Source organism: Flagellimonas nanhaiensis, from assembly GCF_003382275.1.
Lineage (GTDB): Bacteria > Bacteroidota > Bacteroidia > Flavobacteriales > Flavobacteriaceae > Flagellimonas > Flagellimonas nanhaiensis.
Genome location: NZ_QTJX01000002.1, coordinates 1 through 115,343 on the forward strand (window position 1 = coordinate 1; position 115,343 = coordinate 115,343).

Genomic DNA, 115,343 nt, shown 5'->3' on the forward strand with positions numbered 1-115,343 from the left:
AAAAAAAATTGGCCCAAATCGACCAAATTTAACCTCTGTCCAAACCCAGCCTTATCAGCTAAGCGGGTGCAAATATAATCAGGTTATTTTTTCTCCGCAAATAGTTTTGAACTATTTTTTTGCTTTAAAATTGAATAAAGTTGCAAAATGCTGTTTTTCAGATGCAACTTGCAAAATAATTCTTGTCTTTTTTATGAAAAGAAATTCCAGACCAAACCAAATCGGATAACAAAGTCCCTGTAGGGATAATTGGGGGCAGAATAATAATTGGGTTCGGAAAAGATAGAATTTAAGTGTTCTGCCTTTAGGTATATCCTTGTCTGCCTCACTTTTGCATTAATAAAGACATCCATTAAAGGGTATCCGCCAAATTCTTCATTGTTTTGAATATAAAACTCTCCCAACAAAGGGTTGTAAGCATTCATATTATATGAAGTAAAATATTTAAAGGTGACCCCTGTTTGCAAGAACATGGCCTTTTTGAAAACATCACTGGAAAAATAAATTGTATTCCGGGTTACCACTTGGGGAAGGTTGAGTACTTGCTGGTCCTGGGTAACGTCTTGATATAGCACAGTATTGGCCAAGGACCATTTTCTCCACTTGAACTCCTTAAAGTATTTTACGCGCAAATGATTTATTGTGGCGGTTTCTTGAACAGGTCTAATAAAAGCGGTTTCCTGCCCCGCATCAATCTGGTCCTGCGTAGCGGTTGAGGCAAAGTAGGTGTAATTGTCCAGAGCACTATATTCGGCTTCAATTTTTCCAATCAATTTTGAATTCAACCCAAATTTGATGGTCTGTGTTTGTTGCTTCTCAAAAGTATCCGTATTCTGCCAATTATAATTTCGATAATCGCTTTGATAAAGTAAGTAGTTGAAATCCGGCATACGTGAGGATATGTGAATCCCCCCAATGACCGAAATGTTATCGTTGACCTTATAGTCGGCTATGGCATTCAGACTATTCCCGGTAAGCTCTCCGGACAAGGTGTAGTTTAGACCTCCTTCCAACATCAACCGTCCAAATCTTTTGATATACTTACCCCCTAAAACAATCTCTTCTCCCTCCAATTTATTTTGGATCGTATTTCCTTCTTCTGTAACCAATATACTATTAAAGAAGTAATTGTAATTATATAGTCCCAAACTACCCGAAAGTTTCCCAAGAGTCCTGTTGGAAAACTCTAAAGTTCCTTTATTGAACATGGTCTTTAATCGAGCCCTATCTTCTATTGGAGTTAAAAAAGGGTCTGAACCAAAGGCGTTATTTTGAGAGGTCTGCACAAAATCATAAAATTTGGTCTCGTAATTGAATTGGTGCCCTAAAGTAAGTGTGGTAGGTTCCTTATCTTCGGAATTTCTTTTAGAATTGACCAATCTATATTGTTGGTCCAGATAATAGCGTTTTCCCAATATTCTGGTATTGGCATCTGTATACCTAACATCCAATCTAAATCTATCATCAAAATCACCTAATGGGTCATCTTCAAATTGAGCACGATTTGATATTCCTCCATTTTCTTCAGCTTCAAGATCTTGAGCTGCTATATGGCCTCTTAACAAATACCTTTCATTTTCGGTACTATAATTAAATGTAGTGCGAAAGTTACCTGCTTGTGTCTGTTCAAACCGATATTTTCCCAAAGACCGGAATCCTGTATAGGCAATTGAAGCATTAAATCTTTTGGAAATATTGAATGCCAACACAGCATCCAACATCTGGCCCTGCTCCATTGTGGTCTTGAACATCAATTCTGTCATAGGTGTGGGGACATTATAATAGTCAATGTCCTCAACCTCAAAATAGTTGGAGTGTTTTGCCGTAGCCCCAATACGAGGGTAATATGGTCGGTTTGAAAAAGTCCTTCCCAAGACATTGTACTGCTGCCCCATATTGGCGAAGGGCATCAGCTCAAAATCATCTTCCCGTATATAGTTGTACTTATATTCTTTGTGAATGGTAAGGGTAGTGTCCAAAAACACGGTATCCCGTTGAAAAGAAATAATCTTATAGTCCCTTATACTAACAGAATCCTGTTTTTTCTTTTTCTCTTTCTTTTGCCCAAACTTTTTAGGCTTTAGGGAATCTTTGGCTACAGAAACAGGTCTCAGGGAATCCTTTTTTACCGTATTGACAGAATCAATGCTCGAAAGTTTTAATGAATCCACTTCTTTTTGGGGTGGGAGCGAATCCTGTTGTGCTATGATGGATTGACCCAATAAAAAGAGTAGGGCAAAAATTGATAACCTCATTCCATGGTATTGGTCTGGCAAAGGTATAAGTTTTGTTTCTAAAGAAATGTGAAAAATTAAGGTCGGAGAAATACAAGCAATATTCTTGATAGGTTTTATAAATTTGATTCACACGTACAATTGTCGTTCTGAAGCAATATGCTCAAAGATTTCTATAAATTTTCCGACGAAGCCGGGACCGATGAAGCCGGACGAGGATGTTTGGCCGGGCCGGTTACAGCCGGGGCCATTATTTTACCAGAAGGATTCAGCAATAGCATCTTGAACGACTCCAAACAATTATCCGAATCAAAACGAGAATTGCTTCGCCCTATTCTAGAACAGGAGGCAGTTACCTATGCGGTATGTCATGTTTTTGAGGATGAAATTGATAAAATCAACATCCTCAATGCTTCCTTTTTGGCCATGCACAGGGCTCTGGACAATCTATCGAAAAATCCAAAATTTATTCTTGTTGATGGCAATCGATTTAAACCTTACCCTTCAATTCCGCATGAATGTATAATAAAGGGAGATGGGAAATACATGAGTATAGCCGCAGCCTCAATTCTGGCCAAGACCTATAGAGATGAATATATGGCCAAGATCCATGAGGAATTCCCCATGTACAATTGGAAAAAGAACAAAGGATACCCCACCAAAGAGCATCGGGAGGCCATTAAAAAGCATGGATTGACAAAATACCACCGAAAAAGCTTTAGGCAGCTTCCAGAACAGTTGTCATTGGATATCTAAAACCTCTAAATTTGTGTCAAACTTCAACCATGAGAATTAAGGCACTGATCTTTCTGTCCGCTTTTTTGATTTTTTCTTGTAAACCTGAGACCAAGACCCAGGATTCTTTATTGGAACACCTTCCTCCAAATCCATCCTTGGTCATTAAAATCAACAATCTTGCAAACTTTAAAAGTGAGCTGAAGAACAATGACTTTTTGCAGAAGACCAGGGCCTTTCCGGTAAACACCGATTTTGTGGAAAAGCTTAAGGGATTGGACCATGTAAAATCCGACTCCCCATTGATCCTCGGTTTTTATGAGATTGGCAAGGACGATTTGGACTTTGTTTTGATTTCTTCAGACCCTTCGGATTTTATGGACGTTGAGGGAGTTTCCAACAAAACCCTGGAAACCATAACGTACCAAAATCAAAATATAACCAAACATAGCCTAGAGGACCTTGAGGTATTCAGCACACCAATCAAAGGAAGTATGGTGCTAAGTTCTTCCCAAATGCTGATGGAAAATATGGTAAGGGCAAAAGCTAACAATCCTGTAGCTCCATCATTAAAAAAATTGTACGAGACCATTTCTTCAGATAAATCGGCAACTCTTTTCTTGAACATGCGTGAAAATCCCTATCTGCTTTCACCAAATGGTTCAAGTGAAAATGAAAAACCACTTTCGGAATGGGCTTCCCTGGATTTTTCAGCAAATTCTGATGCGGTCTCTTTGAATGGTGTTGCCATGACTTCGGATTCCACTAAAAATTTCATCAACCTTTTTAAAGGAACGGCCCCTCTGGCTCACAAGACACCAAAGTTTGCCCCTTTGAATGCCCAGGCCATTGTATCATATACTTTTGATGACTATCAGGTTTTTGCCCAAAACCAAAACACCTATCTGGACAGAACAAAACCCATTGATTCACTTTTTAATACGATAGAGGAAGTCGGGGTCATTTTTTTGAACAATCAAAAAGCTGTACTTCTCAACTCTTACGGCACCGATGGTCTCTCCACTTTCCTTGAAAACAATAAAACCACTTCGCAGACCTATCAAGGTAGCGAAATCATACAATTACAGAACAAGCATTTGCTTACCGAAGGGTTCAATCCTTTAATCAAGGATTTTGAAGCAAATTTCTGTGCGGTTCTTCAGAACAGCTTCATTTTTTCAGAAAACAGGGAAACACTTCAAACCATCATCAACAATTATCGCAGTTCTTCTGTTTTTGAAAATTCAGAGGTGTTCAGCACCGCTAAATTGGCTATGGCCAATGAGTCCAACGTTTTGTTTGTATCCAATGCCTCGGGAATCAATCTTTTTTCTGAACAAAACCGAACTCCAAAGTTTTTGGCACCTGCAAAACAAAGTGATCTAAAGGATTATTCCTTTGCTTCCCAAATTGTATCGGATAAAGATTTTGCCCACTTTAACTTAATGGCCTCCAAAATTGGCAAAGTGGCCAAGAGCAATACGGTCACACCTCTTTTTACCCTGGAATTGGAAACCGACCTGGCCATATCCCCTCAGTTTATTAAGAACCATAGGACCAACAAACAAGAGATTGTGGTACAGGACCAAAACAACATTTTGTACCTGATTTCAACGGAAGGAAAAGTCCTTTGGACAAAGCAGCTTGATGGCAGAATACAGCCTCCCATCCAACAGGTTGACATCTATAAAAATGGAAGATTACAACTTGCTTTTTGTACCAATAACCAATTTATGATCATTGATCGTAACGGCGACGATGTACCCCCCTTCAAAATTGATTTTGAGGGAGGCAATCTCAATCCTTTGGCCATCTTCGATTACGAAGAAAAAAAAGATTATCGTTTTGTTATTACCCAGGGCAGAAAAATATTTATGTACAACAACAGGGCGCAAATTGTTTCTGGATTCACCTTTACCGAAGCTCCTAGTGCCATAATTTCTGCTCCTAGTCATTTTAGGGTAGCCAATCGGGATTATTTGGTATTCCAATTGGAGGACAATTCTGTAAAAATCCTGCACCGGGTAGGTAAGGAACGTATCAAAGTTGCCGAAAAAATAGATTTCTCCGACAATGGTGTATTCCTGTACAAAAACAAGATATCAATGACCAATAAGAAAGGAGTCCTCCATCAAATTGGAACCAATGGAAAATTGACCGCTACCAACTTCAATCTTAGTAAAGATCATGGCATGTACGCTACCAGCAAAACATTGGTCTTTATGGATGACAACATTTTGAACATCAAAGGAAAAAAGGTTGAGTTGGACCTTGGGGTATATTCCAAACCAAAGATTTTCTACATCTACGATAAAATCTATGTAAGCGTTACGGACATTCAAAGTCAAAAAATTTACTTGTTCGACAGTCAGGCAAAACCCATCCCAAACTTCCCGGTATTTGGAAATTCTCTTATTGACATGACCGACATGGACAACGATAAAAAATTGGAATTGGTCGCCAAGGACCAGGATAATTCCCTGATTGTTTATAAAATGAATTGACCATCCCATAAAGGCAACTTATACAATGGTTTGGGCTAACTATACATCTTGCCCAAATCTGAAAGGTTCTTTTTGTAGATTTAATTGCTTGTCCTTAACTTAACAAGCACACTATCAAAACACTACAAAAATGAAAACCTCATCTATAAGCAAGATTGTACTTGCAATTTTGTTTACCCTCGGATTTGGCCTATCAGGCAACGCCCAATTCTTCAAAAAACTGGCCAAAAAAGCAGAAAAAGCTGCAGAACGAACGGTAGAACGCCGTGTTGAGCAAGAAACCTCAAAAAAGACGGACCAAGCTTTGGACAGCATTTTGGAGCCTGGGTCGGGGGGAAACAAACAAACTCCCAAGACTCCTCAGCCGACAGGTGGAGAACCCAATACTCAAGGTGGACAGTCCGGAAGTCCGCAGAATACGGGTGCACCAGATTCCCAAGGAACCAAATCGATTCAGGTGTACAGTAAGTTTGATTATGTTCCCGGCGATAAGCAGTTGTTTTTTGATGATTTTGGAAACGAATTTGTTGGCGATTTCCCCTCAAAATGGAACACCAATGCCGGTGGGGAAGTGGTTACTTTAGGTGATTCTCCTCAAAAATGGTTGGGACTAAAATCAGGGTACAATATTTACTATATACCCGATGTACCCACATTACCCGAGGAATATACCGTTGAATTTGATATTGCAGCTGTTGGTTTGGATAGGCAAACTTCTTCTACCGCCCAACTTGCGGTTTACCTGAGCAACGATGACAAGTTTGAACAAGGGTCCAATTTTGCCTTTGCGGAAATCCCCTTTTGTCAATATGCTGCCATAGGCGTAACCGTAGAAAACAGAATAGCCAACAAACGTGAAATACGCAGTACAGTAAAAGCTGATTTAAGAGATGAGATTTTAGACTATCCCCATGTATCCATTGCGGTCAACAAGCAACGGTTCAGACTATGGATAAATGAGGTGAAGTATATCGATGTTCCAAGACTGATTGCGCCGGGAGCCGTATTGAATACGGTAAAATTTCACGCCAACGGTTTCAAGGATGGAAAAGAGCAGATATTCATCGCCAATCTAAAGGTGGCCGAGGGCGGCGTTGATTTAAGGAGAACGTTGATTTCCGAAGGAAAAATCTCCACCAACGGCATCCTTTTCGATTCCGGTTCGGCCAATATCCAGCCCCAATCCATGGGCATCATACGACAAATCTCCCAGGTATTGTTGCAAGAAAAAACAATGAAACTAAATATTATTGGACATACTGATGCCGATGGTTCTGAAGAAAGCAATATGAAATTGTCCAAAAGTCGTGCAGAAGCCGTCAAAAATGCCTTGGTCTCTGTCTACGGAATCGATTCCAGTAGATTAACAAGTGAAGGCAAGGGTGAATCTGAACCTGTGGGCGACAATGGAACTCCAGATGGAAAAGCACAAAACAGAAGGGTTGAATTCATAAAGCAATAACATGAAAAAAATAATATATGCCCTTCTTATCAGCGGGCTCATTTTTGGTCAAAGTGCCATTGCACAAACGGATTGCAGCAAGTACTATCCAATTTCTGATGGTGCCAGATTTGAAATTACGTTGTACGGAAACAGAATGAAAAAGGAGGGTAAAGTGGTATATGCCGTTAAAAATGATGGTGGGGACAAGGTTCTTTATTCCATGGAAATGTATGATAAAAAAGATGTACTCCTTACTGATTCCACCTACGGAATGCAATGCGAGGCTGATGGTGTTTCCATCGATTTCAAATCTATGATGAGCTCTGGTTTTACGAGTAGGTTCAACGATATGGAAGTGGACATCACCGGAAACAATATTTACCTCCCCAATAATCTGAACGTTGGTGACGTACTCCCAGATGCAGAAATGGAAATTACTGTGACCGGGGCACCCATTGGCATGACATCCACCATGAGAATGATCAACAGAACAGTTATAGGCGAAGAAAACATTACCACTCCCGCCGGTGAGTTCTCCTGTTTGATCCTGAGTTATAATACCGAGATGAAAATGGGCATTAAAAGTATGGGCTACACCAAACAGTGGCTTGCAGAAAACGTGGGCATGGTCAAGACTGAAGATTATAATAAGGAAGGCGGAAAATTAAGAAGTATCAGCTTGCTTACATCTTATCAGCAATAGCCATAAAACCCAGGAAAATCCTTTTTAAATTCCCTGGATTAGAAGTTTAGATGATTACCTTGAAATCTTAATTTTCAACTTATTTTTTGGTAAGTCTTAGCTCACCATCTCCGTCGCGATTGATTAGAAAAATATCTCCCTTATCTTTTTTGCCAAACCTATAAGATGAAAATGCGATTCTACTTCCGTCAGGGGACCAACTTGGTAATACATCACGGTCATTATTAAATGTAATTTGACTCTGATTAGTACCATCCGAATTCACGGTGAACAGTTCGTAGTCTCCATCCCTATTTGAAACGAATACAATCTCATCATTTACAGACCAATCTCCATGTATATCATCAAATTCATTATCCGTCAATTGTGTTAATTTCTTGGTTGCCAAATCCAATACGTACAATTCGAAATTGCCAGTCCGATTACTTTGAAATAAAACTTTTTTGCCTTCTGGCGACCAAACTCCGTATCTATCAGCAGAAGGATGATTAGTAAGGTTTACAGGATTGGTTCCATCCGTTTGGATCAACATTATTTCACTATTTACATCTTTGCCCAGACAGTTGGCACAATACAATAAACTCTTCCCATCTGAGGAAACCCTTGGAGATATGTTAAAAGAAGTTGAATCCGAGTCATAGGTAATTCTTGCAAAACTTCCATCTGTCTTAAGTGCAAAAATTTCGGACCCTCCAAAACGTTCTGATTTTCCATAATCTGAGCTTACATAAATGGTTTCATCAATGGAAGAAAAGTCACTCCACCATTCATTATGATAGGTCTCAGTCAATCTGGTGAGATTGGCCGCATCTGGAGAAATAGAATAGAGTTCCGCGCCCTCAGGGTCATGCCTATAGGTATAAAATAAAATCTTGTTACCGGTTTTCATCCACCTTGGAGCAGTGTCATATACTAAAGTGTCCGAGGATACCTCATTTACCAATTCTGCGCCTTTCGAGGTCTTCTCTTTGCACCCAAACAGTACAAAATGTGCAAGGACAATCGGTAAAATTTGTTTAATTAATTTCATATGGTATATGTAATTTTTAAGACAAGGTCTTCTTTAATAGGACAAATCCAACAGGAATTGAAGTTATACAATTCCATCATAAATTTTTGATAAAACTAGGCCGGTAGTTTGGATGTTCACTTATCGTTCTAGTATGACAGTCAGTTGCGGGTTTATATATATTAATATTCGGTTAAGCACTGACTTTAGCAATTCCCAGTGAATTCGGACGTAGTCGAATCTGTCGTAATTGCGGTTATACATTGTTGTACGTAGTGATTTCATTCAATTGTATCTTTTACATAAATTATTTTCTCAAAATATACTTTCGCAGTCATACTATCAATTTCGTTTTCCTTAAATGGTCCATGAGAATATTCTTCCATATATCCTCTCAAAAGTTTTTTTCCCGGATTTTTAAACCAAGCTCCAAAGATTGCTACGTGTCCATATCTTTCAGGGTTAATATCAGTAAACCATTTTTGATTAATTGTGTCAGTTTTTAAGTTTTCAAAATGGTCTGTTCTAATGATACTGTCATTTGGAAAAGGTGAATTGAAATTTTCACTTTCGCTGTGTAAAAAGACTCTGATTTGAGAATCATAATCTCTTATTCGACGAGAATTACAAAATACAACTCCACGAATTGGTTCATTTAAGTAGATAGTGTCTTTGTTAAAATCGAAAACATTGTAGTCAGTTGCACGTGTTCCTATAGTGTCATTTACAAATTCTTTTTGTTTAAAAATGGAATCTTGGTCTCTCCAAGCTAGCGTATCTCCTTTTTTATTGAGAAACCAAGCTCTATTAATTCTTGAATGTCCGTCTATCACAAACCATTCTCTAATTTCCCTTAACTTTCCATCATTGGAATATAAGTTCCAAATTCCGGATGGTTTTCCGTTTTTTTGGATTTTACCTTTTTTAAAAATTTGTCCGTTTCTGTAGAAGTAAAAAAGGCTATCAGTGTTTTCAAGGATGACTCTTTTTTTGAAAGTCAAATTTTTATTGTCAGGATAGAATTCAAGCTTTTCATTCAGTTTATTTTCCGACTGATTTTCTTTACAAGCTATAAAGATTAATGGTAGGATAAATATGATAAGTAGGTTTTTCTTCATTGCGTACAACTATAAAGATATGAATCGTTGTAATGATTTATATCCAACGATACTGAAACAAGTCCGCCCGTGCCGTTGGGACGGGTTCAGCACAGATAAGTGAAGTTACAGGTTTTTGGTTTAAAAATCTAACCTAAATTGACAAGGAGTTCCCACACATTGATGGATTAAACTAAGAACTACACCTCGCTCTTTTGAGAAGTCAATTCCGCTTCAAAAAGCACTTGAAAATGTTTTAGCAGTTTTTGTTTCACTTCCTCCATATCTACCTCCTGTTTTCCCAACTCCACATTTAAAGAAGTAACTGCCTTGTCTTTTATCCCGCAGGGAATCATGAGGTCAAAATAGCCCAAATCCGTGTTTATATTTAGGGCAAAGCCATGCATGGTGACCCAACGGCTGGCCCGCACACCCATGGCGCATATTTTTCGGGCAAAGGGAGTTCCAACATCCAACCAAACCCCAGTTTCTCCATCGGAGCGTTGGCCTTTGAGGCCATACTCCGCCAAGGTTAAAATGACCATTTCTTCCAAAAAACGCAGGTATTTGTGGATATCCGTGAAAAAATTGTCCAAATCCAAAATGGGGTAGCCCACAATCTGCCCAGGACCATGATAAGTTATATCCCCTCCTCTATTGATCTTGTAAAAAGTAGCCTCTTTTGCTTTAAGTTGCGCCTCGTTCACCAAGAGGTTATTAATATCTCCACTTTTCCCCAACGTGTACACATGGGGGTGCTCAACAAAAAGAAAATGATTGGGAGTCTCCAGATTCGCCGCTTCTCTCCTATTCTTGATCTTTGCATCAACAATCTCCCGGAACAACTGCTCCTGATAATCCCAGGTTTCCTTGTAATCCCGTTGACCTAAATCTTGAAAAGCAACTTTTTTGTTCATCCTGCAAAGATACGAAGACCTCTGCCCCTAAACTAGTCTTCCAGTTCTACCTCGAGATCCAGAATGGCAGGGTTTTTCATGAGATCCATAAAACCAACCTCATAAAACAAAGTTTTACCATCAGCACTGAAGGTGGCCCCTTCTGCATTGGTAGACTTTACCCTTCTTGGAAAATGGTACTTTAACTTGTACGTGGATCCGGAAAGAAACATTTCTGCTCCTTGCATACTGTCCAGGCTCTGCTGAAACTGTTCCTCGTCCAAAATTTTTGAAGTTCTGGTGAACGTATTTTTCTTGAAGGAATAGGTCACCTCAGAAGTAGGTTCTTCCGAGGCCATAGGTGCAGGCTGTTCCTGATCGTTGTTTGGACCAAATGAACTGGCTCCCTGAAACGCATTAAATGCATCATTTACCTCACTAATGTCCTTGAACTCGCCAAAAAGGTCAAATTTCATCAACTTTTCCTCGGGGTTCATGACCATATGCATTTTATACGGCTTTAGACGTTTCAACTTGGCTTGTTCTTCAGGAGATAACTGTGCAATACTGTCCTTTTTCTCTTCAAGTAGGTCTTTGAATGAAATTAGGGAGTCTACGGCTTTCTCGTCGGTTTTCATCATTTCTTCCCCCGCCATTTCCATGAGCTCAGAACCATCAAAATTGATGGAAAGTTTACCTGAACCATCTTCCTCCAAAAAAATTTCTTCGGTAAAATTGCATGACGAAGTTAGGGCAACGGCCAAGGCCACTACCAAGATTTGGATTTTTCCCATGTGGTTGTTTTTAGTTAGTGTTATTTAAAATGACAAGTGCTCCTATTACACCGGGCACCCATCCACAAAGGGTTAAAAGTAACACAATAACAAAAGAACCACAACCTTTTCCGATGACTGACAAGGGTGGGAAAATTATAGCCAATAAAACTCTCCAGAAACTCATGGTTTGATTTTGATCGATGATACTTATATGTCCCAAAATTGATGGATTTGTTACATAAAAAACACTTATTTTAGTTTGAATATCATCCGTTATGAGGATTTGTTTCTTTTTGGTCCTAGCTTTTGCCCCCGTTCCAATTTTTGGGCAGTACAGTTTCTCTGGAGAAGTGTCCCAAAGCAATTCTGGGAATGCCATTTACCTTTCTTTGGTTGAGGACTACCGAAAATCTTCACGAATTTATTTGGATCAGATTGTTAGCAAGTCGAAAGTGGATTCACTGGTTTTTTTTCAGTTTGAAGGGGACAATCTATCTCAAGATAACCGAATCTACCGTATCCATCTGGATGGTTGTGCAGAGGATTTTGAGGCCGGACACTTTTTGGGCCAATGCGACCACAGTAAAAGCGTACTTTTTATAGCCAACAATAACGATACTGTCCAATTCCCTACTTCTTTTGAAGAACAGTCCCTGTGCACCATCAATTCCACTAACACAAAATCTTCCTTGTTGTTGGAAGTGGAACTGCTAAAAGAGGAAATGGTGTTCGATTTTATGGATTTTCCCAGCGAAACCAATAAAAAACTCAACCTGGAAAAATGGTTTTCTACCCTTCATGATTTTGGCAAAGCCTCCAATGAGCCTTTGGTTGAACTTTATATTTATGATTTTCTATCGGACAAGCACAATGAAACCTATGGTTTCTACCTAAAAGATGTATCCACCAATACATACTATCAAGATTTGTTGGGTCGACTTCAAACTACTTACCCCAACACAGAGTTTACTACACAATTTGAAGCAGAAATAAGCACAGACCGACAACTGGCTTCTTTTAATGGGTCCAAAACTTGGGATTGGAGATGGATTTTGGCAACACTTTTGATTTTGTCGCTTGCAGGGAATATTTATTTTTTGGTCACTAGAAATGCAAAAACAAAGACCAAAACAAACGCACTGCTCCAAAAACTTACCCCTCAGGAGCAAAAAATAGTGCAACAGATTCTTCAGGATAAGAGCAATAAAGAAATTGCAGCAGATTTATTTGTGAGCCACAGCACCGTAAAGACCCACATCAACAATCTCTATAAAAAATTGGAGGTTTCTTCCCGGGAAGAAATTGTCTCCATTTTCAAAAAATAAAGAAATACAATCTTTTTTAAAATTTGCTTGTCATTCCGAATGAGGCACGAAGAGGAATCCCAAAATTTTAGATTCACAATAAGATTTCTCACTTTGTTCGAAATGACATTATCGTGCTAGACTAAACCAATTTCAATGAAACTACAGGGTTTTAATCCATAGCTTGATAACAAAAATCAACCCCGGGTCTAGTCCCTATTTCCATCCTCCCAAAACCTCATTCAGCCTTATTTTGGACCATTTTCGGTTTAAACTTTTAAACTGAAAACCATGAAATCTATTTTAATCACATTCATTTTTTTACTTGTTTCAATATGCCACGGACAAAACTTCAACCAAGAAATCCAACTGGAAAATGGCAAGCAATTTCTATTGGGCAAAATCAATCTAGAAGGACTGCAGAGTGACCCTTATAATGCTTGGTTCCAATCAGGATTTGAATCTTATGTAGTGGACAAAGGAATGGTTTCGCTCTTTGAAAAGCCCCTAAAAGACCATTACATCAAATTGTTTTTGGGCACTTGGTGCGGAGACAGCAAACGAGAGGTGCCACGGTTTCTCAAAATCCTGGAAGCAGCTGGTTTTCCTTCAGAAAACATTGAAATTGTAGCCCTGGATAGAAGAGAGGGCAAAGTTAAGACCAGTCCAACCTTTGAAGAAAAAGGATTGAACATCCTTAGGGTACCCACTATGCTCTTTTATAAAAATGGCAAAGAGGTCAACCGCATTGTAGAAAGTCCCATTGAATCTTTGGAGGAAGACATCCTTCAAATTGTGCACAACAGGCCCTATACGCCCAATTATATGCAATAAGGCCGTCCAGGACAAGGAATTAAAGCGTAAAAGTGTAATTTTGCGCTTTAATTTTTTATAGACTATGCAACTATCGGAACAGGAAATCGTTCGAAGGGAAAAATTGGCCAAACTCAGGGAAATGGGAATCAACCCCTATCCCGCTCCATTATATCCAGTTGATGCTACTTCCAAGAGTATCAAGGATAATTTTGAGGAGGGCAAGAAGGTAGTGGTTTCCGGTAGGTTGATGTCCAGAAGAATTCAAGGCAAGGCCTCTTTTGCAGAATTGCAGGACAGTGAAGGTCGTATTCAGGTCTATTTTAACCGGGATGAAATCTGTCCAGGAGAAGATAAGACCCAATACAACGAAGTCTACAAAAAATTGCTGGACATCGGAGATTTTATTGGGGTTGAAGGAGAGCTATTTACCACTCAAGTAGGTGAAAAAACCGTCATGGTAAAAGATTTCACCTTGCTGAGCAAGGCGTTGCGTCCTTTACCACTACCAAAGGTAGATGCCGAAGGCAAAACCTACGATGAGTTCAATGACCCTGAGTTACGATACCGCCAACGTTATGTGGATTTAGTGGTCAACCCTTCTGTGAAGGATACGTTCATCAAAAGGACCAAAATCACCAATAGCATTCGTGAATTTTATAATGAAAGAGGTTATTTGGAGGTCGAAACTCCAATTCTACAGCCCATACCTGGTGGAGCTGCGGCGCGTCCTTTCTTGACTCATCACAATGCACTTAATATTCCACTATACTTGCGAATTGCCAATGAGCTTTATCTAAAAAGACTGATTGTAGGTGGATTTGATGGCGTGTATGAATTTTCCAAAGATTTTCGGAACGAAGGCATGGACCGTACGCATAATCCAGAGTTTACGGTAATGGAGCTCTACGTAGCTTACAAAGATTACCACTGGATGATGGATACCACCGAGGCACTTTTGGAAAAAGTAGCTGTGGATGCCACTGGAAGCACCAAGGTTCAAGTAGGTGATCATGAAATCGAGTTTAAAGCGCCCTATCCAAGAGTACCCATTTTGGAAGCCATTAAGACCCATACAGGAATTGACGTGGCTGGTCTGGATGAAAACCAACTACGTGAAGTTGCCAAAAAACTGGAAATTGAGGTAGATGAAACTATGGGTGTGGGCAAGCTAATTGACGAAATTTTTGGTGAAAAATGCGAGCATCATTATGTCCAGCCGACATTCATTATAGATTACCCAAAAGAAATGAGTCCGCTCACCAAAGAGCATCGAAGCAATCCTGCCCTTACCGAGCGTTTTGAACTCATGGTCAACGGAAAAGAATTGGCCAATGCCTATTCTGAGCTCAACGACCCAATAGATCAGCGTGAGCGTTTTGAAGATCAGTTGAGACTTTCTGAGAAAGGCGATGACGAAGCCATGTTCATTGACCAGGATTTTCTACGCGCATTGGAATATGGAATGCCTCCAACCTCCGGGATTGGGATTGGCATAGACCGTTTGGTCATGTTGTTGACCAACAATTCTTCCATTCAAGAAGTGTTGTTCTTCCCACAAATGAGACCTGAGAAAAAGCAGGTGGAGCTCACCGAAGAGGAAAAAATCATCATGGACATTCTTAAACCTATTGGTGAAATGCCGTTGGCCGACCTTAAGGCAAAAGCTGGTCTGAGTGGCAAAAAATGGGATAAGAGCACCAAAAATTTGGCTAAACTAGGGCTGTTCAAAGTTGAAAAAACAGAGGACAATCTTATCGCACAACTGAAACAATAAGCAACAGATTTTCAAAATTTAATAAAAAAGTCTAGCTTAGAACCCCAATGGAACTAAGCAAAAAACTGGGGTTGGCCTTAGGGCCTTTGGCTTTCTTTATTATTATCAACCTACCTGTAGTACTTGTCTCTGAAAAAGGAGACCTAGTAATCGCCGTTGCGGTCTGGATGCTCTTCTGGTGGATCACGGAGGCTGTTTCTATTTCGGTCACTGCACTCTTGCCACTACTGTTGTTTCCAATATTGAAAATATTGCCCATAGCTGATGTTGGGGCCAATTATGGGAGTCCCATCGTATTCCTGTTCTTTGGTGGATTTGTAATGGCGCTGGCATTGGAAAAAGTGAATTTGCACAGGCGAATAGCGCTGAATATCATTAAACTCACAGGAACTACACCCAACAAGGTAGTTCTAGGTTTTATGATCGCCACGGCTTCTTTGAGTATGTGGATAAGCAATACGGCCAGCACCGTAGTAATGCTTCCTATTGCCTTGTCAGTAATCGATTTATTGATCAATGACGAGGACGGTTTTACCAAAGAAGACCGGAATTTTGCTCTAAGTGTAATGCTAGGTATTGCCTTTTCAGCAAATGCTGGAGGAATAGCCACTGTTATTGGTACACCTCCCAACTCGATTTTGATAGGTTTGTTGGAGAATGAATACAATACGGAGATTTCCTTTCTTAAATGGATGACCATGGGGCTTCCCTTCTCCATCATTCTTATTGGAATAAGTTATCTGGTATTGGTGAAATGGATGTTTCCCAATAGAGATTTGCAATTCAATGCTTCCAAAGAGGTTATTCAAACCGAATTGAAAAAGTTGGGACCTACTTCAGGGAAAGAGAAAATGGTTTTGGTGATTTTTGGCATTACGGTATTCCTTTGGATCTTTAGAACCTTGATCAACGGGATTTTCCCCACCCTGGGCCTTTCAGACACCATGATCAGTATTTTTGCCGCTATTGCTTTGTTTGCGGTTCCCTACAACATAAGAAAAGGAGATTTCATCATTAGATGGGGAGATACATCAAACCTTGCATGGGGTATTTTAATTTTATTTGGTGGAGGTCTGGCACTGGCCAAGGGGATGTCCTCCAGCGGTATTGTGGACCTGGTTGCCAATGCCATAGCCAATAGTGACATTAGCGTTCTTTTTACGGCGTCTCTTCTTATCTTATTGATGCTCTTTATGACCGAATTAATGAGCAATGTGGCCCTTGTGGCCGTGCTGGCACCTGTAGTGGCCGGTATTGCAATAGGACTGGATGTGCCGATTCTTTATTTGTTGATTCCCGTGACCATTGCCAGTAGTTGTGCCTTTATGCTACCCATGGCCACTCCTCCCAATGCCATTGTCTTTGCCAGTGGGCACGTAAAGGTTTCACAAATGGCCAGGGTTGGGATTGTGCTGAACCTTATTTCAGTGGCCCTTTTGATTTTGGTATTTCAATTTGTACTGCCGCTGCTTTTCTAAAAGACAAAAGGCCCCAACTTTAAAAAGCTGGGGCCTTTGACAAACTAACTAACTCAAAAAAAAGTAAGAAACTAACTTAACTCAACTTGTATATGGGTCAAAATCCATTGGAAGAAACTCCATGGTCTCAAACCCTAATTCAATATCATCACACTCATCAATATAATTGATGGAAGACAATGAAAATCCATCACTGTAAGGATCAAAATTTTCAGGCAGGTACATTGCGGTATCAAATCCCAGTTCAAAGGATTGGTCCTCCTCAATGAACTCTACTTTGTCTATGTCCAGGTCCTCATGCGACCTGTTTGCTATTTTGGCATTGGCCAAGGAAACCATCATGGTTCCGACCAGTGCTGTCATTATTAAATTCCTTGGTTTCATGATTGTTGTATTTTTTGATTTCAATACAAAGATATAACCCCATTTTCCTAAGATTATTACAATTAGTTTTTTGTTAACGCTCCTTCTAAAAATGGTCTAAAAACACATTTTCAAAGACCATGCTGTTCTGTTGTCAAACTAATGTTTTAGAATCCCAAATTTTGTCAGATTGATAGTGTTAAAATCGTTTTTTTAACATTTACGTTTTTCGAGTTTCAATGTTATTTTTTTGTTAAGCTGAAATTGATGGTGGGCATTTATAAAAAAGTTGGGGCAAACAATAAAAAAAGCCCTCGATGAGGGCTTTTTCTAACTAACTCAAAAATTTGTAAAATGAAAACTAAAACATCCTACTTAGTTGATCCAAGGTAGGGATCAAAATCTTCTGGGAGATACTGTGAAGTATCAAAACCCAAATCTATTTCTTCACTTTCCATGTAATTGAAGGAAGCAACCTCCAAAACATCTGAATAGGCATCAAATCCTTTGGGCAACATATAGCTGCTATCAAGACCAAGCTCTAGGTCCACACCCTCTTCAATATAAGGAATTGCTTTTAAATCTACAAAAGGTTCGTATGGAGAAAATCCCTCTGGAAGGTAATCCATTGTATTGAAACCCAAATCCATATCCTCGTCTTCCACAAAATTGAAGGCCCTCACATCCAATACTTCGGTATAGGCATCAAAATCATTCGGCAAGTGCCAAGTGGTATCGAAACCTGGGTCAAGTTCAACTTCATTTTCAACGTATATAATGGAATTCAAATCAAAGTATGTTTCATGGGGATTAAATCCCTCGGGAAGATAATCGGAGGTATCAAAACCTAGATCCAATTCAGAATCTTCCTCTATGAACACTATTTCGTTCAAATTCAATTCGTACAACCCTTCGTTCGTAACCTTGAAAGGGTCAGAGGTTTCCTCCGCATTTATGGTCAATGCGGTAATCTCATTCTCAAACGTACTTGTGTTTTCCAGCGCGGTCTGTTTGACCGGGTCCACCGTACTTTGTTGCTCGCTAGCTACGGCGGGACTACATAAGAGTACACAACCGTAAATCATTAATAACTTGTTCATTTTTGATTGAATTTTTTGATTGATATTGTATGCTTATAAGACTGGCCAAATTCTTTTTTGTTACACTCTTTTGGTTTTTTTCACAAAAATTGAATGCTCCCTGAGCCCAGCTATAGGTAGCGTTTCAACGGGAAGTGTCAGTAAAATTTAGGACTCCCACAGATTGAGGCATCTTGCAAAAAATTTGAGTGTTAATAATTATTTAACAGTCTGTTTTCATGATTTTTAAGTTCTTTGGTTCCGCCGAAATACGCAAACCGACTAAAAAATGATTCAAAAAAATCTATTTAGACTCATCATATTATTTCTAGTGATGGGTTCCTTCCAAACTACTGAGGCCCAACTTTTCAAAAAGAAAAAGAAAGATACCGAGCAAAAAAAGGAATCGAAACCCAAGAAAGGGGATATTCAGCCCTATAGCAAGGTCATTACAAAGGAGGCCAAAACAGATGTCGGTCTTTTTAGTGTACACCAAGTTGATGACAAACATTACTACGAAATTCCAGATTCCCTTTTCAATAGGGAAATGCTCATGGTGAGCAGAATTTCCAAAACTGCCACCGGAATTGGTTTTGGGGGAGGAAAAATCAATACCCAAGTGTTACGTTGGGAGAAAAAATCCAAAAAGGTTCTGGTCCGTGTAGTTTCCTACGGAAATGTGGCCGCAGATTCACTTCCAGTACATGAAGCTGTGGTAAACTCCAATTTTGAACCTGTCCTTTTCGCATTTGATATTAAAGCATTCAACAAGAAAGATTCGCTTAACCCTGCAACAGTAATTGAGGTTGACCCTTTGTTCACCAAGGATGTAAATGCATTGGGGATGCCGGACAGCTATAGAAAACGGTATAAGGTAAGCCGCCTAGATGGTGAACGTAGTTATATTGAGTCCATAAAAAGTTATCCCCTCAACATAGAGGCACGTCATGTAAAAACCTATGCTGCCAAAGAACCTCCCAGCAATGCCACCTTGGGGTCCATTTCAATTGAAATCAACAACTCCATGATCTTATTGCCCAAGGAGCCCATGAAACGTCGTTATTTTGACGAACGAGTGGGGTGGTTTGCCAGAGGGCAGGTGGATTATGGCCTTGATGCACAAGAAAGTAGAACAGTACGATATTTGGACAGATGGCGTTTGGAGGTCAAAGACGAGGACATTGAAAAGTTCAAGGCAGGTGAATTAGTTGAGCCAAAAAAACCGATTATCTATTATATAGATCGTGCAACTCCAAAAAAATGGATTCCTTATATAAAGCAAGGTATAGAAGATTGGCAGATAGCCTTTGAGGAAGCTGGATTTAAAAATGCAATCCTTGCCAAAGACCCTCCTACCCAAGATGAAGATCCGGAATGGTCCCCTGAGGATGTAAGATATTCCGTGGTCCGCTATTTGGCTTCACCCATCCCAAATGCAAACGGTCCACACGTGAGCGACCCAAGAAGTGGTGAAATTTTGGAATCTGACATTAATTGGTACCACAATGTTATGACCTTGCTTCGAAACTGGTATTTTGTACAAACTGCTGCCATTAACCCAGAAGCGCGTGGAGTGGAGTTCAAGGATGAAATCATGGGCAGGCTAATCAGATTTGTATCTGCACACGAAGTAGGTCATACGTTGGGACTTCCCCACAATATGGGAAGCAGTGTTGCTTATCCGGTAGATTCTCTTCGCTCTGCAAGTTTTACCCAAAAAAATGGTACGGCTCCTTCTATTATGGATTATGCTAGGTTCAACTATGTTGCCCAACCTGGTGACGAAGGTGTGGCCCTCATGCCAAATATTGGAGTGTACGACAAATATGCCATAAAATGGGGCTATAGACCTTTGTTGGACAAAACAGCCGAAGATGAAAAACCCATTTTGAACGGTTGGATCAAAGCTCACGAAAATGACCCAATGTACAGATTTGGGCATCAACAAGTTGGAGATATCCACGACCCCACTTCGCAAACAGAAGATTTGGGAGACGATGCAATAAAGGCAAGCCTCTATGGCATTGAAAATCTTAAGCGCATCGTACCTAACCTGATGCAATGGACTACTGAGGATGGTAAAAATTACGATGACCTGGAAACCCTATATGGACAGGTAATAGGTCAGTTTAGAAGATATATGGGGCACGTATCCAATAATATAGGTGGGGTTTACGAATACCACAAGACAGCTGATCAAGAAGGAGCTGTTTACTCCCATGTGAGCAAGGAGCATCAAAAAAACTGCATGTCCTTTATGTTGGAACAACTTTTTGAAACCCCTGAATGGTTGATTGACCAGAATATCTTCAACAAGATTCAATACTCGGGTTCCGTTGAACGGATTAGGGCGATGCAAGTCCGCTATTTGAACAACATTCTTCACTTGGGAAAAATGGCACGTATCATTGAGAATGAAACCATTAATGGCAACAATGCCTATGGACTTTTGGAAATGACCCGTGATCTTCGAAGAGGTTTATGGTCCGAGCTTCGCACTGGCAAGACCATAGATACTTATCGAAGGAACTTGCAAAAAGCCCATATAGACCGTCTCGAGTATTTGATGACCGCTGAGAACCAGAAAAAACTGTCCGACTTTGGAGGCTATAGAAAATCCACTGTGGTCAATACAAGTCAATCAGATATTCGTTCTGTAGCCAGAGCTGAGCTGAACAATCTAAAAAGGGACATTAGAAATGGATTGGGGCGTATCTCGGATTCCATGAGCCGATATCATCTTCAAGATGCCCTGGAACGCATAGACCGTATTTTAGACCCCAAGTAATACCCGGAGATAAGTAAGGTCAGGTCCTAAATAGGAGTATTTTTCGGCAAACCATGTATTTTGTCGATTATACCATACATTTCATCCTGTTCACATCTAAAACTTGCGGTTTCGCAACATATGATGTGGATTGAAAAATGGTTTCCCTAACTTAGTAATCCCAAATCTCAAAATCATGACCTACAAAATCAAAAGTCTCATCTATTTTTCTTGCTTTTTGATTGCCTGTGTTGTCTATTACGGCATTGAGCAAGAAAATCAACTCACAGATCAAATAAATTCTGCTACACTGGTTGAAACCGAGTTTGACGATGTGGACGAACCTTTGGATGAACTCAGAAGTGATTTTGAGGCCGCAAAGCAATAACCCCTTTTTTCTTTACTGTTAAAAGCGTCATAAACGTTGATATGATGGTTAAACCATTGGTCTTATGTTATGTCCAATAATCAAATCATTAAAATTTAAACATATGAAACGATTAGCAGTAGCATTGATGCTTTTGACCACTTTTGGGGTCATGGCACAAAGACATGAAGGCCAGAAAATGAGGAAAGGCCAAAAAATGGACTTGACCACTGAACAAATGGCCACCCTTCAAACCAAAAAACTGACCTTGGCCCTTGATTTAAGTGAAAAACAACAAAACCAGATAATGCAGATCAGTCTGGAGCAAGCAGAATTCCGAAAATCAAAGTGGGAGGAAATCAATGTAAAAAAAGAAAGTGGTGAATGGAAAAAGCCAACGTCTGATGAAAGATTTGAAATGGAAAACGCTCGTTTAGACCGGCAAATCGCCCATCAACAAAAAATGAAGGAGGTATTATCCGATGAGCAATACCAAACTTGGAAAAAAATAAAACAAAGAAGAACTATGCACGGCAAAAAGAAAATGCGGGAGAAGGGAAGAAGAGGATAGTGTTTTTTGTTGATTTTAGAAGCCGCGCCAGCCATGTTCGCGGCTTCTTTTTTGCTTTATATTTTGATTATCTGCAAATAAACAGATATATTTGATTATCTGTAAATAAACAGATATTATAAATTATCCGTAATTTAGCAGATATTCAAAGAAAACATATGGTAGCTATTCTAACCGGAGATATCATAAATTCTACAGAACACAATGCATCCAAATGGCTGCCTGTTCTAAAAGAAGCACTTGGCCAATACGGGAATGAACCCCTTACCTGGGAAATTTACAGAGGGGACAGTTTTCAATTGGAAACAACACCGGAACAGGCCTTAGAGGCCAGCATCTACCTTAAAGCCTGTATTAAACAGCTTCGCAGCCTGGACGTAAGGATAGCCATTGGGTTAGGGGAAAAAACATATTCTTCTGAAAAAATAACAGAATCCAATGGAGGGGCCTTCGTAAATTCAGGAAAGTGCTTTGAAGCTCTCAAAAAACAAAATCTAGGCATAAAATCACCCGACCAGACCTTTGATGGACATATGAACCTATTGCTGGAACTGGCCTTACTAACCATGGACCATTGGACACCAGCAATTTCAAAAACGGTAAAAACCGCCATTGAAAACCCAAAAATGAACCAAAGACAATTGGCATCGGTCTTGAACAAATCCCAGGGGAACATCAGTGAGGAACTAAATAGGGCCGGATTTGACGAAATCCAAAAAATGGTCCTATTTTACAGAACCCAACTTGTACAACTATGATCACACTTGCCCTTAAACTTGTTTTGGCCCATTTTATAGGAGATTTTGTATTCCAACCTACACATTGGGTAGAGGACAAGCTTGAAAAAAAGTGGAAATCCAAATATCTATATTGGCACATGGGTGTCCATCTCCTGGTTCTTCTAATTGTATTGCAGTTGCATCATTTGGGAATTGTGGCCATCATTATCGTCAGTCATTACCTAATAGACTTGGGCAAACTGGCATTTACCAATGAAAAAAACTACAGATGGCTCTTTGCCCTAGATCAGGTACTTCATTTGTTGGTGTTGGCAGCAATACTTTATTGGAACACACCTTTTGAAATTGATTTTCAGGCTTTGTTCAATGAAAAAAACCTCATGTTGCTCACTTTTTTGGTATTTGTAACCTATGTATGTGGTATTTTGATGAGAATGCTATTGGCCCCATATATTGATGAAATAATCAAAGATGACGATCCAAATGAAGGTGGCTCCCTGAAAAACGCCGGAAAGTACATTGGTATGTTGGAGCGATTGTTTGTCTTTGGATTTATCCTAATGCAACAATGGGCAGCCATTGGACTTTTAATCGCTGCCAAATCCGTATTCAGGTTTGGTGACCTTAATAAGGGTAAAAACAGAAAACTTACGGAGTACGTACTCATTGGCACCCTGTTGAGTTTTGGCCTCGCCATATTATCAGGAATGTTGTACAAACATTTACTGGAACTACTATAAAAAAGGCAGACCTATGGTCTGCCTTTTCATATAACTTTGGTTGGGTTATGCCTCAACCTTCGGATTCCAAACCCCGGTCATCACAGTTTTTTTCACGTAATCTGAAAAGTCGATCGGTTTTCTCCCCAATACCTTTTCAATATCATGCTTTACAAAATGGTTATCCGGGTTGGTCAATACCTCAGAGAATAGGTAGTTGATCAACCAAACGTAGTCTGCGGGCACCCCCTGCTCTTCCATAATCTTTATATAAGCAGGTAGGGATATAGGTGTAAAAGCAATTTCCCTTCCAGAAGCTTCTGCAATCTCACTTACAATTTCCTTGAAGGTCAATAACCTCGGACCAGTAAGTTCATAAATGGCACCGTTATGGTCATCGTCCAGCAAAACCTTTACAGCTACATCCGCAATGTCATCGGCATCCACATAAGGAACCTGAACATCTGCATGGGGAAGAGCTACAAAACCGTGAAGAATCGGTTCTAGAAAAAAGCTTTCGCTAAAATTTTGATTGAACCAACTCGCTCTCACAATAGTATGGTCCAACCCAGAGTTGATGACCACCTGCTCACAGAGTTCGGCTTCTCGTTCGCCCTTTCCTGAAAGAAGCACTGCTTTTCGCACTCCCTGCCTTTTAGCTTCTTTTACCAAGCCCTCAATGGCTTCCAAAGCTCCGGGTACTGCCAAATCAGGCTGAAAAGTGATGTAAACCTTGTCCATGCCCTCCAGGGCTGCCGACCAAGTCTCAGGTTTGTCCCAATCGAAGGAAGGATCAGCTCCTCGGGAACCAATACGTACATTGTGCCCCAATGATGTTAATCTTTCTACTATTCTGCGGCCCGTTTTTCCGGTACCGCCCAAAACTAAAATGTTGTTTCTCATGATATTCTAATTTTTGTTTACTATTTATTTCAATCTATAAGTGGATGTTTAAACTGAATTCAATTGTAGTCCTATGATCTATTCAATGACTTTTCCTGATGTGTGCGCACATTTAAGTGCCAGTACAACACTGTTATCAGAACAAACTCAAAGGCAATCAGCCAGAAATCCAAAGAGCCGAAAAAACTGGCATAACTTCCGCCATATGGCATAATTAGAACTGGGACAGTAATCAAAGCATCCAAGGAGGCGCTGGCCAAAAGCATTAAGACTCCTAGTTTTAAGCCGTGCATAGATTTTATCTTTTTATAGTATATCCAAGCACCCATCCATACTAAAGGGGGAACAATCAATGCCAAACCAATATTGGCCTGCAAATAACGATCTTCCATTAACGACAATTCATATATGGCCGTGAAGGCAGACACTCCAAGAACCCAAACCACGATTCCTATTATAAGCGCTCTAACTGTTTTCATTCTTTCCTATTTTTTTGATTACAGGTCAAAACTACTTTGCAGACCGCGGGAGCATTTGTTCAAAACGGAGAAAGATTTGTTCGAAAAGGATAACTTTGATAATCATGAAAATATCAATCATCAACAAGCGTAGGTGGCGCATTTTAAGATTCTACATTGTCGGTTGGACCTTGGCATGTATTTTTTTAAGTATAGTAAGAGGGGTCGGAACTGAAGAATTGGGCAATCTGCAGTTCGAACTTAGAACCAGCATGGTCATATCCATTACCCTTGGTCCCGTTTTGGGTTTGATTTCTGGTCTGGCCCAAATACTTGCCGAAGAGCGTATTTATAAATTCATCTCCATTCACAAGCTTTTGATGATTCGGTTTGTGTACCTCATTGTTTTTTTGATCCTAATGGTTCTTTCTGCCTATGGTATCTATGAATTGTTTTTCGGTACAAATGTGAGTATTGTAGATTTTGCTTTTGATGAAGGAAGCGGAGCGGTATACTTTTATATGCTTTCGGTAGATTTCTTTCTGACTATTGCACGACAAATAAACCTTATGCTTGGAGAAGGTAATCTACGGAAGTTGTTGATAGGAAGATTCTATACCCCAAGGGAAGAGGAACGAATTTTTATGTTTTTGGACCTAAAATCCTCTACCCCTCTTGCTGAAAGATTAGGGCATGTGGAATACAGCAAATTGATACAAGATTGCTTCAATGATTTGGGCATTGCCATTACCAATGATGCTGAAATCTATCAATACGTAGGTGATGAAGCCGTCTTGACCTGGAAAATGGAAGACGGACTAAGAAACCAAAACTGTCTGACCACCTTTTACCAATTCAAAAAACATTTGGAGGACAAAAAAAGCTACTACGAAAACAAATACGGTTGTCAACCAACCTTTAAGGCCGGTATTCATGCGGGTATTGTAACCGTTACCGAAGTGGGAAAGTATAAAAAGGAAATTGCCTATCATGGGGACACCATCAACACAGCTGCACGAATTCAAGGGCAATGTAATACCCTCGAGAGCGAGCTGTTGCTGTCTGAATTTCTTAAGGCTAAGATGGAGACCGATAAATTCAAGTTCACTACCAAGGGCAGTGTTCCCTTAAAGGGAAAAAAAGGAAAAGTTAGTATCTGTGCCGTACACCAGGATGATATCAGCTCCTAATCTCGCTAGGTCTGAAGCCATATTTTTTTGCAAAGGCGTTGGAGAAAGAACTAAGGCTGTCGTAGCCAACATGCCATGCCGCTTCTTGTACCGTGGCTTCTTTATTTCGAAGTAACTCATGAGCTCTTATCATTCGCTCATTCTGAAGATATTTGAATACCGGGACCCCGAAAAGCTCCTTAAAGTTCTTTTTAAGCTTAAAACTATTTAGCCCTATTTGTTTGGAAAGCTCTGAAAGCGATGGTGGATCCTCCAAGTTGTTGGACAAGATTTCCTTGGCCTGGAACAGCTTTTCCCGTTCTGATTGTTTAACTGGCTGTTTTTCCGCAGCGGCCAGCTGACCAAAAAAATGGGAAAGCAATGCGGTAATCTGACTTCTAAAGAACATCATCTTGGTCTTTCCTTCGTAGGTGTTGTGAAAGATTTGTTTAACGATGGACTGCATTTCCGGAGTCATGTAAAATTTTGGCCCCTGTACATAATGATCAGATGGATTGACCAGTTGGTCCAACATCTGCGAAAACAGCTCGCCCTCCTCATTGGGCATTTTAATGAGATTTGAAGGAGAAGTCGCAATCAAAATACACTCCAATGGCTTATCGGCAGAAACAGTATGCACAAATTCCACCTCGCCATCTGCGTAAAAGGATAGCGCCAAACCTTTGCTGTGCTCATAACTTTTCTGTTGATCCTTATACTTCACAGTTAAATCTACATTACCGGAACCGTAGAATGCCACCGCTATCACCGGTTCTTCAAAAGCACAAGTGTCAATGGTTATCTTATCAGAACTGGCTTCTTCCACCAGAACTATAAAATCATTAATATCCAACAGTTCCCGAATCATTCAACTTATGATTACACAATTAAAAATACATATTTTGAAAAGATTCCTTCATCGATTCTTTTGACCTCTAGGTTCCTCCTTAAGTTTATTCCTTAAAGAATACTATTTTACTGTCGGAAGGGCCCTTCATTAAAATTGAAAACAAAAAACCACCCATTAATGGTGGTTTTTTATATTCTAAAATCATGTTTATTTTGAAATGAAGCTTTCAATAACCCGATCAATGTTCGCTTCATTTTTTTCAAAATCCTTGTCGAACAAATGCGTATAAAGGGGTTTGTCATCCACTTTGGCATTCAGCTTTAAATCTTGTTTGCGCATAAATACCCTGTCCCACTTGGCTCTGACTTTGGCCCAATCCGCACCGTTGGAACTCCACCAATCTTGAGCAGCTTTACATCGCTCATTGGCCACTCGTTTATAGTTATTTAAGCCCTTTTCCTCAGCTAGAACAACATCTTCTTGACCTATTTTGCGAACAACTTTTTTGTTGTCCTGATCATGAATCCAACCGTCTTGAGTGATAGCGTGTCTGTTGTTCCTCATTGTCACATTGTAATCGCTTCGTTTGGTGTATTCCCTTCTTGGCAAAGGCGCAGAAGTATTATTTTCCCAAAAGCTTCTGCCGTCTACATGTACCCAAGTAGCAGAACCTTCGTAACGGGGACTATCATCCACTTGAAACACTTTTTGGGTCCATTGTCCCCGTACATGACTCTTTGGAAGAGATATATAGCTCCATTCATTGTCGGCCTTATACGTATAAAGCTCCGTATTTTCATAAAGCCAGTCTTGCCTCCAATGTTTTATTACATGTGGGGCATCCGGTTTTCCAACAATCAATAAATGTTGTAAAACCAGTTTGTTTTGGTCATCGGTTACCAATTGAACCCATTCGAGTCCCTTGTCGTGTTTGACTTTTGATGGAGTATAGGTTTCGTCATCTGAGTACTCAAAGGTCTCCGCAAAATTAAACTCAACTTCATAACAGCCACACATCTGTTTAATGGCCTCCCTATCCTGTTCCATTTTGTTTTGGGCGCTTACAAATAGGGTAAACATGATACTTAAAGAAGAAAAAAATGCAAGTCTTTTCATTGTAAAGTTTTAAGGTTAAAGTGAAAAAAATAATTATTATTCTTATTTAGATTGAATTAAAATAAATATATATTTGCTGCAAATCTAATTAGAATGAGTCTAAATAAAAATAACTTTCTTGTTTATTTTTCACTTCTTTCTTGCACTGCATTTTGGTCCCAGGAAGGCTCAAAATTGAAAAAGGACTCCATTCTTACTGAGAATCTTGATGAAGTGGTCGTCACCGCTACACGAACTATAAGACAGCTTTCTTCCCTCCCCCTACCGGTTACATTGATTCCAAAAAAACAGCTTCAAGAAAGCGGCGTGACCCGTTTGAATGAAATCTTGAACGAGCAAACAGGTATCATCATGACCCCAGATGCCACGATAGGTGGTGGTGAAGGTGTTCAAATTCAAGGTATAGCCTCAGATTATGTATTGGTATTGATCGATGGCGTTCCTGTGGTAGGGCGCAGCTCTGGAAACCTTGACCTAAGTCGTTTTGCCATAGGCAACATTCAACAAATAGAGGTGGTGAAGGGTCCTTCATCAAGTCTTTTTGGTTCAGAAGCCTTGGGTGGAGTCATCAATATAATTACGGAAAAACCTAAATCCGAACAGGTTCATGGGCAGATTTCGCATAGAGTTGCAAGTTTCAATAATCAAAACACTGCCTTTAGTCTAAATCAAAAAAAGAAGAAAATTGGATATTCCCTTTTCGCCGATCGATTGAGCACAGATGGCTACGATTTGGCGCCGGACCTAGCGGGCCAAACTATAAATCCATCATTCAACTACACCTTTAATGGACGTTTGTTTTACGAAGTAGCCCCAAAACTCAACATCTTTGGTTCTGGCCGATATTTTCTTCAAGAATTTGATGTTTCCCCTAACGTCAGCGAAGAAAATGACCTTAACCTACAGGTAAGAATCGACCACAATCCAACAGAAAAAACCAATCTGCATTATGAACTCTATTTTACCAAATACACTACAACCGAACAGTCTCTGGATCCAATAACCAATGAATCCCTATTTGAAAACGACTTTGATCAAACCTTGTTGAGGCCAGAAATTCGGTTTAATCACGCATTTACCACAAGCAGTACGCTGACCCTGGGTGCGGGGTATAATTTTGAACATTTGGAACGGTCGCTGTTCGCAGGAGAGGTTTCCTTTGAATCCCAATATGCCTTTGCCCAGTACGATTTCAAACCTATTGAAGCACTCAATATTATTGCCGGAGGTCGGTTTGATCATCACAGCGAATACAATTCGCAGTTCAGTCCCAAAATCTCAGCACGATATCAATTGTCAAAAAACCTGGCATTGAAAGGTTCAGTGGGTACCGGGTTCAAAGCTCCCGACTTTAGGCAACTCTATCTTGATTTTACAAACGTTTCCGGCGGAGGTTATTCCGTATTCGGGAAGGAAGTTGAGTCTGCAGGAATCCAACGTCTTTTAGAAAATGGTGAAATCGCAAATCTCCAGGTCGACGTAGCAGATTTGGGAGCAAATCTAAAGGCCGAAAGTTCGATTGGATACAATGTAGGGGCTACATTCAACAAAGGAAAACTATCCTCTGAAATCAATTTGTTCCGAAATGACTTTAAAAACCTGATAGACACGCGAATTCTTGCTTCCAAAACCAACGGGCAAAACGTTTTTGGTTATCTCAATAGAGAAAAAGTATATACCCAGGGACTTGAATTGGAAGTTAGGTACAAAGCTGTCGAAAACCTTAAGCTCTCTACAGGGTATCAATTACTATATGCTTTCGATAAAAACCGGAAAAATGCCATAGCGAACGGTGAGGTGTTTGCTAGAAATCCCCAAACTTTGGAGACCGTTAGGTTGACCAATTCGGATTACTTCGGACTGGAAAATCGCTCTCGACATACATTCAACTTTAAAGCTTTCTATGAGATTCCAGAATGGAATGCCAATGCAAATATCAGGGTCACCTACCGTAGTCGTTTTGGACTTACGGACCGCAATGGCAATGACGTTTTGGATGAGTTTGATGACTCCTTTGTAAAAGGCTACGCCTTGGTCAATCTTGCTTTTGGTAAAACTTTCTTTGAACATTACCGCCTTCAGGCGGGCGCCAACAATCTTCTGAATTTTAAAGGAAGTAACCCCCTGGCCACACAGGATAGTGAGCTGCTCATCAACCCAGGAATACAATTATTTATGCGTTTAAACTTTCAATTTTAATTTTTACATCAAATGAAAACCACTTTAAAACTTTCAACTTTATTACTACTTTTTACAATTCTGTCCAGTTGCAGCGATGATGATTCGGATGCGCCCCAACCCGACCCGGTACAAAGCAATACGGCTACCAATGTTCCCGCGCCACAAACAGGGGGACAGGGTGAGCCTGTTGGGGGGCCTTTTACCAAATTTAGCTTCGCCACGGGTACTGTCACAGATAGCGAGACCGATTGGGATATAGCCTTTAGGGGGACCACCATTGCCCTTAACGGAGGAACAGCTACGGGAACTGCTGACGAACCCTCCCGAAACGGCAATGCAGCGGCCTATATTCAGAATGGCACCTTTTCCGATGTGACCTCTGCCGATGGGTTGACGTTTACCCAAGATGCCGATGCAGCTTTTGCCATTCCAACAGGGAGTGACAGTGGTTGGTACAATTATAATCCCGCCACCTTTACCGTAACCCCAATTCCTGGAAGAATTCTGGTGTTCCGCACCCACGATGGAAAATATGCCAAAATGGAAATTCTGAGTTATTATAGGGATGCTCCAGCCGAACCCGACCCATTTATGGACGAGTCGCGGGTGTATACCTTCAAATACTTGTACAATCCCAACCAAGGGGACACCAATCTATCCGAACTATGAAACCAACGAACATTATACTCATCATTATTCGGCTGATTCTCGGCGGAATGATGGTCTACGGAGGCATTCAGAAATTCCAAAAACCCATTCCAACCCCGGTTGAAGTGGTGGAAAAGGCTGAAAAATTTACATCGCCTGAAAAAGAAAGTACCCTTCAAAAGATATTGTACATCAGTGGCGCCAAGCAAACCGGGTATTTTTGGCAGTTGCTGGGTATCTGTGAACTGTTGTTTGGTCTGTTGGTATTGCCACAAGGAACCAGTTTTATTGGTGCGGTGTTCTTACTGCCCATTACCTTGCATATCTTTTTGTTCCATTTGTTTTTGGAAAGCGATGAACTAGGTGAGTTGCTTCAGACCTTTGGTCTTTTTATCATCAATATTGTGCTGATACTAAAGGAAAAAAGTAAATGGCAGCACCTGCTATGGATTAACCCTTCTCATTAGGGTATGTTTAGTTTTGAATGGAAAACGGGGCAAATTGCCCCGTTTCCTTTTCAACAAACATCAATCACACATCATTATTGGATGTTGTTCTTTTTTAGAAATTTGGAAATATAATCTGCAATCTCATCTCCTTTTTCCTCCAGGGCGAAGTGACCTGTATTCAACAAATGCATCTCTACATTCTTAAGGTCCCTTTTATAAGGGTGCGCTCCTGAAGGAGGAAAAATATAGTCGTTCTTACCCCATACGATCAAGGTGGGCACTTGGTATTCCCTGAAGAGTTTTTGCCATCCCGGATAGTGGTCCACATTGGTTCGGTAATCGTAGAACAGTGCTAGTTGAATCTCATTGTTTTCAGGACGCGTTAAGTGTTGCAGGTCATGGTTCCAATTGTCTGGACTCACCTTGGTACTATCCTGGACACCATGGAGATATTGCCATTTAAGGCCGCCAATCTGGTGAAAACCTTCCAAGGGTTTCCTGTTCGCTTCCGAATTATCGGCCCAAAGTTTACGCAAAGGATTCCAGAAATCTGTCAATCCCTCCGTATAGGCATTCCCGTTCTGCACAATAAAAGCTTCTACTCTTTCCGGGTGTTTTTCAAAGATGCGATAGCCCACAGGAGCACCATAGTCCATCAAATAGAGGCTGTAGCGGTCCACCTTGAGCTGCACCAATAATTGCTCAATGATTTCGCCAAAATTGTCGAAGCTATATTCAAATTCAGCCATAGGGGGTTGAGAACTGCGCCCATATCCAGGATAGTCAGGAGCAATCAAATGGTAGTCCTGGGATAAATCCTGCATCAGGTTTCGGAACATATGCGAAGAAGTGGGATAACCGTGCAACAGCAACAGGGTTGGAGCGTCTTTGGGTCCCGCTTCGCGGTAAAAAATGTCAAGACCGTCCACCTTTACGGTATGAAAGGTAGTGGGATAATCTTTCTGGGCTACGGAACGTTTGTTTTGTCCGTTTAAGGTCGCGACGCCTACAAGCGCCAAGGCAAAAAGTGTTACAATTGTTTTTCTAGTTTTCATTGTTTCTGATTTAAAAGGTTTTTGTTTAATTTATAATTACCGAACGTTCGGTAAATTTATGGCTTAAAATTTTTTAGGTGTTAATATATCGTTCTTTAATAGTTTTTAAGGTGTTCTTAAAAGGTTCCGTGGTATCCATAGCCTTGGACAGCACCAAGCTTCCCTGTACTTCAATAAAGGCTTGTTTGGCCAAAGCCTCCGCTTTTGCGTCGTCAAATTTCTGGGCTTTGCCCAGGGCTACAAAGGCAGCTAGCCATTGGTTGATTCCCTGTTCTATTTTCTCCCCAAACAGTGCCATTCCGGTGTCCATGGATAATGAACGGTACAGGCAAACTTCTTTGCCCCCATTGTACACCGCACTTAAATTGTTCAAGGCCTCATCCAAGCGTTGCGCGGGATGTTTCCCTGTATCTGTGAGTACTGCATAGATCTGACCATGAACCCAACCTTCCATATAGTCCAGCACTGCATCCGTCATTTCTTTTTTCCCTCCTGGAAAGCGATGGTAGAGACTCGCCTTTTTCAGACCCGTAGCTTCGGCCAATTCGTTTAGGCTGGCCCCATCATATCCTTTGGCACGAAACACGGACATCAATCCGTTCAACATTTCCTGATCTGATACTTTTGCGATTCTCATGAGGCAAATGTAGTAACAAATTTTATTTTACCAAACGTTCGGTAAAAATTTAACATGCTTTAACAGCTGTCATTTAAAACCTCCCTAAGGGAGTATGACAAATCTTTGTAAACTCCATATCATCATTTCGTACTAACCATATGGAGGCGAGCAATCCCACTATTTTAGATTCCCCGGTACTGTCGCTCCCTCGAAATGACTATTTTTCAATTTCAAAAAAGTTGATGAAACCACCCAAACATATTCTTTTAACCATTGTTATCGCACAATTTTTCTGTACATCACTTTGGTTTGCCGGAAACGGCGTGCTTGCCAGCCTAGTTGAAGACCTCAACATAAATCAAAGCTTGGGAAATATCACCGCAGCAGTTCAATTTGGGTTTATCATAGGCACCTTGCTCTTTGCCATGTTGACTATAACCGACCGTTTTTCACCTTCGAAAGTGTTTTTATGGTGTGCCCTTTTGGGAGCCCTTTGTAACTTTGTCCTTGTATGGCAAACGGTTGGATGGACCATCCTCGCATCCCGTTTTGCAACGGGATTCTTTTTAGCAGGAATTTATCCTGTCGGCATGAAAATAGCTTCTGATTATTTTGATAAAGGTTTGGGGAAGTCTTTAGGTTATTTGGTTGGGGCGTTAGTGGTGGGTACGGCCTTGCCCCATTTTTTAAAATGGCTTACAGCGCTATTTCCATGGCAATATGTTATCTACACTACTTCAGCTCTTGCCTCCATAGGAGGCTTCTTGATGGTTATGATGGTACCAGATGGACCCTTTCGAAAGTCAACCCAACACTTGGATCTTACAGCCTGTTTTTCCATTTTTAAGAAGAAGGATTTTAGGGCAGCTGCTTTTGGATATTTTGGGCATATGTGGGAATTGTACACCTTTTGGGCCTTTGTTCCTGTATTACTCAGCATTTATATGGAATGGCATGGAATCGCCTTATTTCGAATTTCATTTTGGTCATTTTGGATTATTGCAATAGGAGGTTTAGCCTGTGTATTGGGCGGGTACATTTCGCAACGCTATGGCGTAAAATATACCGCTGCCACTGCCCTGACCTTATCGGGGATTTGTTGCCTGCTATCTCCACTTGCACTGTTATTTGCATCGCCCGCCATTTTTTTGCTATTCCTCTTATTTTGGGGCATGGTTGTTATTGCCGACTCCCCTCTATTTTCAACCTTAGTGGCCCAAAGTGCTCCCCCGGATGTAAAAGGTACCGCCCTAACGATTGTTAACTGCATTGGCTTTGCCATAACCATAGTCAGTCTTCAGGTGATATCTGCTTTGCAAGACCTTATTGCGCCGCACTTATTGTTTTTGATATTGGCTTTGGGGCCTCTTTTTGGGTTGTTGGGACTTTTTAGAAATCGTATGAAGTTATAATATCAGATTTCTCGGCTGCGTCGCTCCCTCGAAATGACAAAAACAACCAAAATTGCGGAAAAACCCTAGTTTTTTTGAGGGTTTTGTGTAATGACAGGTTTCTAGATTATGGTAATTTTCAAGAGCATTTCCCTCATCTTATTAATAATCAATTGTTCACATCACTTTTGACGATGTCCCAACCGTAATTTATTTAAACCACATGGATAAAATATTAACATTTCACATTTTCAGATACCATTTAAACCCTATAACCAATAAATCACAGCAAATAGAACTTTTCCCCAAAGTGATTAAAAGCCCTGAAGAAATCAAGGAAAAGAAAAATGAGTTTTTTGGTGAAGTCTTAGAAGACTTGAATTACTATAAAGACGACCGAAACCCGTTGAAACTAGAACATTTTGAAAACAACTTCTATCTTATAAAACTTGCCCAAAGAAAATCAGCTAGAATCGTTCAAGATTTTGAGGATTTTAATGTAACCAACGAACCTTTTGTTTACATAATCATTAACAATAATCCCTCAGTTCAGAAAATTGCAATCAGTGATAACACAGAAGCATTTACTAAACCAAAAGTAGTAAAGAACATCTTGTTTAAACTTCTTAACTATAACTTATTGAATTATGGTCTTGAAGTTAGTATCGAAGAATTATTTAAAAAAGAAACTTTCTGGAATTTTGTGCAGGAGCATAGGCATAATATAAAATTAATCGATTTCAAGTATATTAGACCAAATCTTGCAAATATCTCTAAATCTCTTCCAGAAGACTTTAGAAACTTTACTGATAATGTGAATAGTAAGGAAAGTCATATTGTAGTCAAAGCTCCTCAAAATGGAGTTCTTGAAAATATCGATAAATCAAATCCTGCAATAAATGGACTTGTCGAATATACCTCTGAAGGGGCTGGTGATATTAAACTTCAAGTAAAAGGCATTAAAAAAAGATATTCTACAAAAGAAAATCCGGTGACGGTTAAAATTAGCGAAGCTAAAATAGAAGGGCCAGCAGAACAAGTAATAAAAGTATATCAATCACTAATTTCTGAATGAGGTTAGCAAAAAACATATCGTTTTATATCATTTTGGCTTTTGTTGTATGCCTGATATCTAGATATCTGGAATCTGATTTTCTCTTTGAATACTTGATTGAAAATATCATTGGTCTTCTATTGACTTTGTTGGCAATAAATACGGCTACTTTGGGATTAATAGCTTCCAAAATTCAAGATGTTCTAGAAAAGCATCCAACAATGAGTTTCAAAAATACCATTAGCGAAATGAAATTCTCCTTAACGGAGCAAGTTGTTCTGATAACTGTTAGTGTTGTATCTCTAGTATTGTCCGACAGTGAGATAATAAATTTTGAGCATAAGCAATTTGCGTTAAACACTGTTTTAGTAAGCGTACTAATTTATTCAGTCAGTATATTATGGGATACAGGAAAAGCAGTATTCGTAATTCTTGATTTGATTGAAAAGCAAAACAAAAAATAAATACAACTATTTTACTTATCTCAGATATGAAAGAGCTTATAGATGGCTATGGAGATTAAACTAGCCTATTGAGTAGCTACCCTCATTCTACCCTCCAGAATTTTTTGAGGGTTTTAAAATGAAACTCTCTGCTAAAAAAAAGTTCTCACCGCCTCAACCGTCTTATCCAAATCTTCGTAGCTCAACGCATCATTTAAAAAGTAGCTTTCAAAAGCAGAAGGTGGCAAATACACCCCTTGCTCCAGCATGCCATGGAAATACCTTTTAAAGGTATCGTTATTGCCCTTGGCCGAAGAAGCAAAATCCACCACAGGCTCTTCCGTAAAATGAACAGAAATCATACTTCCGTAGCGGTTAATCTGGTGGGCCACACCTTTTTCGGTGAGTACTTCAGCAATGCCTTTATGCAAATGCTCCGTTTTTTGAGCCAAACTGGTAAACACTTCGGGTTTGTTGTTCAGTTCGGTGAGCATGGCCAATCCTGCGCTCATGGCCAGAGGGTTTCCACTTAGGGTTCCTGCTTGGTACACTGGCCCTTCAGGGGCCAAATGCGACATGATTTCGGCCTTGGCGGCAAATGCTCCTACCGGCAGTCCGCCCCCAATGACTTTTCCAAACATCACCATATCGGCATCCACACCCAAAGCTTCTTGTGCACCACCCTTGCCCAATCGGAAACCGGTCATCACCTCATCAAAAAGCAATAAAATACCTTCTTCCGTGCACAGTTTGCGTAGGCCATGAATAAATTCATCGGTGGGGATAATGCAGCCCATGTTCCCCGCTACAGGTTCCAAAATAATAGCAGCAATTTCACCTTTGTTGGCTTCGGTAAGTGCTTTTACGCTTTCCAAATCGTTATAGGTGGCCAACAGGGTATCCTTGGCCGTGCCTTGGGTAACACCCGGACTGTTCGGACTTCCAAAAGTAACGGCCCCACTCCCCGCTTGTATCAAAAAAGCATCAGAATGACCATGGTAACAACCTGCAAACTTGATAATCTTGTCCTTTCCAGTATAACCACGCGCTAATCGGACCGCACTCATACAGGCTTCAGTACCACTGTTCACAAATCGAATCTTATCAATATTCGGCACCATGGAAACGGCTAATTGGGCCAATTCGGTCTCAATTTCGGTGGGCATTCCAAAGGAAGTACCCTTTTTGGCGCGCTCAATTACAGCATTGATCACGGGTTCATACGCATGACCCAAAATCAGCGGCCCCCATGAGGCAATGTAATCAATAAGCTGGTTGCCGTCCTCATCATAGAGGTAAGCACCTTTGGCCTCTTTCACAAAAATTGGGTCGCCCCCTACTGCCTTGAATGCCCTAACCGGCGAGTTTACCCCTCCGGGAATGTACTTTTTGGCCTCCGCAAAGAGGGCGCTGCTTCGTTGGTAAATCATTATGGATTTGGTGTTCTCTTGTTATTATTTGGTTTTTTCTTTTCGGATATTGAGCACCTGCCCAATGGAAATGGTATTGCTGTTCAGGTTGTTCAGTCGCTTGAGTTCATCCACCGAAATGGTATACTTTTTTGATATGGCGTAAAGCGTATCGCCCTTTTCGACCACATGGGTGAATACTTCGTATTCTTTGGGTTGCCGTACCGTATCCAAACCACCACGCACCACCGCTTCGTCATATTGGTCCAGATCATAACGCTCAATCAAGGCAATAAGTTTTTGAGGGTATTTACGATCGGTGGCATAACCTGCCTGTCGAAGTCCATAGGCCCATTTTTTATAGTCGTCCCTTCGATAATTGAACAAAAAACTATAGCGTGAACGGGTAGACAAGAAAATACTATGGTCCCGGAACGAATACATGGGGTGATTGTACTTTCTAAAACATTCTCCCTTGGCGTCATCATCATGAAAATCATATTCCCCGTCCCAGCCGGTATGGCATTTTATTCCGAAGTGATTGTTGGTCTTTCGGGTAAGCTCTCCCCTGCCCGAACCGCTTTCTAAAATTCCCTGTGCTAAGGTAATACTGGCCGGAATGCCAAAGGCACGCATTTCGTATTGGGCCATTTCGGCAAAGGTTTCAATATATTCCTGGGTATCGGCTATGGGAAATCGCACAAATCTCCCTGGGTTCTCTGGAAGGGGGTACAATTCCGATTCCTTGGGGCCATCTTTTGGTAAATTGGCGTTGGGATTACGTGGAGTTCGGGATTCCACAACAGGTCTACGTTCTTTGCTAACCGTTCTTTTTTTGGACTTACAGCCCGTGACCAATAACACCACTAACATTACGTATCCCAATCGTCTAATCATACCTCCAATAACGGTAAATTCTTCTTTTTCAGTACAAGGTTCATGCCTTTTATACCTTGCAGCCCTCCGGTATGGATGGTCAAGACTTGGATTCCTTGTTGAAAAACATTCCTCTTTATCAAATCAAAAATACCAAAAAGCATCTTTCCCGTGTATATGGGGTCCAAAGGAATTCCTGTATCTTTTTTAAAGGTATTTATGAAATCCACCAATTCTTGATTCACCTTCCCATATCCCCCAAAATGATAGTCCAATTGGAGTTCCCAACGGGTGTTTCGGGCAAATTTACGGATATCTTCATGGAGAAAATCACCCTTCAAGGCAGGAAATCCGTAAACTTTTTGATGAGACTTTGCAGAATTGATCAATCCGGCCAAAGTACCTCCGGTGCCCACACAGCTGCAAATCAAATCGAAATCGGCATCCTCATCAGTTAAAATTTCTTCACAACCTTTTACGGCCAACGAATTGGTTCCCCCTTCGGGCAATAAGTAAAATTCTCCAAAGGTGTTTTGCAATTGTTGATGAAAGGATGGTGTTGCTTTATCGCGATAAGCGCTTCGGGACACAAAATGAAATTGCATTCCATGTTGATGCGCTAATTGCAGCGTAGGGTTTTCATGCCAACGGTCTTCCAGTTCCTCTCCCCGAATCACCCCTATGGTCCTGAAGCCCTGCTCGTGTCCTGCACAGGCGACTGCGGCAATGTGGTTGGAAAAGGCACCACCAAAGGTGAGCAACGTATTATGACCTTGGTTTTTGGCTTCAATTAAATTGTATTTGAGCTTACGGTACTTGTTCCCGGAAATCAAAGGATGAATGGTATCTTCCCTTTTGATGTAAAGGGTCACCTCCTTTTCCCGAAGCACAGGAAGGTCCACTTTTTGGTTTGGAATGTCCAAAGTCTAAGTTATCGCGTCAAATAGTTGAAAAAAGCGAAGCTTTTACGCTTGGAAAGATACTCCATATCCTTTTCATTGGCATAGGCCTCACGTTCAAAACTTATGTTTTGGTAAGCCCGGTAGCTATCCAAGTAAAGCACAGTGCGCAGCAACCATTCGGATATGTAGAGTATATAAAAGGGTAGAATCAGCAATTCCCGCTGCTGCTTTAAGTGGATGCGCTCATGGTTGATGAGTACCGTATCATCCTTAAGGGAATCTTCCTTTAAAATGATGAACGGCCATAGGGACAAGCCTACGTAATTGCGATAAAAAAAGTGTTTAAAAACTAAAATCACTTGAAATCTATCAAAGTATTCCTACAAATATAACTTTTCAAGTTCCAGAAAATTGGATTGAATCGACCATGTTTTTAACAATTTCGTTGAACGGCCACTTTCGGAATCGAATCGCACACAAGTCATATTTATGGGAATAGTTTAATTTTATATGGCGAAAACAGTGATTATACGCATGAAGGAACGGATTCCTCTGGAGGAGGGTGATTTTTATCTTTCGGAAGAGGGATATCGGGTATTTACCGAACAATACCTGTTGAAAAGGGGATATTGTTGCGAAAGCGGTTGCAGACATTGTCCTTATGGATATGACCCAAAAACCAATACACAAAACTGAATATTCGGCATAATATTTGTGATGGTTTTATGGTAATCTCAAAGAATTCAAAAAAGTACTATGAAAAATTTAAAACTATTCACCCTGGCGGCTCTTGCAGTTACCTTTTTGGCCTCCTGCAGCTCTGTACGGGTAATTTCAGACTACGACAAACAAGCTGACTTCAACGCCTATAAAAGTTATGCCTTTTACAAAACAGGCATAGATAAGGCGCAAATATCGGACTTGGATAAAAAACGAATTTTACGGGCTATTGATTCCGAATTAAGCTCCCGTGGTATGGTAAAATCTGAACAACCCGACGTGCTCATCAGCATTTTTACCAAGGAACGTGAACGCGTAGATGTGTACAACAACAACTTTGGTTGGGGCTGGGGTTATGGTGGTTTTTACAATCCCTGGGTCTGGGGTCCTGGTTGGGGCTGGGGCTGGGGAAGCAATGTTAGCACCCGCACCGAAGGCTCTCTTTATATTGATGTAATCGATGCCAAAAACAAGGAACTGGTATGGCAAGGGCGAGGTGTTGGAACTCTGAACAATACCAGCAACGTAGAGAAAAAAGAGGAGCGAATCCGGGAATTTGTGAATCAAATCTTGGAAAGATATCCTCCAGGTCACGAGTTAGCCTCCAATTAAAATATTGAAAGCCGCCCTTTGGGCGGTTTTTTATTTTATAACAACGGAAATCCAATCTCATTTTTGACCTCCTTGAGCACAAAGGCACTTTTTACAGCACCAATGTTGGGCAGTGACGCTATCTTCTGCTTTGCAAAATCATAGTATGCATCCAGGTTTTTGACAATTACTTTGAGTAGAAAATCAAATTCGCCCCCCACAACAAAACATTCCACCACTTCTGGAAATTCTTTTACCTGGGCCAAAAAATCATCCATCAGCTCCCCTTTTTGGGCTTCTAGGGATACAAAACCAAAAACCGTGATGCTCCGTTCTACCTGCTCCTTATTAATGACGGCGGCATAATGTTTAATGAATCCTTCTTGTTCTAAACGCCTGATTCGTTCATAGACAGGGGTCTTGGTCATGTTCAGTTGTTCTGCAATGGATTTGGCCACCGTTTTAGCATCCTTTTCTAATATTCTTAGAATCTTTCGGTCAATTGCATCCAAACGTTCCTGCATGATTTCCTTTTTGTATAATGATTTATTCTTCAATTTAGCACTTATTCCTTTATAATATCAAAATAATAGTATTTTTTCCTGATAATTCTCCAATAGTAGTCCATTTGAAATCATATTTCTAATTTTATGGAAATTTGTTTGAATGAAATTTTATCTGGCACAGGCCAATATTGCACGTTTCAAAGCCAATTTGGACAATCCCATCATGAAGGAATTTGTGGATTTCCTAGAACCGGTCAATAAGTTGGCCGAAGAAAGTCCAGGCTTTGTATGGAGGCTTAAAGATGAACAGGGTAGATCGGCATCTTATATTGAATCTCCTTTTGGAGATGAAATGATGGCCGTGAACATTTCTGTTTGGGAAAACCTGGAAGTATTGCAGGACTTCGTTTATGGTACGGTGCACAGTTATTTTCTCAGGAACAAAAAAAGGTGGTTCGACTTAAAAGGTCCTTCTCAGTTTGTAATGTGGTGGATTCCGGAAGGTGAAATTCCCTCATTGGAAATGGCCAAGAAAAAATTGGAGCTATTGGAAACCAACGGGTCTTCGCCCGAAGCTTTTTCCATAAAGGAAATGTACAATGAACAAGGGAACAAAATCGAATAAATCAAAGATCATGGCAAAATCCAAATACGAAAGCAATCCTATTTTGGACAAGCTTCCAAAACATTTAAAACAATACATCAAACCTCAGAATTACGAGGAATATTCTGCTATTGATCAAGCTGTATGGCGGTACGTGATGCGAAAAAATGTAGATTATCTAAGTCAGGTGGCACACAAATCCTACGTAGACGGCCTCAAAAAAACCGGGATTTCCATAGATCATATTCCAAATATGTACGGTATGAACCGTATTCTAAAAGAAATAGGCTGGGCCGCCGTTGCAGTGGATGGTTTTATCCCTCCTTCGGCATTTATGGAGTTTCAGGCCTATAATGTTCTTGTGATTGCTTCGGACATACGACAACTTGAAAACATTGAATATACACCAGCACCAGATATCATCCATGAAGGGGCCGGGCACGCCCCGATTATCGCCAATCCAGAATATGCGGAGTATTTAAGACGATTTGGGGAAATTGGCAGCAAAGCCATTTCAAGTGCCAAGGATTATGAACTTTATGATGCGGTAAGACATCTCTCCATTATTAAAGAGGCACATGGCACCCCTCAGGAGGAAATTGACGAAGCTGAAAAAAAGATTGAGGAACTACAGAACAATATGGGAAAGCCCAGTGAGATGGCCTTGATCAGAAACCTGCACTGGTGGACGGTGGAATATGGTCTGATTGACACGGTGGAAAACCCAAAAATATACGGAGCTGGACTTCTTTCTTCTATTGGAGAAAGCACATGGTGTATGACCGATGAAGTCAAAAAGATTCCATATTCCATTGAAGCGGCCCATACCGGATTTGATATTACCAAGCCACAACCACAGTTGTTCGTGACACCGGATTTTGCCTTTTTAAGTCAGGTATTGGAAGATTTTGCAAACACCATGGCCCTACGTACAGGCGGGCTTTCAGGTGTTAAGAAATTGATTGAATCCAAAGCATTGGGCACCATTGAATTGAGTACCGGAATCCAGATTTCAGGAAAATTTCGTGATGTTATTGAGCACAACGGACAACCCATCTATTTTAGAACAGATGGTCCAACCGCACTGGCCTATCGGGAGAAAGAGTTGGTCGGCCATGGCACGCTATCCCATAAAGAAGGTTTTGGGACGCCCATTGGCAAACTCAAGGGCATCAATTTGGCCATTGAAGATATGGGACCACGCGATCTTAGGGCCTATAATATTTACGAGGGTGAACGAATAACGCTGGAATTTGAGGGCGGAGTAAAGGTTGAGGGTAAAATTGTGACCGGAACCCGGAACCTTATGGGAAAAATTATACTCATCACCTTCGAGGATTGTAGGGTCACGTATGATGGAACCATTCTATTTTTACCTGAATGGGGGCATTATCATATGGCCGTAGGCCAAGAAGTAGTATCCGCTTATAATGGTCCGGCAGATTTGGACAGTTTCAATTTGATTTCGCACAAGCTTTCGGAAACAACCATTAAAAGAGCCGCAAACCCTGAAAGGGAGAAACTGGAGGAATACTATCAGAGAGTCCGTGATTACCGCGAAGGCATCAATACTTTTATATCGCGAAGCAAACTTTTTGACGAGATAAAAAATGAATTTCCAGAGGATTGGTTATTGCCCGTGGAACTTTACGAATTGGCCGCAAAAGGTCAAAGGAAAGAACTCGCGCAAGACATCAAGTCCCATCTAGAGGAAATCAAAAAATCAAGACCGGATATAGGACATCTTATTGATGATGGCTTGATGTTGGTTGATCAAAACTACTCGGGAGTTCTTAAATAAGCCTATCACGCTTAGCTTTTTGAACAGCTTCCAGTTTGTTGTGCACCTGAAGCTTTTTATAAATGTTCTCGATGTGTTTTCTCACCGTCGCAGGTGATATGAACAGATTTTCCGCGATTTGCACATAGCTTATTCCCGTTGCCAATTGCTCAAGGACCTGTACTTCACGTAAAGACAATGTAACATCCGATTTTTCCTTTTTGAGTTCAACTTCTGGGTTCCGTAAAAGATTCAATGTTTTTTTGGCAATGGATGGATTCATGGCCGCTCCTCCACCAAAGGTCTCCAAAATACCATTATACAGGCGAGTGGGGTCAATTTCCTTTAGCAAATACCCGTCCGCACCTGCTTGAATGGCCTTAAATATGCTTTCATCATCATCAAAAACGGTCAACATGATAATTTTTATGTGAGGGTATTTTTGTTTTACCTTCTCCGTGACTTCTATGCCATTCATATTGGGCATTTCAATATCCATTAGGATAAGATGTATGGCAGTGTCCTTTTTTAGTTTTTCCAAAAGTTCCTCTCCACTATTGGCCGAATATTTTATTTGAATGCTTGGAAAAAAGGACAATTTTTCCTGAATTGTGCGAATCAAGAAAACATTATCATCCACTAAAACCACATTGATTTTCATGCCTTGTTCTTTTATGATGCCAGGGGAACCTTAAGTTGGATTACCGTACCTTTTTGTCTATCAGAATTTACTTGAAGCTCTCCCGCTATTTCCAGAGCTCTTTTTTTCATATTCATCAATCCATTGCCCTTGTCAACTTTGTTCATATCAAAGCCATTTCCATCATCCTCAACTGTAATGGACAATTTTTTCCCAACTCCACTAAAATTAACCTTTACATGATCAGCCCCAGAGTGCTTGATCGCATTGTTAAGTGCTTCCTGTATAACCCTATAAATACTGATTCCTTTGGAAGAAGAAAAAGTCAACGCCTCTGCATCCTCTGAAAAATCAAAATTAAATTCGGTTTTTAGTGTGGTCAGTTCAGCCTTTTCAATAAAATTGGCGATTCTGATCTTTAGATCGGCCAAATTGATGGAACCTTTGTTCATGGCCCAAATGGTATCTCTCAACTCCACAATGGTATCCCTTGCAAAATCGCTTACTTCATTGAGTTTGTTATTTAAAACTCCTTCCTCGGAGGGCAGGGTCATCTTCATATTGTCCAAAGAAGAAATGATAAAGGTGAGTTGAGCCCCAATATTATCATGTAGCTCCCTAGAAATTCGAAGTCTTTCCTCTTGCAACCTATTCTTTGCATTGATTTTTTCCATGGTCAACTTCAGCTCATTTTCCTTGGCCGCTTGCTGCTGTTTTAACCGTTGTCTGCTATAAATCAGATATCCTATACAAACCAGAAGAATCATGAAAATGGACAGCCCGGCCAACTGCCAGTTCCTGGTCTGAATCAAGAGTTGTTGCTCTGCAAGATTTGCCCTTTGCAACAGAATTTCCTTGTCTTTTTTCTCCGTTTCATATTTCACCTCAAGTTCTGAAAGTTGTTTGGAGGTTCTATTGGAAAAAACTGAATCTTTGACCTGGTTATATTTCTTAAGCTGATTCCTGGCTTCGCTATTATTTCCCAGTCTGAAATAAGTTTCCGCCAAAAACAGGGGGAAATCTGAAATGGCCTTAGTATAATGGGGATAGATTTTTAAAATTTCGTTGGCCTTGGTGGCATAAACCAAAGCTGTCTGCGGCTGATTGCTTTCATTGTAAAGGTCCACAAGATCCGTGTAGGTGATCAGTTGACCGCGTTGGTTGTTTTGCAGCTGTTGGGGCATATTTAAACGGCGTAAAAAAGTTTGGATGGCCAAATCAGTCTTTCCCTGAACTCGATACAAATCCCCCAAATTCCCCAAAATTTGATGGTATTCGTACATATTGCCGGATTGTTCCGCAGCTTCCAGACCTTTCTGAAAGGCTTTAAAAGCTTCATCCAATCGATTAAGTCTCATGGAACAAATACCCATGTTGTTCAACGAGGTGGCCTGATCTCTTTTGAGGTCAAACTCAAGTCTTAAAGCATAGGATTTCTCATGGAATTCCAATGCTTTTTTATACTGTAGCAATTCTTGATAGATCAATCCGATGTTGTTCAACGGAACGGCCATGGACTTTCTATTCCCTAATTGTTCGTATCCTTTTTGGGCCTCAAAGAAATAATCCAGCGCAGTTTCAAATTCACCTTTGTTCCAGTGCACCATCCCCAATCCGTTTACCGCCCTGGCAGCAATCTCGTGATACCCATTAGCTTTTGAGATTTTATGTGCTTTTGAGAAATATTTTAGGGCCAAGTCTGATTGGCCGCCAACATCCATATAAATTGCCTTGGTATTGGTCAATACGGCAAGACCATAGCTATTTTTTAGAGAGTCCAATGATTCAAATGCCTCATCAAGTATGGAACCCGCTTTTTCCGAATCTCTAAAAATATACCCAAATGCTGCCCGATTATACCAATCAATTTTTATGGAATCGTTGGAAGACTCACGGGCCTGAACCAACAAACTGTCCAAATCTTGCCCAAAGGACTTCGCCATGCTCAAAAGGACTATCAAAAGAAAATATCTGACCATTCTGGATTATTTAAGTCCTTTAATGTACGAACATTAGCTTTTTCTTTGAATGCAAAGACCCAATCTAATGATTGGGCTTTACGCTGCTTACTTGAATATTTGTAGTCTACTTGTATTTGGCCATTTCGTTGATCAATTTGGTATTGACCTCTTTTAGTACGCTCATGGCATCGTTGTAATATTTATCGGGATCAATGATAAGTTCCAACGTGGCATTGGAACGTCTTATCAAATTGGATTGGTCTTTGGTTACTAGTTCCCCCGCAGGACCCTCACGATACACATTGGTATTTATCTTTATTTCCCCAAAGGCACTCTTGGTTGACCAAACGTTGATCCCAGACCTCCAGAAAACCTGTACTCCCGGCAAAAAAGCCACCTTGGTCTTGTTATAGATCTTTCCAAAGAACTTGTCCTCTCTTTTTTTGGCATTGGCCTGCAAATACCCTGAATTAATCAAATAGTTGACTGTAATTGGATTCTCCTTATTTTGTTTTGCTGCATGCCCCACCATGTACTGATTTCCATATTTTACAAAAGGTTTGTTGCCAGCAGAAACGGTTATGGTTGAAATGTGGCTGAAAGGTTGGTAATAATCCACATCTTCCGCGTAGTTTTCCGTCCTTTTAAAATATGGAGCCATTGATTTAATCAATTTTTCTTCAGGCCTGTACTCGGTAATGGTAAACCCATGGGCTTCCAGCTTCTCAACAAAATCTGCATAGGCCTCATCCGTAATTCGCTGCATTAGCTCATTGGTAAGCCCTGAGGTGATTACCCTTAGAGCGGACTTTGCTCCCATAAAATTATTTCTGGAAATGGTAGATGCTGATTTACCTTCGCTAGTGGTAAAACTAACCGTAAAATTGGCAAGCTTGACCTCTTGAAGATTTTTTAAATGTTTCTTTTTATCAACAAAAAGTTCTTGTGCATTGGCTACTCTTGTAAATGCAAACAAGGCTAAAATGTAGAGAACAAAAGAAATGACGGGTTTGGACAATTTCATTTTTCGAAGTTTTGGTTTCTCCAAAATTCAAGGTTTATCCAATCCTATTCAATACGGCAATTGTCGTATTTTTTTTCAGAACCGAGACCAGAAGTAGGGTATTTCGTCAGTGTGGCAGATACAACCAGTCAATCAATGTCTTATTCAAATTTCATGAAAGGATACCTCTCTTGAAGACCAGCAATTTTTGCCTCGAGTGATTTTAGGAAACTCTGGTGTGCGTCGGTTTCTGGATTGAAAGGCCTGTGCTGTAACCCTTTTCGAACAGCTTCAACATCATCCATGGTAGATTTGGAATCCTCAGAAATCCAAACTGTTTTAAATTTTTCCCAGATATAGTCCACTGCCAGGTCATTTGGGTGCACCATGTCCTTTGCATAAAAACGATAATCCCTAAGTTCGTCCATCATAATCTCATAAGCTGGAAAGTAGGTAACTGTTGATTCATTTTCCATTTCATGAACCGCAAAAATAAGGTTTGCCTTGCTTCTTTGATTTTCTATGAATCCATCTCTTAAATGTCGCACTGGCGAGATCGTAGAGACAATTTGCAGCTTGGGATTAACTCTTTCTATCATAGAAACAAGATTCTCAAGACTGTCTTTTATCGTTTTTACGGTCAACAATTCTTTTGAAAACTCCTTTTGGGGCACCTTATGGCAATTGGCCACCAAATTTCCTGTTGATTTATGCCGATATGCCCACGCTGTTCCCAAAGTAATTATCAAATGGGTGGTCGTTTGTAAGTATTCCAGGGTTGTTTGCAATGCCTCATTAAGTTCTTTGACCAATGCTTGCCTTTCTGATGAACGCAAATCGGAATGGACCTCAAAGCAATACCAAATCCCTTCTTGTTCAAAAACCTCATCTTCCTGAAAAGTTTTACCATACAAAGCGCGCTTCACCAAGTTTTCTATGGCAAGTGGGTGATATAAAATTCCAAACGGGTTTTGAAGGGATTGAAATTGAAAATAGTCCAGTTTTTCTCCAATGTTTTCAGCAAAACAAGATCCCAAAAGCAACAGTTTGCTTTTATAATCTATGGAATCCCCATCTTTCTGAAGCGGAACCGAGGTCTGTAGTCTCATGAAAAAACAATTGAATTACTTACAATCGCCAATACGCCCAAGCATATCGTTATACTGATCTTCCAGTTGATCCTCCAACTGCCCCATGACTTTCAATGTCATGACCAAGTCATCAAAAGACTTGTTTCTTAAAGCATCAGTTGCATTCGCCAACTCATTCTTTACCAAGTGCTGTGTATTGTACATGGCCTGGAGCTGATATAGACAATCGTAACCAAATTCATGAAATATACCGGTTGATTTGGAAATATCCCAGGCTATGCTGCTCAAATCAGTAATTTCAAGATTGATATAGGTGTCCAGATCATATTCAAAAAGTCCATCTTCAACCATGCTGGAATCTCTTTCCCTGATGAATTCCGGGTATTTCCGAATAAAGGTCTGAATTGCATCTGGAGCAAGAATAAGATTCTTGTTTTCTCCCTTCAATCTGTTCAATTCATCAAAAAAGTCTGGCACTTTCTGATTCTGAGCGCTGTTTTCTTTTAATTGTTCCAAATTGGTGCGGATTTCGCCTTCAATTTTATCCAGTGCAATTTCCTTGTTCTTCTGAACTTCTTTAGAAGCATTCCAGTCATTAAACCAAATGGCAAGGTTAATTCCGATAAACAACAGGAGAATTTCCCCTAAAATATATTTCCAATTGAAGTTTTTTGCTCTGAAGAATTTCATGTTATGGTTGTTGACCTGACGATTTCTTTGGCCCCCGCCAAAGCATCATCAATACCAGCAGGATTTTTACCTCCGGCCGTGGCAAAGAAGGGTTGTCCTCCGCCCCCACCTTGGATGTGCTTGCCCAACTCTCGGACAATGGTTCCCGCGTTCAATCCACTATTGGACGCCAATTCTTTGGAAATGTAACAAGATAACAGTGCTTTACCGTCTTTTTCGGCTCCTAAAAGCAAAAACAAATTGGAAACTTGCCCTCCTATTTCAAAGGAAAGGTCTTTGAGGCCTGCCGCATCCAAATCTACTTTTTTGGCCAGGAATTGAATACCGTTGATTTCTTCCATTTCTCCAACCAACTCGGTTTTGAGTCCTTTGGCCTTATCCTTCAACAATTGCTCAATCTGCTTTTTCAGAGTTGCATTTTCGTCTTGAAGACTTGATACAGCCTTTACCGGATCTTGGGCATTGTTCAATAGATCTTTGATTTCGAACAACATACGGTTGTTCTTAAAGTAGAACTCTTTTACTGCATCTGAAGTAATGGCCTCAATCCTTCGGATTCCAGCAGCAACAGCACCTTCTGAAACGATCTTGAAATGCCAGATGTCCGCTGTATTTTTCACATGGGTACCTCCACAAAGTTCAACAGATTGTCCAAAACGGATGGTTCTTACGGTATCCCCATATTTTTCGCCAAAAAGGGCAATAGCTCCTTGCTCCATGGCATCCTTCATGGAAATATTCCGGTTTTCTTCTAAAGGTAACTGCCCTTCAATTCGGGCATTGACAAAATTCTCGACCTCCCGCAGCTCCTCTACCGTCAACTTTGAAAAATGGGAAAAATCAAACCTTAAATATTTTGAATGTACCGCGGAACCTTTTTGTTCCACATGGTTCCCCAAAACCTCTCTAAGTGCTTGGTGCAATAAATGGGTAGCTGTATGGTTACTTGCCGTTCTCCAGCGTTGTTTTTTATCCACTACCACCTTAAAAGTGTCGGAAACATTTTTGGGTAGGTTCTCGGAAAAGTGGACTATCTCATTATTCTCCCTTTTGGTGTCCACAATATAAATGACATCACCATTTGGGGTTTCCAAATAGCCTTTATCTCCGACTTGTCCACCTCCTTCGGCATAGAAAGGAGTCAAATTGAATACCAATTGATATTGCTGCCCCCCTTTTTTACTGGTTACTTTTCTATACTTTACAATTTTGGCACTGGCTTCAAGGCTATCGTAGCCAATAAATTCTTGCTCCGAATCCTCCATTAAGGTGGTCCAGTCTTCTTTGGATACTTCCGAAGCAGCTCTGGAGCGGTCTTTTTGAGCTTTTAGAGCCTTTTCAAAGCCTTTGGAGTCCAATTGGTATCCTTTTTCTTCCAGAATCAAGGAAGTAAGATCAATAGGAAAGCCAAATGTGTCATACAGTTCAAAAGCCTTTTCACCATCAATCGTCTTACTTTTTGAAGATTTGATGACTGATTCCAACAAGACCAACCCTTGTTCCAACGTGCTCAAAAAGGAACTTTCCTCCTCCTTGACTACATTCTCGATAAGTTGGTATTGTTCTCGAAGCTCTGGAAATGCCTTCCCCATGGTCTCTCCCAGGACCTTGACCAATCTATAGATAAAAGGCTGTTTGGTATCTAAAAATGTAAATCCATACCGAATGGCACGGCGCAAAATTCTTCGAATGACATATCCGGCTCCGGTATTGCTTGGAAGCTGTCCATCTGCAATGGAAAAAGAAACCGCCCTGATATGATCCGCCACCACACGAATGGCTATGTCGGTTTGCTCGTCCTTACCATATTTATGCCCTGTTATGATCTCTATCTCACGTATTAACGGAGTGAAAACATCCGTATCGTAGTTGGACTTAACCCCTTGCAATACCATGCACAGGCGTTCAAAGCCCATTCCGGTATCCACATGTTTTTCCGGAAGATTCTCTAAACTGCCATCGGCCTTTCTATTGTACTGGATAAAGACAAGGTTCCATATCTCCACAACTAGGGGATGGTCTTGGTTCACCAAGGAAGCTCCCGGAGTTTTGGCCTTTTCTTCCTTTGACCTTAGGTCAACATGGATTTCCGAGCATGGTCCGCATGGACCTTGATCTCCCATTTCCCAGAAATTGTCTTTTTTGTTACCCATGATAATCCTTTCCTTTGGAACAATGGCGTTCCATAAATCATAGGCTTCTTTGTCCATTTCAAGATTGTCGGCGTCATCGCTTCCCTCAAAAACGGATACATAAAGGCTTTCCTTGTCTATTTGGTAAATATCTGTCAACAGTTCCCAAGCCCATTGAATGGCCTCTTTTTTGAAATAGTCCCCAAAACTCCAATTCCCCAACATCTCAAACATGGTATGGTGGTAGGTGTCTTTCCCTACTTCCTCCAGGTCATTGTGTTTTCCACTGACCCGTAAACATTTTTGGGTGTCGGTCACCCTTTTGTTTTTGGGCACGGTGTTTCCCAAGAAAAATTCCTTGAACTGGTTCATACCGGCGTTGGTGAACATAAGTGTTGGGTCATCTTTCATGACCATTGGAGCCGATGGAACTATTTTATGGCCCTTTCCCTTGAAAAAATTTAAAAACTGGGTTCTGACTTCTTGGGATGTCATTGGAAATGCTAGGGTTTTATTAAATTTAACACTTTAAGCGAAACAATTTTTATATTTGCTTGTTTTGTTTAAAGAGTGAGCAAAAATAGGATAAAATCCCTTCATGTCTAAAGTTAAATACTATTACGACCCGGATACTCTTTCCTATAGGAAAATAGAACCAAAGAAGTCCAGGAAATATAGAAATCTATTCTTATTTCTTGTGGGCTCTGCCCTTTTTGGTCTATTGGCCCTAATAATCCTGCTGAATACAAGTTGGTTGAACACTCCAAGAGAACTTTCCCTGGAGCGTGAAGTACAGAACTATGAGCTTCAATTTGAAATCCTGAACAAAAAGATGGATCAAATGGAGCAGGTATTGGGCAATATTGAGGATAGGGACAATAACATATATCGACTTTATTTTGAGGCCAACCCTATTCCTGAGGAACAACGACGGGCAGGATTCGGAGGAATCAATAGGTATAAATCCCTGGAAGGCTTCAACAACTCTGAAATTATCATAGATGCTGCTCAGCGTCTTGACATCATACAAAAACAGATTGTAATCCAATCCAAATCATTGGATGAAATAGCCAAGTTAGCAGAGGAAAAGGAAAAATTATTGGCCTCCATACCGGCCATACAACCTGTACGCAACGAAGATCTTACCCGAATGGCTTCTGGGTATGGATGGCGTTCCGACCCTTTTACCAAGGCTCGAAAGTTTCATTGGGGAATGGATTTCACTGCGCCTAGAGGAGTTCCTATTTATGCTACCGGAGATGGCAAGGTGAAACGTGCTGATAATAGATCCTCCGGATATGGTAAGCACATCAGAATAGAACATGGGTATGGTTACATGACCCTATATGCGCATTTGAGCAAATACAATGTTAGTGTTGGACAAAAGGTAAAAAGAGGAGACTTGATTGGTTTTGTGGGCAACACTGGACGTTCCGAAGCTCCCCACCTGCACTATGAGGTCTTTAAGGACGATGAGCGCATCAACCCCATTAACTTCTACTATGGAAGTTTGACGGCAGAAGAGTTTGAAAACATGCTCAAGTTTGCCAATCAAGAGAACCAATCCTTGGATTAATGCACATAGATCTTCCCGAAAAACGTTATTATGGCATTGGCGAAGTGGCCAAGGCCTTTGGGGTAAATACTTCCCTGATACGCTTTTGGGAAAAGGAGTTTGATGTGCTTCAACCTAAAAAAAATGCCAAGGGCAACCGCAAGTTCACTCCCCAGGACATCAAAAATCTACAGTTGATCTATCATTTGGTCAAGGAGCGTGGATTCACGCTAGAGGGAGCAAAAATCCACTTGAAGGAAGAAAAGCAGAAAACACTTTCCAATTTTGACGTAATTCAAAAATTACAAAAAGTAAGGGCAGAACTCCTTAAAATAAAAGAACAGCTATAACACTAAACCATAGAAAATGAAAAAAGGTATTCTTGCCTTAATTGTACTGATAGTACTGGCAGTAATCTTAGGAGGATGGTACATACGAACCAACAATACCCTAGTTGACATGAAAGGTCAGGCCACAAAGCAATGGGCCAACGTGGAAAGTTCCTATCAAAGGAGAAGCGACCTGATCGGAAACCTGGTGAAAACCGTGCAGGGTGCTGCAGATTTTGAACGTGAAACCTTGTCAGACGTCATTGAAGCTCGTGCAAAGGCCACTTCCACAACCATTGATGCCAACAATATTACCCCTGAGCAATTGGCTATGTTTCAGGAAGCCCAAACCGGGTTGTCCTCTGCGCTCTCCAGACTTTTGGTGACCGTTGAACGCTATCCTGACCTCAAGGCCAATCAAAACTTTTTGGAACTGCAGTCCCAACTGGAGGGCACTGAAAACAGAATCAATGTTGAGCGGAACCGATTTAACGATTTGGCAGGGGAGTATAATATTAAAATTGAAAAGATCCCCACCAATATCATAGCAAGTATTGCCAATTTTAAGCCTCTGGCTTTATTTAGTTCCGATTCAGGTGCAGAAGACGCCCCGGACGTCAATTTCGATTTTGATTAAACATGTCGCACGTAGAGGAATTTTTAACTTCTGAGGAAGAACAGGAAATTGTCAGCGCCATTGTTGAGGCGGAAAAAAATACCTCAGGAGAAATTCGTGTACATATTGAAGCTACTTCCAAAATAGACCATTTTAGCAGGGCACAACAGATTTTCCATTTTCTTAAAATGGACAATACAAAAGATGGAAACGGCGTATTGATCTATGTGGCCGTAGAAGACAAGAAATTTGTAATCTATGGTGATGTTGGCATTGACAATGCCGTACCCAAAGGATTCTGGAACAGCACAAAAGATGTGATTGCTTCCAATTTTCAAGAAAGTAATTTTAAACAAGGAATTATTGAAGGTATTTTAAGAGCCGGAAAGGAATTGGAAGCCCATTTCCCGTGGGACCATAACGACACCAATGAATTGAACGATGCCATATCCAAAGGTTAACCTTCTTATTGCCTTTTTATGTGTTTCTCTATCCTGGGGGCAATTCACCATACCCGAAAAACCACAAAAACAGACCAGTGTCTACGACTACGTGGATTTATTGCCCGCTTCCCAGAGTAAAGCTTTGGAGCAAAAATTGATTCGCTATTCCGATAGCACTTCAACCCAAATCGTTGTGGCCATCATCAGTTCCACCGAAGGTGAAAACATTAATTTCTTAGGGGCTCAATGGGGGCAAAAATGGGGTATTGGACAGGCGGACAAAGACAATGGAATTCTTGTTCTCTTGGCCAAGGATGATAGAAGGATTGCCATCAATACCGGTTATGGCGTAGAGGGTTCACTTACTGATTTGATGTCGAAACGTATCATTGAATCTGTGATAATCCCAGAATTTAAGAAAGGTGACTACTACGCTGGTTTGGATAAAGGAGCCGATGCCATTTTTCAAGTATTGAATGGGGAATTTACCGAAGAACGGACTTTTGAGGATGACCAAGAATCACCTTTCAAATCCTTATTGCCCATTATTATTTTCTTCATCATTTTGATTATACTTTCCCGGAGAAACAGAAATAACAGAGGTGGTCGTGGAGGGAACCGCAAAGGGCTTGATATCTGGGATATGATCATCCTCAGCAACATGGGCCGTAGCTCAAGATCATCCGGTGGTTTTGGAGGCGGCGGTTTCGGGAGCAGCGGAGGATTTGGTGGCGGCTTTGGAGGTGGCGGTTTTGGAGGTGGTGGAGCCTCCGGAGGTTGGTAGCACCCCCGTATTAATCTAAGCCAAGCACCCCAATTTTAATCAATTGGGGAACTATGTGTGGCTATAGCTTTTATGTTACCATCCTTTTTTTGGTATACATCGGTAAACCTAAGTCGCAACACGGTGGTATCCTGTTTGGAACTATCAAGGATTGTCATTCTTTCGCTACCTCGTACAACGGCGACATCTCCATATAAACGAACATCCAGATTTTCATAGGTGATTTCCCCAAAGGAATAATCCGCACTCCTAAACTCTTCAATGGTCGCTGTCTTACTCGAAGTAGAACCATCGGATGACCCTGAATATTCCCAGGTGTCATCCAATACATCATTCAACCTATCTGCATTTCCCTTCAAGTAAGCATCGGTCCAATCATGCAACAATTCCAATGCTTCTTCTTCTGTTATCTTTTCTTCAGTTTCAACTTCTTTTTTTGGTTTCTTTACTTGGATACAACTACCAAGTGTAGCTAGGCAACAAAGGCCCAAAATGATTTTTCTCATTATCTAAATTTGATTGGTCTTAAGGTTAATCTACCCTTTTATAAAAAATCTTGTTCACTATTTTCCACTCCCCATCAATTTTGAGCAAATTCATGAAATCCACAAAAGTGAAGTCAGGATACTCTAATTCCAAACGGGCATTGGCTGCATGACCAGAAATAGTAATTTCTGCAATCCTGTTTTTTCTATTTACCCTGGGACCAGGTTTCATTCCACTAAAAAATTCCAAAGCGTTCACCTCTTTATACCCCTCATCAGAAATATATTTCATGGTAGCGGTGGGATGAAAAGCCTTCTTCAAGGTGTTGAAATCTTTGTTGGAACCGCCCTCCATATAGTAATTCAAGGTTTGTTGCACCAATTGATAATCGGATTCTTGTGCGGTAACGGTGCCGAGACAGAGTGTCAAAATCAGCAAAAGCAAATTTTGTTTCATGGTGTAGTAGTTTTTTTGATTGTTTTTTAATGATTTGAAGATATTGTTTTTAATATCGAAGTATACCGGACAAAATCATAAATATTTCATAAGATTTAATCCGTTTTATTGATGTTATTCGTAAATCCAAACAGACCATCCATAAAACTTCAAGCCCTCCTTCCCATTTTTAACTATCTTGGTTATGGTTAACATCATTGTATAACAAACACCCATTTTTGCCATGGCAAAATCTCTTAAAATTCTTCTGGTTTCTGTTCTGATTTTATTCGCTTCCTGTAAAAAAAAGTCAACCTCCAGTGAAACCGACAATCTGTTCAAATTCAAAGATTATATTAGTTATCACACCAAGGGCAACCAAAGTATTGCCTCGCCAATTGTAATTGCCTTAGCCCAACAATTGGAGCAGTTTGAACTGACCCAGGAGCTTCCAGAGGAATACCTCAAGATTTCTCCAAAAGTTGATGGGAAATTGTCCATAGAAAATGGAAGAGAGCTCACTTTTCAACCTTCAGAGTATCTGCAGCCCGACACTGAATATGTAGTCTCCTTGGCTTTGGACAAGCTTTATGAGGATATTGACAGAGATTTTAAAAAATACACCTTCAGTTTTAAGACGATAACACCCGATTTCAAAATAAATCTGGGAAACCTGCAATCCTATAGTAAAGATTGGCAGTATTTGACTGGAACTTTGAATGCTTCAGACATTCTGGATGCATCCAAAATCAATACAGCTATCTCAGTACAACAAGGCAACAAATCAGTTCCTGTGAAATGGGACAATACGGAAGCAAATGCCCAGTATTTCAGTTTTAAGATTGACAGTATTTCCAGAAAAACCGAGGACAGTGAGCTTGTTGTTAAATGGAACGGAAAAGAATTTGGAGTGGATAATGAGGGTTCTGAAACCTATCCCATTCCCGGGAAAAATAAGTTTGTGGTGGTTGATGCCAAAACCTTTTCAGCTCCCAATGCTGTGCTAGCGCTTAATTTTTCAGAACCGCTTCGACAAAATCAAAACTTAAATGGATTGGTGACCATAGAAAATGCCAGCAGTCTCCGCTATGAAATTGATGGCAATGTGCTTCGGGTGTACCCTTCTAACCGAATTTTGGGCGAAGTACGGGTAAATATCCATGAAGGCATCAAAAGTGAATATGGTTTTACCCTTAAGAACACGTTTTCAGATCTGGTCTCTTTTGAACAACTGAAACCCAATGTTCGATTGATTTCCAAAGGAACCATTCTCCCCAATGCAGCCTCTACACCTATTTATTTTGAAACGGTCAATCTATCCGCTGTGGAAGTCCGGGTCATCCAGGTTTTTGAAAACAACATGCTTCAATTCCTTCAGAACAACAATCTCACCCAGGAATATAATTCCGATTTGCGACCTGTTGGAAGAAGAGTGGCCTATAAAGTGATTTCGCTGGATGAAACCGGAGAAGAGAACTCCAGCTATTGGAAAGCACATGCTTTGGATTTATCAGAATTGATCAAAATACATCCCGGATCATTGTATCGGGTAGAATTCAGTTTTAAAAAGGAACATACCACCTACGATTGTGGCGATTCCGAAAACACCGAAGACACAACGGAGGAATATGCTTCGCAAAATTCGTTGGATGAGTCCATGGAAGAGCGCTATTGGGACAATGAAATCTATTATTGGCGCAATTACAGTTACAACTGGGAGGAACGCGACAATCCCTGTCATCAAGCCTATTATAATGACGATAGAATCGTGACCACCAACCTTTTGGGAAGTGATTTAGGGCTTATTGTGAAAAAAGGAAACAATAAAACCTATCACTTTAGTGCTACAAATCTTCTCACCACAAAGCCAGAAGAAAACACCAAGGTCAAACTTTATAACTACCAGCAGCAACTGCTTGGAGAAATCACAACAGATGCCTCCGGTTTCGGAATTTACGACGGAGAAAAATCAGTGGCTTTTGCCGTAGCGGAAAAAAACAACAATTTCGCCTACGCCAAGCTAGCCGATGGACATGCGCTTTCAATGAGTAAATTTGATGTTTCTGGTGAACAGCTACAAAGTGGGCTACAGGGCTTCATTTACACAGAAAGAGGTGTGCACCGGCCAGGAGATACTGTACACTTGACCTTTGTTTTGGATGATTCGGGCAATCCGCTACCGGCTGATCATCCCGTGAGTTTGGAAGTTACGGATGCTCGAGGCAAACTGGTACAGCGCAATGTTTTGAAAGAAGGTACCATTCCCGTTTCGGATGGTCTTTATGCCAAAAAAGAAGAAGCGTTTTACTACTTCCCTATTCCAACGGACCCAAAAGCGCCAACAGGAACCTGGAACGCCAAAATTGTTGTGGGAGGTGCTGAGTTCAATAAAAGTCTAAAAATTGCAACAGTTAAGCCCAACCGGTTAAAAATGGATGTTTCCTTTGAAAAGGAAGTATTACAGGCCAACACCAATAACAGAGGAAAAGTCAACGTACAATGGTTGCATGGAGCACCAGCCCGTAACCTAAAAATTGATATCAATGCAAAACTACAGCAGGCTTCAAATGCGTTCCCAAAATTTAAGGGTTATATCTTTCAGGATCCTGTCCGTTATTTTTCAGAAACTGAACTGCAATGGATTTCCTCCAAATTAGATAATGATGGAGTGCTTAACATCAACGAGAAAATAAACGCCAATACAAATGCTCCAGGTATGCTCCAAGCCACCTTTACTACAAAAGTTTTTGAAGGTGGTGGTGACTTCTCTATTGATGTATTTTCCAAAAATTTGGCGCCTTTCTCCCACTTTGTGGGGCTTCGTTCCCCAAAAGCCAAACAATATGGTTCTTTTTTGACCGATGAAAACAACGAGTTTGATTTGGCTACGGTAGATGCACAGGGAAATCCATCCGGAAATCGAAACTTAAAGGTACAGGTCTTTAAAATTGAATGGCGTTGGTGGTGGAACCGAGGTTATGATAATTTATCCCGATACGAAAATGCAACCGTACACCGTCCGTTCAAAGAAATGAATGTTACCACGGATGCTGATGGAAAAACAAGTTTCAACCTCAACATCCCTGATGATGACGGAGGTCGTTTTCTCATTCGGGTTATTGACCAAGCTTCTGGCCATGCCACAGGTCGAACCGCTTATTTCTATCGCAATTGGTGGAGAAGACCCGCTTCCGGTGATACAGAAAGTTCCAAAATCCTGATTTTCTCCGCAGACAAGGAAAAGTACCAAATGGGTGAAGAAGCTATTGTCACCTTCCCCTCCGACAGAGGAGGACGAGCTCTGCTCAGTATAGAAAACGGCACTGAAGTATTGTCGCAGCAATGGATAGAAACCTCAACCAAGGAGACCAAGGCCACCATTCCGATAACTGCTGAAATGGCACCCAACGTTTATATCAATATTTCATTATTGCAGCCTCACGGGCAGGTGAAAAACGATTTGCCTATCCGATTATATGGCGTAGTACCTTTGTTGGTTGAAAACCCATCAACCATTTTACAGCCTGAACTGCAAATGCCTAAGGTTTTGGAACCTGAAAAATCGTTCAAAGTCACCGTTTCAGAAGCCAACAAAAAATCTATGACCTATTCTTTGGCCGTTGTTGATGAAGGTCTACTTGATTTGACCCGTTTCCGAACCCCAGATATCCACAGTTCCTTTTATTCCAGACAAGCCCTTGGTGTAAAAACCTTCGACATTTTTGATGATGTTATGGGCGCCTACTCCATCAGTGTGGATAATATTTATGCCATTGGAGGGGGCGGGATTGGCCAAGGTGCCAAAAACAGAAAGGCGCAACGTTTTAAACCAGTTGTCACTTATTTAGGCCCATTTTCCCTAAAAGCGGGAGAAGAAGCGTCGCACACCATCAATATGCCCAACTATGTAGGCTCTGTTCGTACTATGGTTGTTGCCGGAAACCAGAACAGTGCCTATGGCAATACTGAAGCAACTACTCCCGTTCGCAAACCTTTAATGGTACTGACTTCTATTCCGAGAAAATTGTCACCAGGTGAGAAAGTGACCATCCCGGTTACGGTCTTCGCTATGGAAAAGAAAGTGAAAAATGTAAAGGTTTCTATTGATGCGGGCAATGCCCTTCAGCCTGTTGGGGAAACTTCAAAAAACATCACCTTCAATACTGTTGGGGAGCAAATTGTGAATTTCGACTTTCAAGTGAACCCCACAGCTTCCTTTCAAACCATAAAAGTAACCGCATCTGGATCTGGGGAAAGAGCAAGTAGCGAAACGGAAATTGATGTGGAAAATCCCAATCCAATTACCACAAAAAGTGAGTTGTACACTGTGGAAGCCAATGGTTCACAAACCATCCCGTTTGAGACCTTCGGGACATCTGGGACCAATGAAGCATTTATTGAATTTTCCACACTTCCTCCTATGGATTTTTCCAAGCGTATGGACTATCTCCTTCGATATCCCCATGGATGTGTAGAACAAACTACTTCTGCGGCCTTTCCGCAATTGTTCTTGGCAGATATTCTTGATGTGACCTTTGAAAAGAAAAAGGAAATTGAGAAAAATGTAAAAGCAGCTATTAAAAGATTGGGGGATTTTCAAACCCCAAATGGCGGTCTTAGCTATTGGCCCGGTTATGGGAGTGCCGATGATTGGGGAACCTCCTACGCAGGTCATTTTATGTTGGAAGCCAAGCAACAAGGCTATCAATTACCACTAACCTTCTTAAGTAACTGGCTACGCTATCAAAAGAACACAGCTCGCCAATGGAGCAATCAGAGTACAAGGTATAACGACGATATGGCCCAGGCTTACCGATTGTACACCTTGGCCTTGGCACAACAGCCGGAACTCGCAGCCATGAACCGTCTACGTGAAACCAACAATTTAAGCAATGAGGCCAAATGGCGGTTAGCAGCGGCCTATGCTCTGGTAGGAAAAAAAGAAGTGGCAAAAGAGATAGCGCAAAAAGCAAACATCAACTTTGTACCCAACAATTACAATTACAGAACCTATGGTTCTGTGTTCCGGAATAGAGCAATGGCCTTGGAAACCTTAGTAATCTTGGGCGACTCCCAACAACGGGATTTAGCAGTATCCTTGGCAAAGAATCTGTCCTCCCAGCGCTGGTACAGCACACAAGAAACTGCCTACGCCCTATTATCCATGGCCAAAATGGTTACCAAAAATGGTGGTAGATCCATCGATTTGACATTTAATAACAATGGAAAGGAAATTATAGTTAAAACAGATAAAGCTATTGCGCAACGAAACATTACCATTACATCCTTAAAGGATGAAACTATGGTCAAAAACAACCAAGGCAATACCATTTATGCCACATTGACCCAATCTGGAAAGCTTCCAGTGGGACAAGAATTGGCCCAACAAAAAAACTTGAACCTATCCGTAAGATATTTGGATGCTACTGGAACTGCCATCAATGTTACCGAATTGCGACAAGGAACCGAGCTTCAAGCACAATTGACAGTCTATAACAGTTCCAATGATTATGTAGATAATTTAGCCCTGACCCATATTGTACCAAGTGGTTGGGAAATTGTGGATACTTCCTATGCTGACGGAAGTAATTCCGACAGTACAAAAGCGGATTATGTGGATACCAGGGATGACCGAACCCATCTCTATTTTGATTTGAGAGGTCGTAAGTCCAAAACCTTTACCATAAAATTAAACGCTTCCTTCCTTGGAGATTACTATTTGCCAGGAGCCCAGGTCGAAGCGATGTATGACAACAACTACCAGGCTCGCAACAAAGGAAAGTGGATTTCAGTGATACAGTAATCATTTAAATAAAGAAATGAAATTCTCTTTTAGAATTGGATGTCATTCCGAATGAGGAACGAAGAGGAATCTCAATAATAATAGGATTTCTCGTCACTCGTTCCTCGTTCTGTCGAAATGACAAAACGTTCTAAGAAAGAGGATTATAAAAACTAAATTAATTATAAGGTTTTAACCTGTAACTGGATAATGGAATGGGCTCCGACATTTAAAAGAATCATATCGAAACATCGAATCAAACTCTCTGTTTTAGCACTATTCTTTTTGATTTGGCTGTTTTGCCTGCCCAAAAACCTGTTTGAAGACCCCACCTCAACCGTTGTCAATAGTTCCGATGGAGTTTTAATCGGTGCCCGAATAGCCGATGATGGACAATGGCGGTTTCCCCAGATGGATTCTGTCCCAGAGCGTTTCAAGCAAAGCATTTTATTGTTTGAAGATGAATATTTTTACCGCCACCCCGGGTTTAATCCTATTTCCATTGGTAAAGCCATTAAGCACAATCTTACCAAAGAGACCAGAAGAGGCGGAAGTACCATTACTCAACAACTTGTTCGTTTAAGTCGGAAGAACAAAAGCCGTACCTACTGGGAAAAATGTATCGAAATTTTTATGGCTACCCGTCTTGAATTTCGCTACTCTAAAGAAGAAATTCTAAAACTGTATGCAACCCACACCCCTTATGGCGGCAATGTAGTGGGGTTGGAAACAGCTGCATGGCGTTACTTTGGCATTCCGGCCCATGAACTTAGCTGGGCACAATCTGCCACCCTAGCTGTTTTACCCAATGCCCCCTCGCTTATTTTTCCGGGTAGAAATGAGAGTGAACTATTGAACAAACGCAATCGACTACTTCAAAAATTAAAGGATAAAGAAATCATTGACCAAACCACTTATGAACTAGCTCTGGAGGAACCTTTGCCTCAAAAACCCCTTCCCCTTCCCAATATTGCCCCACATCTTACGGAGCGTATTAGAAATGAATACTCTGGGAAACGAATCACGACTTCAATCTATAGGTCCTTGCAGTTGCAGTTGAATACCTTGGCCGAAAGACATTATCAGCAATTAAAGAGCAACGAAATCCATAATCTGGCCATCTTGGTACTGGATGTGGAAAACCGTAAGGTTTTGGGATATGTGGGCAATTCTCCATCCGGAAAAACACATGGAAGCTATGTGGATATCATCTCCAAAAAAAGAAGTACTGGAAGTACGTTAAAGCCTTTGCTTTTCGCTTCACTTTTGGACGAAGGGCACATACTCCCACATAGTCTGGTAAGGGATATTCCAACGGTAATCAATGGGTACAACCCCAAAAACTTTGATAGAAAACATACTGGGGCCGTTCCTGCAAGCAAAGCACTTTCGCGTTCCCTGAATGTCCCTGCCGTTCGTTTGCTGCGACAGTACGGGCTTCAAAAGTTCTACAACAAACTTCATAAAATGAATTTGAAATCATTGGACAGACCGGCTTCGCATTACGGTCTTCCCTTGATCCTTGGAGGAGGCGAAAGCTCTTTGTGGGATGTGACCAAGACCTACGCATCTATGGCTTCAACACTGAACCATTTTGTATCCAGCTCAAGCGCCTATTTTGAACATGAGTTTGTAGACCCATCCTACTTGATGAATGAAGAAATCTCATTTGGAAAACAACAATTAGACCCCCAGATTGTTGGCGCAGGAGCCATTTATAGCACTTTTCAGGCCATGTATGAGGTCAATAGGCCCGAAGGAGATGAAAACTGGCACTTTTTTGATGCTGCACAGCCATTAGCTTGGAAAACTGGAACCAGCTTCGGGTTTAAGGACGCTTGGGCGGTGGGAGTGACCCCTAAATATGCCATTGGTGTATGGGTGGGCAATGCAGATGGCGAAGGCCGACCCGGTCTTACCGGAATAGCCACAGCAGCCCCATTACTCTTTGATGTGTTGGATGCCCTTCCGCAGAGTGGTTGGTTTCAAGAACCTTTTGACGATTTAATTGAATTGGAGGTTTGCTCGCAAAGTGGATATCGAGCTTCGGTATATTGCGATGATGTTCAGAAAAAACTGGTCCCCACTTATGGAAAAAGAAGCAATCCATGCCCGTTTCATCAGCAAGTATTCTTAGATGCTTCGCAACGGTTTCGTGTGAATTCTGATTGTTATCCCCTGGAAGATATGGTAGCAAAAAATTGGTTTGCATTTCCTCCTGCCATCGAATATTACTATACTTCAACCAATCCCAATTACAAACCTCTTCCGCCCTTCTTGGAAAACTGTTCAGTGCTGGAGAGCCATCCTATGGAGTTTATCCATCCGAAAAAAAATGAAGAAATCTTGCTCCCGAAGGATTTGGGCGGGAACAATTCTACAGAGGTCATTTTCCAATTGGCCCATCAGCAAGCTAATAGCACGGTATATTGGTATTTGGATGAAACCTATATTGGTTCCACAACCCAATTTCATGAATTGATCTATCAAATTGAGCCCGGTGAGTACATCCTTACCACGGTGGACGACCAAGGCAATCGTTTACAGCAAAATATTCAGGTTAGGCTCGCCTCTGAAAGCTAGCTTTATTTCTTCCGCATAAAAATGGTAATGGGAACTCCAGTAAAATCAAAGTTTTCCCTAAGCTTGTTCTCGAGAAAACGCTTGTACGGTTCCCTAATGTACTGTGGCAGATTACAGAAGAAAGCAAATTGCGGATAATTAGTGGGCAACTGTGTGCAGAACTTGATTTTTACGTATTTGCCTTTGTAAGCCGGGGGCGGTGTTTTTTCTATGATGGGCAACATCACATCGTTCAACTTTCTGGTCTGTATTTTCTTTGAGCGATTTTTGAACACGTCCACTGCCGTTTCAATAGCTTTGTAGATACGCTGTTTGGTCAATACCGATACGAACAGAATAGGTACATCCACAAAGGGCTCTATAACTTTTTTGATTTTGGCCGTATATTCTTTTACAGAGTTGGTCTCTTTTTCCACCAAATCCCATTTATTGACCAAAATGACAATTCCTTTATTGTTACGCTGTGCCAACCAAAAAATATTCTGCACCTGTCCGTCAAAACCTCTAGAAGCATCCAACATTAGAATACAGACATCGCAATGTTCAATGGCCCTAACAGAACGCATTACGGAGTAAAACTCTAGATCTTCCTTTACTTTGGATTTTCTTCGGATGCCTGCCGTGTCCACCAAATTGAACTCAAAACCAAATCGGTTGTATTTGGTATCGATACTATCTCGGGTGGTCCCAGCAATATCGGTAACGATATAACGATCTTCGCCAATCAAAGCATTAATAAAAGAAGACTTTCCAGCATTGGGCCTACCAACAACTGCAAATCTTGGCAGCTCACTTTCTTCCTCCTCATATTCTGGCAAAACCTCGACAACGGCATCCAGCAGTTCCCCGGTGCCGCTTCCGTTGATACTGGACAAGGGATAAAATTCTCCCAATCCCAACGCATAAAACTCCATAGCATCGGCTTGTCTTTGGGAATTATCAACTTTGTTGACCGCCAAAAAAACGGGTTTGTTCACTTTTCGCAATAACTTGGCCACGTCCTCATCCATGCCCGTTACCCCAGATTCCACATCCACCATAAAAATGATGGCATCCGCTTCATCAATGGCGAGCTCCACTTGTTTATCAATCTCCTTTTCAAATATATCATCACTGCCCACCACATATCCACCGGTATCGATTAAAGAAAACTCCTTTCCGTTCCAATCACTTTTTCCATAGTGGCGGTCACGGGTTACACCGCTAACAGCATCCACAATGGCCTCACGACGTTGAATCAACCGATTAAAAAAAGTAGATTTCCCCACATTGGGTCTTCCCACAATGGCCACAATAGCACTCATCTGCACGAAATTTTGGCAAAAATACCATTTATTGTGAAGAAAAAATGATACCTTTTTTAATCAATTTCAATCTGTTATGAGCGATCTTACCAATGAAGTAGTCTTAAGACCCCGTTTTCAACTATCCTTGAAAACCGATATTGATCACTTAAAACAGATTTTTGACAAAAGCCCGGAAAGTCAATTTTTGGTAAAGCGATTGGATGAACATGTCTATATCCGATTCAAAAAGTCTGAGACTACTTTTTGGTCTCCCCAACTTCATTTGGAGTTGATGTCCTTTGAGGAAGGAGTGAGCAAAATACATGGCGTTTTTGGCCCCAATCCCACACTTTGGACCTTTTTTATGTTCCTTCATTTTGGGGTAGGCACCTTATTCATCATTCTAGGAATCTTTGCTTATTCCAATCACTCCTTGGGTCATGACACCACTCTTTGGTTGGCTGGAATGATATTTTTGGTGTTACTCTGGTTTGCCCTCTACGCATTCGGAAGAATGGGAAAATCCAAAGGCAAGGGGCAGATGGACCAATTAAAGGCTTATTTGAGGGAACAGATTTCTAAATTTCCGCGAGTCTAGATTACTGGCCTTAGGCAATTTATCTTTAAAAATATCGGTTGTAGAAAGGGAAAGCATCAGTTATTGTAACCAAAGCGCTTGAGTTGCTGCGCATTGCTTCGCCAGTTTTTATTGACCTTAACATAGAGTTCGATATGAACTTGTTTCGCAAAAAACTTTTCTAAATCCTTACGAGCCTCTACCCCTACTTTTTTTAATGCACTTCCCTTATGCCCAATGATGATTCCTTTTTGAGTATCTCGCTCCACCATGATCACGGAGCGAATTCTGATAATATTCTCGTCTTCCAAAAATTCTTCGGTCTCCACTTCAACTGAATAGGGTATTTCCTTTTTGTACTGAAGCAATATCTTCTCACGTATGGTCTCGTTGACAAAAAATCGCTCTGGCTTATCCGTCAATTGATCTTTAGGGTAATAGGGTGGACCCTCGGGCAATAGTTCCAGTATACGTTCAAAAACTTCCTTTACATTAAAGTTCTCCAATGCAGAAATAGGATGGATTTCGGCTTTTGGCAGCTGTTTTTGCCAATGTTGAACTTGCTCTTCCAACATGTTCTGGTCCGAGGCATCAATCTTGTTGAGCAGCAAAAGGACAGGAATTTTGCTATTTTTTATTTTTTTGAAAAAGGATTCGTCCTTGAGTGCTTTTTCTCCAATCTCCACCATATAAATCAATACATCAGCATCTTCAAGAGCGGACTTTACAAAATCCATCATTGAAGATTGAAGTTCGTAAGCTGGTTTAATGATTCCAGGAGTATCGGAAAAAATCACCTGAAAATCCTCTCCATTTACAATTCCCAATATCCGATGACGGGTAGTTTGGGCCTTTGAGGTAATAATGGACAGTTTTTCGCCCACAAAGGCATTCATCAATGTGGATTTCCCCACATTTGGATTCCCAATGATATTTACAAAACCTGCTTTATGTCCCACTTTGTTTCATCTTTTGAAAGTAACTTTTTGCCGCTGCATTCACCTTTGGTGAAAGATAGAGGACGGCAATCATATTGGGTATTACCATAAGGGCATAGGCCAAATCAATCAAATTGATGACCAAATCCACCGAGGCAACTGCTGCAAAAATGATAGTCAATACAAAATACCAATTGTAGTATTTACCAATATTCGCGTTGGTTAAAAAGGATAGGCATTTAACCCCATAATACGAGTAGGTAAACAAAGTAGATAGTGCAAAAGCAGAGACAATGACCATCAAAAGGACATCTCCATAGCCAAAAAGAGATTTCTTGAACGCAATCAGCGTCATTAAAATACCGTTGCTTTCCGCTTCAAGATAAGCTCCGCTCAATATAATGACCACTGCCGTAAGGGTACAAACCACAATGGTATCAATAAAAGGGCCCAACATGGCCACCAATCCTTCTTTAATAGGCTCATCTGTTTTGGATTGTCCGTGGTACATGGGTGCACTACCCAGACCTGCCTCATTGGAAAACATGGCCCTACGCACCCCAAGAATCACCAGGCCCCAAAAACCGCCAGCGGCCATGGTCTTAAAATTAAACGCCTCAGTAACAATAAGTTTTAAAGAAGGCCAAATTTGTTCAGAATTGGTGAACATAACCACCAGAACGGCCAAAAAATAGAGCAATACCATAAATGGTACTATGGCCGATGCAACCTTGGCTATTTTCTTTAATCCTCCAAAAATCACAAAAGATGTAATTATAGCCAGGGATATTCCCACTATCAGCTGCCAATTGAAGTTACCTAAAAGTGCCAAATTTTTGTTTGGGTCAACCACATTCATAAAGGTTTGGGTGAACTGGTTTGCTGTAAAAACCCCTAAAAAACCAAATAATCCAGCTATGCTGAAGAAAACGGCCAGCGGTTTTGCTCCTTTTCCAATCCCTTGTGTAATATAGAACATAGGCCCACCTTGAAGTCTCCCGTTGGAGTCTTCTCCCCTAAACATGATTGCGAGGCTACAGGAATAGAATTTAATACACATTCCAATGAGTGCGGTAATCCAAATCCAGAAAACCACTCCTGGACCTCCCATATAAATTGCAATGGCCACTCCAGATATGTTTCCGAGTCCGACCGTGGCTGCTACCGCTGCAGACAAGGCCTGCAAATGACTCACATCTCCTTTTGCTTCTTTTGAATCGTGCTTGCCAGCTGTTATGGCTATGGCATGGCCAAAATAACGATAGGGTAAAAATTTAGACTGAAAAACAAGAAACAGGCCTCCACCGATAAGGAGGATAAGCATGGCCCATTCTGTATAGGGCAGCATTGCTGACAAAAAATCGTTGATTTTATCCATAAAGTAGAAAATCCGAATTTATGGATTTTAAGCTGGATTGACCTACTTGATTTAGGAATATTGGCTTTGGTTTGGAAATAACCTAAAAACGGTTGTATATTTGCCGTCCACATCGCGGGGTAGAGCAGTAGGTAGCTCGTCGGGCTCATAACCCGAAGGTCGCTGGTTCGAGTCCAGTCCCCGCTACTTAGAAAACCCGTTGATATGCAGTCATCAAAAACTGTTTTCAACGGGTTCTTTTTTTGATGAACCCAAAATAGCCTCGATCTCATCAATGGTCAATGCTCTTATAACAACGTGCATTATCTTGTAACGGTTTTGCCGCTAAGTTGGTTGAGGGTTGTTGCTAAATTTCTTACTCGAAGAATAATTTTGCGGTTTTCTTCCTGCCTAACCAAAAAAACTTGATTGCATAGACCACATTAAACAAAGTTTGGTTCATCCCATGCCTTACCTTCATTCATGCTCTTTGTTCCGTTTCTCTATGGACTTTGGCTATGTTTTGAGCTAATATCGCTTTCAGGATTCAACCAAAGCATAGGAATACACTCTTTTTTTATTTATAATGTGGATAAAAATCATGGTTTTTTTTAATCCGCACCTTTATTTTTAACGATATGAACTGAAAAAAACAAATCACATCATGAAAGTTTACGATGACAAGCATATCAAAAATGTGGTATTCGTGGGTGCCCATGGAAGCGGTAAAACCACGCTCGCCGAAACAATGTTGTTCGAGGCGGGTCTGATCAACCGTCGCGGAACGGTAGAGAACAAGAATACTGTATCAGATCACCATGATATAGAACACGAACGCGGGACATCGGTCCTTGCCACCCCACTGCATACCGAGTGGCGCAACTACAAGATCAACATTATCGACACCCCCGGACTTGATGATTTTATCGGAGAGATTCTTTCTTCCATTCGCGTGGCCGATTCTATCGTAACCGTCATCAATGCCCGGTATGGTGTGGAGATAGGAACAGAGATCATTTGGAACTATATTGCCCGCTACAACAAACCCACCATTTTTGTCATCAATCAAATCGATCAATCCAATGCGAATTTCGATGATAGTTTTAAAGGAATCCGCTCCCTTGTGGGATCCAATGCTGTAAAAATTCAATATCCCTTGGTCATCGATGGGGCGCAGTGTATCGTAGATGTACTTAAAATGAAGCTTTACAAATTTGGCCCTAATGGTGGGAAACCCGAAAAATTGCCCATCCCCGATAACCAAAAAGAACTGGCAAACCAATTGCACAACGAATTGGTCGAAAAGGCCGCCGAAAACGACATGGACCTATTGGAAATCTTTGTGGAGAAGGGAACGTTGAGCGAAGAAGAAATGCGACAAGGCATTAAACAAGGTATGCTCAATCATGAACTCTTTCCTGTTTTCTGTATTTCCGCCCTTCAGGATATGGGCAGCGGCCGACTTATGGGCTTTATTGATAACGTAGCCCCAGCCGCAGCCGATCTGAAACCAGAGCAGAGTGTAGAGGGCAAAACCGTTAAGCCATTGCCTACAGAACCTACAGTGCTTTTCGTATTTAAGACGGAATTTCTGCCAAATGTGGGCCAGATTACGTTTTTCAAAGTAAAATCAGGAGAACTCAAGGCAAACGACAAGCTGGTCAATGCACAGAACGGTGAAACGGAGACGTTGAATCAATTGTTTATCATGGACGGCAAGGAGCGCCGCCCCATTTCAAAATTGAACGCAGGTGATATCGGCGCCTCGCTCAAACTAAAACATACTGAAACCAACCATACTTTGCACACCGAAGGGCATCCGGTAACCATCAAGCCCATTCAATATCCCGAGGCCCGAATTCAGAGGGCGGTGACCGCTGTTGAGAAGCATGATGAGGAAAAAATGATGGAAGCGCTTAAAAAAATCCACAGCGAAGATCCCACAGTCGTCGTTTCCTATTCTCATGAGTTAAAACAACTGATCTTGGCCTGTCAAGGCGAGTTACAACTATCCGTTATCAAATGGTCCTTAGAAAACGGGTATGGAGTCAAGGCCGATTTTTCACGGCCCCGTATTGCGTACCGCGAAACCATAACCCGACCTGCTGCGGCCAGCTATCGTCATAAGAAACAATCGGGTGGGGCCGGGCAGTTTGCGCAGGTACATATGAAAATCGAACCCTGGTACCAGGATATGGCCGAGCCCGAGGGCTTTAACATACGGGGCAAAGAAGAAGTAGAACTGCCCTGGGGCGGTAAATTGGTCTTTTATAACTGTATCGTTGGCGGTGTTATCGATCTGCGGTTTTTGCCTTCGATAAAAAAGGGTATTTTGGAAGTGATGGAGTCCGGTCCGTTGACTGAATCCTATATCCGTGACGTTCGTGTCATGGTCTACGATGGCAAGATGCACACGGTCGATTCCAATGACATTGCTTTCAAGATTGCGGGAGCCCACGCTTTCAAGGCCGCTTTTTTGAATGCAAGGCCCAAACTTCTGGAGCCCATCCGTAACCTTAACGTAAAAGTTCCGGAAGATGCTGTTGGGCAGGTAATGACCGATCTGCAATCGAGGCGAGCCGTTATTTTGGGGATTGAAAGTGCCGATCAGTATCAGATTCTTCGGTGTTCCGTCCCTGAAGCAGAACTTTACGGGTATTCTACCGAGCTAAGGTCGCTCACCCAAGGCAAAGCCACATTCCATGCTACCTTTTCGGCATTTGAGCCCGTTCCAGGAAACATTCAGGAAAAAATCGTAAAAGAAAAAGGTCAACCTGTGGATGCATGATTTGGATTTAGTCCCTAAATAGGGTGTCGAACGCTACGGTCGACCCTACCCGGCAAGAAGCCGATGTCCTGTTTTTTTTAACTTCTTCGTCTTTTGTACTGACGGGCCGGAGCTTTTTGACTATGCCGGATATTGACAAGCATTATGGAACGAACCCTTAGCTTGCAACTAAAACAATTGGAAAAAGATGGACTTATCACCCGGAAGGTACATTCTCATAAACATCCATTAAAAGTCGAATATGCTCTTACCGATATTTGAAAGATCTTGATTCCAATTCTAGAATCCATTGCTAATTGGGGAATGATAGTAGCTCAAGAAAAAAGGGGAATAATTGAGTGATAAAATTTTAACCACAGATTAACGTATCAAGACACCTCTACATTAATAAAAATCAACATGTTAGATGATGAAAATCATTTGACGGGCAAATCCACTAACATAATTTGCTTGCAAAAGGAAGAAATCATGAAAGTACTATTCTTTTCTATCTCCCTTATCTTCTTTTTGGGATTGTCCTATGGACAAACGGACCATAAAACCACAGTTGGTTTTGAATTAGATGCCGTCCCCTATATTTTCAAAGGATATTATGGTTCGGTCTGGGTTGGTCATGACCATTTTAGGTATAGAGCCGTAATTACAAAAATAGAAACGCCCGACTTTGTCTTAGAAGATGGTTTCACCAATAACGAAATGAGGGTTTATGCAGCTATTGTAGATTACTTTTTTAAACCAAGCTTTGAAGGCTGGTGGATAGGACCTGGTCTAGAGTACTGGGATGCCAAGATACAAACCGACGCTGAGTTGCAAACCGCAGAATACAACAATATCATATTTACTATTGGAGGAGGATATGTCTGGAAATTTTATAAAAACTTCTATTTAAACCCGTGGGTGGCCGGTCATCTTAGAGTGGCAGGTGATAAAGAGGTGATGGTTGATCAAAGTACATTTGAAACTCCAGTGTTTATCCCTGAAATATCCTTAAAATTAGGTTGGCATTTCTAATGTTGTACCTTAAATGATAAATAGGCGAAAAATTATCCCGCTATCCACACCTGAAACTGTTGTTGAATTATCACGAGTTTTATTTGCTAAATTCGATACTGAACTGCACAACCATTTATACCCGATAACGTTGTGCACAAGCTGTAAAAAACACTATGGAATTTGATAGGACCGGAATAATATTATATACAAGTGAATATAAAAAATGTGTGGAATTCTACAGAAACATAATCGGACTTACAAAAATGTTTGAAACTGAAAATCTAACCTGTTTTAAGTTTGGAGGCTCTTATTTGATGGTGGAATTGGCGGATGAGTATCGTGGAACTGAAACAGAATCGGACCGAATCAAAACTTGTTTGCGAATGAATGTCCCAAATGTGAAAGAACTTGCCGACAAACTGACCGAAAAAAATGTGGAAGTGGATTATCAAGAACATTCTTGGGGAACAATTGCGAAATTTTTTGACCCTGATGGCAATTTATGCGCGTTTAGGGATAGTGATACCTTTGAAAAACAAATAATCAAGTAAAACAGATACTTTGCAATATCTTGGTTCTCCAATATCCAAAACCAATCCTTGCAATGCCAATATAAGTATTCCACCATGCCATAATTCTGTTATGGCATATTTTTATTGCTATTTATTTCTATAGTGGACATCAGACAATTGCCTTAAAGTTTCTGCTGCCTGCTCAGCTGTAATATCTCTTTGAGGGTCTGCAAACATTTCGTAGCCCACCATAAACTTCTTTACCGTCGCAGAACGCAACAAGGGAGGGTAAAATGACATATGAAAATGCCATTCTGGATATTCCTTTCCATCGGTTGGTTTTTGATGTATCCCTGATGAATATGGAAAAGACGTACTGAAAAGGTTATCATATTTGGTGGTAACTTTTTTTATGATTTCAGCAAAACTTCTCCGCTCTTTTAAAGAGAGGCTTGTTATTTCCGGATGATGTTTTTTTGGTGCAATCAACACCTCGTATGGCCAAACAGCCCAATAAGGCACCAATGCTATAAAATCATTATTCTCGCAAACTATTCGTTCGTTTAGATCCATTTCCTGCTCCAAATAATCCTTCAACAAACTCCTGCCATGTTCTTTCCAATGGGCAAGTTGTTGTGTTGATTTTTTTTCCACTTCTTGAGGAATAGAACTCTGTGCCCATATCTGCCCATGCGGATGGGGGTTACTGCACCCCATGAGACTGCCCTTGTTCTCAAAAATCTGTACATTGGAGATATCATCCATTTGTCCCAAAACCTTATATTCATCTTGCCAGATGGCCACAACCTTTTCAATAGCATCAATTTCCATTAAAGGAAGGGTCAGGGAATGATCTGGTGAAAAACAAACTACCTTACAAACACCCTTTTCTCCTTTTGCTTTCAACAAGCCTTCCTCAAACAAATTCCCAGGACCATCCACTTGCAATGCAGAAAAATCGTTCGTAAAGCTAAAAACAGTGTCATAGCTTGGATTTTTTTCGCCATTTGCCCTAACATTTCCAGGGCACAAGTAGCAATTTGGGTCATAGGACACTTTTTGCCCTTCAACCACATCCTCTTGCCTTCCTCGCCACGGGCGTTTTGTTCTATGTGGAGATACCAATATCCACTCACCAGTAAGGATATTATACCTTCTATGTGGATGTTTATTTATTTCCAACGTCATTTCAGCTTATTTTTAGACTGTTTTTTCAAGATTTACTATTTTACGGCTCCTATTGATCTAGTTGTTATCTTGAATATTGCACTATCTCCAAAGATATGCATTGGATTGAGGTAGACACAACTATTACAAACTCTTCAAACGAATTAATTTGGGTCAGGTGAATATTTGCAATAACCTTCCAAAATGGGAGTTCGGGATTACGGCCTTTGTTGATTTTATAGAAAAAAGAAGACAGAAATGAAATTTGAAGTACTCAAAAAATCCTGCGAAGGACTCGAGCTACTAGAGATAAAAAACACCATCAGTGGTGAATATATAAATATTGTACCTCACTACGGCGGTGCAATTAACGAGGTTGTTTTAAAGAAAGGAGAAAAATTATACTCCGTACACAAATCGGCCAAAAATCTAAAGGAATTTGAGGAAGTATCCATTCCCCTGTACTCCGGTACTTTCCTTGCTCCTTTTCCCAACCGAATAAAAAATGGGCATTACCGGTTTGATGGGATCGATTATCAATTAGAGCTTTCTGATGTTGGTCTGCCCAATGCCATACATGGCTTCATGTACAAGCATCCGTTTACATTACAATCCTTTAACAAGAATACTGGAGAAGTGGTCATGGAGGCGGAATTTACGGGAGACAAAGGATATCCCTTTAAGCTAAATTTCACAAACACTTATAAACTTGAAGAAGGCAGGTTATCCGTAAAATCATCTGTAAAGAATGTAAATGGAAAAAATATACCTTTTGGAATGGGATGGCATCCGTACATTTCCACTGGAACCGATATAGATTTAATGAAACTTCGGATACCGGGCACTTCAATGTTTGAACAGGACAAGAATTCAATTCCTACAGGGAACATCTTGGAAAATTCCAAATTTCAGGATTTCAATGACATTTCTACTCAATCCATGGACGATTGCTACAAATTGGAGGGCAACAGCACACATCTTTTGGATCCAGTTAAGGACCTGGAAATAATCATTGAACAGCAAATGGGAAACAAAGCCTTTAATTACGGCATGTATTTTATCCCTTCGAGTAGAGATTGTATTGCCATAGAGCCCATGACCCTTCCTCCCAATGGATTCAATTCTGTTAATGGATTGGCAACCCTTAAAACAGACGAAACCATTGAAGCACAATTTTCAATAAAATTGGTATAGAACATCCCACTAAACATCAAAAAAATTACCAAAAAACAGCATAGACTGCTGCCAAAATTATCATGATGGCAAAAGCTCCACTATTGAAGGTGGTATCTGTTTTAAATGTCTTTTGAGTAAATACGATTCCTTTTTCATCATCAGCACCCTTGTTCTGAAGGTGACTGACCATCATAATAACACCCATAGTTATCAGGCATGTCAAACCCATTTGATTCATCCAGGGTAATGAAGGAAATAAGCCCTCCAACGCAGTATTCTCAAACCAACCTTTAGGTCCAACCTTGAAGAACATTGCAACAGGTATGGAACTTAATACACCAATTATTGCTCCATTATTAGTTGCTCTTTTCCAGAAAAGCCCCAGTAAGAAAACGGCCAAAATACCTGGACTTACCACTCCTGTATATTCCTGTATGAACTGGAAAGCTTGGTCCAGACCTCCTAACAAAGGTGCTATCAAGGCAGCTATGATAAGGGCTGAAGCGGCTGATAGCCTACCTACTTTTACTGTTGCTTTATTGCTTGCATTTTTATTAATATGCTGCCTATAGATATCCATAGTGAAAATAGTAGCCGTTGAATTCAGCATTGAAGCCAACGACGATACTATTGCTGCAGCCAATGCCGCTATGGCAACTCCTTTTAAGCCTGTGGGCAGAAATTGCATCAACCATGGGTATGCCTTGTCCGAAGCGCCTGACGAAGGCATATTGACCATTCCCTGATTTCCAAGGTTAGAAAGTATCTCGGGGTCTTGAACAATAACATATGCTGCAATTCCTGGAATTACAACTACCAATGGAATTACCAGCTTTAAAAATGCTGCAAACAAAATGCCTTTCTGGGATTCTTTTAGGGATTTAGCGGCCAAAGTTCTCTGTATGATGTACTGATTAAAACCAAAATAGTATAGATTGGCCACCCACAAGCCCCCTACGAGTACGCCTATCCCTGGAAGATTCACATATTCCGGGTTGCTTTTATCCAAAATCATATCAAAATGTCCGGGAGCCGATTCATAAATGATCTGCAATCCAGCCATGAACCCTTGATCGTTGGAGACCGCATTCAACGCAAGATATGTGGTAACCAATCCACCCAAAACCAGAAAAACAACTTGAATGATATCGGTCCAAGCTACTGCCGATAAGCCTCCATATAGTGAATAAGCTGCTGCGAAAAGCGCCAAACCAATAATTGCATAGCCCAGGTCTATTCCCAAAATGGTCTTTAAGGCTATTCCCCCTAGGTACAATACTGAGGTTAGGTTTACAAAAACATATAGTCCAATCCAGAAGATTGCCAAAATTGTTTTCAGATTGGTTGAATATCTTTTTTCAACAAACTCAGGAATAGTGTATAGTTTCTTTTCAATAAAAATGGGCAAAAAGTATTTTCCAACGATAATCAAGGTGAGGGCTCCCATCCATTCATAGGATGCTATCCCAAGTCCAAGGGCAAAACCGGACCCTGACATTCCAATAAACTGTTCTGCCGATATATTTGCCGCTATCAATGATGCTCCAATTGCCCACCAGGGAAGCGATTTACTCGCCAAAAAATAATCCTCTGCGGTTTTTTGTTTCCCGTCCTTGTTTCTAGATACCCATAATCCTATGACCAATATTAAAGCGGCATAGCATACAAAGACCAAATAGTCCCAGAATTCAAAATTATTTTGCATAATCTAATCAATAGTTGGTTGGTATATTCTCTTGCCCGGGCATAAAATGAAGTGGGTCAGTTCCTTCTGCACTCATTCCATTTCGCCCATTTTCAGACAAGCTTACATCATAGTATTCAATTGGTTTGTCTTGTTATGGTAACACCATCACCAGTACTTACCATAATGGGTGTAAGCTCTATATTAAATTTCTTGTAATACGCTTTTGCAACTTTTTCAATGTAGGCCTTTAATCCAGATTTATGTACCAGGTTGATTGTACAACCGCCAAAACCACCGCCCATCATCCTCGAGCCGATTACATCAGTGTACTCCTTTGAAAATTCTACCAGAAAATCCAGCTCCGGACAACTTACTTCATATAAATGCTGCAACCCATGATGGGATTCATACAAGCATTTCCCCAAAAAACTCAGGTCTCCTTTAGCCAATTCTTTTACTCCCTTAACTACCCGCTCATTTTCCTGGGTAACATAAAGGGCTCTATTATAGAGCTTAGCTGGCATAAATCCTTCCATCTTTTTCACTGACTCTGACGTAACATCACATAAATATTTATATGAAGTTTTTGATTTTTGATTAATCATGTCGAGAGCCGCCTGACACTCTTCCCGTCTGGTATTGTACTCACTTGTGGACAGGTTATGTGACACATTGGTGTTTAAGAGTACAATTTTATAAGGATTGAAATCAGCCTCAACATATTCATACTCGAGTGTCTTGCAGTTCAACTTAATGAGCTGATTTTTTTTGCCCATTACAACTGCAAACTGATCCATGATTCCACACTTGGTCCCAACAAAATTATGTTCAGCATCCCTAGAAAGCTCTATGAGCTGCATTTCAGAAAGCTCTAGCCCAAACAACTCGTTGAGTCCTTTGGCCAAACCACATTCCAACGCTGCGGAAGAGCTTATGCCACTTCCCATGGGCAAGCTACTTGAGATGACGCAATCGAATCCGCCCAATTGCTCACCCTTGATCTTTTGAATTTCCGCAATTACTCCTAAAATGTAGTTGTGCCAGTGAAAATTGCTTTTCTCAATACTATCAAGATCAACACTGAACCCACTTTTGTAATCCCCTGACTTTATTGTACACGTTCTGGTACCATTTTTACTAAGGGATAGTTCAATTGTCTTTTCAATAGCGGTAGGAAGTACGAATCCACCATTATAATCCGTATGCCCCCCTATTAGGTTGATTCTTCCAGGGGACTTTACGATAATTTCAGCTTTAAAACTCATTAAAATCTTTTTGAAAATACTAATGTATTGTCAATCCGTCTTTTCGTTTTATCATTTTTCCTTGATACATGGCATCAAGTCCCATTTGAACACAAACCGAGGTGTCCGCGCCACTTTTTATTCCAGAAAGTGGTTGTTCGTTATTTAGAATACCATCCCTGAAATCCATCAAGGCCTGCTTGCTCGGTTCTTCATGCTCTATGTTTATTGGGATGCCTTTATTATCATTCCAATTTACAGTGGCACCCGAGACACCGTCCACATTCCCAAATTCTTTTTCAAATCCCTTTTCCGGATAAAACCATGCTTTTAATTGACCCATTACAATGCTTCCTTTGTCGCCAAGAATCTTTACTTGGTAATCACCCATGGCATTGCTGGTGAGACATGTAAATTTGGCCTTGACCCCATTGGGATAGCTATAAATCAAATGAATGTTGTCAAAGGTCTCTCTACCGTCTTTCCAATAATCAATACCTCCTACTCCTACGACACTTTCCGGCACATCTTCCAAAACCCAGTTTGCAAAATCCAGTTGATGCGAACATAGTTCTGCCAGCAATCCTCCGGAGAATTCTCGGTACATTCTCCAGTTTATGGCCTTCTCCCACTTAGGGTCAGGAACTGGACGTCTCCAATTTCCGTTTCTGTTCCATTGAAACTCAAAAGCGGTAATCTTACCTATTTTCCCCTGTTTTATGAGCCCCACTATATGCTGGTACAATCGAGAGCTATGAAATTGATGGCCCACCTGGAAAATTGCATCGGTTTGTGAGACCTTGCTGACCATTTGTGAAATTCCATCGTATCCCTTGGCCATTGTTTTTTCACAAAACACATGTTTTCCTGCGTCCAATGCATCAATTGCAATTTGGGAATGTGTACTGAACGGAGTGGTCACTAGAACGGCATCAATATCTTTATTGTCCAATAACTTACGATAGTCCGAGTAAGTCGTAACATTGCCCCCAGCCATTTGTTTGCCCTCTTCCAATCGAAAAGGAATTACATCGCAACAACCCACGGTTCTTAGACCTTTTATTTGGTTTATGGCCGGCATCAAACCTGTTCCCCTATCACCAGTCCCTATTATTCCAAGATTGATCATATCTCCTGCATTGCTCTTGTTTGCAAAAGAAACTATAGGGTTGCAGGCAATAGCGGTTGTTGCAATTCCTCCCTTAACAATGAATTCTCTCCGTTTCATATTTGTTTTAAAGTTTTGGCTCCCAGCCCTTTTCGTACTCTCGTTTCCAGCTTTTCATAACCTCATCATTATTTTTCACCTTTCCGGTCACAGTATCTATCTCTAAAGTGTGCCCTGCATCCTGTGCCATGTTGCCCAGATGGCAAAGCATAGTGGAGATGCTGGCATCATTGATATCTGAATTCAGTGATTCGTCTTTTCTAATTGCATTAAAAAAATTGCCCACATGATCCACATCAAGACCACCTATGCCCGTAGTATTAGTGGAATTGCTTTGTTGTGATTGTTCAAACTCAAATTTCAAAGGATTTCCTCCTAAATCATACAATCTATAAGACTCCCTACTAAGTTCAATAGTTCCCTTGCTACCATATATGGTAGCTCCTCTACCAGGTCTTTCGGGTTTCATTATCCCTCTGCTGTGACCTGTCCAAGTTAGGAATTTATTACCGGGAAAGTGATAGGTCACCTGCTGATTATCAATAAACTGCCAATCGTCATCATAGGTATATTTTCCACCAAAGGAAGTAACAGTTTCAGGCAAATCAACGCCCAAGGCCCAGCGACATATATCAATCTCATGTGTGCCGTTGTTATGTATCTCACCAGTGCCCCAGCTGCGAAACCAATGCCAATTATAAGGATGAATGTTATCGCGATAGTCCTCTCTAGGAGCAGGTCCCTGCCATAATTCCCAATCTAACGTGGAAGGCACATCCACCTTTTGTCCAATCCCAATGGAACCACGGTTATTTGAATAATAGGCCTCTCCTTTATACACTTCTCCAATGAGACCTTTCCTTATATCTTCAACAGCCATCATCGAGGTACGGGCCGATCGTTGTTGGTTACCCATCTGCACCTTCTTTCCATATTTATTTTGAGCGGCCACCAAGAGATCATTTTCATGAGGGTTGTGACTACAAGGTTTTTCAACATAGACATGTTTGCCTGCTTGCATTGCCATTATGGCCATAGGAGCGTGCCAGTGCTCTGGGGTTGCGATAAAAACGGCATCGACGTCCTTATCTTCGAGAATCTTTCGAAAATCCTTTTCAACTTTTGGCACATAACCAATGGTTTCTTGGCACCAAGCATTGTGCTGTTCGATGATGACATCATCAACATCACAATTGTAGAGAATCTTTGCGTTGGGGTCTTGGTGAATGGCCAGGACGTGGGCCTTAGCCCTACTTCGTACCCCAATTACCGCACAATTTATTTTTTCGTTGGCCCCTAATATATTGGCATAGCTACTTTTTGGCACCATAAAACCTCCTAAGCCGATTGCTGCACTACCAGCTGCAGTCTTTTTAATAAAACTTCTTCGCGTTCCCATTGTATTATTCTTTGGTTATTGGTTTTATTTTGATGTTTTTAAAGCTTACCAAATCTCCATGGTCTTGTAACAAGATATGTCCTTGGTCTGCTTCCCCAAAATTTGGCCACACCTTGTACTTGCTTTCGGCAACTAATTTTTTGTATTCGTCACTCCTTCGTTCATATTCCAGAACTTTGGCCCCGTTGAGCCAGTGCTCTACATGATTGTCCACGGATTTTATATGCGCTGTGTTCCATTCCCCAATCGGATTTACGGGTTTTTTTAAATCTGCCTGAATCAAATCATACAACGATGCCAACGTACGGCTTCCCTCATGATTGCCCAATTTGGCATCAGGGTGTCTTTCATCATCCAAAATCTGGTATTCCAACCCTATAGAGGAACCTGGGCCTTTGTTCAAATCAGTGTCCACGTAATATTTGATACCGCTGTTGGCCCCTTCAGAAATTTTGAAGTCAACTTTAAGCTCGAAATCCCCATATAAATCCGTGGTAACAATGTCTCCTCCAGCCCTAGATTCGTATCCGCCAGAAGACAACACTGTGAGAACTCCTTCGTTGATTTCCCAGCCAGCACTTGGAAAACTGTCCAATCTTGCTCCTCTCCATCCATCGGTTGTTTTACCATCCCATAACATTTTCCAGCCTTGTTCCGATTCCTGAATGGTCAGTTTATTTTTTGTATAAAGTGGTTTCAAGGTGGTCTGTTTTGAGTATTTTGAAAGACTGTCAGTAAGAATTTTTATGTTCTTCCATTGTATTTCCGTGCCTTCTTTCTGTTCTTCGTTTATACTATGAACCTGTAGCCCGATAAATCCTTTATCAGTTTTTTCATCTACCAAATGGGCTGCCGGGATATTGTTTATCCAAGTTTTAATGGTATCTCCAATGGCTTCAATTCGATAATGGTTCCAATCATTTTGTTTGAAAGCTTTTTGGGCCTCTGGATTGTCCTGAAGATTATAGAGCCATCCGCGCCTGCCTTCATCATAAATGCCAGCACTCCAAGCCCGGTCTGAAGGGTCAATTTCAACTTGATAACCATGTACCCTGCCGTCTAGATAATGTGGAAAGCTATTGCTTCGAATCTGAATTCCAGAATTCATGGAAGGATCTACCAAATACTCCAATTCCAGAATAAAATCTCCATATAGTCTATCCGAAGTCATAAATGAGTTAGGAGTATTACTTACTGTTGTACCTACAATAACACCATCCCTAACAGTGTAGCTGGCTTCTCCTCCCTTTTGCGTCCATCCATTCAATGTCTCACCATCAAACAGACTTACCCAAGGAGTATCATCTTTAGGTGTCTCCTCGCATGCTATTGACAAAATAGCCAAAAAAAGTGCGAGTGATTTTACATAAATGTTCTGTTTTTTCATTTTTTCAGATTTATTTCTATTCAAATTTTACAAATCAAACAATGAGGGTAACCACAAGCTAAGTTGTGGCAAATACGTAACTATGAACAAGGCTACGACCATCGCTACAAAAAGCGGCACCAGCGGTCTAACTACCTTTTCAATAGTTGTTTTGGCAATACCCACCCCTACAAACAGCACCGATCCCACCGGAGGGGTACACAACCCAATACATAAGTTCAAAATCATGATGATTCCGAAGTGTACGGGATCCAAGCCCAACTTGGTCACCACTGGCAAAAAAATCGGCGTAAAAATCAATACTGCCGGGGTCATGTCCATAAAAATACCCACCAGAAGCAGGATGACATTGATAATCAACAAAATCATGATTTTGTTATCCGTTATTCCCAAAAGGCCTGTACTGATATCTTGGGGAATATTTTCAAAAGAAAGCACCCATGACATGCTCATTGAAGCTCCAATCAATAGCATTACAATAGCAGTGGTCGCCGAGGAGCTCAATAAAATTTCCGGTAATTTTTTAAACGAGATTTCTTTGTAAATAAAGCCAAGAACAAGGCTGTACAACACCGCAATAGCGGATGCTTCGGTTGCAGTAAATATTCCTGCGACGATTCCCCCTATTACCAATACCAGCAGGAAAAGGCTAGGTACGGCATCAACAAATGTTTTTGCAATTGCCTTGAGCGAGCTCCGTTCACCCACATTATACCCTTTTTTTTTAGCCCAAAATGAGGCCACAATCATCAAAAAAAGCCCAGTAAGGATTCCCGGGATATAACCCGCAAGGAACAGCGCCGCAATGGACGCCCCTCCACTGGCCAAGGAATATACAATGAGGATATTACTTGGAGGTATAATCAACCCTGTGGTTGCCGATGTAATGTTCACCGCTGCGCCAAACTCCCGGTCATAACCTTCTTTCTCCATTTCGGGCCCAAGGATACTCCCCATGGCCGAAGCCGAAGCCATAGCCGAACCTGCAATGGCACCCATGAGCATGGCCGAAATAACATTGATCAGTGCCAATCCACCGGGAAAGGCGCCTACGAGGGTTTTTGCAAAAGCAATCAAACGATGGGCAATCCCTCCTTTGTTCATCAATTCTCCAGATAGAATAAAAAACGGAATCGCCAATAACGCGAAGCTATCAAGTCCTGTGGCCATTCGTTGAGAGACCGTTGTAAAAGCTGGAAATGCGGGAACACTGACCAACATGGTCAGTAAAGAGGAAATAGCAATACTCCATGCAACAGGAGTTCCAATTGCTAAAAGGCCTACAAAACTTAAAATAAGAACCAGTATGGGCACATATTCCATGTTACAGTTTTTTGCGTATATCAGATATTTTATAATACATAATGACAAGTCCACTAGCAGGGATCACCATATAAACAAAAGCCAAAGGCAATTGAAGAGCCGGTGAATATTGCCCAAGTAAATAGGTTATGTATACCAATCGGCTTCCTCCCAAGACCATCCCAAAAAAGCAGAACAAAACAATGGCCACTCTTACAACTTGTTCTAGCTGTTTTTGGGTTTTTCCACCTATTCTTTTAGGAAGGACATCAATGGCTACATGCATATTTCGCCCAGAAACATAAGCGGCCCCCAGAACCCCTACCCAAATCATTAAATAACGTGCAAGTTCATCCGTAAAGGAACTAGGGCTATTCAATACATATCTGCTGAAAACCTGCCAGAGTACATTGAGTACCATCACGCTCATAATCACAATTAAAGTAATCTCGAGTGTTTTATCTATTTTTTTTCTGGTTTTCATGACCACTTATTCCGCTTTTATTCTTTGTATCAATGCGTACAGTTCTTCATTGTCCCTTAGTTCTTCCAGCATGTTCACGGTTGTTTTTGAAAATGCTTCTTTGGAAGGTCTTGTTACCGTAACACCTGCTTTTTCAACTGCGGCAAGTGCTTCAGCCTCTGCCTCGGCCCATAGCTTTCGTTGATAAGAAACAGAATTTTCAATCGCCATTTTCATCCAGCCCTGCTCTTCTTCGGAAAGAGTGTTCCAAAAATGCGTACTTGCAATCAATATATCCGGTGTAAATGTGTGCTCATTGAGGGAATAATATTTACATACCTCATAATGGCGCGACAAATAAAAACTTGGCGGGTTATTCTCAGCACCATCCACAACTCCTTGTTGAAGCGCAGTATATAGCTCTCCCCATGAAATTGGCGTTGGGGCTCCTCCCATACTACTTACCATATTCATTGCGGTCACACTTTCCATGACACGAATCTTCTTTCCCTTTAAATCATTAGGATGTTCAACCGATTTGTCCTTGGTATAGAAACTTCGACTTCCTGCATCATAGAAGCATAACCCTTTTAGCCAATATTGTTGGGCATCATCAAGAAGTTCTTGGCCAATAGGCCCATCAAACACAGAAAATGCATGGTCTCGATCCCTAAACAAATAGGGGAGTCCTAAAACCGCTATTTTGGGTGCAAAATTTTCCAGGGTAGCTCCTGAAACCTTGGTCATATCCAGACTTCCTATTTGTAAAAGCTCCACTACTTCCCGTTCCGTACCCAGTTGTTGATTAGGATATATCTCCATTTTTAGTGTGCCATCGGAAAGAGTCTCAACATCCTCACCCATCTTGAACATGGCCTTGTGCACAGGGTGGCTTACATCTAAACCGTGAGCCAACCTAATTGTTTTAGTGTCCGAAGCGTTTTTACAGGCCGAAACTAAGATGATTGCCAAGAGTATGTAAATTATTCTACTCATTCCAACTTCTTTTTGATTTTGCAAATGATACCATGAGTTGTTCGGCCCCCTTCTTAAATAGATCGAGCTGTCTTTTAATCAAAATACCTTTCAAAGCGGGTTTTGAGACCATACCAAAACATATTGCACCCGTTTCAAAATTATTGACCAGAGAAAACCTTAAAAATCCAGGAGGCGATAACCGCAGCATAACTTCCCCTAAGATGATTACTTTCTTCATGGTTCTTTTCATTCAAAGTCAAAATAATCTTTAGCGTTATTATAGCTGATATCCTGCACAATTTTTCCCAGAAGGGGGATGTCATTTGGCAGCAAACCTTTTTTTATATCATTCCCTAAAATGTTGCACAACAATCTTCTGAAGTATTCGTGCCTTGGAAAGGAAAGAAAGCTTCTTGAATCGGTCAGCATTCCCACAAAACAACTTAACAAGCCCATGTTGGACAATGCATTTATCTGTTTTTCCATTCCATCCAATTGGTCATTATACCACCAGCCTGAACCGAATTGAACCTTCCCTTTAACATTTTCCCCGTTGAAATTGCCTGCCATAGTCGCAAAAACTTCATTATATGAAGGATTGAGGTTATACAAAACTGTCTTCGCAAGCTGATTGGTCAAATCAAGGGTGCTTAAAAACCCGCCTAGATTTTTGGCTTGATCAAAATCGCCTATGGAATCAAAACCTGTATCAGGACCCAAGGCCTTCAACATGCGCTTATTCACATTTCGAAGCGCTCCAAGGTGAAATTGTTGCACCCATCCCAATCCAACATATTCCCTACAAAGGTGCAGCAGGGTTTCAAACTTGAAATATTGTATTTCTGTAATTGTCAAATCTTTCACTGACAATATTTTCTTAAAGATGTATTCTATATCATATTCGCCCTGATCAAAACAATAGAGCTGTGCCAATCCGTGATCAGACAATCTGCATCCGTTTGCATGAAAAAAGTCGATTCGGTTCTTGAGTGCTTCAATGAAGTCGTGGTAGTTGGTAATTTCAATACCTGTTACATCAGTCAGTTTTTCTAGATAGGCCTTATATGCAGCATTGTCCTCAACGGCATAGGCCTTGTCAGGTCTAAACGAGGGCAACACTTTGAGGTTGTCTTTATCTTCCCTTATCTTTTTATGGTGTTCCAAGGAATCCGTTGGATCGTCCGTAGTGCAAACCACCTCAACCTTCATTTGGCTCAACAATCCTTGAACACTATGAGTGTTCTCGCTTAACTTCTGACCAGCGGCTTCAAAAACCCTTTTGGCATTGGCTCCAGAAAGAGGCTCATCGATACCAAAATATCGTTGAAGCTCTAGGTGCGTCCAATGATACAGCGGGTTCCGCAGCGTATAGGGAACCGTCTCTGACCATTTAACAAACTTATCGATGTCCGATGCATCACCTGTAATATATTTTTCCTCGACTCCAAACGCACGCATCGCCCTCCATTTGTAATGATCTCCATCCAGCCAAGCTTCGGTTAGATTTTTAAATTTATGATTGGATGCTATTTGTTCCGGAGATAAGTGATTGTGGTAATCTATAATAGGCATCTTGCTGGCAAAATCGTGGTACAACTCTGTCGCATAGGATGTTTCCAGCAAGAAATCTTTATTTATAAAACTCATTGAGCCAAAGATTTTTCGATACCCATTTGCAATCCTCTTAGTTCAGCAAGGCCACGCAATCTTCCAATAGCGGAATATCCCGGATTTGTCTTTTTATCAAGATCATCCAACATTTGATGTCCGTGATCTGGTCGCATGGGTATCTGTGCATCTTCCCTACCTTCACTGGCCCTGCGTCGTTGCTCCAAGCTAATTTTCTTCACCATCGTGTACATATCCGTATCTCCTTCCAGGTGGTTTGCCTCGTAAAAATTACCTTCTGCATCTCTGGTGGTATTGCGTAAATGAAGAAAATGCACCCGATTGGCAAAACGTTCGAACATAGATGGCAAATTATTCTCTTCAATTACTCCCAAAGACCCTGTGCAAAATGTTATTCCGTTATTTATGGAGTCCACTTTACTAAAAATATGGGCATAATCTTCCTCGTTACACATAATTCGCGGTAATCCAAGGATAGAAAAAGGTGGGTCATCAGGGTGGATGCACATGAGCACCCCATGAGCTTCCGCAACGGGAATAATCTCTTGTAAAAAAAGAACCAAATGCTCTTGCATTTTTGCCCTATCAATAGCATCGTAAGCGCCAAGAATAGTCCTGAACTTAGAAAGATCATATCCTTCTTTAGGTACGGGATAACTTTCTTCGGAGCCTGGAAGTCCTGCAATGATATTTTTTACCAATTGCCAAACTTCGGTACTAGACATATCCTTGTACCTTTTTTCCGCTTTTGCAATCTGGGTCTGAGTATAAGATTCTCGTGCTCCTGACCTCTTCAAAACAAAAACATCAAAAACTATTAAATCGTAAAGGCTAAAGTACAGAGCCTTGGACCCATCCTCCACTTCAAAATCCAGATTGGTACGAGTCCAGTCCAGAATGGGCATGAAGTTGTAGCATACTACATTTACACCACATTTAGCCAAATTGGCCAGACTTTCTTTGTAGTTGGCAATATGCTTTTTAAAATCTCCAGATCTTGTTTTTATTTCTTCATGGACCGGTAAAGATTCTACAACTGACCATACAAGACCTTGATCTTCTATTGTTTTTTTTCTTTTCTCAATTTCCTCAACTGGCCATATATCTCCATTGGGAATGTGGTGCAAAGCCGTAACTATACCCTTTGCGCCTGCCTGTTTGATATCTGAAAGAGTCACTGGATCTTCAGGACCGTACCATCTCCATGTTTCCAACATATGCTTTAATTTTTTTTTAAACTCCACTAAAGGCACTGAATCCCCCGTCTATCGGGACAATTACTCCGGTAACAAAACTTGCCGCATCGCTGATCAGCCAATGGATCGTCCCGTTAAGTTCATCTGCCTCCCCAAAACGTTTCATAGGTGTATTTGAAATTATTGTATTGCCACGTTGGGTATAGCTACCATCTTCGTTGGTCAGCAATCTTCTGTTTTGATTGCCAATGAAGAACCCTGGCGCAATGGCGTTTACCCGGAGTCCATCTCCAAATTTTAGGGCCAGTTCAGTGGCCATCCAACGCGTAAAATTATCAATGGCCGCCTTAGAAACGGAATAACCGACCACACGGGTTACCGCCTGGGTAGCCGTCATTGAGGAAATGTTGATAATACACCCCTTGCCGTTCTGGGACATTAATTCACCAAAAACCAAGGATGGAATTACTGATCCATCTAGGTTTAGCTGAGACACTTTTCTAAAATCCTCCATTTTTAGGTCGAAAATGGTTTGATCTTCACCAATTGTGGCACCGGGCATATTTCCCCCGGCTGCATTAATCAATGCATCCACTTTGCCCCATTTGTCCATGATTTGAGATTTGGCCTCCTGCATATCGGTCTCAGAAAGCACGCTACCAGCATATCCTATGACATCAGAGCCTACTTGTTTCAACTCTTCAATCTTGATATTGATTTGTTCTTGATTTAAATCCAAGAGAGCAATTTTGGCACCCACGGAAAGCAGATACTTGGCCATATTACTACCTAAAACCCCTGCTCCACCAGAAATTACGACCACCTTTTGGGAAACATCAAACAAATTATCGCGCATTTAAATCAGATTTTATACTTTAAGAAAAGTATTTTTGACTTTCAGAATGTTTGTTCTGTGTACTAAAAACACAGTATAGTCGAAAGTATGTATTTTTGACACAATAGAAAAATAAAATCTCATAAAATTCAGCTTTTAAGTTGATGGAACAAGAAAAACTACAGCACATTCAAGTAAAGCCAAATTCATTTGAATGTTCCATAACCACGGACATAGCAGTTTTCGGATATGTAGAAGACAGATTTAAAATTTTGCTCACCAAAAGAACTGTTGGTGATTTCAAAAACCATTGGTTCCTACCTGGCGGGGTTATGGAATCGAATGAGACTCTTGTGGATTGTGCGCAAAAGGTATTGTTTGCACTAACAGGGTTCAAGGATATTCATTTTGAGCAAGTGCGGACCTATGGTGATTTGGAAAGACACCCATTGAAAAGAGTGATTACCGTATGTTTTTATGCTCTCATTAAGCCTGAGAACCACCCTATCGCCTTAAAGGAAAATGTGGAAAGCATTGAATGGTTCGACATGGAAAACATTCCTGAGAATTTAGGCTTCGATCATGCCCGTTTGATTAACGATGCGCACATGCACATGAAGGATAATTTGAAGGACAAGCTTATTGTGGGAGAGCTTCTACCGGAAAAATTCACCCTTGCCGAACTCCAGAATTTGTATGAAAACATTTTTAGCATCAAACTTGACCGAAGAAACTTCAGAAAACGGATATTTCAAATGGACATTCTGGAAAATACGAACGAAAAGAAAACCGGTGTCAAAGGTGGTCCTTTTTTATATCGATATAAAGAGAACAGGTAGCAAGGAACAATTCTGACCCCCATACATAGATCACGAGGCCCAAAAGCTATTATTGCCCCATCTAAAAAGCCACAATGAAAATTATTATGGTGAACAGTATGATATAGCTCAGAATCAAAAATTTCCAGAGGAAATGTGCCCTTTTTAATTCCATAAACTGAAACGCCACAATCAAGAACTTAAACGTTGCAAGTACAAGAATCAATCCGCTTGTATAGGTAGTGTTCACCATTGAGATTAAAGCCGTGGTGATGGTCAAAATCATTAAAACTGTCCAAGTGTTAGCTATAGTTTTTCCCATTTTAAAAGAATAAATAAAGTACTGGGAACAATAAAAGCCAGATTAAGTCGCACATATGCCAAAAAGCAGCGCTCGCCTCTATATCTTCTATTGTAGTGGATTGCTTATGTCTTCCAAAATACACTGAGGTTAAAATAACAAGACCAACAATCACATGAACAACGTGAAAAAGCGTAAGCATCCAATAATAATTGAAAAATGTACTATGGCCCATACCAAAACCAGCTTCTATTTTTTCATAGTATTCCAAACACTTGAGCAGTAGAAAAAAGCTGCCGAAGAGTATGGTCGCAGGCAAGTATTTCTTCAATTTTTGCTTTCCTCCCAGTTTAACCTCCTTTACTGATAGTGCCATAAAAAAACCACTAGTAAGCAAAAAGACCGTGTTGATCGTTCCGTAAGTTACATTTAACGATAGTCTTGCATTATGAAACTGAACTGGATTGGCTTTACCTTCATATACCATGGCAATCAAGGCCACACCAAATGTTATCAATTCTAAAAAGATGATTATCCAAATTAGGATTCCTCCCGGTGGGTAATAAATGTTCTTGGGATCAACAGCTTCATTAGTCATAACTATTCACGAACGATTCCTACGATTGGTGTTTGATTTTTTCATAGAGCTTTACAAGCGATTGCAACAGCTCAACAGGAGTGGTCAATATCTGATAGTGGTTTTGGCCAAACATCTGTGGCAGATAATATTTTGCCTGTGCCTCAATGGCCAATGCATAGGAGTTAATCTGGCGTTCATTGAGTTCCCGTAGTGCCTGTTTAATGTCATTGATACCGTACTTTCCTTCATATCTGTCATAGTCATTGGGTTTTCCATCTGATATTAGGATTACCCATTTGTTTTTGGTATCTCTCTGGTCCAACAGTGCCCCTGAGTGACGCAGTGCCGGCCCAATACGTGTATATCCTTGGGGTTCTATGGCTCCAATTTTGAATTTTGCAGTGTTCCAGTCATCATCAAAACCTTTCATCGTGACATAGGAAGAGTGATTCCTTGTTTTGGAGTAGAAACAATTGATCGAGAAATCAATATCAAACTCATTCATTATCTCCCCAAAGAGAATGGATACCTGTTTCTCCACATCAATGACCCTATTCCCTGCAGCATATCCGTCACTAGACAAACTACTATCCAGCAATAGTAGAATGGACAGGTCTTTTTCCTTTTTTCGTTTGGAGAGGTATATTTTTTCGGAAGGGGTATGCCCTGTATGTACGTCTACAAATAAATCGGTAATGGCATCCAAGTCAAATTCTTCACCCTGCGTCTGTCTACGTTGTTGCTGATACTTGTTATTGACCGTTGTCAACATTTTTCGCAGTCCCAAGAGTGTAGAACGATTTTCCTTAATGGCCTTTTTATAGTATAAAACATCTGTTTTTAGGATGATCTTGGGATAGACCTTGCAAAAATTCTCTTTGTAATTCCTTTTTGCATAATCCCACTCATCATATTGGACAAAATATCCTTGATCATCACTATCTGCACTCTCAGCTATGGTGGTATTTTCTACAAAATCGGCTTGGTATACAGAATGGGCGGTATCATCCACACGCACGGTAAATTTCATGCTTAGATCTTCCAGGGCATTGGCATGGTCTTCCAACTCATCATCGCCATCCATATTTCTGAAATTCCCTCCAAACTCATCGGCGGTCTCCACTTTTTCAAATTGATGTTGCAGCACCGCATCTTCCACTTGTTTTTCATCAACCTGAACCGATATCAGCTCTTCCACCGCATTTGCTTTTAAAATGGTCTTGGGTTGCTCCTGATTGGCTGTCTTTACTTTTTCCGAATAGTTACTAAGCTTTGCTTCCGGTTGTTCTTCCTCAGTGTTTCGCATCCATTTTCCATAAATAAATGAAAAATCAGGTGTAGAATTTGGCTTTGCCTTGCCCGAATAATGCAAGTAAAATTTTTGATGATATTCCTTGGTTATAGGGAATTCCTTGAACAAGTGGTTCAACACTACTTTAGAAGTTTCCCTTGCCTTATCCTGAGATTCCTGTGATGAGTATTCTTCTACTTCACTCCAATTCAGTCCAAGGTTCTTTTGCGTTGCCAGATAAAGAATTCTAAAAAGATAAAAGGACACATTCCCCTCTACCGTTGAAAACTCAGCGTATTTTGATGGCAGGAAAAAATTATTGTTTTTATATCCTCCTTCCCTTTCCGCTTCATATAGCTCTATTGGACATCCTGTGACCGCTCTGGCAAAAATGGTGAGGCGTGGTTTTACTTCCTGCAGGGTAACGGCATGTGCCCAATTTGCTTCTTTCCTTTTTCTACGGCGCTTGAAATAGTGGGCAAACTTGGTGAAAATGTACTCATCGGGCTCAAACTCGAACATAGTGTCGGTTTAAATCATTAGGTCACACAAATCGTTCAGAGCACTTACAATTTCAGTATCATCCGTCAGTGGTTCCACAACCGCAACATGAACTGCCAATCTTTTTGGCAAACCAGAACGAATTAATTTTGCGGCATCCACCAAAAGTCGTGTTGAAACCGTTTCTGTAAGCCCCAATTCGGTTAAATTCCTAATTTTATTGGCAATGTTCACCAGTTTTTTGGCATCTGCTTCCAGGATATTGGTTTCGTTCACCAGGATATCTGCTTCAAGTTTAGCTTCCGGATAATTGAATGATACGGCTACAAACCGTTGCCGGGTAGAAGGTTTCAATTCTTTAAATCCACGTTGATATCCGGGGTTGAAGGAGGCGACCAACATGAAATCTTGATGTGCTTTTATGGTTTCTCCCAATTTATCAATAAACAGTTCCCGCCTGTGGTCGGTCAGGGAATGTATAGCCACAATTACATCGGGTCTTGCTTCTGCTATTTCATCCAGATACAAAATAGCCCCTGTTTTTACCGCCGTGGTCAAAGGGCCATCTAGCCATATGGTTTCTGCTCCTTTGATGATATAGCGTCCTATTAAATCGGTAGACGAGGTTTCTTCATGACAACTTACCGTAGTTAATTTTTTACCCAACCGATGCGCCATAAACTCAATAAATCGTGACTTGCCGGTGCCCGTAGGTCCTTTTAGAAGAAATGATAGTTTTTGTGCATAAGAATGTTCAAATACCTCTATTTCCTTGGCAATTGGCTTATAATAAGGCGCTGGGATTTCTATATCCAAAATTTTTACGGTGCGGTTTTCTAGATTGTCTAGCATAGGTCTAAGGTTTGTTTAGGTCCAAAAAGCAATCGCATAAGGTACTTCAACTGTGGGTTAGGTATGAGTGGCGGACCTGATACTTTATGAACTAGCGGAGACTGCTAGCTTATGATTGCTTCTTGGACCAATTGTTCTTGTTGATTAAAGTGAAACCTGTTTTAATTTTGAATATTAAGCTCTATGGCCTCATCTGTTGGGCGGCCATGTTTTATAAAATCAATGATATATAGGGCAATACCAAAGGTCAATATGGAGGCACATATGATTAGTACCACAAAATGTATGTTGATCTCATTTTGGACTTCCATAAATTCCATTTTGAATTTGCGTTCCAAGTATACCTGTACAACTCCGGCAACCCCAAAAGCAACCGTCATGCCTATCATTCCTATATTGGAAAGCCAAAATGCCGCTCTTCCCCGTGCTGTCAGATACAGTTTTCGGCCAGTCATGTTTGGTAAGCTATAGCTTATGATCGCCAATACAATCATGGCATATGCTCCCCAGAAGGCCAAATGACCGTGCATTGCAGTTACCAATGTGCCGTGAGTGTACAAATTTGTTTGGGGTAAGGTGTGGGCAAATCCCAAAAGCCCCGCTCCTACAAAGGATACAATAGCTGCTCCAAGAGTCCAGAACAAGGCCAATTTATTTGGATGTTTTTTCTCTCCCTTACGATACATATTTACCGCAAACAAAGCCATCGCCAAGAATGCCAAGGGTTCCAATGCGGAGAATATTCCCCCTACAACGAGCCATATTTTATTAACTCCAATGTAGTAGTAATGGTGTCCGGTTCCCAACACTCCCGATAAGAAGGTCAATCCTACGATAACATACAGCCATTTTTCAATTACCTCTCTGTCTACTCCGGTAAGTTTAATCAATAAGAAAGATAGTATCCCTCCCATGATCAATTCCCAAACTCCTTCGACCCACAAGTGGACCACCCACCATCTAAAAAATGAATCCATTACTTGACTATCAAATGGCAACATTCCGGGTAGGTACAACAGAGCTGCAAACAGCAATCCCATAGAGAGCACCAACGCCGTTGTGGTTCTTCGTTTTCCTTTAAAGAGGGTGACCAGAATCAAACCTAGGAACAGTAGTACGTTCGCTACGACCAAAAAATCCAATTGTCTTGGAATTTCCAGGAACTTACGCCCTTCCCACCAGTTAAAGTGATAACCTACTATAGCGGCCACGCCAACTAAAGCCAACGAAATCAATTGTACATAGGCCAGTTTTACGTTGACCAATTCGCGCTGTGCTTCTTCAGGTATTATGTAGTACGCCGCTCCCATAAAACCAGAAAGCAGCCAAACAACTAGCAGGTTGGTATGTACGGCCCTAGCGGTGTTGAATGGAATAAATTCATGCAGCCCATCCATACCGATTCGGGCAAAACCCATGATGAAGCCATAGGTCAATTGCAAAACAAGCAGCAACATGGATAAAGCAAAAAACCAATAGGCTACCTTTTGTGATTTGTATTTCATAATGTTTGTATTAGTTGTTCATTTTTTCTTTAGCGATAGGAGAAACTACCCTGTCAAAACCGTTTAGATCTATGTCATCTATCCAATCCAGAAAGGCGATAATGTCATTGGCTTCTTCCTCAGAAAAACCATAAGCCACCATTTGTCTGCCATTTGGTGCCCAAGGATTAGGGCTGGTTAATACGGCCTTGATGTAACCTTTACCTCTACGGTCTATTACTTTAGTGAGTTCTGGGGCGTAGTAAGCGCCTTCTCCCAAAATGGTATGGCATCCCATACAATTATTGGTTTCCCAAAGTTTCTTTCCCCTAACTACTTCTGCCGTAATGTTCTCATAGTTGGACTGATCTTGTTCTTTGCTGAAGGAATAAATAGTGAGCCCAATAAAAATGAGAAATGTCACTACGGTTCCACCAAGAAAAAAAGTACGTGCTTGTTTTTTTGATAACATAGGTTTATTGATTAGTCATTTAAAATTTAAAGATATTTTTATCTTTTTATCTCTTTTCCAAAAATATTATAACACCCTACTGAAGAAAATGATAAAAGTCATGTTTTTCAACTGACTTTCAACTAATTATACACACCCCTATTTTTGAGTTTTGTCACACCGAATTATCATAATCCCGATAAGAATTCTATATTGTCAGACACACCCTTTATAATTTGTCGGGCAAATGACTACTTGGGAAATCATTCTTCTGTTTTTGGGCTTTCAGGCACTATTGCTCTCGTTCTTGTTTTTCTTTAAAAGGTCAAACTCCTTTAACTATGCCAACAGGTTGTTTTCCCTCTTTTTGTTTCTATGCGGTTGGTCTATAATTTACAACACGCTCTATTGGTCCAAAAAACTGTATGAACCCAGCTTTATCCATCTTAATTTCACTTATGTGATTCCCATGTCCCTCATAGGACCAATATTCTTTTTTTACATCAGAAATAGTACAAATGGAATCCGGATATCCCTTCAAAGGGATATTATCCATTTTGTTCCCTTTTTATTTATTGTTTTGAAGTATTCCCCATACTACTTTCTTTCCAGCTCCATGAAGTTGGCCGCTGTTGGTAACAAGTCACTATTGAATTTTATTCAACCCAGTGATTGGTATGAAATTGGCCTTGTACTCCTCATGGCCATTTATGGGATTTACATTATGATCAAGTACACCAAGTATTTTGGAAACGATGCAGATCTAAAGTTATGGACAAGGGCAATAACCTTTGGTTATCTCGGCTGTGCGCTGAGCTTCATTGTATTTTATGCCCTTCTCTTAACTGGCATCTTGACCACTGAACAGGATTACCATATTACATTGTTCCTGTGTATTTCTGTGCTGATTTCGGCCTACTTTGCTTTCAATTTTCCTGCGATATTTTATGGCAAATCCCTTGGTGAAATTGTTCCGTTTATCAAGTATAAAAAGACAGGGTTGTCCGAAAGCTATTCAAACGAACTTAAAGAGAATCTACTTGACCATATGCTAAAGGAAAAGCCTTTTTTGAATAGAGAACTACGTCTTGATGATTTAGCCGATGCCCTGGGCATTGGTCGACATCATGCCTCGCAAATCATCAATGCACATTTCTGCACAAACTTTTTCGATTTTATAAATCTTTACCGGGTAGAAGAAGCCATCAGACTACTTGAAGAAAAAGGAAGTGCACTGAACCTAGCAGAAATTGGGTTTCTGTCCGGCTTCAACAATACAGTGTCTTTCAACAAAGCCTTCAAAAAAAATACCGGGGTCACACCTTCCAAATTCCGAAAGGAGATAATGTCCGACAACCTGTAGCTTAGCAAGCATTGACGAATTGGACCTATTCTTTACGTTTATAGTTTATCCGCCAATTTAGCGTCCAACTTTCTCCTCCATCGTTGGACAATTCCCAATCCCACGTCATTGAATCTTGGGTAATCTGATAAAAAACCATCCTTTGGGTGATTTTCTTACCATCCTTTGTTTCAATGGTTGCAGTTTGAAATGTTTTTTTATCACCTTTTAAATCCCCTGTGAAGCAATAAAAACCTCCCTGATTGTCCGCCCAAGATTGTTTCCATTCTTTGGTTCCAGTTTGAAACACGGAGATGCTAGTGCCTTTGAAACCTTTGGACTGCCCCTTAAGGATTTCAAAATTTTCCTGAATGACCGTACCATCCAAAACCTTCTCAATATGGTTTACACCATATCCCTTCTTTCCTTCTCCCTCATCCCAGCTTGCCTCCCAGTTTCCGACCCAAAAATCGAGCAATGCCGAGGAATCCTGCTCTGTAGATTGTGAAAAGAGTGAACATGACGTGGAAATTGCCAAAGCCAATACCAGGCTTTTCGTTCTTGTAAAAATGTGCATCATACTATATTTTGATTGAAATTATATTCCAAAATATAGCTCGAACCCCTGTTCTTTGTAGAAGCCCTATAATAATTACTAAATCTTACCGGACTGTATCTCGAAGAATTTTACTGCAAATGGTTCTCTTTGTCTGTATCCGAAATGGACTTAACGGTCCTAAAGCCCAAATGTTCTTGTGAGGAATCCAGGGCGTTGGACATCCGCGCAGAAACCCTAAAACTGGCACAATAACTGGCATTGCATAAAAAGGATCCACCACGTATAACTCTTTCCTTGGTATACGGATTGTGAGGTTTCTTTGGCCCTGTTGGATTTAAGGTAGTGTCCTGCTTTTTAGCCAGATGTCGATAATATTCATAACTATACCAATCTTGTGTGAACTCCCAAACATTACCCACCATATCATAAAGTCCGTAACTATTGGGAGGGAAAGAACCGACTGGAGCCTTATTTATAAAGCCATCATCCTGGGTGTTTTTTGTAGGAAAGGTACCTGTCCAGGTATTGGCCATTTGGTTTAGTTTTTGCCTATCCTTTCCCCAGGGGAAAATTCCGTTTTCCAACCCACCGCGAGCCGCATATTCCCACTCGGCCTCTGTAGGAAGTCTGCTCCCCGCCCAGTTACAATACGCAAGGGCATCTTCATAAGCAATATGTACAACTGGATAATTATCCCTTCCCTTCAGATTACTTTCCGGACCTTGGGGGTGCTTCCAGTTGGCACCCACCTTCCATTTCCACCATTGCGAATAATCATTTAGATTTTCAATGGGGTTCTCCGGGGTTTTAAAAATCAATGATCCTGGCTGCAAAATGGAATCATGGGGTTTTGGCGTATCTGGCGGAAGCTGCTGCTTCATTTCTTCCCAATCAATTTCCCGTTCGGCAAGCGTAACATATCCTGTTTCCTGCACGAAACGTGCAAATTGAGCATTGGTTACTTCGGTAGTGTCCATAAAGAACCCATCAACCGCAACCGCATGCTTTGGTCTTTCATGCCCCATAGCCATTTCATCTTGATCCATGGCTCCTTGCATAAAAACTCCTCCTGGAATCCATACCATACCCTTTGGGACCTCAATGCTATCAGGTTTTTTAACAAGTACCAAAGAACTGGGGGCGTCTTCATCCTGTGTGCTCAGCTTTGCTCCATTTTCCTTGCAAGCGTAAAAAACAAATGTGGACAAGACAATCAATAAAAGAAGTGTCCTATGTTGTGATTCTGAATTCCCCATAGATTAAAATCAAATATACAGGCTTTAGTGTCAATCTAACCAAAACTAAATCTATGATGTATTTATGATGTACCTCCCAAACATCCATTCCTTTCAGTAATGGACATACTTTTGTATATTCATTATGCCAACCTTTAATTGGTTATACGAGCCCAACTGAACAATGCGAATCAATAAATCCATATACTTTTTTATCCCGCTCTTTTTGCTGTGCGCCTTAGCTCATAGTCAAAATCTGCTCCCGCCTGTATACAACCATACCCTGTTGGAATATCAAGGGGGAAGTAAAAATTGGGATTTGGCCGTTAATCAAAAGGGGGAACTATTTGTAGCCAATAACAAGGGACTGTTGCATTACAATGGTGAAAAGTGGAGCTTGAACAGATTGCCCAATAAGACCATAATTCGTTCCGTAGCGGTAAAAGGTGATAGTATTTTCACTGGGTCTTATGAGGAATTTGGATTATGGAAAAAGAATGAACTCGGAGAATTAAAATACACCTCCCTTACCCATTTGATCCAGGGCCATGAGTTTACAAGTGAAGAGTTTTGGGAAATATTACCCATTGGAGATGCTGTTTATTTTAGATCCTTCTCGGCCATATACATGTTCAAGAATGGAAAAGTTGAGATACTTGATCCCCCAGAGGTTATTTCCGATTTCATTGACTATAACAATGAAATTATTGTAGCTGCCGGTAATATGGGATTATACCGAATGACAGAAACTGAAATTCTTCCTTTGGACAATCAAGACTTGTTGCATGGCAAAACCATTACTGATATCATTCAATTTAATGGAGGACTCCTTGTGGGAACGAAACTGAACGGATGCTATTTTTTTGATGGAAAAGACCTCAGCCCATGGAGCCCTCCCATAAACGAGGAGCTCAAAATGCATCAACTGAACAAGCTTTTGAACCTTAAGAATGGGAAGTTGGTTCTGGGCACCATCAAAAATGGGGTTTACGTATATGATTCCCAAACAATGGATTCAAAGATAATCAACAGGGAATCGGGTCTTCAAAATAACACGGTCCTTTCCTTATTGAATTTTAAGGACCAGTTATGGTTGGGGTTGGACAATGGGTTGGCCAGAATACGGCTGAACTATCCCATTACCTATTATACGGACTACTCTGGAGTGTTGGGAATGGTATACGACATAGCCTGGCACGAAGGCAAATTGTACTTAGGAAGCAATACAGGAGTCTTCTATTTTGAAGAGGATACACTCAAATTTGTAAATGCCTCCCAAGGACATGTATGGGATCTGGAGGTCGTTGATGGTGATCTCCTCTGTGGGCATAATACCGGAACCTATAAAATACAGGGGGACTCTTTTGATCAAATCACTGAAATTTCCGGAGGTTACGAAATTAGGAAGGTCCCTGAACAAAACAACCTCTATATCCAGGGCACCTACAACGGACTTGCCCGTTTTCTCCGAGAAGACAATGCTGAGTGGAGCATATCTAGGATAAGGGGGCTGGGCTTTCCCATAAAACAGCTCTGTTTTGAAAATCCGCAAACGCTGTGGGCCGTACACCCCTATAAAGGATTGTACAGGGTTCAAATGAGCAAAAACTACGACTCCATTACCAATGCCCAGGCCTACGATCACACTGACAATGTACCGAGCGAGTATAACATTAAGATATTCAACATAAAGAACCAGATTATTTTCAATAGCGAAGGTAAATGGCTGAAATATGACCCTATCCTAGATCAAATCATAACGTTTGACGAGTTCCAAAGATTCAATGGTAAGGAATTGTTCTTTTTTGACGGGAAACATTTTTGGTTTGTTGATAGCGACAGGAACAAAGAGATTGTGCATACCGATCTTAAATCCGATAGCTTGCTGATCTCTGATATTCCCCTTAGGGAAAGATTGGCCCCAGATTCGCAAAAAATGATCAGAATCAACGACTCCACCCTTTTTGTCACACTTAATGATGGTTTCGCCCAGATAAATCAAATAGAACTAAAAAAGCAGTTGATGTCTCAAGCGCTGCCAGTTCCTGAAATTGTGGCATTACATGACGAGATCAGCTCAAACAACCAGTTTTCAGACAAACTGGAAATGCCCTATACACATTCAAGAATTCTTACTTGCGAGGTTGCCGCCCCGGAGCTCATGCAAGCCCGATACCAATATCAGTTAAGCGGTCCCAAGGAATATTCAGGTCGTGCGGAAAACGGTTTTATCGAATTTCAGAACCTTCCACATGGAAACTATACCTTCTCGGTTTCCACGGTAGGTATCGACAACAGTGTTTCCAAAGCCAATTCAATTGAATTTAGGATAGCCCCTCCTTGGTTTTTGTCCAATTTGATGTTGACCCTATATGTTGCGTTGGGCATTGCTACAATTTTCCTGGTAAGATTCTACAACCGAAGAAAGCTGAAGAGAAAACAGAGGGAAATTGAACGAAGGATGCAAAAGGAACAGGAAGAAAAGCTTGCGGACCTTGAAAAGGAAAAACTTGCCAAGGAGATACGGTTAAAACAGAACGAGTTGGCCAGTACAACCTTGAATATTGCCAAAAAGAATGAAGTGATTTTGGAGCTAAAGAATATGCTGGTTATGAACAAGGACAAGTTTTCCAATTCGCAACGCTATCGTTCATTTATCAAAAAACTGAACAATTCTATTCAAGATACCGAGGATTGGAAACGTTTTGAGGTAAGTTTCAAGGAACTTCATGAAGATTTTTTTGAAAGACTGCTCAAAACCTACCCCAGTCTTACCCCTAAAGATCTAAAACTATGTGCCTACCTTAAAATGAACCTTTCCACAAAGGAAATTGCTCCTTTGATGGCTATCTCAATTAGAGGTGTTGAAATACATCGTTATCGACTCAGAAAAAAACTTGAAATTGACAATTCCAAGAACCTATCCAACTTTCTAATAACGTTTTAGAGGAATAATCTCACAAAAAAGCATCTGTTTCAGCCCATCTATCCAATACTTCATTACTACATCATTCTGTTAATTTTTTTTTCTCTTTACATCAAATAGACTACTGCAAGCCCCTTAATAACTCAATTCTTTAACCCCAATACAGATGATGTATTTTTTATGTATCTCCAACCCAGCTTTTTACCTCTTTGAATTATTAATTTGGTAAAAATCTAACTCAATTTTTATGCAATTATGAAATTCAAACACCTCTTGTTGTCAATACCAATAATGTTGCTTTCCATGGCCGTTTCGGCGCAGGACAACATTACGGTTTCAGGAACAGTTACAGACGGTCAGGGGACTCCTTTGCCAGGGGCCAATGTCATCCTTAAAAATACTACTACGGGTGTGCAGACTGATTTTGATGGTAACTATGTATTGGATAATGTGCCAAGCAATGGCACATTGGTCTTTAGTTATATAGGTTTTACATCGCAGGAAATTCCTGTGAACGGACAAAACACAATTAATATTTCACTCCAAGAAGATACACAAGCACTTGATGAAGTGGTGGTGGTAGGTTATGGTGAATTAAAGGTGAAAGATCTTACTTCGGCCATTGCCACGGTAGATTCTGAGGTATTGGATTTGGCCCCAGTGGGTCAGCCTATGCAAGCCTTGCAAGGTAGGGTAGCCGGTCTTCAAATTGTAAACAATGGAGGACCTGGACAATCACCTACCGTTAGGGTAAGGGGTATTGGGTCCTACAATACGGATGCTTCAAATCCCTTGTTTGTTGTTGATGGAGCCTTCTTTAACGACATTGATTTCCTAAACCCTTCGGACATTGCTTCCGTATCAGTCCTAAAGGATGCCTCCGCGGCAGCGATTTATGGTGTACGGGCAGCCAATGGAGTTGTCATTATTGAGACAAAATCTGGAAAATTCAATCAAAAGCCACAGATTACTTACGATGGATATACAGGTTATCAAGTAGCACAAAATATTTTGACCATGGCCAACTCAGAGCAGTTCACCACTTTGGCTCTGGAATCAGGCTCAGATCCAGATGTAGAATTTATTTTGAATGCCATGCAACGTTATGGACGAAGCCGGGTCAACCCCAATATCCCTGACGTGAACACGGATTGGTATGATCAGATTATTCGTACAGCTTTGATTCAAAATCATAGTTTGAGCATGACCGGAGGTAGTGAACAAGCCACTTATGCCATCGGTGCTAACTATTTTGAGCAGGAAGGTATCCTCAAAATGAAAAACGAATATGAAAGATTCAACCTTAGGAGCAAAATAGATTTTCAAGTCAACGATTGGTTAAAAGTTGGAGGAAGTATGGTACTCAGCAACTCGACCAGGTATGATGCAGAAGATTCAGCCTGGCGGCTTGCCTACTATGCAGTACCGGTACTTCCAGTTTTTGATCCATTATTGTTGGATAATCCAGATGTCTTTCCAACCAACTACGCCAACGCACAAGACTTAGGGTATCGTGGAGGACAAAATCCTTTCCCAACTATGGATTTTAGCCAGAACCGAGAAAAAACAAGAAATGTTTTGGCCAACTTTTATGCAGAATTCGACCTGGTTCCAGAAAAACTAAAATTCAAAACTGCTTACAATCATAATTTTGAGAACACCAATAGACGAGAAGTAAGACTACCATATTTTATTGGTAATAATTTTCAACGGGAAGATGCCTCCCTATTAAAAAGGGAAGTCACCATATCCAATCAGATTTGGGACAACACTCTTACTTATACCGATACCTTTGGAAAACATGACTTAACGGTTCTGGGAGGTGTTTCCTTTAGGGATGAAGCCCTAGACCTTTTGCAAGCAAGAGGTTTAAACTTCCCTCTCTCTGGAGAAGAAGCCTATTTCATAGATCAAGCACAGACCATTGTAGAGGCCGATACTTTTGATGGCGGCGCCAGGGAATATGGATTATCCTACTTTGGAAGGGTGTCCTATAATTTTGACAATCGTTACCTTTTATATGGAACCTTCAGGGCTGATGGAACCAACAAATACCAAGAAAAATGGGGCTACTTCCCAACAGTTGGAGCTGGTTGGGTCGTTTCAGAGGAAGCCTTCTTCCCTGAGAGCAACGTAGTAAACTTTTTAAAACTTCGTGGTAGTTGGGGAGAATTGGGTAACGATAGGGTTCCTTCAAGTGAAGGATCCATCACATCTACTGTTGTGACCACCGCTCTGGGAGATATTCTGTTCAGTGGACTAAACACCAGTAGTGATTTTACTGCACTTAAATGGGAAGTAACAGAAGAAATCAACGCCGGTCTTTCCGCTCGAATGTTCAACAATAACCTTTCGCTAGAGGCGGATTACTACGTTAGGGATACCAAAGATGCAGTAATCCCGGTAGAAAGACCTCTAATTCCTGGTGCCACAAGACAGAACATAGGAGAAATAAGAAATTCAGGTTTTGAGATCGCACTGAATTGGAACAAACAAGTTTCCGAAGACTTCAGTTACAGCATTGGCGGTAATTTGGGAACCCTCAAAAATGAGGTTCTGGATTTAGGCGGTCAGCCCTTTTTGGATGCAGGTACCGCAGAGTTTAGACAACGTTCCATTGTTGGAGAATCCATCTTTGCATTCTACGGAAGAGAAGTTATAGGTGTATATCAAAACGACGCACAGATCCAAGCAGACCCAGTAGCGGTGGCCAATGAGCTGGAGCCAGGAGATTTTATCTATCGCGACATTAATGGAGATGGTGACATCAATGATGATGACCGGACTGTGTTGGGATCCTTCTTACCTGAATACACATATGGTTTCAATATCGGATTCAACTATAAAGCATGGGACTTTTCAGCCAGTGCAACGGGACAAGGAGGAAATTCCATTCTGAACCGTAAACGTGGTGAGGTAATCTTTACCAACGATACCAACTGGGACAGGGATTTTGCCATCAACCGTTGGCATGGCGAAGGAACTACCAATAGTTACCCATCTTCAGCCGGAATTCGCAAATCATGGAACCAACGTCTTAATACATGGTTTATAGAAGATGGAGACTTTTTCAGGATTCAGAACATCACTCTAGGTTATACAATCAATAAGGATGGTAGTTTAAAAGGCATGCCACAGATCAGGATATATGCCACAGCTGAAAAACCGTTGACAGTGTTTGATTATAACGGTTTTAACCCGGAAGTATCCAACGGCGTCGACAATCAGACCTATCCTATTCCTGCAGTATATACTGTTGGTGTGAACGTTAAAATTTAAAAAAATCACTATGAGACTGTATATAACTAACTTCAAAATTAAAGCACTGTTGGCCATATTTGTTTTGGCCTTACTAGGGTGCACCGACAAACTCGATGAGCCGGAATTGAACAACAATTTTGCCGGAGGAACCGACTTTACCAAGACTGAGGATATGGTCCTCTCACTGATTGGGGTGTATGAAGCGTTCCAATCCAGGGGATGGGAGCAACCTTTGCTCATAGCCGTACGTGGAGATGATGTTAACGCTGGTGGTCTTGGGGACCAACCACAATTCTTCGACACCGATCTCTTCAAATACGACAAAGACTATTGGATGTACAACTCCCTTTGGGAGAATGTTTATGTAGATGTGATTTCTGCCCATACTGCAATGGAGCAAATTGAAAGGTATCAAGAACTTGCCGATAACAATGGGGTTGCTTTGGGAAATCAGTACATCGCTGAGGCCAAAGTTATCCGGGCCATTATGCTTTTCCATATTTCCCAAGTATGGGGAGACGTTTTCATTCCCACATCATCAGATACGGGAGAATTAAAACTGCTAGAAACAGTGCCCACTCAGGATGAGGTCATGCAACATATTTCTGACCAGATGGATGAGGCCATTCCTTTCCTTCTGGATACACATCCCAACAAAAGAACCGATTTACCCGGTGGTGCTACCGTTTATACTGCACTGGCCATTAAGGCATTGGCCAACCAGGAATTAGGCAACTATCAAGCTGTAGCGGATGCATGCGCAGAAATTATCAATTCGGGTGAGTTTAGTCTGTTTCCTGATTATTACGAACTCTTTAAAACCCCTGGAAAGCTAAGCGATGAGAGCATTTTGGATATGCAGTATTCGGATTTTGGTCAAGGTGAAGGAGATCGTGAAGGTCACCTATATGCCCCCTATGGCCCTCAAAATTGGACTCCCGCAGTAGATGGAGCATCCAGTGGATGGGGCTTTTTTGAACCCAGCATGAAATTCATCAAATTCATGTTGGACCGAGGGGAAGCCGTTCGATTGGAAACCAGTGTACTTTTTACAGATCGCGGTATTGCAGAATTGCAAACTGACCCCGATTATGCAACACTGCCTGCTTTTGTTTCAAACACCACTCGGGATGGGGATCTTATCAATGATTATGCAAGGGCACTTTTTGCAAGTGGAAAACACTATTTGCCTTCTGCACAATTGATTCCAGGCCGAACAGCCTACGGAAGCAATAAAAACTTCAACATTATTCGATACGCTGAGATTTTGCTCACCTATGCAGAAGCCCTTACCCAAGGTGCTTCAAGTTCTGGAATGACAGCAGATCAAGCTGTGAATCTTGTACGCGAAAGAGCTGGAATGGACCCATTGTCCGGCGTGACACTAGATCAAGTGTTAGATGAGAAATATGCAGAGCTGAGCATGGAATGGGGCAAACGCTATTTTGACATGATTCGTTTGGGAAGAACAAGCGAATTAAGTTATGACGGCAGGACATTTACCGAGGACAAGGCATTTTTACCCTATCCGCAGGCGCAAGTTGACCAATTTCCAATCCTTGGCAACTAGGAAGGAACATAAACCAAAAAAACAGAATGATGAAAAACATATATAAACTAGCATTAGGTACCATGGCAATTTTGCTGCTGGCCGCATGCGATCAAAGTATAGACTCGATTACCGAAGTAGCTGCCGGAGTGGACGAAACCGCTCCTCAGATTACCATCAACTCACCTGTTGAGGGGGCAGAGATCAAAGTATTTGAGGATGAAACATCGTTGGATATTGATTTAAAGGTCACGGACGATATAGAAGTGAAAGAAGTTAAAGTTCTTTTGGACGGAACCCAAATAGCACTCTTCAATTCCTTTAAAGATTATAGGATTGTTCTGGAAGAATTCACCTATCAAGGACTAAGGGACGGGGACCATAAGTTAACAGTCACTGCTTCCGATTTGGAAGGAAAGACCTCAACCGAAGAGGTTAACTTCATGAAATCCCCTCCCTATGAGGCTCTGTTTGATGGAGAATTGTTCTATATGCCTTTTGATAGCGATTACATGGACCTAATTGGATTTCAGCAAGCTGAAGAAATTGGCTCCCCAGGGTTTGCCGGTGGTGGTTTTGTTGGTGCCAATGCATACAAAGGCGCAACAGATTCATATTTAAACTTTCCTCTGGAAGGTTTGGACAATGCAGAATTTAGTGCAGCCTTTTGGTACAAAGTAAGCTCAGACCCCGATAGAGCAGGAATTTTGGTTGTAGGCGACAATGCAGACGACCGTTTCCAAGGTTTTAGGTTGTTCCGTGAAGGAAGTGCCGAGGAGCAACGTATCAAACTTAATGTAGGTACCGGAGCTGGAGAAAGTTGGAACGACGGTGGAGTAATTGATGTTACTGCCGGTGAATGGGTTCATATTACCATGTCCATTTCCCAAACAAAGAGTACCATATATTTCAATGGAGTTGAAATGCTTTCAGCCGATTTGGCAGCTCCCATAGATTGGACAGACTGCGAAGTATTGACCATTGGCGCAGGTGGACCAACTTTTGACTACTGGAACCACAAATCCGATAGTAGTGAAATGGATGAATTACGAATATTCAACAAAGCATTGGATCAAAACGACATCCAGATTATGTTGAATTCACTAAATCCATACACACCGCTATACCCAGGAGAATCGTTGTACATGCCTTTTGATGGTGATTATATAGATCTTATCGGCAGCAAAGCTGCTTCAACAGTTGGTTCCCCTGGATTTACGGATGACAGTCAGGAAGGGCAATCGTATTTGGGTGCAATGGACTCTTATATTAACTATCCGGCAGATGGGTTGCTTTCAAGCGAATTTAGTGGAGCTTTCTGGTACAAGGTAAATTCAGACCCAGATAGAGCTGGAATCATTGTCATAGGAGATGATGCTGCAGACCGTTTCCAAGGTTTCAGACTGTTCAGGGAAGGTAGTGCAGATGAACAACGCATCAAACTCAATGTGGGTACCGGTGCTGGAGAAAGCTGGAATGATGGGGACGTCATCGATGTAACAGCTGGAGAATGGGTACATATTGCATTCACCATTGCAAGCGACAAGAATACCATTTACTTGAATGGAACAGAGGTGCGTTCTTCGGATATGTCGGCCCCAATAGACTGGACAGGCTGCAACACATTCAACATAGGATCAGGCGGTCCAACGTTCGATTATTGGAATCACCTATCAGATTATAGTGCTATAGATGAGCTTCGGTTCTTTAACAAAGCCCTCACCCCTGAAGAAGTTGCAGAAGTTGCTGGCGGCACCTTCACACCAAAAAATTTCGGGTCAACTCTTTATATGCCTTTTGATGGTTCCTATACCGAGGACAATTCGAGCAACGATCCAACAGTAGAGGGAACTCCTGGATTTGCTGGTGAAAGTAGTGGAGGAACAGATGCCTATGCCGGCGCTGCGGATTCCTATTTGACCTTTCCTATCGACGGACTATTCAGTACCCAGTTCAGCGGGGCATTTTGGTACAAGGTGAATTCTGATCCTGACAGAGCTGGAATCCTTACAGTGAGTCCTCCAATGAACGGAACCGATAATGATCTTTCCGCTGGTTTCAGATTATTTAGGGAAGGAAACACAGATGAACAGAGGATTAAACTGCATGTAGGAGCAGATACTGGAAATGTTTGGAATGATGGAGATGTAATTGATGTCACAGCAAACGAATGGGTTCATGTTGCCTTTGTGGTTGATGATACGGCCACTAGAATATACTTCAATGGAGAACCAGTGGTCAACACAGGAGACATGACGGGAGCAACCATAAGTTGGGAAAACTGCTCCATCTTGTCCATAGGCTCCGGAGCACCCAATTTCATTGGATGGAGTCACCTTTCTGACCTCAGCTATATAGATGAGCTATATCTTTTTGATAAAGCACTCACTCAGGAGGAGATTCAGGAAGTAATGAACAATTAGGAAAGAAAAGTAGATCAATTTTAATTATTTGAGTTAGTTAGTTTAGTTTCAATGAGGATAGTTCTAGTATTAATTTTATGTGCCATTGTCTCTTTAGTAGCGGGATGCAATGACCTCAGAACTTCCAAGAAAAAGTTGGTGGCCCAAAATGAATTGGGCCCCAACTATTCTGACGAAGAACTTATGGATCTTTTACAGCAACAGACCTTCAACTATTTCTGGGAAGGTGCTGAACCCGTTTCGGGTCTTGCCCGTGAACGTATCCATTTAGATAACATTTACCCAACCCATGACAAGGATATTGTTACAACCGGAGGGTCCGGTTTTGGTTTGATGGCCATTTTGGTGGGAGTGGAACGTGGTTTTATAACTCGCGAACAAGCTCTTGAAAGATTTGAAAAAATCACTGATTTCCTTGAAAAGGCAGAGCGTTTTCACGGAGCCTGGCCGCATTGGCTCAATCCAGACGGAACGGTTTCCCCTTTTAGTGCCAAGGACAATGGTGGCGATTTGGTGGAAACAGCATTTTTAATCCAAGGATTACTGTCAGTAAAAGAATATTTTAAAAATGGTACTGACCGTGAACAAAAACTAACACAGAAAATCCAAAAGCTTTGGGAAGAAGTAGAATGGAATTGGTACACCAAGGAGGGTGAAGACGTTTTGTACTGGCATTGGAGTCCAAACTATGGGTGGGAAATGAATTTTCCTGTTGGCGGATATAATGAGGCCCTGATCATGTACATTTTAGCAGCTTCTTCCCCAACCTATCCAATCAACAAAAATGTCTATGAAAAAGGTTGGGCCAGAGATGGCCTCATCGCAAAAGACACCACATATTATGGTCTTGAAACGGAATTGAATCACTACGAGCACAGTAATTCACCTGTTGGACCTCTTTTTTGGGCACACTACTCCTATTTGGGATTAAACCCCAACGACTTGGTCGATCAATATGGAAATTATTGGAACCTCAATAGAAATCATGCCCTTATCCATTACAAACATGCCATGAAAAACCCTGATGGCTTTGAGGGGTATGGAAAAGATTGCTGGGGACTGACTTCCAGTTATTCAACTAAGGGCTATGCTGCCCACAGACCGGACGAGGATATCGGGGTTATTTCCCCAACAGCCGCACTATCTTCATTTCCGTATACCCCTAAAGAAAGTATGCAGTTTCTTCGGTTTTTATACAAAGACCACGATAGTCTCATTGGCAAATATGGCCCTTTTGACGCTTTTAGTTTTGAAAAGGATTGGTATCTCCCAAGATATTTGGCCATTGACCAAGGTCCCATACCAGTAATGATCGAAAATCACAGGAGTGGCCTTTTCTGGAAGTTGTTTATGGAAAATAAGGATGTTCAAAGAGGCTTACATAAACTAGGCTTTCAAAGTCCACATTTAAAAACCAATGGTTAAAGTTGTACAAACCATATTGATAGCAGCCCTATTGTTATCATCGTGTGGCGGTGGTGATGACTATACCTATACCCCAATAGATTTTCCAGATGATGATACCGGCACACCTGATGATGAGCCAACTATTAGTGATGAAGACCTTTTGGACTTGACCCAGCAAGAAACATTTAAATATTTCTGGGATTTCGCCGAAGTAAACTCTGGCGGCGCCAAAGAAAGATATCATCCTAGCGACCCTGGCAGAGATGCTCATGTAGTTACCTCAGGAGGAACAGGCTTCGGCCTAATGGCTATTTTGGTAGGTATTGAAAGAGGATTCATATCCCGTCAGCAAGGAGTGGAACGATTGGCCACGCTTCTTGATTTTTTGGAAAATGCCGATCGTTTTCATGGGGCATGGGCCCATTGGATGAACGGCAACAACGGTTCGGTTATTCCATTTAGTCCCATGGACAACGGAGGCGACCTGGTTGAAACTGCTTTTTTGAGTCAAGGGCTGATCTGCATCAAAGAATATTTTAAAAATGGGAGTGACACAGAAAAAGGGTTGGCCCAAAAGGCTGATGATCTTTGGAAAGGCGTGGAATGGGATTGGTATACCCAGAACAAGAATAGCCTGTACTGGCATTGGAGCCCTAATTTTGGATTTCAAATCAATCTTGAATTAAAAGGTTATAATGAAGTACTCATTGCTTATGTCCTTGCAGCCGCTTCACCAGACCATAGTATAGCCAAAGAAGTGTATTCCAACGGATGGGCATCCAACGGTGGTATTACATACCCAAACAATAAATACGGATATCCTCTTCTAGTACGTCATGCTGGAGCTTTGGAATATGGTGGACCACTTTTCTGGGCACATTACTCCTATCTCGGACTCAATCCAAATGGCCTTTCTGACGATTATGTGAGTTACTGGAATGTAAACGTAAACCATTCCAAGATCAACTATAGCTACTGCGTTGAAAATCCGAAGAACTTTGAAGGTTATGGTTCAGATTGTTGGGGCCTAACGGCCAGTTATTCCAGAAATGCAGACGGTACCATGGGTTACAATGCCCATCATCCTGCCAATGACACTGGCGTAATATCGCCCACAGCTGCAATCAGCTCCATACCCTATACTCCCAATGAATCCTTAAGTGCGATGCATTATTTCTATAAGAACAAGGATAAGCTTTTGGGGCCTGCAGGGTTTTATGATGCCTTTAGTCCTGAATATGATTTTTGGGTGGGTGAAGCCTATTTAGCTATTGACCAAGGACCCCAAATCATTATGATAGAAAACTATAGGACTGGACTTCTTTGGAATTTGTTCATGCAAAATGAAGATGTACAAACCGGATTGGACAAGTTGGATTTTCAGTACAATAATTAAGCGTTCCTATAAATCAATATTTAACCCAGAATTTTCCAAACATGAACTCATATCGACTTTTGGCACTACTTGTCTTCCAACTATTCTTTTTCAATAATGCCTGGGGACAAAGTGAATCTACCATTCCAGACGTAGAAGCCTTGCTTCAGCAAATGAGTCTTGAAGAAAAAATTGGCCAACTGAACCTCCTCACCCCTGGAGGGGGTGTGGCCACAGGTTCAGTGGTAAGTAAAAATGTGGAATCCAAAATCAAAGCTGGGCAAGTAGGTGGATTGTTTGGTGTGGCTGGTCCGGAACGGGTTAGAAAAGCTCAAGACATTGCCGTTAAAAACTCCCGTCTAAAAATTCCCTTGTTAATCGGTTCGGACGTAATTCATGGCTACAAAACTACCTACCCTATTCCTTTGGGACTTTCAAGTAGTTGGGACATGGATTTGATTCAAAAAGCGGCTAGAATGGCTGCACAAGAAGCCACCGCAGATGGGATCATGTGGAACTTTTCTCCCATGGTTGATATCGCCAGAGACCCCCGATGGGGCCGTATTGCCGAAGGGGCAGGTGAAGACCCTTATTTGGGTTCCAAAATCGCTGAAGCCATGGTCAAAGGTTACCAAGGCAATGATCTCACCGCTCCCAATACCATGTTGGCCTGCGTAAAACACTTTGCGCTCTATGGAGCAAGTGAGGCGGGCAGGGATTATCACAGCGTGGACATGAGCAAAACAAAGATGTACAATCAATACCTGCCTCCCTATAAAGCAGCTGTTGACGCAGGTGTAGCAAGTGTTATGACATCTTTTAACGATGTTGATGGAATTCCTGCGACCGGAAATCATTGGTTGCTGACCAATTTACTTCGTAAAGAATGGCAATTTGATGGATTTGTGGTTTCAGACTACACCTCTCTAAATGAAATGATTGCCCATGGTCTTGGGGACCTTCAGCAAGTATCCAAACTTGCCCTCAAAGCAGGTCTGGATATGGATATGGTGGGGGAAGGATTTTTGACCACCTTGAAAAAATCGGTGGAAGAAGGCAAAATTTCCGAGGATGAGATTACCCAAGCTTGTCGTAGAGTATTACAAGCAAAATACCAAGCAGGCCTTTTTGAAGACCCCTATCGATATCTTGATACCAATAGGCCTGAAAAGGACATTCTAACCAAAGAAAATCGAGCTGTTGCACGAAAATTGGCGGCTCATTCCTTTGTACTACTCAAAAATCACAATCAAATCCTTCCAGTCAACAAAAGACAGAAAATAGCCTTAATAGGACCTCTGGCGGACAGTCGCAACAATATGTTGGGCACATGGGCTCCAACCGGAGATTCCAAACTTGCTGTTACCATTCTTGAAGGTGTTAAAAATGTAGCTCCAGAGGCTGAAATAAATTTTGCCAAAGGCGCCAATATTTCAGATGACAAAGAATTTGCCAAAAAGATAAATGTCTTTGGGCCGAGAATAGTTATTGATACAAGGTCACCCGAAACCCTATTGCAAGAGGCCGTTGCAGCTGCCAAAAAATCTGATGTAGTGGTCGCTGTTGTGGGCGAGGCCACTGAAATGAGTGGCGAATCTGCAAGTAGAACAGATATTTCCATTCCAGATAGCCAAAAGAAACTCATTAGGGCCCTAGTTGCAACAGGTAAACCAGTAGCTCTGGTTTTAATGAGCGGAAGACCACTTACCATTCCAGAGGAATTTGAAATGCCCGTATCCATCCTTCAAGTATGGCATCCAGGTGTTGAAGCTGGTAATGCCATAGCAGATGTTCTTTTTGGGGATGAAGTTCCTTCTGGAAAATTGACAGCCTCCTGGCCTAGAAATGTTGGACAAATTCCTATCTATCACAGTGTAAAAAACACGGGTAGACCAGGTCCTAAAGACGAATTTGAAAAATTCAAAACCAATTATCTGGATGCTCCCAATTCGCCCTTGATACCATTTGGTTATGGATTGAGTTATACAAACTTTGCATATTCCAATCTTAAAGTTGATAAACCCGAAATAAATCAAGGTGAATCTCTAAAAGTCCAGGTTATCGTAACCAATACTGGAAGTTATGATGGAGCAGAAGTGGTGCAATTATATCTTCGGGATGTGGTACGAAGTATAACTCCTCCTGTCAGACAGCTAAAGGGATTTCAAAAGGTTTTCCTGAAAAAAGGTGAAAGTCAGAATATTACACTTACCTTAAAGCCAGAAGATTTGAAATTTTACAACAGCTCTTTGGAGTTTGTTGCTGAGCCGGGTGAATTTGAGGTTTATGTAGGAACCGACTCCGCATGTACCCTTAAAACATCCTTTATCTTAAAATAACTTTACTTTCTAATAAAGCTGAAATAGGGTTGGAATTCTGCTAATCCTTATTTTTAGAGAAGGTATTATCTGATATTGGGCAAATCAGAAAAACAAAACAAAATCAACCACCAATGGACAAAAAACTCTATCTCATCCTCTTGCTGGGTCTATTTGTTTCCTGCAAGCAGGAAAAAGCTGCATCCGAAGTTGAAAAAAAGCCGCTCAATATTGTTTTCATCATGTCAGATGACCATGCTTACCAAGCTATCAGTGCTTATGGTCACGAATTGAGCAAATTGGCCCCCACTCCCAACATAGACCGTTTGGCCAAAAATGGGGCGCTCTTCAATAACAATTTCTGCACCAATTCCATTTGCGGACCTAGTCGAGCCGTTATTCTTACAGGAAAACATAGCCATATCAATGGCTTTAGAATGAATGGGGAGCGTTTTGACGGCAATCAGGCTACCCTACCGAAGTACTTAAAAAAACTGGGGTATGAAACTGCCATCGTAGGCAAATGGCATTTGCACGGTGCGCCTACAGGTTTTGATTATTGGGAAATTCTGGATGGACAAGGAAAATATTATAATCCCGAATTCATAAAAGGAAACGATACCGTTTGGACGGAGGGCTATGCCACCGACCTTATTACCGAAAAAGGACTGGATTGGCTCAAACAACGGGATAGTGTTGAGCGGCCTTTCTTTATGATGGTGCACCACAAAGCCCCGCATAGAAATTGGATGCCTGCCCTACGACATGCAAACATGTACGATTCCATTACATTTCCCTTACCTGATACGTATTTTCCAGAGTTTGAAAATCAGCAAGCTTCGGTGGAGCAAGAACAAACCATTTATGTGGATATGTACGAAGGCCACGACCTGAAAATGACAAAAGCTTATGGAAGTCCGGAATTGGACCACAATCCATGGCCAAGCGACTTTGAGCGAATGACCCCAGCGCAGTGGGAGGCATGGAACAAGGCGTATTTACCTAAAAACAACGCTTTTCACGAAGCAAATCTGAGTGGAGAGGAACTGGCCATTTGGAAGGGGCAACGATACCTACAGGATTATCTGGCCACCGTTGCTTCTGTTGATGAAAGTGTAGGAAAGATTCTGGATTATTTGGAAGAGACCGGTCTTGATGAGAACACTTTGGTAGTTTATACCTCGGACCAAGGATTTTATTTGGGCGAAAAAGGATGGTTTGACAAACGCTTTATGTACGAACAATCGCTAAGGATGCCATTGTTAATGCAATTACCAGGAGTTATTGAGCCAGGCACCGAAATTGATGCCTTGACCCAGAACTTGGACTTTGCACCAACCTTTTTAGATTTGGCTGGTGGCTTGGACCATGCTTCACAAATGCAAGGCAAATCCTTTAAAGCTTTATTGGATGGCTCCTCAAATGATTTTAAGGATGCCATTTACTACCACTATTACGACTTTCCTGCTTTCCATATGGTTAAAAAGCAGTATGGGGTACGCACAAAGCGCTATAAGCTCATCCATTTTTATGATGATATTGATCAGTGGGAGTTTTATGATTTGGAAAAGGATCCTGCAGAAATGTACAATGCCATCAATGATGAAGTCTACGCGGATATCATTCCTGTTATGCACCAAAAGTTGGACAGTCTTCAAAAGCTCTACAAAGTAACCGATAAAGAGTTTGAAAATGCTCCAAAAGAGGACGTAGAAAAAGCTCATGAATTTTTTGATGGACTGCTCAAAAAGAATCAATGATGAAACGAACATTTTGGGTTATAGTATTGTTGCTTGCCGCCTATGGTCAGGCTCAATCCATTAGTGTTTTGTCTTACAATATCCGTTATGACAATCCAGGTGATGGCTTAAACAGCTGGGAACACAGAAAGGAATTTCTCATTTCCCAACTCAAATTTTATGGACCGGATGTCTTTGGAACCCAAGAAGGATTGATCCACCAGTTAAAGGATGTGGACGCAGGTCTTGAACAATACCGATATTTTGGCATTGGCAGAGACCATGGTGATGAACGAGGAGAATTTACAGCTATCTTTTATAACCAAAACAAGTTGGAACTTTTGGAGGAAAGCACATTTTGGCTGTCCAAAACTCCTGAAAAACCCTCCAAATATTGGGATGCTGCGCTTCCAAGAATTTGCACTTATGGCCATTTTAAGGCTAAAGATGGGCCAACTGAATTCCTGCTGTTCAATACCCATTTTGATCATGTAGGAGAGATTGCTCGTGAAGAAAGTGCCAAATTGATCCTAAAAAAAATAAAAGAACTTAATCCCAATAAATTGCCCGTGGTGTTAATGGGGGATTTCAATTTGGAAAGCAATAGCAAGGGCATTCAATTGATTATGGAGCAAATGGCGGATACTCAAATTGCGGCAGGCAGTAATGCCCATGGTCCTCAAGGGACTTTCAATGGATTTGATTTTACCAAACCGGTAACAAGAAGAATCGATTATATTTTTACCTCAACCGTCAACATTGAAATCATAAAAAGTGGTATCCTAAGTGATTCCTTTGATTGTAGGTATCCTTCGGACCATTTGCCGGTTTATGCCGAATTGAAGTTGAAGAATCAATGAGCTAAACTCACTGCCCCAACACCTGTACCTCAAAGGAGGTCAACTCATGATTTTTGAATTTTGGTGATACTTCAATCGGGTTACAGCAAATTTCGCAATCCTCAACATAAGTTTGTTCGGTCACGGAGCTGTCCAAGAGAAAAGAGATTTCTTCCCAACAATATGGACATTGAAAGAAATGCTCGTACATGATTTATCAGTTTAGAAATCTACATTGAGTAATTGCCCACTTATTTGAAGCATTTGCAGCTCGGCCAATTTTGCATTGTATTTTGCTTGGCTTTTGGCCAGTTCGGCATTCAGCAGATTCAACTGTGCCTGTCTAAATTCAATGGAAGTCACCTGTCCCAACTTATAGC

Annotated in this window: 101 protein-coding genes and 1 tRNA gene (1 of these 102 running past the window's edge); 49 read left to right on the forward strand and 53 right to left on the reverse strand. The window is 41.1% G+C overall.

The genetic code is table 11. The annotated features are described in order from the left end of the window. Nucleotides 1-191 precede the first annotated feature (191 nt). On the reverse strand, nucleotides 192-2,255 hold the full coding sequence (locus DX873_RS07480) for a putative porin (protein WP_181899451.1): 2,064 nt from the start codon (nucleotides 2,253-2,255) through the stop codon (nucleotides 192-194). Between the two features lie 138 nt (nucleotides 2,256-2,393). Between DX873_RS07480 and DX873_RS07485 the strand changes: the two genes are divergently transcribed. The 4 genes from DX873_RS07485 to DX873_RS07500 all read left to right on the forward strand — a co-directional run bounded on the left by DX873_RS07485 (nucleotide 2,394) and on the right by DX873_RS07500 (nucleotide 7,620). Further along, nucleotides 2,394-2,990, forward strand: coding sequence for a ribonuclease HII (locus DX873_RS07485; protein ID WP_116183847.1), 597 nt, complete (start codon nucleotides 2,394-2,396; stop codon nucleotides 2,988-2,990). Between the two features lie 29 nt (nucleotides 2,991-3,019). Next, on the forward strand, nucleotides 3,020-5,473 hold the full coding sequence (locus DX873_RS07490) for a ribonuclease HII (RefSeq protein ID WP_116183848.1): 2,454 nt from the start codon (nucleotides 3,020-3,022) through the stop codon (nucleotides 5,471-5,473). A gap of 130 nt (nucleotides 5,474-5,603) precedes the next feature. Continuing rightward, on the forward strand, nucleotides 5,604-6,935 hold the full coding sequence (locus DX873_RS07495) for an OmpA family protein (RefSeq protein ID WP_116183849.1): 1,332 nt from the start codon (nucleotides 5,604-5,606) through the stop codon (nucleotides 6,933-6,935). Nucleotide 6,936: 1 nt separating this feature from the next. Then, nucleotides 6,937-7,620 (forward strand): TapB family protein, encoded by a 684-nt coding sequence (locus DX873_RS07500; protein ID WP_116183850.1) that lies wholly within the window; start codon nucleotides 6,937-6,939, stop codon nucleotides 7,618-7,620. 79 nt (nucleotides 7,621-7,699) lie between these two features. Here the strand turns inward: DX873_RS07500 and DX873_RS07505 are convergent, their stop codons facing one another. The 5 genes from DX873_RS07505 to DX873_RS07525 all read right to left on the reverse strand — a co-directional run bounded on the left by DX873_RS07505 (nucleotide 7,700) and on the right by DX873_RS07525 (nucleotide 11,582). Beyond that, a complete protein-coding gene (locus DX873_RS07505) occupies nucleotides 7,700-8,650 on the reverse strand; it encodes a TolB family protein (RefSeq protein ID WP_116183851.1) in 951 nt (316 codons plus the stop codon). 260 nt (nucleotides 8,651-8,910) lie between these two features. Continuing rightward, nucleotides 8,911-9,747, reverse strand: a complete 837-nt coding sequence (locus DX873_RS07510; RefSeq protein WP_116183852.1) for a hypothetical protein — start codon at nucleotides 9,745-9,747, stop codon at nucleotides 8,911-8,913. Between the two features lie 179 nt (nucleotides 9,748-9,926). Next, the gene (gene lipB, locus DX873_RS07515; RefSeq protein ID WP_116183853.1) at nucleotides 9,927-10,643 is read right to left on the reverse strand and encodes a lipoyl(octanoyl) transferase LipB; all 717 of its coding nucleotides are present in this window, start codon (nucleotides 10,641-10,643) and stop codon (nucleotides 9,927-9,929) included. A 32-nt stretch (nucleotides 10,644-10,675) separates the two neighbouring features. Then, a complete protein-coding gene (locus DX873_RS07520; RefSeq protein ID WP_116183854.1) occupies nucleotides 10,676-11,416 on the reverse strand; it encodes a hypothetical protein in 741 nt (246 codons plus the stop codon). Nucleotides 11,417-11,426: 10 nt separating this feature from the next. Then, the gene (locus tag DX873_RS07525) at nucleotides 11,427-11,582 is read right to left on the reverse strand and encodes a YqaE/Pmp3 family membrane protein (protein WP_116183855.1); all 156 of its coding nucleotides are present in this window, start codon (nucleotides 11,580-11,582) and stop codon (nucleotides 11,427-11,429) included. Between the two features lie 91 nt (nucleotides 11,583-11,673). Between DX873_RS07525 and DX873_RS07530 the strand changes: the two genes are divergently transcribed. From DX873_RS07530 to DX873_RS07545, 4 genes are all read left to right on the forward strand, one after another. Beyond that, the gene (locus DX873_RS07530; protein ID WP_116183856.1) at nucleotides 11,674-12,723 is read left to right on the forward strand and encodes a response regulator transcription factor; all 1,050 of its coding nucleotides are present in this window, start codon (nucleotides 11,674-11,676) and stop codon (nucleotides 12,721-12,723) included. A 270-nt stretch (nucleotides 12,724-12,993) separates the two neighbouring features. Next, nucleotides 12,994-13,536, forward strand: coding sequence for a thioredoxin family protein (locus DX873_RS07535; protein WP_116183857.1), 543 nt, complete (start codon nucleotides 12,994-12,996; stop codon nucleotides 13,534-13,536). A 64-nt stretch (nucleotides 13,537-13,600) separates the two neighbouring features. Next, entirely contained in the window at nucleotides 13,601-15,292 is a 1,692-nt protein-coding gene (gene lysS, locus DX873_RS07540; RefSeq protein ID WP_116183858.1) for a lysine--tRNA ligase, read from the forward strand. Between the two features lie 47 nt (nucleotides 15,293-15,339). Further along, nucleotides 15,340-16,770: an SLC13 family permease gene (locus DX873_RS07545; RefSeq protein ID WP_116183859.1), complete on the forward strand. Its 1,431-nt coding sequence runs from the start codon at nucleotides 15,340-15,342 to the stop codon at nucleotides 16,768-16,770. 81 nt (nucleotides 16,771-16,851) lie between these two features. Here the strand turns inward: DX873_RS07545 and DX873_RS07550 are convergent, their stop codons facing one another. After that, nucleotides 16,852-17,154 carry a hypothetical protein gene (locus DX873_RS07550; RefSeq protein ID WP_116183860.1) on the reverse strand — a complete coding sequence of 101 codons (303 nt, stop codon included), beginning with the start codon at nucleotides 17,152-17,154 and terminating at the stop codon, nucleotides 16,852-16,854. Between the two features lie 350 nt (nucleotides 17,155-17,504). Further along, complete coding sequence (locus DX873_RS07555) at nucleotides 17,505-18,233, reverse strand: hypothetical protein (protein WP_116183861.1); 729 nt, start codon at nucleotides 18,231-18,233, stop codon at nucleotides 17,505-17,507. A 268-nt stretch (nucleotides 18,234-18,501) separates the two neighbouring features. Between DX873_RS07555 and DX873_RS07560 the strand changes: the two genes are divergently transcribed. The 5 genes from DX873_RS07560 to DX873_RS07580 all read left to right on the forward strand — a co-directional run bounded on the left by DX873_RS07560 (nucleotide 18,502) and on the right by DX873_RS07580 (nucleotide 23,397). Further along, on the forward strand, nucleotides 18,502-21,000 hold the full coding sequence (locus tag DX873_RS07560; RefSeq protein WP_116183862.1) for a zinc-dependent metalloprotease: 2,499 nt from the start codon (nucleotides 18,502-18,504) through the stop codon (nucleotides 20,998-21,000). A 175-nt stretch (nucleotides 21,001-21,175) separates the two neighbouring features. Beyond that, nucleotides 21,176-21,367, forward strand: coding sequence for a hypothetical protein (locus DX873_RS07565; protein ID WP_116183863.1), 192 nt, complete (start codon nucleotides 21,176-21,178; stop codon nucleotides 21,365-21,367). A 103-nt stretch (nucleotides 21,368-21,470) separates the two neighbouring features. Next, nucleotides 21,471-21,917 carry a hypothetical protein gene (locus tag DX873_RS07570; protein WP_147296624.1) on the forward strand — a complete coding sequence of 149 codons (447 nt, stop codon included), beginning with the start codon at nucleotides 21,471-21,473 and terminating at the stop codon, nucleotides 21,915-21,917. A gap of 158 nt (nucleotides 21,918-22,075) precedes the next feature. Beyond that, complete coding sequence (locus DX873_RS07575; protein WP_116183865.1) at nucleotides 22,076-22,675, forward strand: transcriptional regulator; 600 nt, start codon at nucleotides 22,076-22,078, stop codon at nucleotides 22,673-22,675. Continuing rightward, nucleotides 22,672-23,397: a DUF3307 domain-containing protein gene (locus DX873_RS07580; protein ID WP_116183866.1), complete on the forward strand. Its 726-nt coding sequence runs from the start codon at nucleotides 22,672-22,674 to the stop codon at nucleotides 23,395-23,397. Before DX873_RS07575 ends, DX873_RS07580 begins: the two co-directional genes overlap by 4 nt. Before the next feature lie 45 nt (nucleotides 23,398-23,442). On the opposite strand, the gene DX873_RS07585 is transcribed toward DX873_RS07580, so the two are convergent. Continuing rightward, a complete protein-coding gene (locus tag DX873_RS07585) occupies nucleotides 23,443-24,279 on the reverse strand; it encodes an NAD(P)H-binding protein (RefSeq protein ID WP_116183867.1) in 837 nt (278 codons plus the stop codon). Between the two features lie 71 nt (nucleotides 24,280-24,350). Then, nucleotides 24,351-24,758: a DUF5367 family protein gene (locus DX873_RS07590; RefSeq protein WP_116183868.1), complete on the reverse strand. Its 408-nt coding sequence runs from the start codon at nucleotides 24,756-24,758 to the stop codon at nucleotides 24,351-24,353. A gap of 104 nt (nucleotides 24,759-24,862) precedes the next feature. Here DX873_RS07590 and DX873_RS07595 point away from each other — a divergent pair, with 104 nt between their 5' ends. Next, nucleotides 24,863-25,927 (forward strand): adenylate/guanylate cyclase domain-containing protein, encoded by a 1,065-nt coding sequence (locus DX873_RS07595; RefSeq protein WP_116183869.1) that lies wholly within the window; start codon nucleotides 24,863-24,865, stop codon nucleotides 25,925-25,927. On the opposite strand, the gene DX873_RS07600 is transcribed toward DX873_RS07595, so the two are convergent. Both DX873_RS07600 and DX873_RS07605 read right to left on the reverse strand, forming a co-directional pair. Further along, a complete protein-coding gene (locus DX873_RS07600) occupies nucleotides 25,917-26,774 on the reverse strand; it encodes a helix-turn-helix domain-containing protein (RefSeq protein WP_116183870.1) in 858 nt (285 codons plus the stop codon). The two genes, DX873_RS07595 and DX873_RS07600, sit on opposite strands and share 11 nt — an antisense overlap. Nucleotides 26,775-26,963: 189 nt before the next feature. After that, on the reverse strand, nucleotides 26,964-27,872 hold the full coding sequence (locus DX873_RS07605; protein ID WP_116183871.1) for a DUF6607 family protein: 909 nt from the start codon (nucleotides 27,870-27,872) through the stop codon (nucleotides 26,964-26,966). Between the two features lie 93 nt (nucleotides 27,873-27,965). On the opposite strand from DX873_RS07605, the gene DX873_RS07610 reads away from it, so the two are divergent. The 3 genes from DX873_RS07610 to DX873_RS07620 are packed head-to-tail and all read left to right on the forward strand — an operon-like array spanning nucleotide 27,966 to nucleotide 31,168. Then, nucleotides 27,966-30,071 (forward strand): TonB-dependent receptor plug domain-containing protein, encoded by a 2,106-nt coding sequence (locus tag DX873_RS07610; protein WP_116183872.1) that lies wholly within the window; start codon nucleotides 27,966-27,968, stop codon nucleotides 30,069-30,071. A gap of 12 nt (nucleotides 30,072-30,083) precedes the next feature. Next, nucleotides 30,084-30,722 (forward strand): HmuY family protein, encoded by a 639-nt coding sequence (locus tag DX873_RS07615; protein WP_116183873.1) that lies wholly within the window; start codon nucleotides 30,084-30,086, stop codon nucleotides 30,720-30,722. Further along, nucleotides 30,719-31,168 carry a DoxX family membrane protein gene (locus tag DX873_RS07620; RefSeq protein WP_116183874.1) on the forward strand — a complete coding sequence of 150 codons (450 nt, stop codon included), beginning with the start codon at nucleotides 30,719-30,721 and terminating at the stop codon, nucleotides 31,166-31,168. Before DX873_RS07615 ends, DX873_RS07620 begins: the two co-directional genes overlap by 4 nt. A 74-nt stretch (nucleotides 31,169-31,242) precedes the next feature. Here the strand turns inward: DX873_RS07620 and DX873_RS07625 are convergent, their stop codons facing one another. Both DX873_RS07625 and DX873_RS07630 read right to left on the reverse strand, forming a co-directional pair. Next, nucleotides 31,243-32,205: an alpha/beta fold hydrolase gene (locus DX873_RS07625; RefSeq protein WP_116183875.1), complete on the reverse strand. Its 963-nt coding sequence runs from the start codon at nucleotides 32,203-32,205 to the stop codon at nucleotides 31,243-31,245. 73 nt (nucleotides 32,206-32,278) lie between these two features. Continuing rightward, nucleotides 32,279-32,842 (reverse strand): TetR/AcrR family transcriptional regulator, encoded by a 564-nt coding sequence (locus DX873_RS07630; RefSeq protein ID WP_116183876.1) that lies wholly within the window; start codon nucleotides 32,840-32,842, stop codon nucleotides 32,279-32,281. Between the two features lie 224 nt (nucleotides 32,843-33,066). Between DX873_RS07630 and DX873_RS07635 the strand changes: the two genes are divergently transcribed. The 3 genes from DX873_RS07635 (at nucleotide 33,067) to DX873_RS07645 (ending at nucleotide 35,733) form a co-directional block, all read left to right on the forward strand. Further along, nucleotides 33,067-34,236: an MFS transporter gene (locus tag DX873_RS07635; protein WP_116184827.1), complete on the forward strand. Its 1,170-nt coding sequence runs from the start codon at nucleotides 33,067-33,069 to the stop codon at nucleotides 34,234-34,236. Nucleotides 34,237-34,438: 202 nt separating this feature from the next. Next, a complete protein-coding gene (locus DX873_RS07640; RefSeq protein WP_116183877.1) occupies nucleotides 34,439-35,290 on the forward strand; it encodes a hypothetical protein in 852 nt (283 codons plus the stop codon). Beyond that, nucleotides 35,287-35,733, forward strand: a complete 447-nt coding sequence (locus tag DX873_RS07645) for a hypothetical protein (RefSeq protein WP_116183878.1) — start codon at nucleotides 35,287-35,289, stop codon at nucleotides 35,731-35,733. Before DX873_RS07640 ends, DX873_RS07645 begins: the two co-directional genes overlap by 4 nt. Before the next feature lie 131 nt (nucleotides 35,734-35,864). On the opposite strand, the gene hemL is transcribed toward DX873_RS07645, so the two are convergent. Genes hemL through DX873_RS07665 form a run of 4 tightly spaced genes read right to left on the reverse strand, consistent with a single transcriptional unit; the run spans nucleotide 35,865 to nucleotide 39,258 of the window. Further along, nucleotides 35,865-37,142: a glutamate-1-semialdehyde 2,1-aminomutase gene (gene hemL, locus DX873_RS07650; RefSeq protein WP_116183879.1), complete on the reverse strand. Its 1,278-nt coding sequence runs from the start codon at nucleotides 37,140-37,142 to the stop codon at nucleotides 35,865-35,867. A 24-nt stretch (nucleotides 37,143-37,166) separates the two neighbouring features. Next, entirely contained in the window at nucleotides 37,167-38,018 is an 852-nt protein-coding gene (locus tag DX873_RS07655) for a glucosaminidase domain-containing protein (RefSeq protein WP_116183880.1), read from the reverse strand. Further along, a complete protein-coding gene (locus DX873_RS07660; protein WP_116183881.1) occupies nucleotides 38,015-38,920 on the reverse strand; it encodes a 1-aminocyclopropane-1-carboxylate deaminase/D-cysteine desulfhydrase in 906 nt (301 codons plus the stop codon). Before DX873_RS07660 ends, DX873_RS07655 begins: the two co-directional genes overlap by 4 nt. Nucleotides 38,921-38,928: 8 nt before the next feature. Continuing rightward, entirely contained in the window at nucleotides 38,929-39,258 is a 330-nt protein-coding gene (locus DX873_RS07665; protein WP_116183882.1) for a hypothetical protein, read from the reverse strand. A gap of 175 nt (nucleotides 39,259-39,433) precedes the next feature. Between DX873_RS07665 and DX873_RS18860 the strand changes: the two genes are divergently transcribed. Together DX873_RS18860 and DX873_RS07670 are read left to right on the forward strand one after the other, a co-directional pair. Beyond that, nucleotides 39,434-39,595, forward strand: a complete 162-nt coding sequence (locus DX873_RS18860) for a DUF5522 domain-containing protein (protein WP_181899502.1) — start codon at nucleotides 39,434-39,436, stop codon at nucleotides 39,593-39,595. A 60-nt stretch (nucleotides 39,596-39,655) separates the two neighbouring features. Further along, nucleotides 39,656-40,231, forward strand: coding sequence for a DUF4136 domain-containing protein (locus DX873_RS07670; protein WP_116183883.1), 576 nt, complete (start codon nucleotides 39,656-39,658; stop codon nucleotides 40,229-40,231). A gap of 35 nt (nucleotides 40,232-40,266) precedes the next feature. Here DX873_RS07670 and DX873_RS07675 read toward each other — a convergent pair whose 3' ends face one another. Next, nucleotides 40,267-40,734, reverse strand: coding sequence for an Lrp/AsnC family transcriptional regulator (locus DX873_RS07675; RefSeq protein WP_116184828.1), 468 nt, complete (start codon nucleotides 40,732-40,734; stop codon nucleotides 40,267-40,269). A gap of 142 nt (nucleotides 40,735-40,876) precedes the next feature. Between DX873_RS07675 and DX873_RS07680 the strand changes: the two genes are divergently transcribed. Both DX873_RS07680 and DX873_RS07685 read left to right on the forward strand, forming a co-directional pair. Further along, on the forward strand, nucleotides 40,877-41,341 hold the full coding sequence (locus DX873_RS07680) for a DUF3291 domain-containing protein (protein WP_116183884.1): 465 nt from the start codon (nucleotides 40,877-40,879) through the stop codon (nucleotides 41,339-41,341). A 10-nt stretch (nucleotides 41,342-41,351) separates the two neighbouring features. Next, nucleotides 41,352-43,121: an aromatic amino acid hydroxylase gene (locus tag DX873_RS07685; protein WP_116184829.1), complete on the forward strand. Its 1,770-nt coding sequence runs from the start codon at nucleotides 41,352-41,354 to the stop codon at nucleotides 43,119-43,121. Here DX873_RS07685 and DX873_RS07690 read toward each other — a convergent pair. From DX873_RS07690 to alaS, 6 genes are all read right to left on the reverse strand, one after another. Further along, the gene (locus DX873_RS07690; protein ID WP_116183885.1) at nucleotides 43,114-43,761 is read right to left on the reverse strand and encodes a response regulator; all 648 of its coding nucleotides are present in this window, start codon (nucleotides 43,759-43,761) and stop codon (nucleotides 43,114-43,116) included. The two genes, DX873_RS07685 and DX873_RS07690, sit on opposite strands and share 8 nt — an antisense overlap. Nucleotides 43,762-43,772: 11 nt before the next feature. Next, nucleotides 43,773-45,719 (reverse strand): tetratricopeptide repeat-containing sensor histidine kinase, encoded by a 1,947-nt coding sequence (locus DX873_RS07695; protein ID WP_116183886.1) that lies wholly within the window; start codon nucleotides 45,717-45,719, stop codon nucleotides 43,773-43,775. 106 nt (nucleotides 45,720-45,825) lie between these two features. Further along, nucleotides 45,826-46,725, reverse strand: a complete 900-nt coding sequence (locus tag DX873_RS07700; protein ID WP_116183887.1) for a hypothetical protein — start codon at nucleotides 46,723-46,725, stop codon at nucleotides 45,826-45,828. A 140-nt stretch (nucleotides 46,726-46,865) separates the two neighbouring features. Continuing rightward, entirely contained in the window at nucleotides 46,866-47,813 is a 948-nt protein-coding gene (locus DX873_RS07705) for a GSCFA domain-containing protein (protein ID WP_116183888.1), read from the reverse strand. A 15-nt stretch (nucleotides 47,814-47,828) separates the two neighbouring features. Then, the gene (locus DX873_RS07710) at nucleotides 47,829-48,485 is read right to left on the reverse strand and encodes a hypothetical protein (RefSeq protein WP_116183889.1); all 657 of its coding nucleotides are present in this window, start codon (nucleotides 48,483-48,485) and stop codon (nucleotides 47,829-47,831) included. Continuing rightward, nucleotides 48,482-51,112 carry an alanine--tRNA ligase gene (gene alaS, locus DX873_RS07715; protein ID WP_116183890.1) on the reverse strand — a complete coding sequence of 877 codons (2,631 nt, stop codon included), beginning with the start codon at nucleotides 51,110-51,112 and terminating at the stop codon, nucleotides 48,482-48,484. Before alaS ends, DX873_RS07710 begins: the two co-directional genes overlap by 4 nt. A 103-nt stretch (nucleotides 51,113-51,215) precedes the next feature. Between alaS and DX873_RS07720 the strand changes: the two genes are divergently transcribed. The 5 genes from DX873_RS07720 to DX873_RS07740 are packed head-to-tail and all read left to right on the forward strand — an operon-like array spanning nucleotide 51,216 to nucleotide 54,344. Then, nucleotides 51,216-52,193: a M23 family metallopeptidase gene (locus tag DX873_RS07720; protein ID WP_116183891.1), complete on the forward strand. Its 978-nt coding sequence runs from the start codon at nucleotides 51,216-51,218 to the stop codon at nucleotides 52,191-52,193. After that, the gene (locus DX873_RS07725) at nucleotides 52,193-52,522 is read left to right on the forward strand and encodes a MerR family transcriptional regulator (RefSeq protein ID WP_116183892.1); all 330 of its coding nucleotides are present in this window, start codon (nucleotides 52,193-52,195) and stop codon (nucleotides 52,520-52,522) included. Before DX873_RS07720 ends, DX873_RS07725 begins: the two co-directional genes overlap by 1 nt. 16 nt (nucleotides 52,523-52,538) lie before the next feature. After that, on the forward strand, nucleotides 52,539-53,138 hold the full coding sequence (locus DX873_RS07730) for a LemA family protein (protein WP_116183893.1): 600 nt from the start codon (nucleotides 52,539-52,541) through the stop codon (nucleotides 53,136-53,138). Nucleotides 53,139-53,140: 2 nt separating this feature from the next. Then, on the forward strand, nucleotides 53,141-53,578 hold the full coding sequence (locus DX873_RS07735; protein WP_116183894.1) for a TPM domain-containing protein: 438 nt from the start codon (nucleotides 53,141-53,143) through the stop codon (nucleotides 53,576-53,578). Next, nucleotides 53,559-54,344, forward strand: coding sequence for a TPM domain-containing protein (locus DX873_RS07740; protein WP_116183895.1), 786 nt, complete (start codon nucleotides 53,559-53,561; stop codon nucleotides 54,342-54,344). Before DX873_RS07735 ends, DX873_RS07740 begins: the two co-directional genes overlap by 20 nt. A 35-nt stretch (nucleotides 54,345-54,379) precedes the next feature. Here DX873_RS07740 and DX873_RS07745 read toward each other — a convergent pair whose 3' ends face one another. Both DX873_RS07745 and DX873_RS07750 read right to left on the reverse strand, forming a co-directional pair. Beyond that, nucleotides 54,380-54,850 (reverse strand): nuclear transport factor 2 family protein, encoded by a 471-nt coding sequence (locus DX873_RS07745; protein ID WP_116183896.1) that lies wholly within the window; start codon nucleotides 54,848-54,850, stop codon nucleotides 54,380-54,382. A gap of 25 nt (nucleotides 54,851-54,875) precedes the next feature. After that, complete coding sequence (locus DX873_RS07750; RefSeq protein ID WP_116183897.1) at nucleotides 54,876-55,286, reverse strand: nuclear transport factor 2 family protein; 411 nt, start codon at nucleotides 55,284-55,286, stop codon at nucleotides 54,876-54,878. 223 nt (nucleotides 55,287-55,509) lie between these two features. On the opposite strand from DX873_RS07750, the gene DX873_RS07755 reads away from it, so the two are divergent. Further along, a complete protein-coding gene (locus DX873_RS07755; protein ID WP_116183898.1) occupies nucleotides 55,510-61,068 on the forward strand; it encodes an alpha-2-macroglobulin family protein in 5,559 nt (1,852 codons plus the stop codon). A gap of 189 nt (nucleotides 61,069-61,257) precedes the next feature. Further along, nucleotides 61,258-63,630 (forward strand): penicillin-binding protein 1C, encoded by a 2,373-nt coding sequence (pbpC, locus tag DX873_RS07760; RefSeq protein WP_116183899.1) that lies wholly within the window; start codon nucleotides 61,258-61,260, stop codon nucleotides 63,628-63,630. A 2-nt stretch (nucleotides 63,631-63,632) separates the two neighbouring features. Here the strand turns inward: pbpC and der are convergent, their stop codons facing one another. Further along, nucleotides 63,633-64,934 carry a ribosome biogenesis GTPase Der gene (gene der, locus DX873_RS07765; RefSeq protein ID WP_116183900.1) on the reverse strand — a complete coding sequence of 434 codons (1,302 nt, stop codon included), beginning with the start codon at nucleotides 64,932-64,934 and terminating at the stop codon, nucleotides 63,633-63,635. 76 nt (nucleotides 64,935-65,010) lie between these two features. On the opposite strand from der, the gene DX873_RS07770 reads away from it, so the two are divergent. Next, nucleotides 65,011-65,514: a GTP-binding protein gene (locus DX873_RS07770; protein ID WP_116183901.1), complete on the forward strand. Its 504-nt coding sequence runs from the start codon at nucleotides 65,011-65,013 to the stop codon at nucleotides 65,512-65,514. 56 nt (nucleotides 65,515-65,570) lie between these two features. Here the strand turns inward: DX873_RS07770 and era are convergent, their stop codons facing one another. Further along, a complete protein-coding gene (gene era, locus DX873_RS07775; protein ID WP_116183902.1) occupies nucleotides 65,571-66,452 on the reverse strand; it encodes a GTPase Era in 882 nt (293 codons plus the stop codon). After that, nucleotides 66,442-67,809 carry an alanine/glycine:cation symporter family protein gene (locus DX873_RS07780; protein WP_116183903.1) on the reverse strand — a complete coding sequence of 456 codons (1,368 nt, stop codon included), beginning with the start codon at nucleotides 67,807-67,809 and terminating at the stop codon, nucleotides 66,442-66,444. Before DX873_RS07780 ends, era begins: the two co-directional genes overlap by 11 nt. A 113-nt stretch (nucleotides 67,810-67,922) precedes the next feature. On the opposite strand from DX873_RS07780, the gene DX873_RS07785 reads away from it, so the two are divergent. The 5 genes from DX873_RS07785 (at nucleotide 67,923) to DX873_RS07805 (ending at nucleotide 72,120) form a co-directional block, all read left to right on the forward strand. Further along, nucleotides 67,923-67,995: transfer RNA gene (locus DX873_RS07785), tRNA-Met, on the forward strand. 457 nt (nucleotides 67,996-68,452) lie between these two features. Beyond that, nucleotides 68,453-70,576 carry an elongation factor G gene (locus DX873_RS07790; protein ID WP_116183904.1) on the forward strand — a complete coding sequence of 708 codons (2,124 nt, stop codon included), beginning with the start codon at nucleotides 68,453-68,455 and terminating at the stop codon, nucleotides 70,574-70,576. Between the two features lie 132 nt (nucleotides 70,577-70,708). Then, nucleotides 70,709-70,837, forward strand: a complete 129-nt coding sequence (locus tag DX873_RS07795; RefSeq protein ID WP_262510998.1) for a winged helix-turn-helix transcriptional regulator — start codon at nucleotides 70,709-70,711, stop codon at nucleotides 70,835-70,837. Nucleotides 70,838-71,044: 207 nt separating this feature from the next. Beyond that, nucleotides 71,045-71,587 (forward strand): hypothetical protein, encoded by a 543-nt coding sequence (locus DX873_RS07800; RefSeq protein ID WP_147296625.1) that lies wholly within the window; start codon nucleotides 71,045-71,047, stop codon nucleotides 71,585-71,587. Nucleotides 71,588-71,742: 155 nt separating this feature from the next. Continuing rightward, complete coding sequence (locus DX873_RS07805) at nucleotides 71,743-72,120, forward strand: VOC family protein (RefSeq protein WP_116183907.1); 378 nt, start codon at nucleotides 71,743-71,745, stop codon at nucleotides 72,118-72,120. A gap of 108 nt (nucleotides 72,121-72,228) precedes the next feature. Here DX873_RS07805 and DX873_RS07810 read toward each other — a convergent pair whose 3' ends face one another. Beyond that, on the reverse strand, nucleotides 72,229-73,269 hold the full coding sequence (locus DX873_RS07810) for a UDP-glucose--hexose-1-phosphate uridylyltransferase (RefSeq protein WP_116183908.1): 1,041 nt from the start codon (nucleotides 73,267-73,269) through the stop codon (nucleotides 72,229-72,231). A gap of 237 nt (nucleotides 73,270-73,506) precedes the next feature. Between DX873_RS07810 and DX873_RS07815 the strand changes: the two genes are divergently transcribed. Continuing rightward, nucleotides 73,507-74,442: an aldose 1-epimerase gene (locus tag DX873_RS07815; protein WP_116183909.1), complete on the forward strand. Its 936-nt coding sequence runs from the start codon at nucleotides 73,507-73,509 to the stop codon at nucleotides 74,440-74,442. Between the two features lie 25 nt (nucleotides 74,443-74,467). Here the strand turns inward: DX873_RS07815 and DX873_RS07820 are convergent, their stop codons facing one another. The 12 genes from DX873_RS07820 to DX873_RS07875 form a co-directional block, all read right to left on the reverse strand. Beyond that, complete coding sequence (locus DX873_RS07820) at nucleotides 74,468-76,129, reverse strand: sodium/sugar symporter (RefSeq protein ID WP_116183910.1); 1,662 nt, start codon at nucleotides 76,127-76,129, stop codon at nucleotides 74,468-74,470. Between the two features lie 116 nt (nucleotides 76,130-76,245). Beyond that, nucleotides 76,246-77,376 (reverse strand): galactokinase, encoded by a 1,131-nt coding sequence (galK, locus tag DX873_RS07825; protein ID WP_116183911.1) that lies wholly within the window; start codon nucleotides 77,374-77,376, stop codon nucleotides 76,246-76,248. A gap of 19 nt (nucleotides 77,377-77,395) precedes the next feature. After that, entirely contained in the window at nucleotides 77,396-78,583 is a 1,188-nt protein-coding gene (locus DX873_RS07830) for a Gfo/Idh/MocA family protein (RefSeq protein WP_116183912.1), read from the reverse strand. 7 nt (nucleotides 78,584-78,590) lie between these two features. Further along, nucleotides 78,591-79,922, reverse strand: coding sequence for a Gfo/Idh/MocA family oxidoreductase (locus DX873_RS07835; protein ID WP_116183913.1), 1,332 nt, complete (start codon nucleotides 79,920-79,922; stop codon nucleotides 78,591-78,593). Between the two features lie 4 nt (nucleotides 79,923-79,926). After that, nucleotides 79,927-81,309: a 3-keto-disaccharide hydrolase gene (locus tag DX873_RS07840; RefSeq protein WP_116183914.1), complete on the reverse strand. Its 1,383-nt coding sequence runs from the start codon at nucleotides 81,307-81,309 to the stop codon at nucleotides 79,927-79,929. A gap of 27 nt (nucleotides 81,310-81,336) precedes the next feature. After that, nucleotides 81,337-82,632, reverse strand: a complete 1,296-nt coding sequence (locus DX873_RS07845; RefSeq protein ID WP_116183915.1) for a TRAP transporter large permease — start codon at nucleotides 82,630-82,632, stop codon at nucleotides 81,337-81,339. 1 nt (nucleotide 82,633) lies between these two features. Then, complete coding sequence (locus DX873_RS07850) at nucleotides 82,634-83,095, reverse strand: TRAP transporter small permease (protein WP_116183916.1); 462 nt, start codon at nucleotides 83,093-83,095, stop codon at nucleotides 82,634-82,636. 6 nt (nucleotides 83,096-83,101) lie between these two features. Further along, nucleotides 83,102-84,070 carry a TRAP transporter substrate-binding protein gene (locus DX873_RS07855; protein WP_116183917.1) on the reverse strand — a complete coding sequence of 323 codons (969 nt, stop codon included), beginning with the start codon at nucleotides 84,068-84,070 and terminating at the stop codon, nucleotides 83,102-83,104. Continuing rightward, nucleotides 84,063-84,290 (reverse strand): hypothetical protein, encoded by a 228-nt coding sequence (locus DX873_RS07860; protein WP_147296626.1) that lies wholly within the window; start codon nucleotides 84,288-84,290, stop codon nucleotides 84,063-84,065. Before DX873_RS07860 ends, DX873_RS07855 begins: the two co-directional genes overlap by 8 nt. A gap of 8 nt (nucleotides 84,291-84,298) precedes the next feature. Continuing rightward, a complete protein-coding gene (uxaC, locus tag DX873_RS07865; protein WP_116183919.1) occupies nucleotides 84,299-85,699 on the reverse strand; it encodes a glucuronate isomerase in 1,401 nt (466 codons plus the stop codon). Beyond that, complete coding sequence (gene uxuA / locus DX873_RS07870) at nucleotides 85,696-86,898, reverse strand: mannonate dehydratase (RefSeq protein WP_116183920.1); 1,203 nt, start codon at nucleotides 86,896-86,898, stop codon at nucleotides 85,696-85,698. The genes uxaC and uxuA overlap by 4 nt, the downstream gene beginning before the upstream one ends. 16 nt (nucleotides 86,899-86,914) lie before the next feature. Next, nucleotides 86,915-87,733: an SDR family oxidoreductase gene (locus DX873_RS07875; RefSeq protein WP_116183921.1), complete on the reverse strand. Its 819-nt coding sequence runs from the start codon at nucleotides 87,731-87,733 to the stop codon at nucleotides 86,915-86,917. Nucleotides 87,734-87,876: 143 nt separating this feature from the next. On the opposite strand from DX873_RS07875, the gene DX873_RS07880 reads away from it, so the two are divergent. Further along, complete coding sequence (locus DX873_RS07880) at nucleotides 87,877-88,551, forward strand: NUDIX hydrolase (RefSeq protein WP_116183922.1); 675 nt, start codon at nucleotides 87,877-87,879, stop codon at nucleotides 88,549-88,551. A gap of 61 nt (nucleotides 88,552-88,612) precedes the next feature. On the opposite strand, the gene DX873_RS07885 is transcribed toward DX873_RS07880, so the two are convergent. The 6 genes from DX873_RS07885 to DX873_RS07910 form a co-directional block, all read right to left on the reverse strand. After that, entirely contained in the window at nucleotides 88,613-88,852 is a 240-nt protein-coding gene (locus tag DX873_RS07885) for a cytochrome C oxidase subunit IV family protein (RefSeq protein ID WP_116183923.1), read from the reverse strand. A 1-nt stretch (nucleotide 88,853) separates the two neighbouring features. After that, nucleotides 88,854-89,429 carry a cytochrome c oxidase subunit 3 gene (locus DX873_RS07890; RefSeq protein WP_116183924.1) on the reverse strand — a complete coding sequence of 192 codons (576 nt, stop codon included), beginning with the start codon at nucleotides 89,427-89,429 and terminating at the stop codon, nucleotides 88,854-88,856. Between the two features lie 19 nt (nucleotides 89,430-89,448). Continuing rightward, nucleotides 89,449-91,224: a nitric oxide reductase activation protein NorD gene (locus DX873_RS07895; protein ID WP_116183925.1), complete on the reverse strand. Its 1,776-nt coding sequence runs from the start codon at nucleotides 91,222-91,224 to the stop codon at nucleotides 89,449-89,451. A gap of 9 nt (nucleotides 91,225-91,233) precedes the next feature. Beyond that, nucleotides 91,234-92,055, reverse strand: coding sequence for a CbbQ/NirQ/NorQ/GpvN family protein (locus DX873_RS07900; RefSeq protein WP_181899452.1), 822 nt, complete (start codon nucleotides 92,053-92,055; stop codon nucleotides 91,234-91,236). A gap of 161 nt (nucleotides 92,056-92,216) precedes the next feature. Next, entirely contained in the window at nucleotides 92,217-93,560 is a 1,344-nt protein-coding gene (locus DX873_RS07905) for a cbb3-type cytochrome c oxidase subunit I (RefSeq protein WP_116183926.1), read from the reverse strand. Nucleotides 93,561-93,570: 10 nt separating this feature from the next. After that, entirely contained in the window at nucleotides 93,571-94,011 is a 441-nt protein-coding gene (locus DX873_RS07910) for a c-type cytochrome (RefSeq protein WP_116183927.1), read from the reverse strand. Nucleotides 94,012-94,237: 226 nt separating this feature from the next. On the opposite strand from DX873_RS07910, the gene DX873_RS07915 reads away from it, so the two are divergent. Continuing rightward, nucleotides 94,238-95,353, forward strand: coding sequence for a helix-turn-helix domain-containing protein (locus tag DX873_RS07915; protein WP_116183928.1), 1,116 nt, complete (start codon nucleotides 94,238-94,240; stop codon nucleotides 95,351-95,353). A 25-nt stretch (nucleotides 95,354-95,378) separates the two neighbouring features. On the opposite strand, the gene DX873_RS07920 is transcribed toward DX873_RS07915, so the two are convergent. Next, nucleotides 95,379-95,912: a hypothetical protein gene (locus DX873_RS07920; protein WP_116183929.1), complete on the reverse strand. Its 534-nt coding sequence runs from the start codon at nucleotides 95,910-95,912 to the stop codon at nucleotides 95,379-95,381. 107 nt (nucleotides 95,913-96,019) lie between these two features. Continuing rightward, nucleotides 96,020-97,147: a formylglycine-generating enzyme family protein gene (locus tag DX873_RS07925; RefSeq protein WP_116183930.1), complete on the reverse strand. Its 1,128-nt coding sequence runs from the start codon at nucleotides 97,145-97,147 to the stop codon at nucleotides 96,020-96,022. 265 nt (nucleotides 97,148-97,412) lie between these two features. Between DX873_RS07925 and DX873_RS07930 the strand changes: the two genes are divergently transcribed. From DX873_RS07930 to DX873_RS07970, 9 genes are all read left to right on the forward strand, one after another. Beyond that, nucleotides 97,413-100,073 carry a helix-turn-helix and ligand-binding sensor domain-containing protein gene (locus tag DX873_RS07930; protein WP_232520877.1) on the forward strand — a complete coding sequence of 887 codons (2,661 nt, stop codon included), beginning with the start codon at nucleotides 97,413-97,415 and terminating at the stop codon, nucleotides 100,071-100,073. 255 nt (nucleotides 100,074-100,328) lie between these two features. Further along, nucleotides 100,329-103,331 carry a SusC/RagA family TonB-linked outer membrane protein gene (locus tag DX873_RS07935; protein WP_313777743.1) on the forward strand — a complete coding sequence of 1,001 codons (3,003 nt, stop codon included), beginning with the start codon at nucleotides 100,329-100,331 and terminating at the stop codon, nucleotides 103,329-103,331. A gap of 10 nt (nucleotides 103,332-103,341) precedes the next feature. Next, complete coding sequence (locus DX873_RS07940) at nucleotides 103,342-104,883, forward strand: RagB/SusD family nutrient uptake outer membrane protein (protein ID WP_116183933.1); 1,542 nt, start codon at nucleotides 103,342-103,344, stop codon at nucleotides 104,881-104,883. 26 nt (nucleotides 104,884-104,909) lie between these two features. Beyond that, nucleotides 104,910-107,285 carry a LamG-like jellyroll fold domain-containing protein gene (locus DX873_RS07945; RefSeq protein WP_232520878.1) on the forward strand — a complete coding sequence of 792 codons (2,376 nt, stop codon included), beginning with the start codon at nucleotides 104,910-104,912 and terminating at the stop codon, nucleotides 107,283-107,285. A gap of 51 nt (nucleotides 107,286-107,336) precedes the next feature. Further along, nucleotides 107,337-108,710: a glucoamylase family protein gene (locus DX873_RS07950; RefSeq protein WP_116183934.1), complete on the forward strand. Its 1,374-nt coding sequence runs from the start codon at nucleotides 107,337-107,339 to the stop codon at nucleotides 108,708-108,710. After that, a complete protein-coding gene (locus tag DX873_RS07955; protein ID WP_116183935.1) occupies nucleotides 108,703-110,088 on the forward strand; it encodes a glucoamylase family protein in 1,386 nt (461 codons plus the stop codon). The genes DX873_RS07950 and DX873_RS07955 overlap by 8 nt, the downstream gene beginning before the upstream one ends. Before the next feature lie 41 nt (nucleotides 110,089-110,129). Next, nucleotides 110,130-112,406 carry a beta-glucosidase BglX gene (bglX, locus tag DX873_RS07960; RefSeq protein ID WP_116183936.1) on the forward strand — a complete coding sequence of 759 codons (2,277 nt, stop codon included), beginning with the start codon at nucleotides 110,130-110,132 and terminating at the stop codon, nucleotides 112,404-112,406. 113 nt (nucleotides 112,407-112,519) lie between these two features. Beyond that, a complete protein-coding gene (locus tag DX873_RS07965; protein WP_116183937.1) occupies nucleotides 112,520-114,145 on the forward strand; it encodes a sulfatase family protein in 1,626 nt (541 codons plus the stop codon). Next, nucleotides 114,142-114,984 (forward strand): endonuclease/exonuclease/phosphatase family protein, encoded by an 843-nt coding sequence (locus DX873_RS07970; protein ID WP_313777744.1) that lies wholly within the window; start codon nucleotides 114,142-114,144, stop codon nucleotides 114,982-114,984. Before DX873_RS07965 ends, DX873_RS07970 begins: the two co-directional genes overlap by 4 nt. A 7-nt stretch (nucleotides 114,985-114,991) precedes the next feature. Here the strand turns inward: DX873_RS07970 and DX873_RS07975 are convergent, their stop codons facing one another. Both DX873_RS07975 and DX873_RS07980 read right to left on the reverse strand, forming a co-directional pair. After that, nucleotides 114,992-115,174, reverse strand: coding sequence for a CPXCG motif-containing cysteine-rich protein (locus DX873_RS07975; protein ID WP_116183938.1), 183 nt, complete (start codon nucleotides 115,172-115,174; stop codon nucleotides 114,992-114,994). 11 nt (nucleotides 115,175-115,185) lie between these two features. Beyond that, nucleotides 115,186-115,343, reverse strand: partial view of a TolC family protein gene (locus DX873_RS07980; protein ID WP_116183939.1) — the 3' end only. 1,162 nt of this gene lie beyond the right edge of the window; 158 of the gene's 1,320 nt are visible here — the last part of the coding sequence; the start codon falls outside the window, past its right edge; it ends in the stop codon at nucleotides 115,186-115,188.

Bases quoted from the DNA above. Each gene is read 5' to 3' on its own strand.
- DX873_RS07525 (WP_116183855.1), bottom strand. From the start codon at position 11,582: ATGAGTTTCTGGAGAGTTTTATTGGCTATAATTTTCCCACCCTTGTCA.
- DX873_RS07885 (WP_116183923.1), bottom strand. From the start codon at position 88,852: ATGGGAAAAACTATAGCTAACACTTGGACAGTTTTAATGATTTTGACC.
- DX873_RS07835 (WP_116183913.1), bottom strand. From the start codon at position 79,922: ATGGGAACGCGAAGAAGTTTTATTAAAAAGACTGCAGCTGGTAGTGCA.
- DX873_RS07590 (WP_116183868.1), bottom strand. From the start codon at position 24,758: ATGAAAACAGTTAGAGCGCTTATAATAGGAATCGTGGTTTGGGTTCTT.
- DX873_RS07505 (WP_116183851.1), bottom strand. From the start codon at position 8,650: ATGAAATTAATTAAACAAATTTTACCGATTGTCCTTGCACATTTTGTA.
- DX873_RS07840 (WP_116183914.1), bottom strand. From the start codon at position 81,309: ATGAAAAAACAGAACATTTATGTAAAATCACTCGCACTTTTTTTGGCT.
- DX873_RS07755 (WP_116183898.1), top strand. From the start codon at position 55,510: ATGGCAAAATCTCTTAAAATTCTTCTGGTTTCTGTTCTGATTTTATTC.
- DX873_RS07845 (WP_116183915.1), bottom strand. From the start codon at position 82,632: ATGGAATATGTGCCCATACTGGTTCTTATTTTAAGTTTTGTAGGCCTT.
- DX873_RS07635 (WP_116184827.1), top strand. From the start codon at position 33,067: ATGAAACCACCCAAACATATTCTTTTAACCATTGTTATCGCACAATTT.
- DX873_RS07615 (WP_116183873.1), top strand. From the start codon at position 30,084: ATGAAAACCACTTTAAAACTTTCAACTTTATTACTACTTTTTACAATT.
- DX873_RS07915 (WP_116183928.1), top strand. From the start codon at position 94,238: ATGACTACTTGGGAAATCATTCTTCTGTTTTTGGGCTTTCAGGCACTA.
- DX873_RS07580 (WP_116183866.1), top strand. From the start codon at position 22,672: ATGATCACACTTGCCCTTAAACTTGTTTTGGCCCATTTTATAGGAGAT.
- DX873_RS07790 (WP_116183904.1), top strand. From the start codon at position 68,453: ATGAAAGTTTACGATGACAAGCATATCAAAAATGTGGTATTCGTGGGT.
- DX873_RS07770 (WP_116183901.1), top strand. From the start codon at position 65,011: ATGAGCGATCTTACCAATGAAGTAGTCTTAAGACCCCGTTTTCAACTA.
- pbpC (WP_116183899.1), top strand. From the start codon at position 61,258: ATGGAATGGGCTCCGACATTTAAAAGAATCATATCGAAACATCGAATC.
- DX873_RS07610 (WP_116183872.1), top strand. From the start codon at position 27,966: ATGAGTCTAAATAAAAATAACTTTCTTGTTTATTTTTCACTTCTTTCT.
- DX873_RS07855 (WP_116183917.1), bottom strand. From the start codon at position 84,070: ATGAGTAGAATAATTTACATACTCTTGGCAATCATCTTAGTTTCGGCC.
- uxaC (WP_116183919.1), bottom strand. From the start codon at position 85,699: ATGAGTTTTATAAATAAAGATTTCTTGCTGGAAACATCCTATGCGACA.
- DX873_RS07745 (WP_116183896.1), bottom strand. From the start codon at position 54,850: ATGAGAAAAATCATTTTGGGCCTTTGTTGCCTAGCTACACTTGGTAGT.
- DX873_RS07485 (WP_116183847.1), top strand. From the start codon at position 2,394: ATGCTCAAAGATTTCTATAAATTTTCCGACGAAGCCGGGACCGATGAA.
- lysS (WP_116183858.1), top strand. From the start codon at position 13,601: ATGCAACTATCGGAACAGGAAATCGTTCGAAGGGAAAAATTGGCCAAA.
- DX873_RS07955 (WP_116183935.1), top strand. From the start codon at position 108,703: ATGGTTAAAGTTGTACAAACCATATTGATAGCAGCCCTATTGTTATCA.
- DX873_RS07605 (WP_116183871.1), bottom strand. From the start codon at position 27,872: ATGAAAAGACTTGCATTTTTTTCTTCTTTAAGTATCATGTTTACCCTA.
- DX873_RS07530 (WP_116183856.1), top strand. From the start codon at position 11,674: ATGAGGATTTGTTTCTTTTTGGTCCTAGCTTTTGCCCCCGTTCCAATT.
- DX873_RS07520 (WP_116183854.1), bottom strand. From the start codon at position 11,416: ATGGGAAAAATCCAAATCTTGGTAGTGGCCTTGGCCGTTGCCCTAACT.
- DX873_RS07680 (WP_116183884.1), top strand. From the start codon at position 40,877: ATGAAATTTTATCTGGCACAGGCCAATATTGCACGTTTCAAAGCCAAT.
- der (WP_116183900.1), bottom strand. From the start codon at position 64,934: ATGAGTGCTATTGTGGCCATTGTGGGAAGACCCAATGTGGGGAAATCT.
- DX873_RS07555 (WP_116183861.1), bottom strand. From the start codon at position 18,233: ATGAACAAGTTATTAATGATTTACGGTTGTGTACTCTTATGTAGTCCC.
- DX873_RS07910 (WP_116183927.1), bottom strand. From the start codon at position 94,011: ATGTTATCAAAAAAACAAGCACGTACTTTTTTTCTTGGTGGAACCGTA.
- DX873_RS07550 (WP_116183860.1), bottom strand. From the start codon at position 17,154: ATGAAACCAAGGAATTTAATAATGACAGCACTGGTCGGAACCATGATG.
- DX873_RS07710 (WP_116183889.1), bottom strand. From the start codon at position 48,485: ATGAAATTCTTCAGAGCAAAAAACTTCAATTGGAAATATATTTTAGGG.
- DX873_RS07730 (WP_116183893.1), top strand. From the start codon at position 52,539: ATGAAAAAAGGTATTCTTGCCTTAATTGTACTGATAGTACTGGCAGTA.
- DX873_RS07740 (WP_116183895.1), top strand. From the start codon at position 53,559: ATGCCATATCCAAAGGTTAACCTTCTTATTGCCTTTTTATGTGTTTCT.
- DX873_RS07750 (WP_116183897.1), bottom strand. From the start codon at position 55,286: ATGAAACAAAATTTGCTTTTGCTGATTTTGACACTCTGTCTCGGCACC.
- hemL (WP_116183879.1), bottom strand. From the start codon at position 37,142: ATGATTTACCAACGAAGCAGCGCCCTCTTTGCGGAGGCCAAAAAGTAC.
- lipB (WP_116183853.1), bottom strand. From the start codon at position 10,643: ATGAACAAAAAAGTTGCTTTTCAAGATTTAGGTCAACGGGATTACAAG.
- alaS (WP_116183890.1), bottom strand. From the start codon at position 51,112: ATGACATCCCAAGAAGTCAGAACCCAGTTTTTAAATTTTTTCAAGGGA.
- DX873_RS07975 (WP_116183938.1), bottom strand. From the start codon at position 115,174: ATGTACGAGCATTTCTTTCAATGTCCATATTGTTGGGAAGAAATCTCT.
- DX873_RS07490 (WP_116183848.1), top strand. From the start codon at position 3,020: ATGAGAATTAAGGCACTGATCTTTCTGTCCGCTTTTTTGATTTTTTCT.
- DX873_RS07670 (WP_116183883.1), top strand. From the start codon at position 39,656: ATGAAAAATTTAAAACTATTCACCCTGGCGGCTCTTGCAGTTACCTTT.
- DX873_RS07965 (WP_116183937.1), top strand. From the start codon at position 112,520: ATGGACAAAAAACTCTATCTCATCCTCTTGCTGGGTCTATTTGTTTCC.
- DX873_RS07595 (WP_116183869.1), top strand. From the start codon at position 24,863: ATGAAAATATCAATCATCAACAAGCGTAGGTGGCGCATTTTAAGATTC.
- DX873_RS07685 (WP_116184829.1), top strand. From the start codon at position 41,352: ATGGCAAAATCCAAATACGAAAGCAATCCTATTTTGGACAAGCTTCCA.
- DX873_RS07600 (WP_116183870.1), bottom strand. From the start codon at position 26,774: ATGATTCGGGAACTGTTGGATATTAATGATTTTATAGTTCTGGTGGAA.
- DX873_RS07570 (WP_147296624.1), top strand. From the start codon at position 21,471: ATGAAACGATTAGCAGTAGCATTGATGCTTTTGACCACTTTTGGGGTC.
- DX873_RS07850 (WP_116183916.1), bottom strand. From the start codon at position 83,095: ATGAAAACCAGAAAAAAAATAGATAAAACACTCGAGATTACTTTAATT.
- DX873_RS07895 (WP_116183925.1), bottom strand. From the start codon at position 91,224: ATGTTCGAGTTTGAGCCCGATGAGTACATTTTCACCAAGTTTGCCCAC.
- DX873_RS07820 (WP_116183910.1), bottom strand. From the start codon at position 76,129: ATGCAAAATAATTTTGAATTCTGGGACTATTTGGTCTTTGTATGCTAT.
- DX873_RS07720 (WP_116183891.1), top strand. From the start codon at position 51,216: ATGTCTAAAGTTAAATACTATTACGACCCGGATACTCTTTCCTATAGG.
- DX873_RS07480 (WP_181899451.1), bottom strand. From the start codon at position 2,255: ATGAGGTTATCAATTTTTGCCCTACTCTTTTTATTGGGTCAATCCATC.
- DX873_RS07940 (WP_116183933.1), top strand. From the start codon at position 103,342: ATGAGACTGTATATAACTAACTTCAAAATTAAAGCACTGTTGGCCATA.
- DX873_RS18860 (WP_181899502.1), top strand. From the start codon at position 39,434: ATGAAGGAACGGATTCCTCTGGAGGAGGGTGATTTTTATCTTTCGGAA.
- DX873_RS07625 (WP_116183875.1), bottom strand. From the start codon at position 32,205: ATGAAAACTAGAAAAACAATTGTAACACTTTTTGCCTTGGCGCTTGTA.
- DX873_RS07630 (WP_116183876.1), bottom strand. From the start codon at position 32,842: ATGAGAATCGCAAAAGTATCAGATCAGGAAATGTTGAACGGATTGATG.
- DX873_RS07700 (WP_116183887.1), bottom strand. From the start codon at position 46,725: ATGAAATTGTCCAAACCCGTCATTTCTTTTGTTCTCTACATTTTAGCC.
- uxuA (WP_116183920.1), bottom strand. From the start codon at position 86,898: ATGTTGGAAACATGGAGATGGTACGGTCCTGAAGATCCAGTGACTCTT.
- DX873_RS07905 (WP_116183926.1), bottom strand. From the start codon at position 93,560: ATGAAATACAAATCACAAAAGGTAGCCTATTGGTTTTTTGCTTTATCC.
- DX873_RS07800 (WP_147296625.1), top strand. From the start codon at position 71,045: ATGAAAGTACTATTCTTTTCTATCTCCCTTATCTTCTTTTTGGGATTG.
- DX873_RS07875 (WP_116183921.1), bottom strand. From the start codon at position 87,733: ATGCGCGATAATTTGTTTGATGTTTCCCAAAAGGTGGTCGTAATTTCT.
- DX873_RS07920 (WP_116183929.1), bottom strand. From the start codon at position 95,912: ATGATGCACATTTTTACAAGAACGAAAAGCCTGGTATTGGCTTTGGCA.
- DX873_RS07945 (WP_232520878.1), top strand. From the start codon at position 104,910: ATGATGAAAAACATATATAAACTAGCATTAGGTACCATGGCAATTTTG.
- DX873_RS07970 (WP_313777744.1), top strand. From the start codon at position 114,142: ATGATGAAACGAACATTTTGGGTTATAGTATTGTTGCTTGCCGCCTAT.
- DX873_RS07545 (WP_116183859.1), top strand. From the start codon at position 15,340: ATGGAACTAAGCAAAAAACTGGGGTTGGCCTTAGGGCCTTTGGCTTTC.
- DX873_RS07560 (WP_116183862.1), top strand. From the start codon at position 18,502: ATGATTCAAAAAAATCTATTTAGACTCATCATATTATTTCTAGTGATG.
- DX873_RS07860 (WP_147296626.1), bottom strand. From the start codon at position 84,290: ATGAAGAAAGTAATCATCTTAGGGGAAGTTATGCTGCGGTTATCGCCT.
- bglX (WP_116183936.1), top strand. From the start codon at position 110,130: ATGAACTCATATCGACTTTTGGCACTACTTGTCTTCCAACTATTCTTT.
- DX873_RS07535 (WP_116183857.1), top strand. From the start codon at position 12,994: ATGAAATCTATTTTAATCACATTCATTTTTTTACTTGTTTCAATATGC.
- DX873_RS07640 (WP_116183877.1), top strand. From the start codon at position 34,439: ATGGATAAAATATTAACATTTCACATTTTCAGATACCATTTAAACCCT.
- DX873_RS07565 (WP_116183863.1), top strand. From the start codon at position 21,176: ATGACCTACAAAATCAAAAGTCTCATCTATTTTTCTTGCTTTTTGATT.
- DX873_RS07900 (WP_181899452.1), bottom strand. From the start codon at position 92,055: ATGCTAGACAATCTAGAAAACCGCACCGTAAAAATTTTGGATATAGAA.
- DX873_RS07805 (WP_116183907.1), top strand. From the start codon at position 71,743: ATGGAATTTGATAGGACCGGAATAATATTATATACAAGTGAATATAAA.
- DX873_RS07585 (WP_116183867.1), bottom strand. From the start codon at position 24,279: ATGAGAAACAACATTTTAGTTTTGGGCGGTACCGGAAAAACGGGCCGC.
- DX873_RS07510 (WP_116183852.1), bottom strand. From the start codon at position 9,747: ATGAAGAAAAACCTACTTATCATATTTATCCTACCATTAATCTTTATA.
- DX873_RS07575 (WP_116183865.1), top strand. From the start codon at position 22,076: ATGGTAGCTATTCTAACCGGAGATATCATAAATTCTACAGAACACAAT.
- DX873_RS07880 (WP_116183922.1), top strand. From the start codon at position 87,877: ATGGAACAAGAAAAACTACAGCACATTCAAGTAAAGCCAAATTCATTT.
- DX873_RS07500 (WP_116183850.1), top strand. From the start codon at position 6,937: ATGAAAAAAATAATATATGCCCTTCTTATCAGCGGGCTCATTTTTGGT.
- DX873_RS07695 (WP_116183886.1), bottom strand. From the start codon at position 45,719: ATGGTCAGATATTTTCTTTTGATAGTCCTTTTGAGCATGGCGAAGTCC.
- DX873_RS07925 (WP_116183930.1), bottom strand. From the start codon at position 97,147: ATGGGGAATTCAGAATCACAACATAGGACACTTCTTTTATTGATTGTC.
- DX873_RS07950 (WP_116183934.1), top strand. From the start codon at position 107,337: ATGAGGATAGTTCTAGTATTAATTTTATGTGCCATTGTCTCTTTAGTA.
- DX873_RS07725 (WP_116183892.1), top strand. From the start codon at position 52,193: ATGCACATAGATCTTCCCGAAAAACGTTATTATGGCATTGGCGAAGTG.
- DX873_RS07890 (WP_116183924.1), bottom strand. From the start codon at position 89,429: ATGACTAATGAAGCTGTTGATCCCAAGAACATTTATTACCCACCGGGA.
- DX873_RS07690 (WP_116183885.1), bottom strand. From the start codon at position 43,761: ATGAAAATCAATGTGGTTTTAGTGGATGATAATGTTTTCTTGATTCGC.
- DX873_RS07780 (WP_116183903.1), bottom strand. From the start codon at position 67,809: ATGGATAAAATCAACGATTTTTTGTCAGCAATGCTGCCCTATACAGAA.
- DX873_RS07655 (WP_116183880.1), bottom strand. From the start codon at position 38,018: ATGATTAGACGATTGGGATACGTAATGTTAGTGGTGTTATTGGTCACG.
- DX873_RS07810 (WP_116183908.1), bottom strand. From the start codon at position 73,269: ATGACGTTGGAAATAAATAAACATCCACATAGAAGGTATAATATCCTT.
- DX873_RS07645 (WP_116183878.1), top strand. From the start codon at position 35,287: ATGAGGTTAGCAAAAAACATATCGTTTTATATCATTTTGGCTTTTGTT.
- DX873_RS07815 (WP_116183909.1), top strand. From the start codon at position 73,507: ATGAAATTTGAAGTACTCAAAAAATCCTGCGAAGGACTCGAGCTACTA.
- DX873_RS07735 (WP_116183894.1), top strand. From the start codon at position 53,141: ATGTCGCACGTAGAGGAATTTTTAACTTCTGAGGAAGAACAGGAAATT.
- DX873_RS07495 (WP_116183849.1), top strand. From the start codon at position 5,604: ATGAAAACCTCATCTATAAGCAAGATTGTACTTGCAATTTTGTTTACC.
- DX873_RS07705 (WP_116183888.1), bottom strand. From the start codon at position 47,813: ATGAGACTACAGACCTCGGTTCCGCTTCAGAAAGATGGGGATTCCATA.
- DX873_RS07830 (WP_116183912.1), bottom strand. From the start codon at position 78,583: ATGAAACGGAGAGAATTCATTGTTAAGGGAGGAATTGCAACAACCGCT.
- DX873_RS07620 (WP_116183874.1), top strand. From the start codon at position 30,719: ATGAAACCAACGAACATTATACTCATCATTATTCGGCTGATTCTCGGC.
- DX873_RS07675 (WP_116184828.1), bottom strand. From the start codon at position 40,734: ATGCAGGAACGTTTGGATGCAATTGACCGAAAGATTCTAAGAATATTA.
- galK (WP_116183911.1), bottom strand. From the start codon at position 77,376: ATGAGTTTTAAAGCTGAAATTATCGTAAAGTCCCCTGGAAGAATCAAC.